Annotated in this window: 104 protein-coding genes and 2 pseudogenes; 29 read left to right on the top strand and 77 right to left on the bottom strand. The window is 68.7% G+C overall.

The annotated features are described in order from the left end of the window. Positions 1–35: 35 nt before the first annotated feature. From QM806_RS23505 to QM806_RS23520, 3 genes and pseudogenes are all read left to right on the top strand, one after another. Positions 36–1,081: pseudogene (locus QM806_RS23505) on the top strand (transposase). A gap of 405 nt (positions 1,082–1,486) precedes the next feature. After that, positions 1,487–2,092: an aminotransferase class I/II-fold pyridoxal phosphate-dependent enzyme gene (locus tag QM806_RS23515; RefSeq protein WP_267204546.1), complete on the top strand. Its 606-nt coding sequence runs from the start codon at positions 1,487–1,489 to the stop codon at positions 2,090–2,092. Between the two features lie 4 nt (positions 2,093–2,096). Beyond that, positions 2,097–2,834 (top strand): thioesterase II family protein, encoded by a 738-nt coding sequence (locus QM806_RS23520; protein WP_054248727.1) that lies wholly within the window; start codon positions 2,097–2,099, stop codon positions 2,832–2,834. Here QM806_RS23520 and QM806_RS23525 read toward each other — a convergent pair. From QM806_RS23525 to QM806_RS23535, 3 genes are read right to left on the bottom strand one after another with little or no spacing between them, the layout of a single operon-like run. Then, positions 2,815–4,017 carry an SPFH domain-containing protein gene (locus QM806_RS23525; RefSeq protein WP_005571979.1) on the bottom strand — a complete coding sequence of 401 codons (1,203 nt, stop codon included), beginning with the start codon at positions 4,015–4,017 and terminating at the stop codon, positions 2,815–2,817. The two genes, QM806_RS23520 and QM806_RS23525, sit on opposite strands and share 20 nt — an antisense overlap. Beyond that, positions 4,018–4,449 (bottom strand): NfeD family protein, encoded by a 432-nt coding sequence (locus QM806_RS23530; protein ID WP_005241863.1) that lies wholly within the window; start codon positions 4,447–4,449, stop codon positions 4,018–4,020. 8 nt (positions 4,450–4,457) lie between these two features. After that, positions 4,458–5,297 carry a DUF3097 domain-containing protein gene (locus QM806_RS23535; RefSeq protein WP_039952851.1) on the bottom strand — a complete coding sequence of 280 codons (840 nt, stop codon included), beginning with the start codon at positions 5,295–5,297 and terminating at the stop codon, positions 4,458–4,460. A gap of 67 nt (positions 5,298–5,364) precedes the next feature. Between QM806_RS23535 and QM806_RS23540 the strand changes: the two genes are divergently transcribed. Next, a complete protein-coding gene (locus QM806_RS23540) occupies positions 5,365–6,174 on the top strand; it encodes an Rv1486c family protein (protein ID WP_005571991.1) in 810 nt (269 codons plus the stop codon). On the opposite strand, the gene QM806_RS23545 is transcribed toward QM806_RS23540, so the two are convergent. From QM806_RS23545 to QM806_RS23580, 8 genes are all read right to left on the bottom strand, one after another. Beyond that, positions 6,140–7,255, bottom strand: a complete 1,116-nt coding sequence (locus QM806_RS23545; protein ID WP_169694798.1) for a ferrochelatase — start codon at positions 7,253–7,255, stop codon at positions 6,140–6,142. The genes QM806_RS23540 and QM806_RS23545 overlap by 35 nt on opposite strands. 41 nt (positions 7,256–7,296) lie before the next feature. Next, entirely contained in the window at positions 7,297–8,094 is a 798-nt protein-coding gene (gene inhA, locus QM806_RS23550; RefSeq protein WP_054248891.1) for an NADH-dependent enoyl-ACP reductase InhA, read from the bottom strand. A gap of 48 nt (positions 8,095–8,142) precedes the next feature. After that, positions 8,143–8,892 (bottom strand): 3-oxoacyl-ACP reductase FabG1, encoded by a 750-nt coding sequence (gene fabG1 / locus QM806_RS23555; RefSeq protein ID WP_050998704.1) that lies wholly within the window; start codon positions 8,890–8,892, stop codon positions 8,143–8,145. A 63-nt stretch (positions 8,893–8,955) separates the two neighbouring features. After that, the gene (locus tag QM806_RS23560; RefSeq protein ID WP_005255039.1) at positions 8,956–9,936 is read right to left on the bottom strand and encodes a VWA domain-containing protein; all 981 of its coding nucleotides are present in this window, start codon (positions 9,934–9,936) and stop codon (positions 8,956–8,958) included. Beyond that, positions 9,933–10,907: a DUF58 domain-containing protein gene (locus tag QM806_RS23565; RefSeq protein ID WP_054248890.1), complete on the bottom strand. Its 975-nt coding sequence runs from the start codon at positions 10,905–10,907 to the stop codon at positions 9,933–9,935. Before QM806_RS23565 ends, QM806_RS23560 begins: the two co-directional genes overlap by 4 nt. Then, a complete protein-coding gene (locus QM806_RS23570; protein ID WP_169694814.1) occupies positions 10,904–12,079 on the bottom strand; it encodes an AAA family ATPase in 1,176 nt (391 codons plus the stop codon). Before QM806_RS23570 ends, QM806_RS23565 begins: the two co-directional genes overlap by 4 nt. 204 nt (positions 12,080–12,283) lie before the next feature. Continuing rightward, positions 12,284–13,783, bottom strand: coding sequence for an NlpC/P60 family protein (locus QM806_RS23575; protein WP_005565744.1), 1,500 nt, complete (start codon positions 13,781–13,783; stop codon positions 12,284–12,286). A 381-nt stretch (positions 13,784–14,164) separates the two neighbouring features. Then, positions 14,165–14,770 (bottom strand): Rv1476 family membrane protein, encoded by a 606-nt coding sequence (locus QM806_RS23580; protein WP_054247647.1) that lies wholly within the window; start codon positions 14,768–14,770, stop codon positions 14,165–14,167. A gap of 307 nt (positions 14,771–15,077) precedes the next feature. On the opposite strand from QM806_RS23580, the gene acnA reads away from it, so the two are divergent. Together acnA and QM806_RS23590 are read left to right on the top strand one after the other, a co-directional pair. Beyond that, positions 15,078–17,882, top strand: coding sequence for an aconitate hydratase AcnA (gene acnA, locus QM806_RS23585; RefSeq protein WP_005255034.1), 2,805 nt, complete (start codon positions 15,078–15,080; stop codon positions 17,880–17,882). A gap of 207 nt (positions 17,883–18,089) precedes the next feature. Next, positions 18,090–18,656: a TetR/AcrR family transcriptional regulator gene (locus QM806_RS23590; RefSeq protein ID WP_005241827.1), complete on the top strand. Its 567-nt coding sequence runs from the start codon at positions 18,090–18,092 to the stop codon at positions 18,654–18,656. Positions 18,657–18,680: 24 nt separating this feature from the next. On the opposite strand, the gene QM806_RS23595 is transcribed toward QM806_RS23590, so the two are convergent. Both QM806_RS23595 and QM806_RS23600 read right to left on the bottom strand, forming a co-directional pair. Next, a complete protein-coding gene (locus QM806_RS23595) occupies positions 18,681–18,896 on the bottom strand; it encodes a helix-turn-helix domain-containing protein (RefSeq protein ID WP_005255033.1) in 216 nt (71 codons plus the stop codon). A 73-nt stretch (positions 18,897–18,969) separates the two neighbouring features. Then, positions 18,970–20,601: an ABC-F family ATP-binding cassette domain-containing protein gene (locus QM806_RS23600; RefSeq protein WP_005565747.1), complete on the bottom strand. Its 1,632-nt coding sequence runs from the start codon at positions 20,599–20,601 to the stop codon at positions 18,970–18,972. A gap of 650 nt (positions 20,602–21,251) precedes the next feature. Between QM806_RS23600 and QM806_RS23605 the strand changes: the two genes are divergently transcribed. Together QM806_RS23605 and ku are read left to right on the top strand one after the other, a co-directional pair. After that, positions 21,252–22,400, top strand: a complete 1,149-nt coding sequence (locus tag QM806_RS23605) for a lycopene cyclase family protein (RefSeq protein ID WP_169695478.1) — start codon at positions 21,252–21,254, stop codon at positions 22,398–22,400. Positions 22,401–22,440: 40 nt separating this feature from the next. Beyond that, positions 22,441–23,328: a non-homologous end joining protein Ku gene (gene ku / locus QM806_RS23610; protein ID WP_442792411.1), complete on the top strand. Its 888-nt coding sequence runs from the start codon at positions 22,441–22,443 to the stop codon at positions 23,326–23,328. Between the two features lie 17 nt (positions 23,329–23,345). Here the strand turns inward: ku and QM806_RS41440 are convergent. Then, positions 23,346–25,501, bottom strand: a pseudogene (locus QM806_RS41440) (ATP-binding protein). Positions 25,502–25,570: 69 nt separating this feature from the next. On the opposite strand from QM806_RS41440, the gene QM806_RS23630 reads away from it, so the two are divergent. Further along, entirely contained in the window at positions 25,571–25,717 is a 147-nt protein-coding gene (locus QM806_RS23630) for a hypothetical protein (RefSeq protein ID WP_169695477.1), read from the top strand. Continuing rightward, positions 25,714–26,055: a metallopeptidase family protein gene (locus tag QM806_RS23635; protein ID WP_065491009.1), complete on the top strand. Its 342-nt coding sequence runs from the start codon at positions 25,714–25,716 to the stop codon at positions 26,053–26,055. The genes QM806_RS23630 and QM806_RS23635 overlap by 4 nt, the downstream gene beginning before the upstream one ends. Positions 26,056–26,240: 185 nt before the next feature. On the opposite strand, the gene QM806_RS23640 is transcribed toward QM806_RS23635, so the two are convergent. The 8 genes from QM806_RS23640 to QM806_RS23675 all read right to left on the bottom strand — a co-directional run bounded on the left by QM806_RS23640 (position 26,241) and on the right by QM806_RS23675 (position 33,432). Further along, positions 26,241–26,669 (bottom strand): MmcQ/YjbR family DNA-binding protein, encoded by a 429-nt coding sequence (locus tag QM806_RS23640; RefSeq protein ID WP_283293061.1) that lies wholly within the window; start codon positions 26,667–26,669, stop codon positions 26,241–26,243. A gap of 179 nt (positions 26,670–26,848) precedes the next feature. Further along, positions 26,849–27,268, bottom strand: a complete 420-nt coding sequence (locus QM806_RS23645) for a metal-sulfur cluster assembly factor (protein WP_169695475.1) — start codon at positions 27,266–27,268, stop codon at positions 26,849–26,851. Continuing rightward, positions 27,265–27,780: a Fe-S cluster assembly sulfur transfer protein SufU gene (gene sufU / locus QM806_RS23650; RefSeq protein WP_043789308.1), complete on the bottom strand. Its 516-nt coding sequence runs from the start codon at positions 27,778–27,780 to the stop codon at positions 27,265–27,267. The genes QM806_RS23645 and sufU overlap by 4 nt, the downstream gene beginning before the upstream one ends. Further along, on the bottom strand, positions 27,777–29,036 hold the full coding sequence (locus tag QM806_RS23655) for a cysteine desulfurase (RefSeq protein ID WP_005565753.1): 1,260 nt from the start codon (positions 29,034–29,036) through the stop codon (positions 27,777–27,779). The genes sufU and QM806_RS23655 overlap by 4 nt, the downstream gene beginning before the upstream one ends. A 6-nt stretch (positions 29,037–29,042) precedes the next feature. After that, entirely contained in the window at positions 29,043–29,852 is an 810-nt protein-coding gene (sufC, locus tag QM806_RS23660; protein ID WP_005255023.1) for a Fe-S cluster assembly ATPase SufC, read from the bottom strand. A 45-nt stretch (positions 29,853–29,897) separates the two neighbouring features. Then, entirely contained in the window at positions 29,898–31,127 is a 1,230-nt protein-coding gene (gene sufD, locus QM806_RS23665; RefSeq protein WP_005565754.1) for a Fe-S cluster assembly protein SufD, read from the bottom strand. Then, positions 31,127–32,587: a Fe-S cluster assembly protein SufB gene (sufB, locus tag QM806_RS23670; protein WP_005565756.1), complete on the bottom strand. Its 1,461-nt coding sequence runs from the start codon at positions 32,585–32,587 to the stop codon at positions 31,127–31,129. The genes sufD and sufB overlap by 1 nt, the downstream gene beginning before the upstream one ends. Positions 32,588–32,682: 95 nt before the next feature. Continuing rightward, positions 32,683–33,432 (bottom strand): helix-turn-helix transcriptional regulator, encoded by a 750-nt coding sequence (locus tag QM806_RS23675; protein WP_269591226.1) that lies wholly within the window; start codon positions 33,430–33,432, stop codon positions 32,683–32,685. Between the two features lie 132 nt (positions 33,433–33,564). Between QM806_RS23675 and mptB the strand changes: the two genes are divergently transcribed. The 5 genes from mptB to QM806_RS23700 all read left to right on the top strand — a co-directional run bounded on the left by mptB (position 33,565) and on the right by QM806_RS23700 (position 39,571). Further along, a complete protein-coding gene (mptB, locus tag QM806_RS23680; RefSeq protein WP_005565761.1) occupies positions 33,565–35,349 on the top strand; it encodes a polyprenol phosphomannose-dependent alpha 1,6 mannosyltransferase MptB in 1,785 nt (594 codons plus the stop codon). Between the two features lie 6 nt (positions 35,350–35,355). Then, on the top strand, positions 35,356–36,300 hold the full coding sequence (locus QM806_RS23685; protein WP_037203409.1) for an ABC transporter ATP-binding protein: 945 nt from the start codon (positions 35,356–35,358) through the stop codon (positions 36,298–36,300). Then, complete coding sequence (locus tag QM806_RS23690) at positions 36,297–37,097, top strand: ABC transporter permease (RefSeq protein WP_007300659.1); 801 nt, start codon at positions 36,297–36,299, stop codon at positions 37,095–37,097. Before QM806_RS23685 ends, QM806_RS23690 begins: the two co-directional genes overlap by 4 nt. Next, entirely contained in the window at positions 37,094–38,539 is a 1,446-nt protein-coding gene (locus tag QM806_RS23695) for a hypothetical protein (RefSeq protein WP_283293063.1), read from the top strand. The genes QM806_RS23690 and QM806_RS23695 overlap by 4 nt, the downstream gene beginning before the upstream one ends. Before the next feature lie 69 nt (positions 38,540–38,608). Beyond that, entirely contained in the window at positions 38,609–39,571 is a 963-nt protein-coding gene (locus tag QM806_RS23700; protein WP_065490998.1) for a COX15/CtaA family protein, read from the top strand. Here QM806_RS23700 and QM806_RS23705 read toward each other — a convergent pair. Beyond that, positions 39,568–39,933, bottom strand: coding sequence for a hypothetical protein (locus QM806_RS23705; protein ID WP_005565772.1), 366 nt, complete (start codon positions 39,931–39,933; stop codon positions 39,568–39,570). The genes QM806_RS23700 and QM806_RS23705 overlap by 4 nt on opposite strands. Before the next feature lie 80 nt (positions 39,934–40,013). Here QM806_RS23705 and QM806_RS23710 point away from each other — a divergent pair, with 80 nt between their 5' ends. Beyond that, a complete protein-coding gene (locus QM806_RS23710; RefSeq protein ID WP_005565774.1) occupies positions 40,014–40,979 on the top strand; it encodes a quinone oxidoreductase family protein in 966 nt (321 codons plus the stop codon). 34 nt (positions 40,980–41,013) lie between these two features. On the opposite strand, the gene QM806_RS23715 is transcribed toward QM806_RS23710, so the two are convergent. Next, positions 41,014–41,997 (bottom strand): heme o synthase, encoded by a 984-nt coding sequence (locus tag QM806_RS23715; protein WP_005255013.1) that lies wholly within the window; start codon positions 41,995–41,997, stop codon positions 41,014–41,016. 216 nt (positions 41,998–42,213) lie between these two features. On the opposite strand from QM806_RS23715, the gene tkt reads away from it, so the two are divergent. Genes tkt through pgl form a run of 5 tightly spaced genes read left to right on the top strand, consistent with a single transcriptional unit; the run spans position 42,214 to position 48,649 of the window. Next, complete coding sequence (tkt, locus tag QM806_RS23720; RefSeq protein WP_283293064.1) at positions 42,214–44,322, top strand: transketolase; 2,109 nt, start codon at positions 42,214–42,216, stop codon at positions 44,320–44,322. 6 nt (positions 44,323–44,328) lie between these two features. Beyond that, complete coding sequence (tal, locus tag QM806_RS23725; RefSeq protein WP_005573327.1) at positions 44,329–45,453, top strand: transaldolase; 1,125 nt, start codon at positions 44,329–44,331, stop codon at positions 45,451–45,453. A gap of 3 nt (positions 45,454–45,456) precedes the next feature. Next, the gene (gene zwf, locus QM806_RS23730) at positions 45,457–47,001 is read left to right on the top strand and encodes a glucose-6-phosphate dehydrogenase (protein ID WP_054248525.1); all 1,545 of its coding nucleotides are present in this window, start codon (positions 45,457–45,459) and stop codon (positions 46,999–47,001) included. After that, positions 47,002–47,913, top strand: coding sequence for a glucose-6-phosphate dehydrogenase assembly protein OpcA (opcA, locus tag QM806_RS23735; RefSeq protein WP_009480448.1), 912 nt, complete (start codon positions 47,002–47,004; stop codon positions 47,911–47,913). Then, positions 47,906–48,649 carry a 6-phosphogluconolactonase gene (gene pgl / locus QM806_RS23740; protein WP_005564790.1) on the top strand — a complete coding sequence of 248 codons (744 nt, stop codon included), beginning with the start codon at positions 47,906–47,908 and terminating at the stop codon, positions 48,647–48,649. The genes opcA and pgl overlap by 8 nt, the downstream gene beginning before the upstream one ends. Positions 48,650–48,967: 318 nt before the next feature. Here the strand turns inward: pgl and ppc are convergent, their stop codons facing one another. From ppc to rpe, 15 genes are all read right to left on the bottom strand, one after another. After that, positions 48,968–51,724, bottom strand: coding sequence for a phosphoenolpyruvate carboxylase (ppc, locus tag QM806_RS23745; protein ID WP_120659104.1), 2,757 nt, complete (start codon positions 51,722–51,724; stop codon positions 48,968–48,970). 46 nt (positions 51,725–51,770) lie between these two features. Beyond that, on the bottom strand, positions 51,771–52,004 hold the full coding sequence (gene secG, locus QM806_RS23750; protein WP_005241788.1) for a preprotein translocase subunit SecG: 234 nt from the start codon (positions 52,002–52,004) through the stop codon (positions 51,771–51,773). A 125-nt stretch (positions 52,005–52,129) separates the two neighbouring features. After that, positions 52,130–52,915, bottom strand: coding sequence for a triose-phosphate isomerase (gene tpiA, locus QM806_RS23755; protein WP_169692904.1), 786 nt, complete (start codon positions 52,913–52,915; stop codon positions 52,130–52,132). 3 nt (positions 52,916–52,918) lie between these two features. After that, on the bottom strand, positions 52,919–54,130 hold the full coding sequence (locus QM806_RS23760) for a phosphoglycerate kinase (RefSeq protein WP_005564784.1): 1,212 nt from the start codon (positions 54,128–54,130) through the stop codon (positions 52,919–52,921). A gap of 17 nt (positions 54,131–54,147) precedes the next feature. Next, positions 54,148–55,167 (bottom strand): type I glyceraldehyde-3-phosphate dehydrogenase, encoded by a 1,020-nt coding sequence (gap, locus tag QM806_RS23765; protein ID WP_005241784.1) that lies wholly within the window; start codon positions 55,165–55,167, stop codon positions 54,148–54,150. A gap of 262 nt (positions 55,168–55,429) precedes the next feature. Next, complete coding sequence (gene whiA, locus QM806_RS23770) at positions 55,430–56,413, bottom strand: DNA-binding protein WhiA (protein WP_005262275.1); 984 nt, start codon at positions 56,411–56,413, stop codon at positions 55,430–55,432. After that, positions 56,404–57,429, bottom strand: a complete 1,026-nt coding sequence (locus QM806_RS23775) for a gluconeogenesis factor YvcK family protein (protein ID WP_037206106.1) — start codon at positions 57,427–57,429, stop codon at positions 56,404–56,406. The genes whiA and QM806_RS23775 overlap by 10 nt, the downstream gene beginning before the upstream one ends. Then, entirely contained in the window at positions 57,426–58,292 is an 867-nt protein-coding gene (gene rapZ, locus QM806_RS23780; RefSeq protein ID WP_050998569.1) for an RNase adapter RapZ, read from the bottom strand. The genes QM806_RS23775 and rapZ overlap by 4 nt, the downstream gene beginning before the upstream one ends. 44 nt (positions 58,293–58,336) lie before the next feature. Beyond that, the gene (gene uvrC, locus QM806_RS23785) at positions 58,337–60,520 is read right to left on the bottom strand and encodes an excinuclease ABC subunit UvrC (RefSeq protein WP_007295876.1); all 2,184 of its coding nucleotides are present in this window, start codon (positions 60,518–60,520) and stop codon (positions 58,337–58,339) included. 68 nt (positions 60,521–60,588) lie between these two features. Continuing rightward, positions 60,589–61,041: a PH domain-containing protein gene (locus QM806_RS23790; protein ID WP_005241776.1), complete on the bottom strand. Its 453-nt coding sequence runs from the start codon at positions 61,039–61,041 to the stop codon at positions 60,589–60,591. Positions 61,042–61,054: 13 nt separating this feature from the next. Then, positions 61,055–61,546 (bottom strand): 6,7-dimethyl-8-ribityllumazine synthase, encoded by a 492-nt coding sequence (gene ribH, locus QM806_RS23795; RefSeq protein ID WP_005568405.1) that lies wholly within the window; start codon positions 61,544–61,546, stop codon positions 61,055–61,057. Next, a complete protein-coding gene (locus tag QM806_RS23800) occupies positions 61,543–62,796 on the bottom strand; it encodes a bifunctional 3,4-dihydroxy-2-butanone-4-phosphate synthase/GTP cyclohydrolase II (protein ID WP_009480441.1) in 1,254 nt (417 codons plus the stop codon). Before QM806_RS23800 ends, ribH begins: the two co-directional genes overlap by 4 nt. Before the next feature lie 80 nt (positions 62,797–62,876). Continuing rightward, complete coding sequence (locus QM806_RS23805) at positions 62,877–63,485, bottom strand: riboflavin synthase (protein WP_005241761.1); 609 nt, start codon at positions 63,483–63,485, stop codon at positions 62,877–62,879. A gap of 11 nt (positions 63,486–63,496) precedes the next feature. Beyond that, positions 63,497–64,549 (bottom strand): bifunctional diaminohydroxyphosphoribosylaminopyrimidine deaminase/5-amino-6-(5-phosphoribosylamino)uracil reductase RibD, encoded by a 1,053-nt coding sequence (gene ribD, locus QM806_RS23810; protein ID WP_169692908.1) that lies wholly within the window; start codon positions 64,547–64,549, stop codon positions 63,497–63,499. 29 nt (positions 64,550–64,578) lie between these two features. After that, positions 64,579–65,262, bottom strand: coding sequence for a ribulose-phosphate 3-epimerase (gene rpe, locus QM806_RS23815; protein WP_005241758.1), 684 nt, complete (start codon positions 65,260–65,262; stop codon positions 64,579–64,581). Positions 65,263–65,320: 58 nt separating this feature from the next. Between rpe and QM806_RS23820 the strand changes: the two genes are divergently transcribed. Further along, positions 65,321–65,659, top strand: a complete 339-nt coding sequence (locus QM806_RS23820; protein WP_005262286.1) for an MmcQ/YjbR family DNA-binding protein — start codon at positions 65,321–65,323, stop codon at positions 65,657–65,659. Between the two features lie 61 nt (positions 65,660–65,720). Here QM806_RS23820 and QM806_RS23825 read toward each other — a convergent pair whose 3' ends face one another. The 3 genes from QM806_RS23825 to fmt all read right to left on the bottom strand — a co-directional run bounded on the left by QM806_RS23825 (position 65,721) and on the right by fmt (position 69,054). Next, a complete protein-coding gene (locus QM806_RS23825) occupies positions 65,721–66,578 on the bottom strand; it encodes a mycofactocin-coupled SDR family oxidoreductase (protein WP_005262287.1) in 858 nt (285 codons plus the stop codon). Between the two features lie 128 nt (positions 66,579–66,706). Then, complete coding sequence (locus QM806_RS23830; protein WP_064080199.1) at positions 66,707–68,134, bottom strand: RsmB/NOP family class I SAM-dependent RNA methyltransferase; 1,428 nt, start codon at positions 68,132–68,134, stop codon at positions 66,707–66,709. Further along, positions 68,131–69,054, bottom strand: a complete 924-nt coding sequence (fmt, locus tag QM806_RS23835; protein ID WP_054248885.1) for a methionyl-tRNA formyltransferase — start codon at positions 69,052–69,054, stop codon at positions 68,131–68,133. The genes QM806_RS23830 and fmt overlap by 4 nt, the downstream gene beginning before the upstream one ends. 31 nt (positions 69,055–69,085) lie before the next feature. Between fmt and QM806_RS41740 the strand changes: the two genes are divergently transcribed. Further along, positions 69,086–69,325: a hypothetical protein gene (locus QM806_RS41740; RefSeq protein ID WP_373418945.1), complete on the top strand. Its 240-nt coding sequence runs from the start codon at positions 69,086–69,088 to the stop codon at positions 69,323–69,325. Positions 69,326–69,381: 56 nt separating this feature from the next. Here QM806_RS41740 and QM806_RS23840 read toward each other — a convergent pair whose 3' ends face one another. The 19 genes from QM806_RS23840 to QM806_RS23930 form a co-directional block, all read right to left on the bottom strand. Continuing rightward, on the bottom strand, positions 69,382–70,359 hold the full coding sequence (locus QM806_RS23840; RefSeq protein WP_054248881.1) for an esterase/lipase family protein: 978 nt from the start codon (positions 70,357–70,359) through the stop codon (positions 69,382–69,384). Between the two features lie 98 nt (positions 70,360–70,457). After that, entirely contained in the window at positions 70,458–71,114 is a 657-nt protein-coding gene (locus QM806_RS23845; RefSeq protein ID WP_054248884.1) for a PadR family transcriptional regulator, read from the bottom strand. Positions 71,115–71,244: 130 nt separating this feature from the next. Next, entirely contained in the window at positions 71,245–72,672 is a 1,428-nt protein-coding gene (gene rox, locus QM806_RS23850) for a rifampin monooxygenase (protein ID WP_283293068.1), read from the bottom strand. 171 nt (positions 72,673–72,843) lie between these two features. Further along, complete coding sequence (locus tag QM806_RS23855) at positions 72,844–74,862, bottom strand: primosomal protein N' (protein ID WP_081276510.1); 2,019 nt, start codon at positions 74,860–74,862, stop codon at positions 72,844–72,846. A gap of 46 nt (positions 74,863–74,908) precedes the next feature. Beyond that, a complete protein-coding gene (gene metK, locus QM806_RS23860; RefSeq protein ID WP_005241739.1) occupies positions 74,909–76,123 on the bottom strand; it encodes a methionine adenosyltransferase in 1,215 nt (404 codons plus the stop codon). Between the two features lie 132 nt (positions 76,124–76,255). Further along, entirely contained in the window at positions 76,256–77,560 is a 1,305-nt protein-coding gene (coaBC, locus tag QM806_RS23865; RefSeq protein WP_064080201.1) for a bifunctional phosphopantothenoylcysteine decarboxylase/phosphopantothenate--cysteine ligase CoaBC, read from the bottom strand. A 14-nt stretch (positions 77,561–77,574) separates the two neighbouring features. Continuing rightward, positions 77,575–77,880 (bottom strand): DNA-directed RNA polymerase subunit omega, encoded by a 306-nt coding sequence (gene rpoZ / locus QM806_RS23870; protein WP_005569129.1) that lies wholly within the window; start codon positions 77,878–77,880, stop codon positions 77,575–77,577. Positions 77,881–77,921: 41 nt separating this feature from the next. Beyond that, a complete protein-coding gene (gmk, locus tag QM806_RS23875; RefSeq protein ID WP_043790960.1) occupies positions 77,922–78,545 on the bottom strand; it encodes a guanylate kinase in 624 nt (207 codons plus the stop codon). Between the two features lie 8 nt (positions 78,546–78,553). Then, positions 78,554–78,874: an integration host factor, actinobacterial type gene (mihF, locus tag QM806_RS23880; protein WP_005262298.1), complete on the bottom strand. Its 321-nt coding sequence runs from the start codon at positions 78,872–78,874 to the stop codon at positions 78,554–78,556. A gap of 126 nt (positions 78,875–79,000) precedes the next feature. Next, positions 79,001–79,840: an orotidine-5'-phosphate decarboxylase gene (pyrF, locus tag QM806_RS23885; RefSeq protein ID WP_265147489.1), complete on the bottom strand. Its 840-nt coding sequence runs from the start codon at positions 79,838–79,840 to the stop codon at positions 79,001–79,003. Continuing rightward, positions 79,837–83,205, bottom strand: a complete 3,369-nt coding sequence (gene carB, locus QM806_RS23890; RefSeq protein ID WP_265147488.1) for a carbamoyl-phosphate synthase large subunit — start codon at positions 83,203–83,205, stop codon at positions 79,837–79,839. The genes pyrF and carB overlap by 4 nt, the downstream gene beginning before the upstream one ends. Further along, entirely contained in the window at positions 83,205–84,365 is a 1,161-nt protein-coding gene (gene carA / locus QM806_RS23895) for a glutamine-hydrolyzing carbamoyl-phosphate synthase small subunit (RefSeq protein ID WP_005569135.1), read from the bottom strand. Before carA ends, carB begins: the two co-directional genes overlap by 1 nt. Next, a complete protein-coding gene (locus QM806_RS23900; protein WP_005569136.1) occupies positions 84,362–84,928 on the bottom strand; it encodes a PH-like domain-containing protein in 567 nt (188 codons plus the stop codon). Before QM806_RS23900 ends, carA begins: the two co-directional genes overlap by 4 nt. Further along, positions 84,925–86,268: a dihydroorotase gene (locus QM806_RS23905; protein ID WP_064080202.1), complete on the bottom strand. Its 1,344-nt coding sequence runs from the start codon at positions 86,266–86,268 to the stop codon at positions 84,925–84,927. The genes QM806_RS23900 and QM806_RS23905 overlap by 4 nt, the downstream gene beginning before the upstream one ends. Next, complete coding sequence (locus QM806_RS23910; protein WP_005572576.1) at positions 86,265–87,209, bottom strand: aspartate carbamoyltransferase catalytic subunit; 945 nt, start codon at positions 87,207–87,209, stop codon at positions 86,265–86,267. Before QM806_RS23910 ends, QM806_RS23905 begins: the two co-directional genes overlap by 4 nt. Beyond that, a complete protein-coding gene (gene pyrR, locus QM806_RS23915; RefSeq protein WP_005572577.1) occupies positions 87,210–87,839 on the bottom strand; it encodes a bifunctional pyr operon transcriptional regulator/uracil phosphoribosyltransferase PyrR in 630 nt (209 codons plus the stop codon). Positions 87,840–87,979: 140 nt separating this feature from the next. Next, positions 87,980–88,489 (bottom strand): transcription antitermination factor NusB, encoded by a 510-nt coding sequence (gene nusB, locus QM806_RS23920; RefSeq protein WP_005241711.1) that lies wholly within the window; start codon positions 88,487–88,489, stop codon positions 87,980–87,982. Further along, the gene (gene efp / locus QM806_RS23925; RefSeq protein ID WP_005241702.1) at positions 88,490–89,053 is read right to left on the bottom strand and encodes an elongation factor P; all 564 of its coding nucleotides are present in this window, start codon (positions 89,051–89,053) and stop codon (positions 88,490–88,492) included. A gap of 34 nt (positions 89,054–89,087) precedes the next feature. Continuing rightward, a complete protein-coding gene (locus tag QM806_RS23930; protein WP_005572578.1) occupies positions 89,088–90,191 on the bottom strand; it encodes a M24 family metallopeptidase in 1,104 nt (367 codons plus the stop codon). 136 nt (positions 90,192–90,327) lie between these two features. Here QM806_RS23930 and QM806_RS23935 point away from each other — a divergent pair, with 136 nt between their 5' ends. Beyond that, complete coding sequence (locus QM806_RS23935; protein WP_005572579.1) at positions 90,328–91,074, top strand: B-4DMT family transporter; 747 nt, start codon at positions 90,328–90,330, stop codon at positions 91,072–91,074. An 88-nt stretch (positions 91,075–91,162) separates the two neighbouring features. On the opposite strand, the gene aroB is transcribed toward QM806_RS23935, so the two are convergent. The 14 genes from aroB to aspS all read right to left on the bottom strand — a co-directional run bounded on the left by aroB (position 91,163) and on the right by aspS (position 109,834). Beyond that, positions 91,163–92,275 carry a 3-dehydroquinate synthase gene (gene aroB, locus QM806_RS23940; RefSeq protein ID WP_007295895.1) on the bottom strand — a complete coding sequence of 371 codons (1,113 nt, stop codon included), beginning with the start codon at positions 92,273–92,275 and terminating at the stop codon, positions 91,163–91,165. Between the two features lie 94 nt (positions 92,276–92,369). Beyond that, on the bottom strand, positions 92,370–92,876 hold the full coding sequence (locus QM806_RS23945; protein WP_005241678.1) for a shikimate kinase: 507 nt from the start codon (positions 92,874–92,876) through the stop codon (positions 92,370–92,372). A gap of 38 nt (positions 92,877–92,914) precedes the next feature. Next, entirely contained in the window at positions 92,915–94,102 is a 1,188-nt protein-coding gene (aroC, locus tag QM806_RS23950; RefSeq protein ID WP_005262318.1) for a chorismate synthase, read from the bottom strand. Positions 94,103–94,177: 75 nt separating this feature from the next. Continuing rightward, a complete protein-coding gene (locus QM806_RS23955; RefSeq protein ID WP_064080204.1) occupies positions 94,178–94,837 on the bottom strand; it encodes a prepilin peptidase in 660 nt (219 codons plus the stop codon). A gap of 34 nt (positions 94,838–94,871) precedes the next feature. Further along, complete coding sequence (locus QM806_RS23960) at positions 94,872–95,699, bottom strand: shikimate dehydrogenase (RefSeq protein WP_283293080.1); 828 nt, start codon at positions 95,697–95,699, stop codon at positions 94,872–94,874. Further along, positions 95,689–97,398, bottom strand: coding sequence for an endolytic transglycosylase MltG (locus QM806_RS23965; RefSeq protein WP_054248843.1), 1,710 nt, complete (start codon positions 97,396–97,398; stop codon positions 95,689–95,691). The genes QM806_RS23960 and QM806_RS23965 overlap by 11 nt, the downstream gene beginning before the upstream one ends. Beyond that, positions 97,395–97,931 (bottom strand): Holliday junction resolvase RuvX, encoded by a 537-nt coding sequence (gene ruvX / locus QM806_RS23970; protein ID WP_039950486.1) that lies wholly within the window; start codon positions 97,929–97,931, stop codon positions 97,395–97,397. The genes QM806_RS23965 and ruvX overlap by 4 nt, the downstream gene beginning before the upstream one ends. Before the next feature lie 2 nt (positions 97,932–97,933). After that, entirely contained in the window at positions 97,934–100,606 is a 2,673-nt protein-coding gene (gene alaS, locus QM806_RS23975) for an alanine--tRNA ligase (protein ID WP_005573023.1), read from the bottom strand. Positions 100,607–100,728: 122 nt separating this feature from the next. Next, a complete protein-coding gene (locus QM806_RS23980; protein ID WP_283293083.1) occupies positions 100,729–102,162 on the bottom strand; it encodes a replication-associated recombination protein A in 1,434 nt (477 codons plus the stop codon). Between the two features lie 54 nt (positions 102,163–102,216). Further along, positions 102,217–103,392 carry a phosphotransferase family protein gene (locus QM806_RS23985; RefSeq protein ID WP_043793408.1) on the bottom strand — a complete coding sequence of 392 codons (1,176 nt, stop codon included), beginning with the start codon at positions 103,390–103,392 and terminating at the stop codon, positions 102,217–102,219. A gap of 65 nt (positions 103,393–103,457) precedes the next feature. Next, positions 103,458–104,408 (bottom strand): transglutaminase family protein, encoded by a 951-nt coding sequence (locus tag QM806_RS23990; protein WP_054247870.1) that lies wholly within the window; start codon positions 104,406–104,408, stop codon positions 103,458–103,460. Beyond that, positions 104,405–106,984: a circularly permuted type 2 ATP-grasp protein gene (locus QM806_RS23995; RefSeq protein WP_054247871.1), complete on the bottom strand. Its 2,580-nt coding sequence runs from the start codon at positions 106,982–106,984 to the stop codon at positions 104,405–104,407. Before QM806_RS23995 ends, QM806_RS23990 begins: the two co-directional genes overlap by 4 nt. Then, positions 106,984–107,955 (bottom strand): DUF389 domain-containing protein, encoded by a 972-nt coding sequence (locus QM806_RS24000; protein WP_005574240.1) that lies wholly within the window; start codon positions 107,953–107,955, stop codon positions 106,984–106,986. Before QM806_RS24000 ends, QM806_RS23995 begins: the two co-directional genes overlap by 1 nt. Before the next feature lie 70 nt (positions 107,956–108,025). Beyond that, complete coding sequence (gene aspS, locus QM806_RS24005) at positions 108,026–109,834, bottom strand: aspartate--tRNA ligase (RefSeq protein WP_005574242.1); 1,809 nt, start codon at positions 109,832–109,834, stop codon at positions 108,026–108,028. Positions 109,835–109,977: 143 nt separating this feature from the next. Here aspS and ypfJ point away from each other — a divergent pair, with 143 nt between their 5' ends. The 3 genes from ypfJ to QM806_RS24020 all read left to right on the top strand — a co-directional run bounded on the left by ypfJ (position 109,978) and on the right by QM806_RS24020 (position 112,315). Then, positions 109,978–110,904, top strand: coding sequence for a KPN_02809 family neutral zinc metallopeptidase (ypfJ, locus tag QM806_RS24010; RefSeq protein WP_005574245.1), 927 nt, complete (start codon positions 109,978–109,980; stop codon positions 110,902–110,904). A gap of 65 nt (positions 110,905–110,969) precedes the next feature. Next, positions 110,970–111,596 (top strand): ArsR/SmtB family transcription factor, encoded by a 627-nt coding sequence (locus QM806_RS24015; RefSeq protein WP_005262343.1) that lies wholly within the window; start codon positions 110,970–110,972, stop codon positions 111,594–111,596. A 2-nt stretch (positions 111,597–111,598) separates the two neighbouring features. Next, a complete protein-coding gene (locus tag QM806_RS24020) occupies positions 111,599–112,315 on the top strand; it encodes an SRPBCC family protein (protein WP_005574247.1) in 717 nt (238 codons plus the stop codon). Between the two features lie 17 nt (positions 112,316–112,332). Here the strand turns inward: QM806_RS24020 and QM806_RS24025 are convergent, their stop codons facing one another. Continuing rightward, positions 112,333–112,788: a hypothetical protein gene (locus tag QM806_RS24025; RefSeq protein ID WP_043793763.1), complete on the bottom strand. Its 456-nt coding sequence runs from the start codon at positions 112,786–112,788 to the stop codon at positions 112,333–112,335. 125 nt (positions 112,789–112,913) lie between these two features. Between QM806_RS24025 and QM806_RS24030 the strand changes: the two genes are divergently transcribed. Then, the gene (locus tag QM806_RS24030; RefSeq protein WP_005574251.1) at positions 112,914–113,336 is read left to right on the top strand and encodes a PPOX class F420-dependent oxidoreductase; all 423 of its coding nucleotides are present in this window, start codon (positions 112,914–112,916) and stop codon (positions 113,334–113,336) included. Here QM806_RS24030 and QM806_RS24035 read toward each other — a convergent pair. Continuing rightward, entirely contained in the window at positions 113,323–114,366 is a 1,044-nt protein-coding gene (locus QM806_RS24035) for an Rv2578c family radical SAM protein (RefSeq protein WP_005574252.1), read from the bottom strand. The genes QM806_RS24030 and QM806_RS24035 overlap by 14 nt on opposite strands. 108 nt (positions 114,367–114,474) lie before the next feature. On the opposite strand from QM806_RS24035, the gene QM806_RS24040 reads away from it, so the two are divergent. Next, positions 114,475–114,873 (top strand): RidA family protein, encoded by a 399-nt coding sequence (locus QM806_RS24040; RefSeq protein WP_005574254.1) that lies wholly within the window; start codon positions 114,475–114,477, stop codon positions 114,871–114,873. Positions 114,874–115,343: the final 470 nt, after the last annotated feature.

Here is a 115,343-nt window from a genome sequence, read left to right on the forward strand (position 1 = left end):
CACCTGGTGAACAGGGATGTGGACCGACAGGAGCAATGACGATGGCATTGACGTTGGGGATCGACGTGGCTGTCTGGGCGGAGCATCAGGCGACGCGGGCCCGTGATGGTGCCACGGTATGGCGTGGCCGGAAGTTCTGGACACGGCTGGCCTATCTGGAACGGATGTGGGCGGACTTGGACCTGCCCGATCCGGCTGAGCTGACCGTGGTGGTCGAGCCGACCCGGAACGCGTGGATCGTGCTGGCGGAGTGGTTCCGTCGCCACGGTGCACGCGTGGTGATGGTCACGACCGCCCAGTCGGCCGACCTGCGTAAGTACTACTCCAAGCACACCAAGAACGACCGGATCGACTCCGAATTGCTCGCCCGACTGCCCTTGCCGGCCTTCGCCGAGCTCGCTGAGGACATCGCCCACGAAGCCGAGCAGGCATTGTTCCTGACCCGTCAGATCAAGCAGATCGACGAGCGAGTCGCGAACCTCTACGCCGACGCCGACCCGGCCGGCATCGTTGCCTCTGCTCCCGGCGTGGGGGCGGTGATCAGCGCGGTCATCGCTGGACGGATCGGCGACCCGCACCGGTTCACGTCCCTGGCCGCGATCCGCGCGTATACCGGTCTGGTTCCCAAGGTCAGCCAGTCCGGGGTGAGCAAGGTCGAGTCCTCGATCACCAAGGCCGGGATCCGCTGTTGCGTGAGGTGCTGTGCACCGCTGCCGACCAGGCTCGCAGGGTCGATCCCCAGTTCGCGGCGAAGTACCAGCGGTTGATGGTCGGCGACCGGCATCACGAGTCTGCGATCTGTCATCTGGCCACCCATCTGGTCACCCGGATCGCCGCCTGTATGCGTGCCGGCCAGCGGTACGCCTTGCGGGACGTCGACGGCACGCCGATCACCGAGGCCGAGGGCCGGGCGATCGTCACGGCGCGCTACAAGATCGACCCGCGGCGGCGCAAAAATGTCCGTTACAAGCGGATGCGTGAGCGCCGCAAGCAGGCGGCGGGCCAGGAGTCCCAAGAGTCGCGATGGTCTCCAACAGCCCAGCCCGCCATGACCAAGCCTACGAGCCGCCAGGTGGCTTGACCTCCGTCAGGAACTCAATCACCGCCCGAACCACGCCACCGGCGAACCGGCCCTCGGGCGCGCCGTCGAGCATCCGGCTCAACCCCGCCTGCTGCCCCCCGGACTCGAATCGCGATCCATGCATACCTCGATACACCGCACCAGAAGTGCTGTCCCGCAACATCTTTTCGGATCGACCAGCGACGCCCCTTACCCTGTCGAGCCAGACATCCGGCAATACACTGCCACCACCCGCTCCGGCGTCGCTCCCACACACTCCCATCCGGGCCTGCCCAGATCAGAATCGAGCTCCGCGCGGTCAAAGATTCGGTCACCCGGACCTGTGCGCCGAGAAGGCCACCGGCCCACCCATGCCGCCTTGCACTGCCCAACCACCGACATCCCCGACGGCCCGCGATGATCGCGGTGAAGAAGAAGTATCAGGCACTGATGATGATCGACGAGGCGCACAGCATCGGGGTGCTCGGCGCCACCGGCGGGGGCATCGGCGAGCACTTCGCCGTCGACCGCGACGACGTCGAACTGTGGTCCGGCACCATGTCGAAGGCCCTGGCCGGCTGCGGCGGCTACGTCGCGGGCAGCGCCGCGCTCATCCGCTACCTGAAGTACACGACACCCGGTTTCGTCTACAGCGTCGGGATGACGCCGATGAATGCCGCGGCGTCCCTGGCCGCGATCCGACAGATGCGCGCCGAACCCGAGGCGCTCGACCGGTTGCGTCGCAACTCCCGGCTCTTCCTGCAGCTCGCCACGGACTCCGGAATCGATACCAAGGACACCGAGGACACCCCGGTCATCCCGTGCATCGTCGGGGATTCACTCCGCACCCTCGCACTGTCCAAGGCCCTGCTCCGGCGCGGCATCAACGTGAACCCGATCCTCTACCCGGCCGTGCCCGAAGACCTCGCGCGGTTGCGCTTCTTCGTCACCTCGTGCCACACGGAGGACCAGATCCGGTCCACGGTGGCCGCTCTCGCCGAAGAACTCGCCACGCTCGTCGCGGCGGCGTAGCGCCGTGCCCGGCCCCCTCCGGCTGTTCTGCTTCCCTCACGCCGGCGGCGGATCCTCGACGTACCGCCACTGGCACCGCGCCCTGAGCCCGCACGTGTCGGTGTGGCCCGTGCAGCTGCCCGGACGGGAGAGCCGTGCCGGCGAGGCCGGGTTCACCGACGTCGAGTCCCTCGTCACCGCACTCGACTCCGAACTCGCCGAACACCTCACGGAGCCGCACGTCTTCTTCGGGCACAGCATGGGTGCGCTGGTGGCGTACCGGCTCGCGTGCCGCCGGCGCGCGGCCGGGCAGCCGCTCCCACGGGCGCTGCTGCTCTCCGGGTACTCGGCGCCGCACCTACCCTCGCCGCTGCCACCGGTCGACGACCTGGACGACGCGCCACTGATCGAGTTGCTGCGCATCACGGGCGGTCTGCCCGCCGACCTCCAGGCCCGGCCGGCGTGGCGGGACCGCTGCCTCCCCGCGCTGCGGGACGATCTCCGCCTCTGCACCGGCTACCGCGATCCGGGCGACCCGCCGCTTTCCTGTCCGGTGCATGTGCTCGGCGCGGACGCCGATCCGCTGGTCGGCGAGCGGGATCTGCACGCCTGGGAGCGGCACACCACCCGGCTGCGCGAGGTGCACATCATGCCGGGCGATCACTTCTACCTCGAGCACACACCCGAACACCTCTTCGGCGTGCTCCGCCCGTTACTGCGTCGCTACGCCGTGTCGGAGTCGGTCAGTGAGTCGGCGGGGTGACGGGCGGCGGCAGCTGCCCGGGCGCTCCCCCCGGATCCAGCGGCGCATGCTCGTCGGCGCCACCGGACGTCGCGAGCGGTCCCGGACCGTCGACTGGACGACGGGCCTCGACCTCCGCGGCCCGGACGGCCTGCGCGATCGCCGGGTCGGACTTGGTCTCGAACCAGTCGGCGACTTCTTCCGAATCGTCCTCGGGCTTGGGCAGATCCTCCTCCGTGGTGGACGGCTCGTACCGGAACACCCCGTCCTGCCCCTGCGCGCCGAGGGTCTTCGCGAACCCCTTGAGGGCGTCACCGAAGTCGCTGGGCACCAGCCACACCTTGTTCGCGTCGCCCTGCGCCATCTGCGGCAGCGTCTGCAGATACTGGTAGGCGAGGAGTTCGGGGGTGGGCTTGCCGGATTTGATTGCGGCGAACACCTTTTCGATCGCCTTCGCCTGGCCCTGCGCCTGCAGGTACTTCGCGGCTCGGTCGCCCTGCGCCCGCAGGATGCGGGACTGCCGCTCACCCTCCGCGGTGAGGATCGACGCCTGCTTCGCGCCCTCCGCGGCGAGGATGCGGGACTGCTTGTCGCCCTCCGCCGTCTTGATCGCCGACTCCCGATGCCCCTCGGCGGTGAGGATGGTGGCCCGCTTCTCGCGGTCCGCCTTCATCTGCTTCTCCATCGACTCCTGAATCGACGGCGGCGGATCGATGCTCTTGAGTTCGACCCGGGCGACGCGCAGACCCCACCGGCCGGTGGCCTCGTCCAGCACACCGCGCAGCTGCCCGTTGATGGAGTCACGCGAGGTGAGCGTCTCCTCCAGCGTCATGCCGCCGACGACGTTGCGCAGCGTGGTGGTGGTCAACTGCTCGACACCGACGATGTAGTTGCTGATTTCGTACACCGCGGCCTGCGGGTTGGTGACCTGGAAGTACACGACGGTGTCGATGTTCAGCGTCAGGTTGTCCTGGGTGATCACCGGCTGCGGCGGGAACGACACCACCCGTTCACGCAGATCCACCTTCGCTCGGATACGGTCCGCGAAGGGGATCAGGAACGTCAGCTGACCCGACACGGTCCGCGCGTACCGGCCGAGTCGCTCGATCACCGCGGCCTCGGCCTGCGGCACCAGCGCCACCGATTTGGCCACCACCAGGGCGACGAACAACACGAGCACGATCAACACGATGAGCGCTGCCATCTAGGGTCCCCTCCATACGACGGCGGTCGCGCCGTCAATTTGCATTACCGTCACGGTCGTCCCCGGTGGATACACTTCCGTGCTGTCGAGCGGGCGGGCCGTCCAGACGTCGCCGCCGAGCTTGATCTGCCCTGCGTGTTCGGCGACCTCCTCGAGCACCAGGGCCTGCTTGCCGGTCAGCGCCTCGATCCCGGTCGGGGTCGGTGGCGGGGTCTCGAACTTACGCAACAACACCGGCCGCACCCCGAGGATCAGGGCGAGGGACAGCACGCCGAAGATCACCGCGTCGACCCAGACCGGGAAGTCGGTGATCGCGGTAACCCCGGCCGTGGCCAGCGCACCGCCCGCCAGCATGAGGAGGAAGAAGTCCCCCGTCAACGCTTCCGCGGCGGCGAGCAGCACCCCCGCTACCAGCCAAATCAATGCAGCCACAACACCATCTAACCAGAATCTCCGGAACCGACGGTGACGAAGTCGACCAGCTGTTCGACCGCCCCGATCAGTGGTGCCTCGAGGTCGCGGAACGAGTTGACGGCCGAATAGACCCGGCGCCAGCCGTCGCGCGGTGTCCCCCACCCCAATTCGCGGCACACCCCGGTCTTCCAGTCCTCACCGCGCGGGATCTTCGGCCACGCCTCGATGCCCACCGCCGACGGGCGGACCGCCTCCCACACGTCGATGAACGGGTGCCCGGTCACGAGCACGTTCGGCCCGAGCCCCTGGGTCAGCTGCGTCTCCTTCGATCCGGTGACGAGGTGATCGACGAGGACACCGACGCGCCGTCCGGGGCCGGGCCGGAACTCGGCGAGCCGTTCCCCCAGATTGTCGAGACCCTCGAGGTGCTCGACGACGACACCTTCGACGCGCAGGTCGTGCCCCCACACCCGTTCCACGAGGGCGGCGTCGTGCACGCCCTCCACCCAGATCCGGCTCGCCAGCGCCGTCCGGGCCCGCAGCCCCTCCACCTTGGTGGATCCCGACGCCGATCGGGTGGTCACCGGTCCGGCGGGCTTGGCCGCCGGGCGGATCAGGGTGACCGGTTTCCCGTCGATGAGGAACGCCGCCTCCCGCATCGCGAACAACCGGGTGCGCCGCGCCCCGTCCTCGAGGCGGACGAAATCGCCGTCGTAGGTGCGCTCGAACCCCACCACCGCCCCGCAGAAACCGGTGCCCGCGTCCTCGACCACCAGGTCCCGCTCGGCCGGGACCGTCGGCGTCACGGGCTTCCTCGCGCGTGGGTGTCCGGAAAAGATGTCGCCGTATCTGTCGCCTCCGCTCACGGGCGCTGACGCTATGCCAGCGGCGCCGTTACGCACACGCCGCCACGCCGACATATGCTCGTTTATCGTGACTTCACCCAGCGCCACTCTCACCGTGTGGGCCAGTTCCTGGCTCGCCGGGAACAGTGCACCCGACGACGTCATCGACGCCCTCCACGCGTGGGCGCCGATGCATCTGGCCTGCGCCGAGGACGAGGGGACGGCCGGCCGCACCGGGCTGCCGTGGCCCCACCCGCAGGACGCCGGAGTGACGGCGCTGCTCCAGACGATGCGCCGCTCCGTGTCGCAACCCGAGACCGAGATCCGGCTGGTCCTGCCCGGGCCGGGCGACGTGCGTGGGCTTCCCGCGGGCACCGAGTTCGCGTCCGCCGCGATCAGCGCGGGCGAGGGTGTGCTCGTCGGACCGCCCGGCCGGTCCGGAACGGGGCTGGTCCCGCACGTCGAGGGTCCGGACGTGCTGCGCTGGACGGTGTCGACGATCGAGCGGCTTCCCCTCGACGCCCACCACACCGGACTGGGTGAGGCAGAGTTCACGATGCGGCAGGCGGTGCGGGACGCCGCGGCCGCGCTCGAGGCGCTGCACATGCTCGATTCCGGTTTCGGCGCCGACCCGCGCGCGCTGATCGCCGACGCGCTGGCGCAGTCCGCACGGCACCGGTATCCGGCGACGATCGCCCCGCGGGCGCTGCGGATCCTGGACTCGGCCGATCAGGTGGCTGCGATCCTCACGGTCGCCGAGCAGATGGCCCCCGCGCGCACCGTGTCCGCGTCGAGTGCGGCCACGCTCGAGGATCTGCTGCGGCCCCTGCGTTCGGCGGTGCGTTCGGCGCGCACCGCCGCCGTCAACGCGTGTGCGCGGGACGGCCTGACGGCCTGACCACGGTCTTGCAGCAGTCGACCGCGCAGGACTGACCGTCCAGGGTCGAACCGAGCAGCGGCTCGGAACCGAGCCGCGCGGCGGGTGTGCCGGCCAGTTGCTCGGCCACGAGTGCGACGACGAGTTCGGCGAACCGCCGATCCGTTCCGGGGGTGGCCGCGCGTACGAAGTCGATGCCGAGTTCGGCCGCCTTGTCCCGGGCCTCGGTGTCGAGATCCCACACCACCTCGAGGTGGTCGGACACGAATCCCACCGGGCACACGATCACCGCGCCCACACCGCGGCCGGCGAGGGCGTCCAGGTGGTCACAGATGTCCGGTTCGAGCCACGGCACCTGGGGTGGCCCGGACCGGGACTGCCACACCAGGTCGAAGTCGTCGAAGCCGGCGGCGTGGGCGGTGAGCCGGGCCGCCTCGGCCACCTGCCGGCTGTAGAGACGACCACCCTCCGCGGGCGGTCCCGCGTTGACGTCAGCGGACACCGGCACGGAATGCGCGGTGAACACCAGGCGCGCGGCGGCCCGGCACCCGGCGGGGAGCTGCACCGCGGCCTCGCGGACGGCGTCGGCGAACGCCCCGATCAGCAGCGGGTGGTCGTAGTACTGGCGCAGCTTCAGCAGGTGCGGAGCCCCCTCCCCGGCTGCGGCCCGCGCCCGCGCCCGCGCGACGTCCTCGTGGTACTGCCTGCAGCCCGAGTACCCGCCCCACGCCGACGTCGGGAACACGAGGGCCGACCGCACCCCGTCCTCACCCATCCGGGCGACGGTGTCCTCGACCATCGGGTGCCAGTTCCGGTTACCGAAATAGACGGGCAGATCCATTCCAGCGCTTACCAATTCGGATTCGACGCGGGAGATGATGTCGCGATTCAGAGCGTTGATCGGCGACACGCCCCCGAAATGCAGGTAGTGCTCGGCGACCGCGTCCAGACGTTCGGGCGGCACCCCCCTGCCCCGGGTCACGTTCTCCAGGAACGGGCGCACGTCGGCGGGCTGCTCCGGACCCCCGAACGACAACACGAGAAGGGCATCGAACCGGGAACCGGAACCGTCCGTCGAATTCGCAGCGATCATGATCCCCATCTTCCGTGGTGCCGTTCGGGGCGCACTCCCCGGGTAGTGCCCTAGCCGGCCATCGCGTGGGCGCCACCGTCGACGTAGATGATCGACGCGGTGGTGCCGGGCAGCCAGTCGGACAGCACGGTGCACACGGTCTTCGCGACCGGCTCCGGGTCGTCGACGTTCCAGCCGATGGGCGCCCGCTCGTCCCACGCCGTGTTGAGTTCGTTCATCTGCTTGGCGTCGTCGGTGGCGGTGCCGGCGATGGCCTTGGCGGCGAGGGTCTTGATCGGGCCCGCCGCGACGAGGTTGGAGCGGATACCGCGTTCGCCGACCTCCTTGGCGACATACCGGTTCACCGACTCGAGGGTCGCCTTGGCGACACCCATCCAGTTGTAGAACGGCACCGCGCGGGCGGGATCGAAGTCCATGCCGACGATCGACGCGTTGTCGTTCAGCACCGGCAGCAGCGCCTTCGACAGCGACGCGTACGAGTAGGCGGAGACCTCGAACGCCACTCCCACATCGGACCACGGTGCGTCGAAGAACGGGCTGCCCAGGCAGGACCGCGGCGCGAACGCGATGGAGTGCACGACGCCGTCGACGCCCTCGGGTGCGATCTCCCGGATGCGGTCGGCGAGGCTGGCGAGGTGCTCCGGGTTCTGCACGTCGAGTTCGAGCGCGGCCGGCACCGGCTGCGGCAGGCGCTGCGCGATGCGGTCGATCAGCCGGAGACGGTCGAAGCCGGTGATGATCACCTTGGCGCCCTGTTCCTGGGCGACCTTGGCGACGTGGAACGCGATGGACGCGTCCGTGATGATGCCGGTGACGAGAATGGTCTTACCTTCGAGCAATCCGCCCATGAGGTGTCCTCCTGTGAAGAAAAAGTCCGGGAAGTGGAGTGGGGAGAGCTAGTGGCCCATGCCGAGGCCGCCGTCGACGGGGATCACCGCGCCGGAGACGTAGGCGGAATCGTCGGAGGCCAGGAAGCTCACCACCGCGGCGACCTCCTCGGGCTTGCCCTGCCGCTGCAGCGGGACGGCGCCGGTGATCATGTCCTTGTACTTCTCGTCGAGTACCGCGGTCATGTCGGTGTCGATGAATCCCGGGGCCACCACGTTCGCGGTGATCGAACGGGAACCGAGTTCACGGGTCAGCGACCGCGCGATACCGACCACGCCGGCCTTCGACGCCGCGTAGTTCACCTGGCCGGGACCACCGGCCAGACCGACGACCGACCCGAGGAACACGAACCGGCCGAACCGCGCCCGCAGCATCGACCGTGTCGCCCGCTTCGCGACGCGGAACGCGCCGGTCAGGTTGGCGTCGACGACGGAGGTGAACTGTTCCTCGGTCATCCGCATGATCAGCGTGTCGTCGGTGATGCCGGCGTTCGCGACGAGAACCTCGACGGGACCCTGGTGCGCTTCGACCTCCTTGAAGGCGCGGTCGACCGACTCGGTGTCGGTGACGTCGCACTGGACGCCGAACAGGCCGTCGGGCACACCCGAACCGCGGTGCGTGACCGCGACTTTGTGGCCGTCCGCCGCGAGGCGCTGCGCGACAGCGAGGCCGATCCCGCGGTTGCCGCCGGTGACGAGCACCGACCGAGGAGTGGACACCGTCCCAACTGACGCGTCAGTAGTTTGTGGGGTAGACATGGGGATCAACCTATCTGTTCAGATGTGCAGGAGTGGAAGCGCGGGGCCGCGGTGGAACGCAGATCACGGCAGCCGTTGACGCAGGACCAGCGCGAGGATCAGCCCCGCCGTGGCGGACAGGACCCCCAGCACGAGCCAGGGGCGGCTGGCGTCGCCGCGGGTGGTCTCGAACCCGATCTGCTCCTCGAGGGTGTCGTAGACGTCGCGCAGTTCCTCCAGGCTCGAGGCCGTGAAGAAGCTGCCCCCGGAGAGATCCGCGATCTCCCGCAGTGACGGATCGTCGACGGGCACGGGGATGCGTTCGTCCTCGATCTCGACCTTGCCGTAGCTGGTGCCGAACGAGATCGTCGAGATGGGGACGTCCTTGTCTTTCGCCTGCCGGGCCGCGGTGAACCCGCCGCGCGGATCGTCCGGGTTCTCGGGCACCGTCTGCTTGCCGTCCGAGAGCAGCACGATGCGGGCGGGCGGGGCCTGATCACTGCCGCCGAGCACCGCGGCCAGCGTGTCGATCGACTGCAGCGACGTGAAGATCGCCTCACCGGTGGCGGTCCGCTCGCTCAGCTGCAGATTGTCGATCGCGACCTTCGACGCCTCCCGGTTGGTGGTCGGCGACACCAGCACCGAGGCCGTGCCGGCGAACGCGACGAGACCGAGGTTGATGCCGGGGGTGAGCCCGTCGGCGAACGACTTCGCGGCGTCCTGCGCGGCGGCCAGCCGGGTCGGTTCCACGTCGGTCGCCTTCATCGACAACGACACGTCGATGACGAGGATCACGGTCGCCCGGTTCCGTGGAACCCGCTTGTCCTCCGTCGGTCCGGCCAGCGCCACACTGAAGAACACCAGCGCCAGCACCATCAGCAGCGCCGGAATGTGCCGGGCCCGGCCAGGCCTCGACGGCGCGACCTTCTCGAGGAGCGCGAAGTTGGTGAACCGGAGGGTGTGCTTCTGCCGCTGACGCTGCACCCACACGTATCCCGCGACCAGTGCCACGACGATCAGGAGGAAGAGCAGCCACCACGGCGAGGTGAACTGGGAAAGGCTCACCGGCGGGACCTCTGGTTCGTCGCGGTCCCGTAACTGTGCTTCCGGGCGGACACGAACCGCACGACGTCCGAGATCCAGTCCCGGTCGGTCCGCAGACTGAGCAGCGGTGCGCCGCAACGCCGCAACGACTGCTCCACCTGCAGGCGGTGCTCGTCGGCGGCCCGCGCGAAGTCGGCGCGCAGTTGCGGTGTGGTCGTGAACTCGCGGGTCCGTCCGGACTCCGGATCGTGCAGCACTACATCCCCTATGTCGGGTAATTCCAGATCTCGCGGGTCGAGCACCTCGACACCGAGTACGTCGTGGCGGCCCGAGATCGCCCGCAGCGACCGCTCCCAGTCGATTGGTCCGAGGAAGTCACTGATGACGACGGCCAGACCGCGGCGACGCTGGGGTCGGCGCAACGACTCCACCGCACCCTGCAGGTCTCCCCGCACCCCGTCCGGGGCGTGCGGGGTGGTCGCGATCTGACGCAGCATCGCCTGCGCGTGGATGCGGCCTCCGCGGGCCGGGATCCGGGTGGTCTGGGCGCCGGTCGAGACGATCGCCCCGATCCGGTTCCCGCCGCCACTGGTCAGGTGCGTGACGGCGGCGGCAGCGGCCACCACGAGGTCCCGCTTCTCGCAGTCGGCGGTACCGAAGTCGAGGCTCGACGACAGATCGACGACGAGCCACGTCTCGAGTTCCCGGTCGGCCACCGACTGCCGGACGTGCGGGTGCGTCGTCCGGGCGGTCACCGACCAGTCCATCTGACGCACGTCGTCGCCCGGCTGGTACTCGCGCGCATCACCCGGTTCGGAGCCCGGTCCCGGGATCAGGCCCAGGTGGTCGCCGTGCAGCACGCCGTCGAGCCGGCGGCGGACGGTCAGTTCCAGCGTCCGCAGCGCCGCGGACAGTTTGGGATCACGGAGTTCGCCGGAGCGAAACGACGGCGGCGGGCCGGAGCTCTGCGCACCGGCGGTACGCGCACTCACCGTGGCTGGCTCATCGCCGTCGGTCCGGGCACCGACGTGGACGGGACCGGCGGTCCGTGGTGACCGGCGGGAGCGGCCGGGACCGTCGTCGGCTGTGCGGCGATCTGCGGCAGACCCACGGTCTGCAGCACGCGGGAGATGACGTCGTCCGGGCTGACCTCGTCGGCGAGAGCGTCATAGGACAGCACGAGACGGTGACGCAGCACGTCCGGGATCACCTCGAGCACGTCCTGCGGCACCACGTAGTCACGCCCGCGCAGCAACGCCAGCGCCCGGGCCGAGGAGATGATGCCCAGCGTCGCGCGCGGAGACGCGCCGTACGCGATCCAGCCGTCGACCTCGGGGAGACCGAACTCGGCCGGTGTGCGTGTGGCCGCGATGACCCGGACCACGTAGTCGACGAGCGCATGGTGCACGAAGACACCGCTCGCGACCTTCTGCAGGCGGACGAGCTCCTCGGGATCGAGGACCTGGTGAGGTTCCGGCGCATCGACACCCATCCGGTAGACGATCTCGCGCTCCTCCTCCACCGTCGGGTAGTCGACGAGGATCTTGAACAGGAAGCGGTCGCGCTGCGCCTCCGGCAGCGGGTACACACCCTCGTTCTCGATCGGGTTCTGCGTCGCCATCACCAGGAACGGGTCGGGCATGTGGTACCGCTTGCCGCCGATCGAGACGTGCCGCTCGGCCATCACCTCGAGCAGCGCCGACTGCACCTTCGCCGGCGCGCGGTTGATCTCGTCGGCGAGCACGAAGTTCGCGACGACGGGACCGAGTTCGGTGTCGAACTCCTCGCGCCCCTGCCGGTAGATGCGCGTACCGATCAGGTCGGTGGGCACCAGGTCGGGGGTGAACTGGACACGCGAGAAGGATCCGCCGACCACCTTCGCGAACGTCTCGACGGCCAGGGTCTTCGCGACACCCGGCACACCCTCGAGCAGCACGTGCCCTTTCGCGAGCAGACCGACCAGGATCCGCTCCACGAGCCGGTCCTGCCCGACGATCACGCGCTTGACCTCGTAGATCGCGCGTTCCAGCATCTGGACGTCGGCGGCGAGACTGGGCGCGACAGTCTTCGCCGTCGCGCTCTGCGTGCCCGTGTTCTGTGAGGGTGCATTCGGCGCGGTGACGTTCTGGGGACCCGATCCGTTGGCCGCACCCCCGTTCTTCACACCTTCGGGAGCGGCCTTCGCGGGCGACTCCTTCCGGGCTGCACCCTCCGATACCGCATCATCACGTGAGGTCACCAAGAATCCACCGCTTTCACCTAGATCGTTCCGCCCGTTCACGTACTTGCTCAACTATTCCAGGTGCAAGCAACCCCCGCCGCAACCAAGCACGATCCGCACTGCGGACTACTTCATCGACATCATGGATCACGACACCATACGGACAGCGTAAGGGGTCATGCCGTCCCATCGCACCGGGGAGATCTTGACGACGTCCCCCGACTCGGGGGCCTCGAGCATCTGGTCGTCTCCGAGATACAGGGCGACGTGCTGGCTGGCGTTCGGGCCCCAGAAGATCATGTCGCCGCGCTGCATCTCCTCCGAGGGAACCTGCTCGCCCGCGGTGTATTGATACCCGGTGTAGTGCGGCAGGGAGATGCCGATCCCAGCGAACGCGTAGATCATCAGACCGGAGCAGTCGAAACCGACCTTGTTGAAGTCGCCGTAACTGTCGGCGACACCGCCGTCGCGGATGCCGAGGGTGGGGCCGTTCTCGTCGCCGCCGCCCCACGCGTACTCCACACCTATCTGGGACAGTCCCCGATCGATGACGGTCTCGATGGCCTCGCTGCCGGTCAGGTCCTCACCGCTGGTCGACGGCTTCGATTTGGGGGTGGACTTCGGCGTGGTCGTCCCGCCGTCGGCCGAGGAGTCGGAGTCCTCGTCTTCCGAGTCCTCCTCGATCGTGGTGTGCGCGCGCTGCCCCGCGGCGAGTTCCGCGGCGCGCTGTCGAGCCGCCTCGTTGGCGGCCACCCGCGCCGCGGCCTGCGTCGCGGCCTCCCGGGCCGCGGCGGCGATCGCAGCCTTCTGCGCGTCCTCGGCGCGTTTCTGGTCCTCCCACGTCGCGTATGCCTCACGCTGCCCCTGCAACCCCGCGACGTTCCCGCGGGCGGCGTCGAGCTGGGCCTGGGCGGCGGCGCGGTTGCTCTCGATCTGCGCCTTCTTGGCCGCCTGGTCCTGCAGCGCCGACCGAGCGATCGCGATCGCCTGCTCCGCCAGCGACTTCTTCGACGCGGCCTGATCGGCGGCCACGTCCGCCTGCTGCTTCGCCTCGCGGGCCGCGGAATCCTTGTTGGCCTGCGCGGTCCGTGCCCGCTGCAGACCCTCGAGCACTACATTCTGGCTGGTGGCCAGGAGTTTCAGAACCTGCGCCCGATCCAGGACGTCGCCGGGCCCCTGGGCGCCCAGGTAGGTCGAGATCGACGAGACGTTGGTGCCCTGCGTGTAGCTCGACCGGGCGTACTTGTCGAAGTCCTTCTGCGCGAGTTCGATCTGCGCGCCGGCGTCGCGCAGCGCCTGCTGTGAGGCCCCGACCACGCCGGCCGCCAGATCGGCGGCGCTGCGGGCGTTCTGCAGATCGACCAGGGCCCGGTTCACGTCCTCACGCTTGATGGCGACCTCGTTGTCGAGCTGAGCGAGCTGCTGATCCGCGGAGGCGACCTGGTTGATCAGTTCGCTGACCTGCCCGAGGCCCGCCGACACCTGGGTCTGGGCCTGCGCGATGTCGTTGTCGGACGGATTCGGCGGCGGGGGTGGCACCGCCGCGGCCAGGCCGGGCGTGCTGGTGATCAGGGCTCCGACGATGCCCAATCCGATCAGGAGTCGCGCCGTGCGAGTGCGCCCGCGGGAGAAGCTACGGTGCCCCACTCCAGCTCGTGCTTGTCGCTTCACAACTCTCTCCCTCGGTTCTGCACCGATCACGCACACCGCGCCGTGCTCGTCGTGGGGAGAAATTTGCGGCAGCCACACCTTCCCGCGCTTCGGCGACACCGATATACACCGGATCGCCGTCACTTTGGACGTCAATCACCAGCCTGCGACACTTCTTCCCCAAGAGCGCCAAATGCACCGTACGACACTTCCGGACTCTATGGAAACTTTAGTCACAAATAACACATGAGTAATTTGACCAGCGGAAATGTCGAACTGTGAATCGTCGGCGCTATTTACGCGCATCGACGCAGGCAGCGGCCACGCGTGGGCGAATCGTGAAATTGCCGCCGAGTTATCCCGGGAATTCGGGAGGAGTCAGGGCTTCGGCCGCTCGTACGACGTGCCGGCCCCCGAAGCGCTGTCGCGCTTTTCTGCCGTGTCGTCACGGGATACGGACGCCCGGCGCGATTTCGCGAAGAACGTGGCAGCCGACGCGATCACGACGATCGCGACGATGACGGCCGTGAACAAGGCCCACGGCGGTCCCGGCTCGATCACCTCGTCGACGAAGTGATTCGCGGAGACCACCGCATCGCCGGTGTAGGTGCGGTCCTGACCCGATTCGAGAAGGACCCGGCTGATCGAATCGCTGTACGTGCCGACCCAGCTGGGACTCAGCACCAGAACGGTGCCACCCTCTTCCGCCCCGACCTCGGTCGCGAGGTCGCGCAGCTGCGAATCGCGGCCGGGATCCTCGTCCAGCACCACGATGCTCAGCTTGATCCCGTGCTCGGCCGCGCGGTCGACCACGGCGGCGAGTTCACTCGCCTCGTCGGACGGCGCCGACACGCCGTCGTCGGACACGTCCGCGACCACGTCGGAGACGTCGATGTCTTCCGGAAGGTCCGTCGACAACGGGAGGGCCGAATGGACGGGGAGCATGACACTGGCAGGAAGTGCGGTGGCGATAGGGGCAGGCATCTCTCATCCGGGTTTGCTGTAGGAACGTAAAGCCTCGCGTGAACACTACGTGAGGAGTCCCCGAAGTTCCGTTCCGTCCGCGCGCGTCCCGCGTCGGGATCGAGGAGAATCGCCGAGGGGTACACGCTCGATTCCCCCCCGAATTCTCACAGGACAAGCGTACTGTTAGACTATCGGAGGTACCGCGGTATGGGCCGATTCCGTCATCGCTAGCACGACAGCGCACACGGATCAGTCGTGCCCGCAGTGCCTGCAGCCGTCGACACAGCCCCGTCGGCGGCGACCCTCATAGACGAGTGGAGCTGACGTGAGCACGAGTATTGATTCGTTCGGCGCCAAAGGCACCCTCGAGGTCGGTGAGAACTCCTACGAGATCTTCCGCCTCTCGGCCGTGCCCGGCACCGAAAAATTGCCCTATGCACTGAAGGTTCTCGCCGAGAACCTGCTTCGCACCGAGGACGGCGCGAACATCACCGCCGACCACATTCGCGCCATCGCGAGCTGGGATCCGTCGGCCGACCCGAACGTCGAGATCCAGTTCACGCCTGCCCGCGTGATCATGCAGGACTTCACCGGCGTCCCCTGCATCGTGGACCTCGCCACCATGCGTGAAGCGGTCACCGCACTCGGCGGCGACCCGAACAAGGTGAACCCCCTCGCACCCGCCGAGATGGTCATCGACCACTCGGTCATCATCGACGTCGCCGGCCGCGCCGACGCGTTCGAGCGCAACGTCGAGATCGAATACTCCCGCAACGGTGAGCGCTACCAGTTCCTCCGCTGGGGCCAGGGCGCGTTCGACGACTTCAAGGTCGTCCCCCCGGGCACCGGCATCGTCCACCAGGTCAACATCGAGCACCTGGCCCGGACGATCATGGTCCGTAACGGCCAGGCGTACCCCGACACCTGCGTCGGCACCGACTCGCACACCACCATGGTCAACGGCCTGGGCGTGCTGGGCTGGGGCGTCGGCGGCATCGAGGCCGAGGCCGCCATGCTCGGCCAGCCCGTCTCCATGCTGATCCCGCGCGTCGTCGGTTTCAAGCTGACCGGTGAGATCAAGCCCGGCGTCACCGCCACCGACGTGGTCCTCACCGTCACCGACATGCTGCGCAAGCACGGCGTCGTCGGTAAGTTCGTCGAGTTCTACGGCAAGGGTGTCGCCGAGGTTCCGCTGGCCAACCGCGCGACGCTCGGCAACATGAGCCCCGAGTTCGGTTCCACCGCCGCGATCTTCCCGATCGACGCCGAGACCGTCAGCTACCTCCGCCTGACCGGCCGCTCCGAGGAGCAGCTCGCACTCGTCGAGGCGTACGCGAAGGAACAGGGCCTCTGGCACGACGCCGACCACGAGCCCGAGTACTCCGAGTACCTCGAACTCGACCTCGGTGACGTGGTTCCGTCCATCGCAGGCCCGAAGCGCCCGCAGGACCGAATCCTGTTGTCGGACTCGAAGAACGCGTTCCGCAAGGACATCCACAACTACGTGGAGGAGCACCACCCCGCGGGTCACTCGCAGCTCGACGAGGCTGTCGAGGAGTCGTTCCCCGCGAGCGATCCCGCCGCCCTGTCGTTCGCCGACGACGGCGCAGTCGACGTGCAGTCGGCCGCCAACGGATCCGAGGGCCGCCCGACCAAGCCGGTCAAGGTTCTGTCCGAGGACAAGGGCGAGTTCATCCTCGACCACGGTGCAGTCGTGATCGCGTCGATCACCTCCTGCACCAACACGTCCAACCCGTCGGTCATGCTCGGCGCCGCCCTGCTCGCCCGCAACGCCGTCGAGAAGGGCCTGTCCGCCAAGCCGTGGGTCAAGACCTCCATGGCACCCGGTTCGCAGGTCGTCACCGACTACTACAACAAGTCCGGCCTCTGGCCGTACCTGGAGAAGCTCGGCTTCTACCTCGTCGGCTACGGCTGCGCCACCTGCATCGGCAACTCCGGCCCGCTGGACGAGCAGATCTCGCAGGCCATCCAGGACAACGACCTCACCGCCACCGCGGTGCTGTCGGGTAACCGCAACTTCGAGGGACGCATCTCCCCCGACGTGAAGATGAACTACCTGGCCTCCCCGCCGCTGGTCATCGCGTACGCCCTCGCAGGCACGATGGACTTCGACTTCGAGCACGACGCCCTCGGCACGGACGCCGACGGCAACGACGTGTTCCTGAAGGACATCTGGCCCTCTCCCCAGGAGATCCAGGAGACCATCAACTCCTCGATCAGCCAGGAGATGTACGTCAAGGGCTACGCCGACGTCTTCAAGGGCGACGAGCGCTGGCGCGGACTGCCCACCCCGGAGGGCAAGACCTTCGAGTGGGACGCCAACTCCACCTACGTGCGGAAGCCACCCTACTTCGACGGCATGCCGAAGGAGCCGACCCCGGTCAGCGACATCAAGGGCGCCCGCGTCCTCGCGCTGCTCGGCGACTCGGTCACCACGGACCACATCTCCCCGGCCGGCAACATCAAGGCCGGCACGCCCGCGTCGCAGTACCTGGACGCGAACGGCATCGACCGCAAGGACTACAACTCCTACGGCTCGCGTCGCGGTAACCACGAGGTGATGATCCGCGGCACGTTCGCGAACATCCGTCTGCGCAACCAGCTCCTCGACGACGTCTCCGGCGGCTACACCCGTGACTTCACCCAGGACGGCGGACCGCAGGCGTTCATCTACGACGCGTCGCAGAACTACCAGAAGGCCGGCATCCCGCTGGTCGTGCTGGGCGGCAAGGAGTACGGCTCCGGATCGTCCCGTGACTGGGCCGCCAAGGGCACCAGCCTCCTCGGCGTCAAGGCCGTCATCACCGAGTCGTTCGAGCGCATCCACCGCTCCAACCTCATCGGCATGGGCGTCGTGCCGCTGCAGTTCCCGGCCGGCGAGTCCGCTGCGTCGCTGAAGCTGGACGGCACCGAGGTCTTCGACATCGAAGGCGTCGAGAAGCTCAACGAGGGTGTCACGCCGAAGACCGTCAAGGTCACGGCAACCCGCGAGAACGGTGAGAAGGTCGTCTTCGACGCGGTCGTGCGTATCGACACGCCCGGCGAGGCCGACTACTACCGCAACGGCGGCATCCTGCAGTACGTGCTCCGCAACATGATCAAGGGCTAGGCGCTATCGCGCCTGTGCGAGCTTTCGGCCCACAGGCGCTACGCACCTGTGAGTGTTTTCGGCCATGACAGGCACGAAGCGCGCACGACCAGTTTCAGGGGAGCTTCGCCGCTGTCCCGATCGAGGTGGTCGTGCGCGCTTCGCGCTTTCGGTGGCCCTCACATGTCGAGGGCCGAAAAACACTCACAGGCCGACGAAGGAGGCACTTTGCCCAAGGTCAGTGAAGACCATCTCGCGGCACGGCGCAGTCAGATCCTCAGCGGCGCCCGCCGTTGCTTTGCCGAATACGGCTACGACGGCGCCACCGTCCGCCGGCTCGAAGAAGTGACCGGACTGTCACGCGGGGCGATCTTCCATCACTTCAAGGACAAGGACGGCTTGTTCCTCGCGCTCGCCCACGAGGACGCGACCAGGATGGCCGACGTGGTCGCACACGAAGGCCTCGTCCAGGTGATGCGGGACATGCTCGCCCAGCCCGAACAGTTCGACTGGCTGGGAACCCGGCTCGAAATCGCCCGACGGCTGCGGAACGATCCCGACTTCCGCAGAAGCTGGTCACAACGGTCGGCGGAACTCACCGAGGCGACCATGGCGCGTCTCGCGCGGCAGAAGTCCGCGGGCCGCCTCCGCGACGACGTCCCGACCGACGTGCTGATCGGCTACCTGGACCTGGTTCTGGACGGCCTCGTCGCACGCATCGCCTCCGGGCACGCCGGCGACAACCTGTCGGCCGTCCTCGACCTCGTCGAGGAATCCGTCCGACGCCGCGACTGACACCGCACTCCCCACCGACACCGGTCAGGTCTTGCGACGGTGAGCTCCGCCTCGTCCGCGGAGCTCCACCTCGGATTCTGCGAGGATGTTGCGGACGAATCCGTACGATCTCCCCATTTCCCGGGCAAGGGAACGAATACTCGCACCGGCCTGGTAGCGCTCCTTCAGCTCCGCCTGCAGATCGGCGCGCGACGGTCCCGTGATCCGAGCGCTCTTGGCGAAGACCCCGATGTCAGCCATGAACTCCTCCAGTCGGCGAGCGACGGTGGTTTCCACGGTAGAGCCCCGTGACGGCGATATCTACGCGCAGTGCTCAGGCGAGCTGGATCAGTTCCAGGTAGTCCTGCGACCAGTGGTCCTCCGTGCCGTCGGGCAGGAGAATGACCCGTTCCGGGTCGAGGGCCTCGGCCGCGCCCGGGTCGTGCGTCACCAGCACCACGGCACCGGTGTAGCTGCGGAGCGCATCGAGCACCTGCTCGCGGGAGACGGGATCGAGGTTGTTCGTCGGCTCGTCGAGCAGCAGGACGTTCGCCGCGGACGACACGAGACCCGCCAGCGCGAGGCGCGTCTTCTCACCACCGGACAACGTGCCTGCGGGCTGCTCGAGCTGCGGGCCGGTGAACATGAACGCACCGAGCAGCGAACGCAGCTCCTGCTCCCCCGTGTCCGGCGCCGCGTGACGAATGTTCTCCCACACCGACGCGTTGTCGTCGAGGGTGTCGTGCTCCTGCGCGAAATAGCCGATCTTCAGCCCGTGACCGGGGACGAGCCCGCCTGCGTCCGGCGTCTCGACACCGCCGAGAATGCGCAGCAGCGTCGTCTTACCGGCACCGTTGAGACCGAGCACAACGACCCGTGACCCACGGTCGATCGCCAGATCCACTCCGGTGAAGATCTCGAGCGAACCGTAAACCTTGGTCAGGTTCTCCGCCATCAGCGGAGTCTTGCCACACGCGGCAGGCTCGGGGAACCGGATCCGGGCCACCTTGTCGGACACTCGTTCCGCGTCCAGGTCCGACATCAGCTTGTCGGCGCGCTTCGCCATGTTCTGTGCCGCCACCGCCTTGGTGGCCTTCGCGCCGAGCTTCGCGGCCTGCGTGCGCAGCGCGCCGGCCTTCTTCTCCGCATTGGCGCGCTCACGGCGGCGACGCTGCTCGTCGGTCGCGCGGGCGTCGAGGTACTTCTTCCAGCTCATGTTGTACACGTCGGCCTCGCCGCGCACGGCGTCGAGGAACCACACCCGGTTCACGACGTCGTTGAGCAGATCGACGTCGTGGCTGATCACGATCAGACCACCCTCGTGGTTCTGCAGGAATCCCCGCAGCCAGGTGATCGAGTCGGCGTCGAGGTGGTTGGTCGGCTCGTCGAGCAGCAGGGTCGTGTCCGACCGTCCGCCGCTACCGTCCGACGCCGCGAAGAGGATGCGCGCCAGTTCGACACGGCGACGCTGACCACCCGACAGGGTGTGCAGCTGCTGACCGAGGATGCGGTCTGCCAGTCCGAGGCTGTTGCAGATGCGCGCCGCTTCGCTCTCGGCCTCGTACCCGCCGAGTGCGGAGAAGCGGTCCTCGAGATTGCCGTACTTGCGCACGGCCTTGTCGCGCTCGGCGTCGTCGACGACTTCCGACATCAGGATCTGCTGCTTCTCCATGTCCCGCAGCAGCGAGTCGAGTCCGCGCGCGGACAACACTCGGTCCTTCGCGAGGACGTCGAGGTCGCCTTCCTTCGGGTCCTGCGGGAGGTACCCGAGATCGCCGGTGCGCACCACGGCACCGGCGTACGCCTCCCCCTCCCCCGCGAGGATGCGGAGGGTCGTCGTCTTGCCGGCACCGTTACGGCCGACCAGCCCGATGCGGTCGCCGGGCTGTACCCGCAAAGCCGGTCCGGGCGCGGACAGCAACGTCCGCACTCCAGCTCGAACTTCCAGGTCGGTAGCGGTGATCAACAAGACTCCTAGGAAAATGACGCTCGCGTTGAATGAGAAAAACTGCGCAAAGAACACACGAACCAGCAATTTTACCCGACCGTCGGCGACTCGGAACACGCCTGCCGGTGATCCCGCTAACGTTCGCCGCCGTATCCGACCCGCAGGAAGCTCTCCGGCCCCTGTGCAGGTGCTTGATGGAAGGTGAGTTGCGTGGTGGTGAGATGCGCAATTGTGGCGAGCCCGTCGGATGGACGAGAAAATTGCCACGGTATTAGTTTGCGAAACCCTGGTGTTCCGTCACGGCCCGACTCATTGCCTTGGCCGGCAACCTGGTTGACGCGAGAGCCCAGCCGATATCCTTTCGCGACATCGCAGGGCGCTTCGTGCTCGCCCCACCCGCGCCACTGCGCCGCGTTCAGCGCTCACGCTCCCCCGCAGCCGCCCGACCCGGCCGCGGCGCACGCTCCCCTGACCTCACCTCCTCCGGTCTGGGATGGCTGTGGTGAGTTCACGGAGATCGCGACCTGTGATTGTGGAGCCTCCACTACCCCGGGATAGCCGGAACGCACCGCGTGAAGTTCGGGAAACTTTGCCGTTCCGTCGGCGTCCGAGTATGGAACCGGGTCGCGTTCCAGCCGATAATTCCGCCGCCGTGACAGGCTGGCGGCGTGACAGTTTCTTCCCGTCCAGCGATCTGGGACGTTGCGATCGTCGGCCTCGGGCCTGCCGGCCGCGCCCTCGCCCACCGGGCCACGGCTCTCGGTTCGACAGTCGTCTCGGTCGATCCACTCCCCCGTAGATCGTGGACCGCGACGTATGCGGCCTGGGAAGACGAACTCCCCGACTGGCTCCCTCGGGACGCCGTCGTCACGAGAACTCCTCGCCCGACAGCCTGGACGATCCGTCGCCATACCATCGACCGCACATATTGTGTTTTGAATACATCAGTACTGCAATCAATACTCGGCAGCGGATGCGGAACCGTTCTTGCAGGTAGAGCCGTAGACCTCTCCCCCACTTCCGTCCAGCTGGACGACGGCTCGACGCTGAAGGCGCACGTCGTGGTCGATGCTCGCGGCACCGGCGACAGCCCCGACCTCGCCCAGCAGACGGCATACGGCGTCGTGGTCGACCCCGACACGGCCGCACATGCGCTGGCCGGCGAGGCCGCTGTGTTCATGGACTGGCGCCGCGACAACGGCACCTCACCCTCGGACGCGCCGTCGTTCCTCTACGGGGTCCCGCTCGCGCAGGACCGTTTCCTGCTCGAAGAGACCTGCCTGGTCGGTCGCCCCCCACTCCCGATCTCGGAACTCGCCACCCGACTCCACGACCGACTCCGACAGCGGGGCATCACCGTGCCGTCCCATTCGGACGTCGAGAGGGTCAGATTCGCCGTCGAGCCACCACCCGAAGCCGGCCGTGCCCACAGCTCGGATCAGGTACGCTTCGGAGCCCGCGCCGGATTGATGCACCCAGGAACGGGCTACAGCGTCGCAGCGTCGCTCCTGTGCGCAGATGTTCTGGCCCGCGATCTTCGTGACGGTTCGAACGCACGACTGTGGCCGTGGAAGGCACGCACCGTCGCGTCGCTGCGATCGGTCGGCCTACGCGTCCTCCTGAATCTGGATTCCGAACACGTCCCCGAATTCTTCGAGCATTTCTTCGATCTGCCGCCACAACTCCAGGCGGCGTACCTGTCCGAGCGGTCGAATCCGCGCGGAACCCTGTCCGCAATGGGGCGGATGTTTCGAGCGTCCTCCGGCGATATCCGCAGTGTGATTCTCCGTTCGACGCTTCGCCGGGAAGTTCGATGAACTGTCGCGCGAACGCGAAAAGGAGACCATCATGGAACGCATGCGGTCGATTTGGAAGGGCTCGATAGCGTTCGGACTCGTGAATGTGCCGGTCAAGGTCTATTCGGCAACCGAGGATCACGACATCAGGTTTCACCAGGTCCATGCCAAGGACGGCGGCCGGATCAAATACAACCGCGTCTGCTCCGAATGCGGCAACGTCGTCCAATACGCCGATATCGACAAGGCCTACGACTCCGACGACGGCGTGCGCGTGGTGTTGACGGACGATGATTTCGGGAAACTGCCGGCCGCCGAGAAACACGAGATTCCCGTTCTGCAGTTCGTCCCGACCGAACAGATCGACCCCATTCTGTTCGAGAAGAGTTACTTCCTCGAACCGGATTCGAGCTCTCCGAAGGCATATGTCCTACTCGCGACAGCCCTCGAGAACAGCGACCGCACGGCCCTCGTCCACTTCACTCTCCGGCAGCGCACCCGACTGGCCGCGATGCGTTCCCGGGACGGGGTGCTGGTGATTCAAACGCTGCTGTGGCCGGACGAGGTACGCGCCGCGGAATTCTCCTCACTCGACGGCGTCGACAAGCCGAAGGCGAAGGAACTCGCGATGGCCGAGACCCTCGTCGACAGCATGGCCGACGACTTCGACCCCACCGAATTCACCGACGACTACCAGGTGCAGTTGCGTGAACTGCTCGACGAGATGATCGAGTCCGGCGGCAAGAAGGTCATCCCCGTCGCCGAGGTCGAGAAGAGCGGCGAGGACGCCGAAGTGGTGGATCTCGTGGCCGCACTGCAGCGCAGCGTCGACGCCGCCGGGAAGAAGGCCGCACCCGCCAAGAAGAAGCCGGCGAAGAAGGCTCCGGCCAAGACCGCCGCAAAGAAGGCCACAGCGAAGTCATCCAGTTCGGAACGCAAGCGCGCCTGATCGACGATGAGGCGCGATCAGGACTGCCCCTGCGTCTGCTCGACGACCCATGCCGCGATCTGAGAACGGGAGGTGAATCCCAGTTTGGAGAGGATGTGCTCCACGTGGCCCTGGGCGGTGCGTTGCGAAATGACGAGTTTCCCAGCGATCGCCTTGTTGGTGAGGCCATCGGCGACGAGTTCGGCTACCTGCTGCTCCCGCCGCGTAAGAGTCGTGGGTCCGGGCTCTGCGGAGGTGTCTGGCCGCCCTATCTCGTCGAGTGCGTACGCTGCGGCTTCTTCGAATCGCGTCCCGAGGCCGTCACGGAACTCCGTATCGAACGCGCGGTCACCCATCGCCCGGCGGGCGCGTTGCTCGAACTGGGGGTGGAGAACCCCCACATCTGGGTAGTTGATGCTCGCACTCCCCGCGGGACGGGCGAGCGCCGCGATCGCACCCATCAGCCTGGCGGCGCGCCGGGGAGCTCCCCCATCCACCGCGACCCACGAGAACCTCCATACACACCCCTGCGCTGACGCAGTCGTCCACTGACCGAGCACGGTGCAGCCCCTGCGTGACCAGATCCTTCGCACGGGAATGCTCGCCCCGCTGCCACGCCCCCAGCCCTAAACCCCACAGCGCCCATCCCCGATAGACGGACTCGCCGCGCGCCTCGGTGAGCGCAAGGATCTCCTGCCAACACACTTCGCTCCGCGTCCGATTCCCGTCCGCGTCACTGGCCAGAGCGAGCCCGAGCAGGGACGAGATCAGATACAGCAGGTTGCCATCCGTGCGGAACACCGCGAGCGAGGATTCGAAGTGTCGACATGCCGTCGCGTAGTCCTGGGCGACCAGTGCGTGATGGCCGGCGGCATCGGCCATCATCGCAGCTCGGCGACCCGATCGCCGAGCTGCGCTGCCAGCGCGCCACCACGTTCCACGTAGAGTGCCGACGCCTCCGGGTCTCCGTGCAGCCCGGACAGCACACCGAGCACACGAAACGCCTTGATTCTGTCCATAGTGGGTGTGCCGTCCTGAACGGCCAGAAGCTGCGCAAGCCACCGCATACCCTCACGCAGCCTGCCCCGCACACGCCAGTACGGGTACAACGCCGCTGCCATGCGAATCCCCGCATCCGCCTCACTCGAACCGATGAGGCAGAACTGCAGTGCTGCAAGGATGTTGGGCTGCTCGACATCGAGACGCACGATCCAGGCTGCTTGCCGGGAACTGATCCAATCGGACTCCGCCCGCAGCACCACGTGTTCGTATCACTCCCGGTGCCGCCGCAACAGCGATCCGAACTCGCCGGTCTCCTGCAACCGTTCCGTACCGTAGTCGCGCAGGGTGTCGAGCATGCGGTACCGGACCGCCCCCGCGGCGTCCGCTTCGCGAATCAGGATCGACTTGCCGATCAGCGAACCCACTACTTCCACAACCTGGTCCGCCGCCACGGGGTCGGCGCAGATGGCTTCGACAGCGTCGAGTTCGAAGCTGCCCGAAAATACCGCCAACCGTCCCCGCATCGCCAGCACATCACGAGCACCTGTGGTCAGCAGGCCATAGCGGTCCGTCACCCGATGCAGGATCTGCTCCACTGTCATCACCCGCACCCGCACCGCCGCCAGTTCGATCGCGAGCGGCAGACCGTCGAGGCGACGGCAGATCGCCGCGACCACATCCTGATTGTTCTCGGTGACAGCGAAGCCCGGGACCGCCGTCGCCGCGCGTTCGGCGAACAGGTTCACCGCCTCGAAGTGACCGAGTCGCTCAGCTGGCGCCGACCGCTTGTCCGATTCCGGCATCGTCAGCGACGGAACCCGAAACGTGGCTTCTCCCCCAATGCCGAGGGGTTCCCGGCTGGTCGCGAGAATCCGAAGTTCCGGGCAGGCGCGGAGAAGGGTTCCAGCGAGTTCGGCCACGGGTTCGACGAGGTGCTCGCAGTTGTCCAGTACAAGCAACAGTTTCCGTGCCGCGAGGTACTCGACGAGTAGTGATTCAGGTGCAGCGTCCTGGCCCTCGCGCAGTGTCAATGCCGACGACACGGCGTCGACGACCGCGTCTGGATCGTGCAGTTCGCCCAACCCGACCGACCACACAGTCGGCGAACCTCAGCGACCTCACGGCGCCGACCGACGAAACTCGTCAGTTCGTGGGGAAGATTTCCCACGTCCGCCTTACCACCGGAACGCATGAAGCCGTCACTTTCATCGCGCGGACCCCCGCGAACCACGCTACCTCCGCGCAGCGGCAAGATAACAACATGGACGTGCAGGTGCTTTCCTTCGTCACCGACAAGCGGTACGAGGTGGACAAGGCCGCACGAACCCGCGGTGTCGGCTGGGGGCAGGAGGTCGCCGACAGTTGTGCGGCGCCGAGCAGGCCGGTGTGCCGGACAATAGGTTCATGATCGACGTCGAACGCGAGCGGTTCGAGGACATGGTCATCCGGGCTCTCGACAGTTTGCCGGCGGGGCTGGGTCGAGTGATGGCCAACGTAGCTGTCACCGTCCAACACGACGCCGGTCCGGCGGGTTTGCTAGGTCTGTACCAAGGAGTCCCACTGACCAACCGCACGACGCGGTACGCCGGCGTCTTGCCCGATAGGATCACGATCTACCACCTCGCAATCTGCGCCATCTGCCGCAGCGACGCCGAGGTTGTGGAGCAGGTGCGCCGGACCGTCGTCCACGAGATCGGTCATCACTTCGGTATAGACGACGCCCGGCTGCACGAACTCGGATGGTGAGGTCATCGACCCCAGCCGTGGTTGCACCAGGCGAGTCGCTGCGCCCGCCTAATTCGCAGCTCGAGGGAGGCCTCCCCCAGCGTTTTCTCACGCGCCGTCGCCGACGTGGTCGTCGGCCGCCGCGACTGTGACGACCTGACCGATCGGGAGCACGCTGTCGTCCGCGCCGACCCCGCGGCCAGGTGCTAGGTGCTAGGTGCTAGGTGTCCGCCGAGCCAAGCGGCGGCCCGGGTGGGCGAGGCGCGGGCGAGCCACGCGTCCTGGACTACCTCGATCAATTCCTGCAGCGTGAGATCACCAACCATGCTCGCCCGCAACAGTATCGAAGGGTGTCCATCGAAATGCGGGGTGGTGAAGAACGGCGACGCCGCGTCCTGAACCATTGCTCGCTTGTCGGACTCGGACGGCACCCAGAACACGATCACGTCTGTGTACCGCTCTCCGGTACGAGGGTCGACGGCGTCGGGGCGCGGAGTTCGGAAGAACACGAACGATTTACCGCCCACCTGGTAGATGGGGTTGCCGCGGGGCCCGTACTCGACCTTGGCGTGAGGCATCCGCAGGGCCAGTTCGTGGACATCTTCGACCCGCGCGTGCCGCGGTTTCGCCGCCATCACAGCAGTGTAGTGGTCATGCCCCGCTCCGAATACGCCACGGCGTCGATTGTCCTCGCGTTCGGTACCGTCGCCGACACCGGATGGCCCGCAACGACTCCCAGCCCGAGATCGGCACAAGAGAGAGGGCTCGGCGAGACGATTCTCGCCGAGCCCCTCCGTGTCACCAGTGGTGGTGGTCAGACCGTGAAACCGAGCGCGCGCAGCTGCTCGCGGCCGTCCTCGGTGATCTTGTCGGGGCCCCACGGCGGGAGCCACACCCAGTTGATCTTCAGTTCGTTGCACAGACCGCTGCGCACGAGCGCACCCCGCGACTGGTCCTCGATGACATCGGTCAGCGGGCAGGCCGCCGACGTGAGCGTCATGTCGAGGGTCACGACGTCCTCTTCCTCGGTGATCCCGTACACGAGACCGAGGTCTACGACGTTGATGCCGAGTTCGGGGTCGACGACGTCACGCATCGCCTCCTCGAGTTCCTCGAGGCGTTTCGGGTCGGTAATCGCACTCGACGATGCAGTAGCGCTCTCGCCGCCCTGGTCGGCCGGCGCCTGCTCCGGTACGGCCGTGGCGTCCGCCTCCGGCGTCTGCGTCTCGCTCATGATGCCTGTCCTCCGATTCGAGCTGGTTCGCCGTCTGCTGTCGGAACGGCCGAATCCCGTACGTCCACGACCCGGTCGTCCACTATCTGAACAACCGCGTCCTTGAATGCCATCCATCCCAGCAACGCGCATTTCACGCGGGCCGGGTATTTCGAGACGCCGACGAAGGCGATGCCGTCCCCGAGGACGTCCTCGTCCCCCTCGACGGTACCGCGGCTGCTGACCATCTCGTTGAATGCGGCAACCGTCTGCAGTGCCTTCTCGACCGGCATCCCCACCACCTGATCGGTGAGCACCGACGTCGACGCCTGGCTGATGGAGCAGCCCTGGCCGTCGTACGACACATCCACCACGGTGCCGTCGTCGGCGAGCTGCACGCGCAGCGTCACTTCGTCACCGCACGTGGGATTGACGTGGTGGACTTCGGCGCCGAACGGTTCGCGCAGGCCGCGGCCGTGAGGATGCTTGTAGTGGTCCAGGATCACTTCCTGGTACATCTGTTCCATTCTCATGCAGGAACCTCCCCGAAGAACTCCTGTGCGCGCCGCACCGCTGCCGCGAGAGCGTCGACCTCGTCGACCGTGTTGTACAGCGCGAACGACGCCCTCGCCGTGGCCGCGACACCGAAACGACGGTGCAGGGGCCAGGCGCAGTGGTGGCCGACGCGGATGGCGACCCCCTCGTCGTCGAGGATCTGACCGAGATCGTGGGCGTGGATTCCGTCGACCACGAACGACACGGCACCGCCGCGGTCCTCGGCGGTCGTCGGTCCGATGATGCGCACGCCGTCGATGGCACCGAGCGCTGTCAGTGCGGCCTCGACCAGGGTGTGCTCGTGCGCCGCCACCGCGTCCATCCCGATCTCCTCGAGATACCGGACCGCGGCACCGAGCCCGACCACCTGCGATGTCATCGGAACGCCCGCCTCGAACCGCTGCGGCGGCGGCGCGTAGGTGGTGCGTTCCATCGTGACGGTCTCGATCATCGATCCACCCGTGATGAACGGAGGCATCGCGTTCAGCAGTTCCCGGCGCCCGTACAGGACACCCACGCCGGACGGGCCGAGCATCTTGTGCCCCGAGAAGGCCGCGTAGTCCACACCGAGTGCGTGGAAGTCCACCGCCATGTGCGGTACGGACTGGCATGCGTCGAGCACCACCAGCGCGCCGACCGCGCGGGCGCGACGCACCAACTCCTCGACGGGTGCCACCGCTCCGGTCACGTTGGACTGGTGGGTGAACGCCACGACCTTGACGGCGTCGGTCAGCTCGAGCGAATCGAGGTCGATCCGGCCCTCGTCGGTGACGCCGTACCAGCGCAACGTGGCACCCGTGCTGCGCGCGAGTTCCTGCCACGGCACGAGATTGGCGTGATGCTCGAGTTCGGTGATGACGATCTCGTCACCGGGGCCGAGGTGCCGCTCGAAGCGATCGTCGCCGAGGACGTGGGTGACGAGGTTCAGGGACTCGGTCGCGTTCTTGGTGAACACGAGTTCGTCGCTGTCGGCACCGACGAACGCGGCGATCGTCGCACGCGCGTTCTCGTACGCGTCCGTGGCCTCTTCGGCAAGCTGGTGAGCGCCTCGGTGCACGGCCGCGTTACAGGTGGTGAGGAACTCCCTCTCGGCGTCGAGCACCTGGTTCGGGCGCTGCGACGTCGCGCCCGAATCGAGGTACACCAGCGGTTTTCCGTCGCGGACCGTACGCGCCAGGATCGGGAAGTCCTCCCGGATCCGGGTGACGTCGAATACGCGCACCGAGGTGGTCATCTGCGTTTATGCTCCTTGCGTTGCTGCAGCCTGAGTGAAGCGCTCGTAGCCGTTCGCCTCGAGTTCGTCGGCCAGTTCCGGTCCGCCCGACTCGACCACACGACCGCCGACGAACACGTGGACGTATTCCGGCTTGATGTACCGGAGGATGCGCGTGTAGTGCGTGATCAGCAGGATTCCGCCGTGCTCGCGTTCCTTGTACTTGTTCACGCCCTCGGAGACGACGCGCAGGGCGTCGACGTCGAGACCGGAGTCGGTCTCGTCGAGGATCGCGATCTTCGGCTTCAGGAGACCGAGCTGCAGGATCTCGTGGCGCTTCTTCTCACCGCCGGAGAAACCTTCGTTGACACTGCGCTCGCCGAAGGAGGGGTCGATGTCCAGCTCGGTCAGCGCTTCCTTGACTTCCTTCACCCAGTGGCGAAGCTTCGGGGCCTCGCCACGGACTGCGGTGGCCGCGGTGCGCAGGAAGTTGGACATGGAGACGCCGGGAACCTCGACGGGGTACTGCATCGCCAGGAACAGTCCCGCGCGGGCACGCTCGTCGACGCTCATCTCGAGGACGTCCTCACCGTTGAGGGTGATGGATCCCGAGGTGATCTGGTACTTGGGGTGACCCGCGATGGCGTACGACAGCGTCGACTTGCCGGACCCGTTGGGTCCCATGATCGCGTGGGTCTCGCCGGAACGAACCGTCAGGTTCACACCCTTGAGGATGTTGATCGGTTCGGCGTTCTCGTCGGTGTTCGCGACGTCGACGTGCAGGTCCTTGATTTCCAGGACCGAGGTTTCGGGGGTGGAAGCGTCAGGGGTAGACATTGTGATCCTTCGAAGAAATGGGAAGTAGTGGTCCGGCGGCGCGGGTCACACGCCGACTGCGGCGAGTTCGGCCTCGACAGCCGCCTCGAGGCGCTCGCGAATCTCGGCGACGGCGATCTTGTTGATGATCTCGTGGAAGAACCCGCGCACGACGAGTCGCCGTGCCGCGTCCTCGGGGATTCCGCGGGCGCGCAGGTAGAACAACTGCTCGTCGTCGAATCGACCCGTGGCACTGGCGTGGCCGGCACCCACGATCTCACCGGTCTCGATCTCCAGGTTCGGAACCGAGTCCGCGCGTGCACCGTCCGTGAGGACGAGGTTGCGGTTCAGCTCGAACGTGTCGGTGCCTTCGGCCGCGGCGCGGATCAGCACGTCGCCGATCCACACGGTGTGGGCGTCGGGCTTTCCCGAATTCGGATCACCCTGCAGGGCGCCCTTGTAGACCACGTTGGACTTGCAGTGCGGCTGCGAGTGATCCACCAGCAGTCGCTGCTCGAAGTGCTGTCCGGCGTCGGCGAAGTACAGGCCCAGCAGTTCGGCGTCGCCGCCGGGACCGTCGTACTTGACGGTCGCGGACAGGCGGACGAGGTCGCCGCCGAGGCTGACCGCGTTGTGCCGCAGCACCGCATCGCGGCCCAGCCGCGCGTGATGCGACGCGACGTGCACGGTGTCGTCCGCCCAGTCCTGGACGGCGACCACGGTGAGGCGCGCGCTGTCGCCGAGAACGAATTCGACGTTCTCGGCGAATGTGCCGCTGCCGCGCTGGTCGATGACGACGGTCGCCTTGGCGAAGGCTTCGAGCCGGATCTGCAGGTGCCCGAAGGCGACCTTGTCCTCGCCCGGGCCGGTGACCGTGATGTTGATCGTCTCGGCGACCTCGACCTCACGGCCGACGGTCACGACGGTGGCCGTCTCGAAACCCGAGTAGGCCTGTGCGGCCACCCGGTCGGCGGGCACGCCGGCCTTGCCCAGCCGGTCGTCGTCACGCCCGACGGTCTCGACCTGGACGGAGTCCGGACCGGCGACGTCGACGGTGACCGTGCCGTTCGCGACGGCCGTTCCGTCGTGCAGTCCACGGAGTCGGCGCAGCGGGGTGAACCGCCAGACCTCGTCGCGACCACCCGGAATCTCGAACGCGTTGACGTCGAACGAGGTGAAGACCTCACCCTTGTTCTTGATCGGCGAACCGGTGGCGGTCCGCGCTATCCGCGGATTCTCGCCTGCGACGGCTCCCGCGACTCCGAGATTCTGGACACCAGTTTCTGGCGTGGTCACTAACCCACCGCCCCTTCCATCTGCAGTTCGATCAGGCGGTTCAGTTCCAGGGCGTACTCCATCGGGAGTTCCTTGGCGATCGGCTCGACGAAGCCGCGCACGACCGTGGCCATGGCCTCGTCTTCGGTGAGCCCGCGGCTCATCAGGTAGAACAGCTGGTCGTCGCTCACCTTCGAGACGGTGGCCTCGTGGCCCATGGTCACGTCGTCCTCGCGGATGTCGACGTACGGGTAGGTGTCCGAGCGGCTGATCTGATCGACCAGCAGCGCGTCGCACTTGACCGTCGACTTGGAACCGTGGGCACCCTTGTTGACCTGGACGAGTCCGCGGTAGGACGCGCGTCCACCGCCACGGGCCACCGACTTGCTGATGATGGTCGACGACGTGTGCGGCGCGAGGTGCAGCATCTTGGCACCGGTGTCCTGGTGCTGTCCCTCACCGGCGAATGCCACGGAGAGAACCTCGCCGCGAGCGTGCTCGCCCATCATCCAGACGGCCGGGTACTTCATGGTGACCTTGGACCCGATGTTGCCGTCGATCCACTCCATGGATCCGCCGGCTTCGACCTTGGTGCGCTTGGTGACCAGGTTGTAGACGTTGTTCGACCAGTTCTGGATCGTCGTGTAGCGGCAGTGGCCGCCCTTCTTCACGATGATCTCGACGACCGCGGAGTGCAGGGAGTCCGACTTGTAGATCGGCGCCGTGCAGCCCTCGACGTAGTGCACCGAGGCGCCCTCGTCGACGATGATCAAAGTCCGCTCGAACTGGCCCATGTTCTCCGTGTTGATGCGGAAGTAGGCCTGCAGCGGGATGTCGACGTGCACGCCCGGCGGGACGTAGATGAAGGAGCCACCCGACCACACCGCGGTGTTCAGCGCGGAGAACTTGTTGTCGCCGGCCGGGATGACCGTGCCGAAGTACTCCCGGAACAGCTCGGGATGCTGCTTCAGGCCGGTATCGGTGTCGAGGAAGATGACGCCCTGCGCCTCGAGGTCCTCACGGATCGAGTGGTACACCACCTCGGACTCGTACTGAGCCGCGACACCGGCGACGAGGCGCTGCTTCTCGGCCTCGGGGATGCCCAGCTTGTCGTACGTGTTCTTGATGTCCTCGGGCAGGTCTTCCCAGCTCTCGGCCTGCTTCTCGCTCGAGCGCACGAAGTACTTGATGTTGTCGAAGTCGATGCCCTCGAGGTTCGAACCCCAGTTCGGCATCGGCTTCTTGTCGAAGGTCTTCAGCGCGCGCAGGCGGATGTCGAGCATCCAGTCCGGCTCGCTCTTCTTCGCCGAGATGTCGCGCACGACGTCTTCGGACAGACCGCGCTGCGCACTGGCACCGGCCTCGTCGGAATCGGACCAGCCGTACCCGTAATGCCCGAGTGACGCGATGGTCTCTTCCTGCGTGAGCGGCTCGGCGTTGGCCGACGCAGTGGATGTCACCTGGTCTGATGTGACGGTCATGCGAGCTCCTTCCGGAGTCTTGTTACGAGACCGGCGAGGGCTGGTCGCCGGTGGAAAACAGGTTGCTGACTAGGGGGTCTATCGGGAAAGCGTTGTTATTTGGGACCGGACGGCGGGACGAGTGGAACGTGAGTGGTGCATGCGCAGTCACCGTTCGCGATGGTCGCGAGCCGCTGGACGTGGGTGCCGAGAAGTTGGGCGAACGCTTCCTGCTCGGCTTCGCACAGTTCCGGGAACTCCTCGGCCACGTGCGAGACCGGGCAGTGGTGCTGGCAGATCTGGACGCCGTTGCCGACCGGGCGCGTCGATGCCGCGAATCCTGCGGTGGTGAACGCGTCGGCGATGGCGTCGGCGGTGGTTTCGAGGCCCTCGGCGCTGTGATCGCCTGCCGGGGTCACGTTTCCGACGATCGCCTGGACTCGGCGACGAGCGAAATCGGTGATCGCGGCGTCTCCCCCGACCTCCCGCAGTTGACGCATCGCCGCGCCGGCGAGGTCGTCGTACGCGTGGCCGAGCCGGCCGCGGCCCTTGGCGGTGATCTGGAAGTATTTGGCGGGTCGTCCCCGCCCGCGGTGACGCACGGCGACGGAGGACGCCTCGCGCGCCTCGCCGGAGTCCAGGAGCGCGTCGAGGTGACGACGGACACCGGCGGCACTCAGACCGAGGCGGGTTCCGATTTCCGACGCGGTGATCGGCCCCTCCTCGAGGAGGAGCTTCACGACGGCAGCTCGGGTGTGGCCTTCGTGGCCGACGGCGACGGGTGACGCGGTTTCGACAGGCGCCGCCGAGGAAGGCGCGTGAACTGCGCTTTCCTTCGTTGCACGTGGTGTCGTTTCCGTTTTCACAACACCAGTGTGACGGAATTCGGATCGCAGGTCTACTAAGGGTGCCCTGCCTTACACCTGTGATTATGTGCGGCTCGGGCCCGGGAATACTGGCTGAACCGACTGTGTTCGGCGCACCGCTACGCTGCCTGTGTGCCGCAGACCCCCGAGAACCCGGAGCCGACCCGCGCGGAGCCGACCTTCACGGCTCGCGCCGCTCTTCGACATCCGGCCGAGCTCGCCCGGCGGGCGCTGGGCATCGACGGCCGCTCCCCGCGACCCTCGGTGGCGGCCGCGCTGCACGGCGACGAGCCGGAAACCGCGGGCCTGAACGAGCAGGAGACCGCGCAGCTCCGCGGGATCCGCCGGTTCGGTGCGACCGGAGCCGTCCTGATGGCGGTGGGTGCGCTGGGCGCAGGCGCCCAGCCGGTACTGCAGAACCCTGTCCAGGGTCTTCGCGTCATCGGTCTGCCCGCCCGGATCCCCAGTGTGGCGTTGACGCTGACCATGACCGGCACCGTGATGATCGTGCTCGCGTGGCTCCTCCTCGGACGGTTCGCGATCGGCAGTCTGCAGTCGGGGGCGGTGCGTCGCCTCAACCGCTCCCAGCTCGACCGCACCCTGCTGCTGTGGATCATCCCGCTGTCGGTCGCGCCGCCGATGTTCAGCAAGGACGTGTACTCCTACCTCGCGCAGAGCGAGATCGCGGCCCGTGGGCTCGATCCCTACGCCATCGGTCCCGCGGGTGCGCTCGGCGTCGATCACGTCCTGACCCGGACCGTGCCGACGATCTGGCGCGACACGCCGGCGCCGTACGGTCCGCTGTTCCTCTGGATGGGGCGCGGTATCAGCTGGCTGACCGGCGAGAACATCGTCGCGGGGATCTTCCTGCACCGGCTGCTGGCCCTCGCCGGTGTGGCCATGATCGTGTGGGCGCTCCCCCGGCTGGCGCGACGCTGCGGCGTCGCCGAGGTCAGCGCCCTCTGGCTGGGCGCCGCCAACCCCCTGCTGCTGTTCCACCTGGTCGCGGGGATTCACAACGAGGCGCTCATGCTCGGCCTCATGCTGGCCGGGATCGAGCTGGCGCTGCGGGCCGTCGAACGGTCGGAGCCGATCCGCGGGCAGTCCCTGCTCCTGTTGCTGTCGGGGGCGGCGCTCATCGCCCTGTCGTCGACGATCAAGATCCCCTCCCTCCTCGCACTGGGATTCGTCGGAATGGCGCTGGCCCGGAGGTGGGGCGGAACCCCGAAGGCCGTGCTCACGGCGGCCGCCCTGCTCGGCGGGGTGGCCCTGGCGGTCACCCTCGTCATCAGCACGTCCAGCGGACTCGGCATCGGCTGGGTACACACCCTCGGCACCGCGAACGCGGTCCGCAGCTGGATGTCCATCCCCACGCTCCTCGGACTGGGCACCGGACTGGCCGGGGTCCTCCTGGGCCTCGGCGACCACACGACGGCGGTGCTGAGCCTGACCCGGCCGATCGCGGCCGTCGCTGCGGCGTTCATCACACTTCGGATGCTCGTCGCCACGCTCGTCGGCCGCATCCACGCGGTCGGCGCGCTGGGGCTGTCCCTCGGCGCGGTCGTCCTCCTCTTCCCCGTGGTGCAGCCCTGGTATCTGCTGTGGGCGGTCCTGCCGCTCGCGGCGTGGGCCACAGCACCCGCCTTCCGCGTCCCCGCCATCGTCTTCTCGTCCATCGTCAGCGTCATCCTGATGCCGAACGGCGGCGAGTACCAGCCGTTCGTCATCGTGCAGGCCGCCATCGCCACCATCTTCACAGCCGGAACGCTGATCGTGATCACCCGCAACCGGCTGCCGTGGCGGGTCGGTTCGGAGCAGCAGCCGACCGTGCCGGACACCCAGGATCCGCCCCGGGACGACGCCGACGCGGAAAGCCGGGGCACCGGCCGGGTCACACCAGGCCAGGGCTTACGCTGATTCCCCGTGACCTCGCGAACGCCCGGATCGGCGCAACCTGCTGTACGCCTGGAAGGCGTGGTGAAGACCTTCGACGGTGTGAGGGCCGTCGACGGACTCGATCTCACCGTCGAACCGGCACAGGTGGTCGCGTTGCTCGGCCCCAACGGCGCGGGTAAGACCACCACCGTCGAAATGTGCGAGGGCTTCGTCCGCCCGGACAGCGGCACCGTCCGCGTCCTCGGACTCGACCCCGTCGCGGACGCCGGCGCCGTCCGGGCCCGGATCGGCGTGATGCTGCAGGGCGGTGGCGCCTACCCCGGTTCCCGCGCCGGTGAGATGCTCGACCTCGTCGCGGCCTATTCGGCCGACCCCCTCGACCCCGACTGGTTGCTGCGCAGCCTCGGACTCGAGGATTCCCGTCGCACCCCCTACCGCAGGCTGTCGGGCGGGCAGCAGCAGCGCCTGTCCCTGGCCTGCGCGCTGGTCGGCCGGCCGGAACTGGTCTTCCTCGACGAACCCACCGCCGGACTCGACGCCCAGGCCCGCCTGCTGGTGTGGGAACTGATCGACGCCCTGCGCCGCGACGGCGTCAGTGTGCTGCTGACGACGCACCTGATGGACGAGGCCGAGGAACTCGCGGACCGACTCGTCATCATCGACCACGGGTCGATCGTCGCTGCGGGTACGCCGGCGGAGGTCACCAGCCGCGGCGCCGAAGGCCAGTTGCGGCTCAGCGCGCCCGCCGGTCTGGACACCGAGCCCCTCGCGAGAGCCCTCCCCGACGGTTTCCGGGTCGCCGAGTCCGGACCGGGCACCTATCTCGTCGAAGGGCCGATCGATCCGAAGGTGGTGGCGTCGGTCGCGTCGTGGTGCGCCGATCTGGACGCCCTGATCAGCGACATCCGCGTCGACCAGCGCAGCCTCGAGGACGTGTTCCTCGAACTCACCGGCCGGGAACTGAGGGGATGACGATGAGCACCAGTGACCGTCTGACGGAGAATCGTTTCGCCCCGGGCACGTTCGCACCCGATCCCCGCCCGAGCGGCGCGGCGGTCATGTTGCGGGCGCAGACCGCGCTCGAACTCAAACTGCTCCTGCGCAACGGCGAACAGCTGCTACTGACCATGTTCATCCCGATCACGCTGCTGATCGGCCTGTGCCTGCTGCCCATCGGCGATCTCGGAACGTCGCGGGTCGACAAGGTGGTGCCCGCCGTCATGATGGTGGCGGTGATGTCCACCGCGTTCACCGGCCAGGCCATCGCGGTCGGTTTCGACCGCCGGTACGGGGCCCTCAAACGGCTCGGCGCCACTCCCCTGCCGACGTGGGGAATCATCGCCGGGAAGAGCGCCGCGGTGGTCATCGTCGTCGCCCTGCAATCGGTGCTCCTCGGTTCCATAGGACTGGCGCTCGGCTGGCGTCCGAGTGCGTGGGGACTCGTCCTCGGCGCCGTGATCATCGCCCTGGGCACCGTGACGTTCGCGGCGATGGGACTGCTGCTCGGCGGCACCCTCCGCGCCGACATCGTCCTCGCGCTGGCCAACATCCTGTGGTTCGTCATGGTCGGCGTCGGCAGCGTGGTGTTCGCCACCGGCGACCTGCCCTGGCTCCTGCACACCGGGGCCCGGCTGATTCCGTCCGGTGCGCTCGCACACGCGCTCGACGCCGCACTGTCGGGGTCGGTGGACCTGCTCAGCGTCGTGGTCCTCGTCGTCTGGGGTGCGGCCGCGGGAGCCCTGGCGTCCCGGACGTTCCGATTCACGTGAGCCGCCGACACGCAGCCCGCCGCGCCCGCACCGTCGGCACCGTTCTGGCAGTCCTGCTCGCCGTTCTCGGCTGCGGCACCCTGCCCGCGGGCGCCGCACCGCAGTGGGGACCACCGGCCGCGCCGAACCCGTTCCTCGGACCCGCAGGCACGTCCACGATGCACGGCGACGCCGGGTCCACCGACGTCACTCCGCTGCCCGGTCCCGGCACCGGCCCGCTCACCCTGTCCGCGTACCCGTTGGTGTCGGCGTGCCCGACCCTCCTGCAGGGTTCCGACCGGCTCGTCGTCGCCTTGTGCACGTCCGTGGCCGGCCAGGTCCCGACGGTGCACCTGATCGACCCCGCCGCCCCCGCGGCCCCGTTCGGCGCCTCGCTCGCCACGTTCGCACTGGCGAAGGGCAGCCTCCTGGGCGGCGTGTACGCGTTCCTCGACAACGACAACAGACTGGTCGCGGTGGACGGCAACCGTCAGCTACTGCGCCTCGGGCATTCGCGTGACCCCGACGGCCGCTGGCGGATCACCGTCGACTCGCGCGTCGACCTGTCCGGCAGTGTTCCGCCGGGCGACAACGTGACCGGGCTGACGCCGGACTGGCAGGGCAACGTCTGGTTCGCAACGGGCGGCGGCGTCGTCGGGGCGGTGGATCGCGCCGGCGTCGCGCACAGCCTGCCGCTGGCCGCGGGCGAACAGGTCCAGAACAGCATCTCCACCTCGCCCGCCGGCACCGCGGTCGCGACGACGCACGCCCTGTACCAGTTCACGCTCCGCGACGGCGCGGTGCGTGTGGACTGGCGGCGGGAATACGACCGCGGTCCGGACCGTAAACCCGGGCAACTCAGCCGCGGCACCGGCTCCACCCCCACCTACTTCGGGCCGTCGACCGGCAGCGATTTCGTCGCGATCGTCGACAACGCCGACCCGCATGTGAGTCTTCGGGTCTTCCGCGCCGATTCCGGTGACGAGATCTGCTCCCTCCCCGTGCTCGGCAACCCGGGCGGCAGCGAGAACTCGCCGATCGGCATCGCCAATTCGGTGTACGTCGCCGGGACGTACGGCTACCCGTATCCCGCCGTCCCGGACGGCGCGGGCGATGCGGTTCCGACGAACGCCCCCTTCACCGGCGGCATGACCCGTGTCGACATCGACCCGATCGGCTGCCACCAGGTGTGGAGCAACGACGTCCGCAGCGCGGCGGTGCCCCACCTCTCGACCGGTGACGGGTTGCTGTACACCGTGATCCGTCAGGGATTCGACGTCACGACACCCCTCGACGGCTTCTCGTTCGCGGTGATCGATCCGGCGGACGGCTCGGTCGAGCACACCAGCCCACTCCCCGGCACCGCGGTCAACGACACCCTGCAGATGTCCGGACTCGTCACCGACACCGGCGACTTCTGGCAGGGCACGGTGACCGGCATCCTGCGGATTCGCGGCGAGTAGCACGGAGTCGAGCGCGCCGCCACCAGCCCAACGACACGCTGTAGTTGACGGCCCTCTACCATCGACGTCGTGCTGTATCGCGGGTTTCTGAGCCTGGTAGACCGTCTCCCCCTTCCGTCGCTGACCGTGCAGCGCGTCATCGCATTCGCGGTGATCCTCACGCAGGGCGGAATCGCCGTCACCGGAGCCGTCGTGCGGGTGACCGCGTCCGGCCTCGGCTGCCCCACCTGGCCGCAGTGCTTCCCCGGCAGCTTCGTGCCGGTCGGGCACGGCGAGGTCGCCGTCATCCACCAGGCCGTCGAATTCGGCAACCGGTTGCTCACGTTCGTCGTCGTCGTGGCCGCGGCCCTGATCGTCCTCGCGGTCACCCGCGCCCGCCGCCGTAAAGAGGTCCTCGTCTACGCGTGGATGATGCCCCTCGGCACCGTCGTGCAGGCCGTCATCGGCGGTGTCACGGTGCTCACCGGACTGCTGTGGTGGACGGTCGCGGTACACCTGCTCGCGTCGATGGCGATGGTGTGGCTGGCGACCGTGATGTACGCGAAGATCTGCGAACCCGACGACGCACCGGCAATCGACGTGATCCCCGCCCCGCTGCGGTGGCTCACCGCGCTGTCGGGTGTCGCGCTGGCGGGGGTGCTCGCCGCCGGAACGCTGGTCACGGGCGCCGGACCGCACGCGGGAGACAAGAGTCTCGACCGCGTGGTTCCCCGCCTCGAGGTGGAGATCGTCACGCTCGTGCACCTGCACGCCCAGCTGCTCGTGGGCTACCTGGCGTTGCTGGTCGGCCTGTGCTTCGGCCTCTACGCCGTGGGCGCCACCCGCGCGGTGAAGATCCGCGTGCAGGTTCTGCTCGTGCTGGTGGCGGCGCAGGCGCTGATCGGACTCGTCCAGTTCTTCACGGACGTTCCCGCGGCCCTGGTGGCATTCCACGTTGCGGGGGCCGGGCTGTGCACCGCGGCCACCGCGGCGGTGTGGGCTGCGGGACGCACCCGCGAGTACGTCACGCAGCCGGACACCGCGAGCGTCTAGCGCTCGTTGCGGGCCTTCGGGAACCGCGTCTGCCGCGCGACCCAGCCGGCCATCTTCTGGAAGTGCCCCTTGCGGGGCGTGACGATGCTGGTGATCGCGCGGTCCCACTCCGAGACGGTGACGTCGTCGAAGGATGCGACGACGGCGTTGGCGGTGGCCAGATCCTTGACCACCTGGTCACCGAGGATGCCGTCGGCGCCGACGAGCGTGATGCGGACGCCGGCGAGTCCGATCGGCTGGATGACGGCACTGGCGGAACCGCCGTGCTCGGCCACGAACTTCTTGATCGCGTCGACCGTGTGGGACGGCAGCGAGGGCGCCGGGCTCGCGGGCGCCTGATCCGCGTGGGTGTCGGTACTCATGACCCCGAGAATACTGGGCGGTAGTGGCGTCGTGTCCGCCAGGCTCGGAACGGCGGCACTCGCCGTGTAGAACTGAATCCATGCGCGCTATACAGGTTTCCCGTCTCGGTGGTCCCGACGTCCTCGAACCGGCGGAGGTTCCCGAACCCCGGATCGGAGCGACGGATCTTCTGGTTCGCACCGAGGCGATCGGCATCAACTTCATCGACACCTACTTCCGGACGGGGCTGTATCCGCGGCCGCTGCCCTACATCCCCGGAGACGAGGGCTCCGGAGTCGTGGAGGCCGTCGGCGGCGACGTGACCGGTATCGCTCCCGGCGACCGGGTGGCCTGGTGCTCCGCCCCCGGCAGTTACGCCGAGAAGGTGGTCGTCCCCGCGGCGGCCGCGATCGCCGTCCCCGACTCCGTGCCCGCCCCGCAGGCCGCTTCCGCTCTGCTGCAGGGAATGACGGCCCACTACCTGGCCCACTCGACCTACCCGATCCAGTCCGGCGACACCGTCCTCGTTCACGCCGGAGCGGGCGGAGTCGGCCTGCTGCTCACCCAGATGGCGACCACGCTGGGCGCGCGGGTGATCACCACCGTGTCCTCCGACGCCAAGGAACAATTGTCCCGCGACGCCGGCGCACACGAGGTGCTGCGATACGACGACGACATCGCCGCCCGGGTGCGTGAACTGACCGACGGCGAGGGCGTCGCAGCCGCCTACGACGGTGTCGGCGCGTCCACGTTCGAGGCCAGTCTCGCGTCGGTGCGGATCCGGGGGACGGTCGCGCTGTTCGGCGCGGCGAGCGGCCCGGTGCCGCCGTTCGATCCGCAACGGCTGAACCCGGCCGGTTCGCTGTTCCTCACCCGGCCCACACTCGCGCATCACATCCGCAACCGTGAGGAATTGACGTGGCGGGCGGGCGACGTGTTCTCCGCCCTGGCCGACGGTTCGCTGACGGTCCGGGTGGGCGCGGAGTACCCGCTCGAGCGGGCCGAGGACGCGCACCGCGACCTGGAGGCGCGTGCCACGACGGGATCGATCGTGCTGGTGCCCTGACGCGGAGCGTCAACTCCGGCCCTGACGCGGAGGATCAGCTCAGCAGGCTGCCGACGGTCTGCAGTCCCAGCACGGAGTCGACGGCGAGACCGACGAAGACGATGGCCAGATAGTTGTTGGACTGCAGGAACAGGCGGAGCGGTTTCACGGCCGCTCCGCCGCGGACGCTGCGGTACAGCTGATGGGCCATCAGCAGGAACCAGGCACCGGCGACGAGCGTCACGACGGCGTACACGACACCCGCGGCGGGGACGAGCACGAGGGACGTGATCACCATCGCCCAGCTGTACAGCAGGATCTGCTTGGTGACGTGCTCCTCGGTGGCGATCACCGGCAGCATCGGGACACCGGCCGCCTTGTAGTCCTCCTTGTAGCGCATGGCGAGGGCCCACGTGTGCGGCGGCGTCCAGAAGAAGATGACCAGGAACAGCACGATGGGCTGCCAGCTCAGCGACCCGGTGACCGCCGACCAGCCGACCATGACGGGCATGCAACCCGCGGCGCCGCCCCAGACCACGTTCTGCCAGGTCCGGCGCTTGAGCACCATCGTGTACACGAGCACGTAGAACGCGATGGTCAGGACGACCAGGCAGCCGGCGAGCAGGTTGGCCCGCCACCACAGCCACAGGAACGACGCGACACCGAGAGTCATCCCGAACACGAACGCGTGCGACGTCGGCACCGCGTCGCGGGCCAGCGGCCTGCGGGCGGTGCGTTTCATGACCTTGTCGATGTCGGCATCGACGACGCAGTTGAGCGAGTTCGCGCTCGCCGCACCCATCCATCCGCCGAACAGCGTGCTGAGGATCAGCGCGATGTCGACGTTGCCGCGATCCGCCAGCAGCATTGCCGGGATGGTGGCGACCAGCAGCAGCTCGATCACCCGCGGCTTGGTCAATGCGATGTAGGCCAGGACCTTGCCCGTGACGCGACCCAGCACCGTACCGGTGTCGGTCGCGCGGGGGGCGGGGCTGGGGCTGCCGAAGCCGTGTCCGCTCGGCTGATGCCCTGTCCGCACGTTCTCTCCTCGCACCACGCGTAATTCCACATCCGAATGCCGGCGCCTGCTCCCGAAGTCCTTCGCGACGGCCGGCCGTCTACTACAAACGATGGTAGACCGCCGTAATGCGTGAACCGAATCGACCCGGATACGACCGCACACTAGGCTGGAGTGGCACAAGAGGCCCACGCATCCTCAGGCTCCACGTTCACCCATGTCAGGAGACTTCTGCCCGTGTCGATCACAGACGACATCCACGTCCTCACGCAACCGGTTCACCCCGCCGACTGGACCGAACTGGACACCAAGGCCGTCGACACCATCCGGGTGCTCGCCGCGGACGCGGTGCAGAAGGTCGGCAACGGCCACCCCGGCACGGCCATGAGCCTGGCCCCCCTCGCCTACACCCTCTTCCAGCGCGTCATGCGCCACGACCCCACCGACGCCGACTGGATCGGCCGCGACCGGTTCGTGCTGTCCTGCGGACACTCCAGCCTCACCCTCTACATCCAGCTGTACCTCGCCGGCTACGGTCTCGAACTCGACGACCTGAAAGCACTGCGCACCTGGGGCTCGAAGACCCCCGGCCACCCCGAACACGGCCACACCCGCGGCGTCGAAATCACCACCGGGCCCCTCGGTCAGGGCCTCGCCTCCGCCGTCGGCATGGCCATGGCCGCCCGCCGCGAACGCGGCCTCTTCGACCCCGAGCCCGCCCTCGGCGACAGCCCGTTCGACCACCACATCTACGTCATCGCCTCCGACGGCGACATCGAGGAAGGCGTCACCTCCGAGGCCTCCTCCATCGCCGGCGTCCAGCAGCTCGGCAACCTCACCCTGATCTACGACGACAACAAGATCTCCATCGAGGACGACACCGCCATCGCGCTGTCCGAGGACACCGCCGCCCGCTACGAGGCATACGGCTGGCACGTGCAGATCGTCGAGGGCGGCGAGAACGTCGTCGCCATCGAAGAGGCCCTGAACAAGGCCCGCGAGGTCACCGACAAGCCGTCGATGATCCTGCTCCGCACCATCATCGGCTACCCCGCACCGACCAAGATGAACACCGGCGCGGCGCACGGCGCCGCCCTCGGTGCCGACGAGGTCGCGGCCGTGAAGAAGGCGCTCGGCTTCGATCCGGACAAGACGTTCGAGGTCGCCGACGAGGTCATCGCCCACACCCGCAAGGTCGTCGAGCGCGGCGTCCAGGCACACAAGCACTGGCAGGCCCAGTACGACGAGTGGACCCAGCGCGCCCCCGAGGGCAAGAAGCTCCTCGACCGCCTGATCGGCCGCGACCTTCCCGCCGGCTGGGCCGACGTGCTCCCCACCTGGGAGCCCGATCCCAAGGGCATCGCGACCCGCAAGGCGTCCGCCGCCGTACTGAACGCCGTCGGACCGGTGCTCCCCGAACTGTGGGGCGGCTCCGCCGACCTCGCCGAGAGCAACAACACCACCATCAAGGGCGCCGACTCCTTCGGCCCCGAAACCATCTCCACCCGCATGTGGACCGCCCAGCCCTACGGCCGCACCCTGCACTTCGGGGTCCGCGAACACGCCATGGGCTCGATCCTCAACGGCATCGCGCTGCACGGACCGACCCGCCCCTACGGCGGCACCTTCCTCGTCTTCAGCGACTACATGCGTCCCGCCGTGCGGCTCGCCGCGATCATGAAGACCCCGGTCACCTACGTGTGGACGCACGACTCCATCGGACTCGGCGAGGACGGGCCCACCCACCAGCCGATCGAGCACCTCGCCGCGCTGCGCGCGATCCCCGGCCTGTACGTCGTGCGACCCGGCGACGCCAACGAGACCGCCCACGCCTGGCGCGCCGTCCTCGAGAAGGGCGCCGACGAGGCCACCCGCGCTCCCGCCGGCCTCGCCCTGACCCGCCAGGACCTACCCGTCCTCGAAGGCACCAGCTACGACGGCGTCTCCCGCGGCGGCTACATCCTCGCCGACGCCTCCACCGGCGCACCGGAGGTCGTGCTCATCGGCACCGGATCCGAGCTGCAGCTCGCCGTCGCCGCCCGCGAAACCCTCGAGGCCGACGGCATCCCCACCCGGGTCGTGTCCATGCCCTGCGTCGAATGGTTCGACGCCCAGGACCAGGCCTACCGCGACGGCGTCCTCCCCCCGACGGTCAAGGCGCGGGTCTCCGTCGAAGCCGGCATCGCCATGCCCTGGCACCGCTTCGTCGGCGACGCAGGCGAAATCGTCTCCATCGAGCACTTCGGCGCCTCCGCCGACTACAAGACCCTGTTCCGCGAGTTCGGCTTCACCGCCGAAGCCGTCACCGCCGCCGCACAGCGCTCACTCGCACGCGTGAAGGGATAGACAGCCATGACTCAGAACCCCAACCTCCAGAAGCTCTCCGAAGCAGGCGTGTCGGTGTGGCTCGACGACCTCTCCCGTGACCGCATCGAGTCCGGCAACCTCGCCGAACTCATCGCGACCAAGTCCGTCGTCGGTGTCACCACCAACCCGTCGATCTTCCAGGCCGCACTCAGCAAGGGCCACGTCTACGACGCACAGGTCCGGGAGCTCGCCGAGCGCGGTGCCGACGTCGAGGCCACCATCCGCACGGTGACCACCGACGACGTGCGCGCCGCCTGCGACGTCCTCGCCCCGCAGTTCGAGGCGAGCCACGGCGTCGACGGCCGGGTCTCCATCGAGGTCGACCCGCGCCTCGCGCACGACGCCGACAAGACCGTCGCGCAGGCCGTCGAACTGTGGAAGATCGTCGACCGCCCGAACCTGTTCATCAAGATCCCGGCCACCGAGGCCGGTATCCCGGCCATCGCCAAGGTGCTCGGTGAGGGCATCAGCGTCAACGTCACGCTGATTTTCTCCGTGGAACGCTACGAACTCGTCATGGGCGCCTACCTGGACGGCCTCGAGGCCGCGAAGGCGGCCGGTCACGACCTGTCCCGCATCCACTCGGTGGCCTCGTTCTTCGTCTCCCGCGTCGACACGGAGATCGACAAGCGGCTCGACAAGATCGGCACCCCTGAGGCGCTCGCGCTGCGCGGCAAGGCGGCGCTCGCCAACGCCCGTCTCGCGTACGCCGCCTACCAGCAGGTCTTCGAGGTGCAGCCGCGGTTCCAGGGTCTGCTGTCCGACGGTGCGCGCCCGCAGCGCGCGCTCTGGGCGTCGACCGGAGTCAAGAACCCCGACTACCCCGACACCCTGTACGTCGCCGAACTGGTGGCTCCGAACACGGTGAACACGATGCCGGAGAAGACTCTCGACGCGTTCGCCGATCACGGTGAGGTCGCCGGCGACACGGTGTCCGGCACCGCGGTCGAGTCGCAGCAGGTGTTCGACAAGCTCAGCGCCGTCGGCATCGATCTCACCGACGTGTTCAAGGTCCTCGAGGACGAGGGCGTCGACAAGTTCGAGGTGTCCTGGACCGAGCTTCTGGAGGCCACCGCGGAGCAGCTGCGCGCAGCAGGGCAGAAGAGCTGATACGTGAGCGAGCCCGCAGCGTCAGACGATTGGGTCAATCCACTCCGCGACGGTAGGGACAAGCGCCTACCACGCATCGCCGGGCCGTGTGCGCTGGTGATCTTCGGTGTCACCGGCGACCTGGCCCGGCGCAAGTTGATGCCCGCCATCTACGATCTGGCCAATCGTGGTCTTCTGCCGCCCGGGTTCGCTCTCGTCGGGTTCGCCCGCAGGGATTGGTCGGACGAGGACTTCGGCAAGATCGTCCACGATGCCGTCCGCGACCATTCCCGCACCCCGTTCCGGGAGGACGTCTGGGAGCGACTGTCGGAGGGCCTGCGTTTCGTCAAGGGCACCTTCGACGACCCGGCGGCCTTCCAGGAACTGGCCAACACTCTCGGGACGCTGGAACGCGAACGCGGGACCGGCGGCAATCACGGGTTCTATCTCGCGATTCCGCCGGACGCGTTCCCGGTCGTCCTGAAGCAGCTGTCCGAAGCCGGTCTCGCGCAGTCGAACGACGACCAGTGGCGTCGGGTGGTCATCGAGAAGCCGTTCGGTCACGACCTCGAGAGCGCACGTGAGCTCAACGCGGTCGTGAACGAGGTCTTCCCGGAGGACACCGTCTTCCGGATCGACCACTACCTCGGCAAGGAAACCGTCCAGAACATCCTGGCGTTGCGCTTCGCGAACCAGTTGTTCGATCCGATCTGGAACGCCCACTACGTGGATCACGTCCAGATCACCATGGCCGAGGACATCGGTCTCGGTGGACGCGCCGGGTACTACGACGGCATCGGGGCGGCACGCGACGTCATCCAGAATCACCTGCTGCAACTCCTCGCGTTCACCGCGATGGAGGAGCCGATCAGCTTCGAACCGTCAGAATTGCAGGCGGAGAAGATCAAGGTGCTGTCCGCCACCAGGCTCGCCCAGCCACTCGACGAGACCACCGCGCGCGGCCAGTACGCGGGCGGTTGGCAGGGCGGCACCCGGGTGGTCGGACTGCTGGAGGAGGAAGGGTTCTCGAAGGACTCCACCACGGAGACGTTCGCGGCCATCACCCTCGAGGTCGACACCCGCCGCTGGGCGGGGGTGCCGTTCTACCTCCGCACCGGCAAGCGACTCGGCCGTCGGGTCACCGAGATCGCCGTGATCTTCAAGCGCGCACCGCATCTGCCGTTCGATCAGACCATGACCGAGGAACTGGGGCAGAACGCCCTCGTCATCCGGGTGCAGCCGGACGAGGGTGTGACCATGAGGTTCGGGTCCAAGGTGCCGGGGTCGAGCATGGAAGTCCGCGACGTCAACATGGACTTCAGCTACGGTCAGGCGTTCACGGAGTCGTCGCCCGAGGCGTATGAGCGCCTCATCCTCGACGTGCTCCTCGGTGAGCCCTCGCTGTTCCCCGTGAACGCCGAGGTGGAACTGTCCTGGGAAATCCTCGACCCCGTGCTCGAGCACTGGGCCGCGGACGGCAGGCCGGAACCGTACGAGGCCGGCACGTGGGGCCCGCCGTCGGCAGACGAAATGATGCACCGCACCGGTCGCGAATGGAGAAGGCCGTAGATGATCACCGACATTCCCGCGACCACCACCGGGCAGGTCAACAAGAAACTGGTGGAGCTGCGCAAGACCGGCGGCGCGGTGACCCTGGGACGAGTACTCACGCTGGTGGTGTGCACCCGCGACAGTGAGTACTCGGAGGACATCATCGACGCCGCCAACGAGGCGAGCCGGGAGCATCCGTGCCGGGTCATCGTCGTCGCCTGGGGGTCCCGTGACGCGGAACCCCGCCTGGACGCGCAGATCCGCGTCGGCGGCGACGCCGGCGCGTCGGAGGTCGTCGTGCTCCGCCTGTTCGGCGAGCTCGCCGACCACGAGAGCAGCGTGGTGGTGCCGTTCCTCCTCCCCGACACTCCCGTCGTCGTGTGGTGGCCGGAGACCGCCCCGGAGGTTCCCGCCGAGGATCCGGTGGGCAAGCTCGCGATCCGGCGGATCACCGACGCGACCGATCGCGCGGATCCGGCTGCGGAGATCAAGAGCCGTCTGGCGTCGTACTCGTCCGGTGACTCGGACCTGGCCTGGAGTCGCATCACCTACTGGCGTGCGCTCCTGACCTCGGCCGTCGACCAGCCGCCGCACTCGCCGATCACGTCGGCGGTGGTGTCCGGACTGGTGGACGAACCCGCCGTCGACATGATCGCGGGGTGGTTGGCGAGCCGCGTCGACGTCCCGGTCACCCGGCGGGTCGGCCCGTTGTTCGTGGAGATCAACTTCGCCGACGGTGGTGCGTTGACCATCAGCCGCCCCCAGACGGGTACCACGGCGACGCTGTCACGCACCGGCAAGCCCGATGCGCGGGTCGCGCTCCGCAGGCGGGAAACGAGCGAGTGCCTGGCCGAAGAACTACGCAGACTCGACCCCGACGAGGTCTACGAGACCGCGCTCGCCGGGCTGACGAAGGTGACGTATGAGTGACATCCACGTAGAGGTCCACCCCGACACCGACACGCTGGTGACGAAGGCCGCGGAGCGGTTCGTCGACACCGTCGTCGCCGCCCAGAAGGACCGCGGCACGGCGTCGGTGGTCCTCACCGGCGGCGGCACCGGGATCGGCCTGCTCGAGAAGGTCCGGGAGAACCCGGGCGACATCGACTGGCGTGCGATCGACATCTTCTGGGGTGACGAACGCTTCCTGCCGGCCGGCGACCCGGAACGCAACGACGTGCAGGCGCGGGCCGCGCTGCTCGACCACGTCGACGTCGACCCCGACCGGGTGCACACCATGCCCGTCGCGGACGGCATCTACGAGAACGATCCGGAGGCGGCCGCCGTCGCGTACGCGCAGGTACTCGGGGCGCATGCCGGCGGCAAGCAGGTCCCGGTGTTCGATGTCCACCTGCTCGGCATGGGTGGTGAGGGACACGTCAATTCGCTGTTCCCCGACACCGACGCGGTCCGCGAGGAGCACCGGTTCGTCGTCGCGGTGACGGACTCCCCCAAGCCGCCGCCGGTGCGGGTCACGCTGACCCTGCCCGCAGTCCGGCACGCCGACGAGGTGTGGCTCGTCGTGTCGGGTGACGCGAAGGCCGAGGCCGTGGCCGCCGCCATCGCGGGCGCTCCCCCCGTCGAGATCCCGGCGTCCGGGGCCCGCGGGCTGTCCGCGACCCGGTGGCTGCTCGACACGTCGGCCGCGTCCCGGCTGCCGAACTGACGCTCTCATCCGACGGGGTCCTCGTCGTCCGCCTGTAACCCGGCGGGCGACCGAGGGTCCTGCTCGACCGGTGACCGGGTGACCCGGCAGTCGGTGACGATCCGACCGGCACGACGCGGAAACGCCGTGCTCGTCCCCCGCCGTCCGATTCCCCCGCGCCAATAGTCCGGGTTGCCCGCGCAGCGTCTCATCCGTCGCCCCAATTCGTCTCGGAAACGTTCGTGCTCTTTCCCGTTTTGACGCAGCGACGGACGGTTCGGTTCCCCCGCCCCGCAAGAAAGTTCACGCAAATCTCACGGGGCGCGGGAACCCGTCCGGCTATCCGCTGTTGCGCAGCGCGGTCGCCAGCCCGTTCATCGTGAGCTGGATGCCGCGGCGCGTCTGATCACTGTCGTCCCCCGCCCGGTAGCGGCGCAGCAGTTCCACCTGCAGGTGGTTGAGGGGCTCGAGGTACGGGAACCGGTTGTGCACCGACCTCTCCAGACCGGGGTTGTCGGCGAACAGGGTGTCGTTCCCGGTGATCGCCTTGTACATCCGGATCGTCCGCTCGTGTTCCTCGGCGATCTTGCCGAACACCCGTCGGCGGAGTTCCTCGTCGGGAACCAGCTCCGCGTAGCGGGCGGCGAGGCCCATGTCGGACTTCGACATCACCATGGCCAGGTTCGACAGCACGGTCCGGAAGAACGGCCACTTCGCGTACAGGCGGGACAGTGTGGCCACCCTCTCGGGGTCGCCCTGCGTCCATTCCTCGAACGCCGCACCCGTGCCGTACCACCCGGGCAGCATGACCCGGGACTGACTCCACGACAACACCCACGGGATGGCCCGGAGGTCGGAGATGGACGTGGTCTGCTTCCGTGAGGCGGGCCGGCTGCCGATGTTGAGGGCCCCGATCTCCGCGACCGGAGTCGACATCTCGAAGTACTCCACGAATCCGGGTGTCTCATGCACCAATTCGCCATAGGCGCGGCGGGCCAGCGCAGCGAGCTCGTCGAGGATGCGGTACGCCGGTTCGGCGTCGTCGCCGAGTCCCTCGACGTCGAGCAGGGTGGCTTCGAGGGTCGCGGCGAGTAGCGTTTCGAGATTGCGTTGCGCGAGGCGGGGTTCCGCGTACTTGGCGGCGATCACCTCGCCCTGTTCGGTGATCCGCAGCGAGCCGGCCACCGCGCCGGGCGGTTGCGCCAGGATCGCCTCGTAGCTGGGGCCGCCGCCGCGACCCACGGTGCCGCCGCGACCGTGGAAGAGCCGCAACCGGATTCCCGTCTTGCGTGCGGCGTCCACCAGATCCAGCTCGGCGCGGTACAGCGCCCAGTTGGCCGCCAGGTAGCCGCCGTCCTTGTTGGAGTCGGAGTACCCGAGCATCACTTCCTGGGAGTCGCCGCGCGAGGTCACCAGCGCCCGGTAGATCGGCACCTCCAGGGTGGCTTCGAGGGTGGCGGCACCCTGCTGCAGGTCCTCGATCGTCTCGAACAGCGGCACGATGCCCACCGGACAGGACGGGGCCTCCCCTGATCCGGGGTCGAGCAAGCCCACCTCCTTCAGCAGCACCGCGGCCTCGAGCATGTCACTGACGGAGGTGCACATGCTGATGATGTAGTTGGGCACGGCACCCGCACCGAGTGTCCGGACCGCGTCGGCGCCGGCCTGGAGAATGGCGAGCTCCTTCGCGGTCAGCTCGCTGAACTTCGCGTTCGCGGTGGTCAGTGGGCGCCTGGTCGACAGCTCCGCCGACAGCAGCTCCACCCGCTCGTCCTCGGACAGCGACGGGTAGTCGGCGTGCACGCCCGCCCACGCCAGCAGCTCGGCGACGACGGTCTCGTGCACGTCCGAGTTCTGCCGCATGTCGAGACCGGAGAGGTGGAAACCGAACACCGCCACCGAATCCCGCAGGTTCGCCAGCCCGTCGTCGGCGATGGTGCCGTCGCCACCACGCCGCAGGGAGTCGTCGACGATGTCGAGTTCGTCGAGCATCTGCCGCGGGGTGTCGTACGGTGCGAGCCCGAGGTCGAGCCCGTGATCGGGTGCCTCACCGAGAATGCGGTGCGCGGTGGCCGTGAGACGCCCCCGGATGCCCCGCACCGCGCGCCGGTAGGGTTCGTCGGCGCGGAACGGGGAATCGTCCTGCGACGCCGCGGCCAGGAGGTCGAGCCCGGGGGTGACGGTGACGAGGCGAGCCGACATCGACAGTTCGCGCTCGAGCGTCTCGAGTTCGCCGAGGTGATGCTCGAGGGCGGTGGCCGCGGCACGGGTGGTGGCCTGCCGAACCACCTCGTCGGTGACGTAGGGGTTGCCGTCGCGGTCTCCGCCGATCCACGACCCGGGACGCAGAATCGGTTCCCCGCCCAGATCCGCGTCCGGCCACCGCGACCGCAGGGCAGTGCGCAGTTCGGCGTTGATCTTCGGGACGACCTCGAACAGTGCCGCGTCGTAGTACCGCAGCCCGACCTCGATCTCGTCCTGGATCCGCAACCGCGACAACCGGATCAGTGCGGTCTGCCAGAGGGTGAGGATCTGCCGCCGCAGCCGGACGTCGACGTCGGCCGTCTCGGTCTCGGTCAGGGCGGTGCGCTCGCGGTAGCGCATCAGTTCCGTGATCCGGGACTGGGTTTCGAACACCGTCCGGCGGCGGGTCTCGGTGGGATGGGCGGTGATGACCGGCGACACGAGCGCCCCGCGCAACGCGTCCGCGACGACGGCGCTGTCGAGGTGCGCGGCGTCGAGTTTGGCGAACGTGGCGGTCAGGGTGCTGTCGGGGGCGGGTTCACCGGCGGCGACGTGGACGACACGCCGGCGTTCGCGGTGGATGTCCTCGGCAAGATTGGCCAGGAGAGCGAAGTGGCTGAAGGCCCGGATGACGGGAATGGTGTCGCTCGTGGAGACCTGGGTGAACATGTCCGCCAGATCCGCGCGGTCGATCTCGGAACGACGAACCCGGAACGATTCGACCCTGGCCTTCTCGACGAGGTCGAAGACGCCGTCCCCGGCCTGTTCCCGCACTATCTGACCGAGGATGCCGCCCAGGAGCCGAATGTCTTCGCGAAGTGGTTCAGTGGCCTCACGTGGGGTTTCGATCATGCATCCAGTATCGACCGGTGACGGCCCGTCTGCATGGTGAAGCAGATCAGCCGAACTTGATCTCCAGGCCGATGCCGATGATGGCGATCAACCAGATCAGGCCGGTGAAGACGGTGAGCCGGTCGAGGTTCTTCTCGACCACGGTGGAACCGGACAGGCTCGACTGGACACCGCCGCCGAACAGGCTGGACAGACCGCCGCCCTTACCGCGGTGCAGCAGCACCAGCAGAATCAGCAGCAAGCTGGTGACCACCAGCAAGATATCCAGGAACAGTTCCATGTCTGTCTACGTCCACCCATCCAGTAGGAACAACAACGACCTCGTACACCCTACAGGCGCTCCGCGCCCGTGCGCCTTTCCGGTACCTACAGCTACCGGAAAGGCGCACGGGCGCCGAAGGCGCCTTACGGCAGAGGTCCGCCCGCGGCGATCGCCGACAGCGTGGCGAACTCGTCAGCCTTCAGCGAGGCGCCGCCCACCAGGGCGCCGTCCACATCCGCCTGACCGACGATCTCGCCGACGTTCTTGGCGTTGACGCTGCCGCCGTACAGAACGCGGACACCGGACGCGACGTCCGGCGAGGCGAGCTCACCGAGCGTGGCGCGGATCGCGGCGCACACTTCCTGCGCATCCGCGGCACTGGCCACGCGGCCGGTTCCGATGGCCCACACCGGCTCGTACGCGATGACGACCTTGGCGACGTCCTCGGCGGACAGTCCGGCGAGCGAGCCCCGCAACTGCTCGACGTTGTAGGACACGTGCTCGCCGGCCTCACGGACGTCGAGACCCTCACCGATGCAGACGATCGGGGTGATCCCGTTCTTCAGCGCGGCCTTGGTCTTGGCCAGCACGGTGTCGTTGTCCTCGCAGTGCAGGGTCCGGCGCTCCGAGTGCCCGACGACGACGAACGTGCAGCCCAGCTTGGCCAGCATGGAGCCGCTGATCTCGCCGGTGTACGCACCCGAATCGTGGGCCGACACGTCCTGCGCACCGTAGGTGAGCAGGAGCTTGTCGCCCTCGACGAGGGTCTGCACGCTGCGGATGTCGGTGAACGGCGGGATCACCGTCACGTCGACCTTGTCGAAGTACTTCGCCGGGAGCGAGAAGGCGATCTTCTGAACCAGCGCGATGGCCTCGAGATGGTTCAGATTCATCTTCCAGTTGCCGGCGATCAGCGGCTTCCGTGCCATGTCTCAGGCCTCCAGAACTGCGATGCCGGGGAGTTCCTTGCCCTCGAGGTACTCGAGGGAGGCGCCGCCACCGGTGGAGATGTGCGAGAACCCGTCCTCGGGCAGACCGAGCTGGCGCACCGCCGCGGCGGAGTCACCGCCACCGACGACGCTGTACGCGCCCTTCCCGGTGGCCTCGATGATCGCCTCGGCGACACCCTTGGTGCCCGCGGCGAACTTCGCGAACTCGAACACACCCATCGGGCCGTTCCAGAACACGGTCTTCGCGCTGGTCAGGATCGCCGCGAACCGGCGAACCGACTGCGGTCCGATGTCGAGACCCATCCAGCCGTCCGGGATCTCGAGCACGGAAACGATCTTCGACTCGGCGTCGGCCGAGAACGAATCGGCGATGACCACGTCCTGCGGAATGTGGATCACGTCGGCGTACTGCTCGAGCAGCGCCTTGCACGTGTCGATCATCGACTCCTCGCACAGCGAGTTGCCGACCGACACGCCCTGCGCCGCCAGGAACGTGTAGTACATGCCGCCACCGATGACGAGGGTGTCGACCTTGGGGGCCAGCGCCTCGATCACCGCGAGCTTGTCCGACACCTTGGACCCACCCAGCACGACCGCGTACGGCCGCTCGGGCTCCTCGGTGAGCTTGCCGAGCACCTTGATCTCGGCTTCGACGAGCCTGCCCGCGTAATGCGGGAGCAGCTTGGCCACCTCGTACACCGACGCCTGCGCGCGGTGCACGACACCGAACCCGTCGGACACGAACGCGCCGTCGTCGCCGACGAGCTCGACCAGGGCCTTGGCGAGCTTCGTCCGCTCGGCCTCGTCCTTGCTGGTCTCCCGCGGATCGAAGCGGATGTTCTCCAGCAGGAGAACGTCGCCGTCCGTGAGCCCCTCGGCACGTGCCAGAGCGTCCTGCCCGACGACGTCGCCGGCGAGCTGGACGTTGCGTCCCAGCACCTCGGCGAGCTTCACCGCGACCGGTGCGAGGGAGTACTGCGGGTCGGGCTCACCCTTGGGGCGACCCAGATGGGCGGTGACGATGACCTTGGCGCCCGCCTCCGCCAACGCCTTCAGCGTCGGCGCGGAAGCGATGATGCGCCCGGGATCGGTGATCCGGTCACCGTCGAGCGGAACGTTGAGGTCGGAGCGCACCAGCACGGCGCGCCCCTCGACCCCAGCGTTCAGCAGGTCGTCGAGAGTCTGAACTGCCACTGTTACCGGACCTTCGCTCAGAGAGACTTGGCGACGAGACCGATGAGGTCGGCCAGACGGTTGGAGTAACCCCACTCGTTGTCGTACCAGGACACGATCTTGGCCTGATCGTCGATGACCTTGGTGAGGCCGGAGTCGAAGATCGAGCTGTGCGGGTCGGTGACGATATCGGACGACACGATCGGAGCGTCCGTGTACTTCAGGATGCCCTTGAGCGGTCCCTCGGCGGCAGCCTTCATCGCGGCGTTGATGTCCTCGACGCTGGCCGACTTCTTCAGGTTCGCGGTGAGGTCGGTGACCGAGCCCGTGGGGATCGGGACGCGCAGCGCGTAGCCGTCCAGCTTGCCGAGCAGCTGCGGGAGGACCAGGCCGATGGCCTTGGCGGCACCGGTGCCCGTGGGGACCACGTTCAGTGCGGCGGCGCGGGCGCGACGCAGGTCGCTGTGCGGGCCGTCCTGCAGGTTCTGGTCCTGGGTGTAGGCGTGGACCGTGGTCATGAGGCCCTTGACGATACCGAACTCGTCGTCGAGCACCTTGGCGATGGGGCCGAGGCAGTTGGTGGTGCACGAGGCGTTGGAGATGATGTTCTGGCTGCCGTCGTACTTGTCGTCGTTGACGCCCATCACGATGGTGATGTCCTCGCCCTTGGCCGGGGCGGAGATGATGACCTTCTTGGCGCCGGCCTCGAGGTGGCCCTTCGCCTTGGCTGCGTCGGTGAAGATGCCGGTGGACTCGACGACGACGTCGACGCCCAGGTCACCCCACGGAAGCGCCGCGGGCCCTTCCTTGATGGCGAGTGCCTTGATCTTCTGGTTTCCGACGACGATGGTGTCTTCACCCTCGAGCGAGACGTCGTGCGGGAGACGACCCAGGATGGAGTCGTACTTCAGGAGATGCGCCAGCGTAGCGTTGTCCGTGAGGTCGTTGACCGCCACAATCTCGATGTCGGTGGTTCCGAGCGCCTTCTGCGCGTCCACCGCCCTGAAGAAGTTACGTCCGATACGGCCGAAACCGTTTACGCCTACCCGGACAGTCACAATCTGCTCCTTTGCGCATGATTCTGGTTGTGCAGCTCTGCTCCCGCGCCGCTACGACACCACCGACGGGTGGTCGGCGCGAGGGTTCATCGGTCGATGTGGCTCTAACCCTAGTGCGCGGGCCACGCGCGCGCGCAGTCACCTCCGGCACCCGTTTCCGGGCCGCCCCGACCCGAACGAACGGGACGCTCGTTCGATCTGACGCAACGAGCGTCCCGTTCGTCCGGGAGTGGGGGTGGTGCGAGGGGACCGCCGACGACGGTCAGGCGTCGTCGAGAAGGTCTGCGGTGACGGCCGACTCGGTGTCGGGGATGCCGGTTTCCTTTGCCTTGCGGTCCGCCATCGACAGCAACCGCCGGATGCGGCCGGCGACGGCGTCCTTCGTCATCGGCGGATCGGCGAGCTGGCCGAGTTCCTCGAGGGACGCCTGCCGGTGCTCCACCCGGAGGTGACCGGCCGCCGCCAGATGGTCGGGAACCTCGTCACCCAGGATGTCGAGGGCCCGCTCGACGCGGGCAGCGGCCGCGACGGCCGCCCGCGCGGACCGGCGCAGGTTGGCGTCGTCGAAGTTGGCGAGCCGGTTGGCGGTGGCACGGACCTCCCGGCGCATGCGGCGTTCCTCCCACACGAGGCGGGTGTCCTGGGCGCCCATCCGGGTGAGCAGTGCGCCGATGGCCTCGCCGTCGCGGATCACCACCCGGTCGGTGCCACGGACCTCGCGGGCCTTCGCCGAGATGCCCAGCCGGCGCGCCGCCCCGACGAGCGCGAGCGCCGCCTCCGGGCCGGGGCAGCTGACCTCGAGCGCCGACGACCGACCCGGCTCGGTCAGCGAACCGTGCGCCAGGAACGCGCCGCGCCACGCGGCTTCCGCGTCGGCAACGCTGCCACCGACGACCTGCGCGGGAAGCCCGCGCACCGGGCGCCCCCGCAGGTCCAGGAGACCGGTCTGGCGGGCGAGTGCCTCGCCCTCCTTCGCGACCCGCACGATGTAGCGGGACGACTTGCGCAGCCCGCCCGCGCTGAGAACGTGGACGTCGGCGCTGTACGTGAACAGGTCGAAGATCTCGCGGCGCAACCGGCGGGCCGTGGACCCCAGATCCACTTCTGCCTCGACCACGACCCGGCCACCGACGATGTGCAATCCCCCGGCGAACCGCAGCAGCGACGAGACCTCGGCCTTCCGGCAACTCACATGAGTGACGACGAGACGACTGAGTTCGTCTTTGACCTCTGCTGTCATTGCCACGAAGCGCTCTCCCTTTCCTCTGGTGTCCCGGCCACTTCGCTCCCCCGAGACCCCGCATCGGGGTCGCTCCAGAGCTGTTCGAGAACGGACGCAAGTTTTCCTGCATGGTGCGTGTGGGTGCCGTGCTCCGACACGTCGGCGTACACGACGCGTGCCTGGAACTGTCCGGCGGCGCGGGCGAGGTGCTCGCGCTCGCGCCCCGGTGGCACCGAACCCGAATCGACCACGACGAAGTCGACGGTGAGTTCGGGTGCGTGTTGGGACAGTACGTGCAGATGACGCTCGGTGGAGAATCCTGCCGTCTCGCCCGGCTCCGGAGCCAGGTTGAGCACCAGCACCTTCCGCGCGGCGGTGGCGATCAGCGTGTCGAGGAGTTCCGGCACGAGGACGTGCGGGATGACGCTGGAGAACCACGACCCCGGGCCGAGGACGACCATGTCGGCGACGTCGATAGCCCGGACCGCGTCCGGGCATGCGGGCGGATTCGCCGGCAGCAGCCGCACGCGGCGCACCTTGCCGGGGGTGGTCGCGACCGCGACCTGACCGCGGATGCAGCGGCTGACCCGCGGGTCCGCCTCGAGTCCCTGCACGTCGGCCTCGATGTCCAGGGCGATCGGCGACATCGGCAGCACGCGCCCGTTGATCCGCAGCAGCCGCGCGAGTTCGTCCAGCGCGGCGACAGGGTCGCCGAGCACTTCGGTGAGGCCGGCCAGGATGAGATTGCCCACCGAGTGGCCGGCGAGGGCGCCGATTCCGCCGAATCGGTGCTGGATGGTGTCCGTCCAGTCCTGCACCTCGGGGTCGTCCGCGGCGAGTGCGGCGAGCGCCATCCGCAGATCCCCCGGCGGGATGACGCCGAGTTCGGCGCGCAGCCGTCCCGAGGATCCGCCGTCGTCCGCGACGGTGACGACGGCCGTGACGTCACGGCTGAGCCGGCGCGCGGCACTGAGGGTGGCGAACAGCCCGTGGCCCCCGCCGAGCGCGACGATCGCAGGCGGCTGGTGCACCGGCCTCATTCGCGCCCCAGATCACGATGGACGACACGCACGTTCAGCCCGGAGTCCTGTCCGAGGCGGCTGGCCAAGGCCTCCGACATCGCGACACTCCGGTGTTTCCCTCCGGTGCATCCCACCGCGATGGTCATGTAGCGCTTCCCCTCCCGACGATATCCCGCGATCGTCAGATCCAGCAGGTGGTGATATGTGGCGAGATAGTCCTCGGCACCGTCCTGCGACAACACGTAGTCCCGCACGTCCGCACTCTGCCCGGTGTGCGGACGCAACTCGGGAATCCAGTGCGGGTTGGGCAGGAAGCGGACGTCGCAGACGAGATCGGCGTCCATCGGAAGACCGTACTTGAAACCGAACGACTGGACTGTTACTTGCATGGTCCGGTTCTCGGCGTCGCCGAACGCGTCCTCGATCTTCTGCCGCAACTGGTGGGCGGCGAGGGACGACGTGTCGATCACCAGATCCGCGGCGGCCTTCACCTTCGCGAGCTGATCGCGCTCGGCGGCGATGCCCTCCGACAGGGTGCCCTCGGCGCCTCCCCCGGACAGCGGGTGACTGCGGCGCACCTGCTCGAAACGGCGCACCAGGACCTCGTCCGACGCGTCGAGGTACAGCACCCGCGTGTGCACGGGTTTGCTCTCCAGTTCGGTGAGGACCCAGCCGAGGTCGCCGGTGAACAACCGGCTGCGCACGTCGATGACGACGGCGAGCCGCTCGAGCCGCGAATCGGATTCCAGGCTCAGATCCACCATCCGGGAAATCAGTTCCGGGGGAAGGTTGTCCGCGACGTACCACCCGAGGTCCTCGAGGACCTTCGCCGCCGTCTGCAGACCCGCCCCGGAGAGCCCGGTGACGAGAAGGAAGTCCATCGGCCGGACCGTGGGTGGACGGTCGCTCTGCGCGTGCTGCTCGTTCACTCGACACCTGTCCGTTGCGATGCGCTCTGTGCTGCCGGGCCGTGCTGTGCTACCGGTTCGCGGGGAATGTCCGCGCCGTTCTGTTCTGCCGTGCCCGGCCCGTTCCGATCTGGTTCATCATCCCCCACTCCCGCGACGTCCGCAGACGGTTCCTCCGCCCCGAGAGCGGTGAGTACCGCTTTCGCCGTGGCCGTTCCGATGCCGGGGACCGCGGTGATCTCCTCGACGGAGGCCTGCTTGAGGCGTGCGACGGATCCGAAATGCGTCACCAGGGCCTTGCGCCGGGTCTCGCCGAGCCCGCGGACCGAGTCGAGCGCGGACGCCGTCATCCGGCGGGACCGCTTGCTGCGGTGGAACGTGATCGCGAAACGGTGCGCCTCGTCGCGCACCCGCTGCAGCAGGTACAGCGACTCGCTCGTGCGCGGGAGGATGACCGGGTCCTCCTCCCCCGGCACCCACACCTCCTCGAGCCGCTTGGCCAGCCCGATCACGGCGACGTCGGTGATGCCCAGTTCGTCGAGCACCGCCGACGCCGCGGCCACCTGCGGGGCTCCGCCGTCCACGACGAACAGGTTCGGTGGGTACGCGAACCGCCGCGGCCTGCCGGTCTGCGGATCGATCGCCGCCTCCGGGGCGAGGTCGCCGCCGTCCCCGCCCGACACCTGGTCGGCGTCCGCCCCGGCCGCTTCGGCGCGCAGCACCCCGACGTCGCGGTTGTGCCGGAGGAACCGCCGCCGGGTGACCTCCGCGATGCTGGCGACGTCGTCGGAGCGACCGTCACCGGCGGCCTCCTTGATCGCGTAGTGCCGGTAGTCGGACTTGCGGGGCAGGCCGTCCTCGAAGACGACCAGGGAGGCCACCACGTCGGTGCCCTGCACGTGGCTGATGTCGACGCATTCGATGCGCAGGGGCGCCGAGTCCAGGTCGAGGGCCTCCTGGATGCCCTGCAGGGCCGCCGACCGCGACGTGAAGTCGCCGGCGCGGCGCAGCTTGTGCTGTTGCAGTGCCTCCATCGCGTTGCGCTGCACGGTCTCGGCGAGAGCCTTCTTGTCGCCGCGCTGCGGCACGCGGAGGCGGACCGCGGATCCGCGGAGACCGCTGAGCCACTCCTGCACCTGCTCGGCGTCGGGCGGCAGCACGGGCACCAGGACCTCCCGCGGCACGCCGCTGGTGCCGGCCTCCTGGTCGGTCGCGCCCGACAGCGCCGCCTGCTCACCGTAGAACTGGGTGAGGAACTGCTCGACGAGCAGCGGCAGGTCCGATCCCGCCTCGGAATCGACGCTGGCCCAGTCGATGACGTCACCCGCCTTCTCGACCACCCAACCGCGCTGACCGCGCACGCGGCCACCGCGGACGTGGAACACCTGCACCGCGGCCTCGAGCTCGTCGGTCGCGAACGCGGCGACGTCGGCGTCGGTGCCGTCCCCGAGCACGACGGCCTGCTTCTCGAGCGCGCGCCGCAACGCGCCCACGTCGTCGCGCAACCGCGCCGCCGTTTCGAAGTCGAGTTCTTCCGACGCCTCCTGCATCCGGGCCTCGAGCTGCCGGACCAGCTTGTCGGTGCGTCCCGACAGGAAGTCGCAGAAGTCCTCGACGATCTTGCGGTGTTCAGCCGCGGACACGCGTCCGACGCACGGCGCGGAACACTTGTCGATGTAGCCGAGCAGGCAGGGCCGGCCGATCTGGTTGTGACGCTTGAACACCCCGGCCGAGCAGGTGCGGGCAGGGAACACCCGCAGCAGCAGGTCGAGGGTTTCGCGGATGGCCCACGCGTGCGAGTAGGGCCCGAAGTAGCGGACACCCTTGCGCCGGGGACCGCGGTAGACGAACAGCCGGGGGTATTCCTCGTTCAGGGTGACCGCGAGAACCGGGTACGTCTTGTCGTCGCGGTAGCGGACGTTGAACCGGGGATCGAATTCCTTGATCCAGTTGTACTCGAGCTGGAGGGCCTCGACCTCGGTGCTCACGACGGTCCACTCGACGCTGCCGGCCGTGGTCACCATCTGGCGGGTGCGCGGGTGCAGCGTCGAGACGTCGGCGAAATAGGAATTCAGCCGTGATCGAAGACTCTTCGCCTTCCCGACATAGATGACCCGGCCGTGCGGATCGCGGAACTTGTACACCCCCGGGTCGACCGGAATCGTTCCGGTCGCGGGGCGATATGTCGAAGGATCGGGCACCCCTCCACGTTAGTCGGCGCCACCGACCAACCCCGCATCCGCGACGTCGCGGAGGGGCGACCCCGGGTTCAGGACGGTGCGTACTCCGACGCGAGTGCGCGGAAGCGGTCGACAGCGTCCACGGCGTATTCGCGATCGTTGGACTGGATGGCCATCACGGCCAGGTATTCGTCGTCGGGCAGCTCGATCCGGGCCCACGCCGCGCCGTCCGGGAAGGACAGCCCCTCGTACAGGTCCCAGTCGACGATGCGCTCCCCGAGGACGTTGCGGACGGCGATGCCGCGGGGCCCGACCCGCAACCTGGGCCGGGTCAGCAGCAGGACCGCTGCCGCGAGGAGGCAGCCGATGCCCGCGAACGCCAGCTGGTCGGCGAGCCGGAAGTACACGCCCGTCGAATCGCCGCGCAGCAGGATTGCGAACGTCACATGCACGACGACGAGAAGGATCGCCACACCGATCGCGTACCGACGCGACTTGCGTGGCGTCGCGACGAGTGTCCACTCGGATTCGGGAGTGGTCATGAATGGATCCGGATCATACGAAGGACTCCTCGGCGCGGCGCAGTCGCGCCAACGTGACAGCGGTGTCGAGCGCGGCCGCGCAGGCCTGACCGCCCTTGTCCTCGACGGAGCCGGGCAGGCCACTGCGGTCGACGGCCTGCTGCTCGGTGTCCGTGGTGAGCACACCGTTCCCGACCGGGGTGCTCTCGTCCAGCGAGACCCGGGTCAGACCGGCCGTCACGGCGTCGCAGACGTATTCGAAGTGCGGCGTCCCGCCGCGGATCACGACACCGAGCGCGACGACGGCGTCGTGCGTGCGGGCCAGGGCCTGCGCCACCACCGGAAGCTCGATGGCACCGGCGACCCGGACCAGTGTGACGTTCTTCACGTTCGCCCCGGCCGCCACCCGCTGCGCGCCGGCGATCAGCGCCTCGGAGATCTCGGCGTGCCAGCTGCCGGCGACGATGGCGAGCCGGAGGTCGCCCGCCTCACCGAGTTGCAGCTCCGGCAGTCCCTCACCACTCACAGCATTTCTCCCGCTTCGAAGTCGTCGAGCCCGATCAGGTCGTGGCCCATGCGGTCGCGCTTCGTGCGCAGGTACGTCAGGTTCTCGGCGTTCGCCCGCAACGGCATCGACACCCGCTCGGTGATCTGCAGTCCGTAACCGTCGAGCCCGACCCGCTTGGCCGGGTTGTTGGTCAGCAGCCGCATCGAGGAAATACCCAGATCCACCAGGATCTGCGCGCCGATGCCGTAGTCGCGGGCGTCGGCGGGCAGGCCGAGCTCGAGGTTCGCGTCGACGGTGTCCGAACCCGCATCCTGCAGCTGGTAGGCCTGCAGCTTGTGCATGAGGCCGATGCCCCGGCCCTCGTGTCCGCGCATGTACAGGACCACCCCGCGACCCTCCTGCGCGACCATGTCCAGGGCGGCGTCGAGCTGCGGCCCGCAATCGCAGCGCAGCGAACCGAACACGTCGCCGGTGAGGCATTCGGAGTGCACGCGCACGAGCACGTCGCTGCCGTCGCCGTCCGGGCCGGGCAGGTCGCCGCGAACCAGGGCGACGTGCTCGACGTCGTCGTAGATGCTCCGGTAACCGACGGCCGTGAACTCGCCGTGCCGGGTCGGGATCCGCGCGGACGCGACCCGCTCCACGTGCTTCTCGTGCTTGCGGCGCCACGCGATGAGGTCGGCGATCGAGATCAGCGCGAGGTTGTGGTCGTCGGCGAAGACCCGCAGCTCGTCGGTCTGGGCCATGTGGCCCTCGTCCTTCTGACTGACGATCTCGCAGATCACACCCGCCGGCCGCAGGTCCGCCATCCGGGCCAGGTCGACGGCTGCCTCGGTGTGACCGGGACGGCGCAGCACGCCACCCTCCTTGGCGCGCAGCGGCACGACGTGGCCGGGCCGGGTGAAGTCCTGGGCGCCGCTGGACGGGTCGGCCAGCAACCGCATGGTGGCGGCGCGGTCGGACGCGGAGATGCCGGTGCCGATGCCCTCCCGGGCGTCGACGGTCACGGTGTACGCGGTGCCGTGCTTGTCCTGGTTGGTGGCGTACATCGGGGGCAGGCCGAGGCGGTCGCAGTCGGCGCCGTCGAGCGGCACACAGAGATAGCCGGACGTGTATCGAACCATGAAGGCAACCAACTCGGGGGTGGCTTTCTCCGCGGCGAAGATGAGGTCTCCCTCGTTCTCGCGGTCTTCGTCGTCGACGACGACGACTGCCTTGCCTGCGGCGATGTCCGCAACGGCGCGCTCGATACTGTCGAACCTGGTCACGTGCTCGGTCTCCAAAGTCTTGACTTAGGCATCTTCGAATACAAACGGATGCATCCGTGGATGCTCCTCAACAGTACGACTCAGCGGCCGGCCGCTTGCAGCCGCTCCACATACTTCGCGATCACGTCGACCTCGAGGTTGACGGGCGTCCCGACGGACGCCGCCCCGAGGGTGGTCAGTTGCAGCGTGGTCGGGATGAGCGAGATCTCGAAATATTCCTCGCCGCGTTCGCCGCCGAGCGCCGAGACCGTCAGCGACACACCGTCGACCGTGATCGAGCCCTTCTCCACGACGTACCGGGAGATGGCGTCGGGCAACGCGATGCGGACGACCTCCCAGTTCTCGGACGGGCTGCGGCTGATGATGTGCCCGGTGCCGTCCACGTGGCCCTGGACGAGGTGGCCGCCGAGGCGGCTGTTCAGGGCAGCGGCCCGCTCGAGGTTGACGCGGCTGCCCACGTCGATCTTCTGCAAGCTCGACCGGTTCAGCGTCTCCTGCATGACGTCGGCGGTGAAGGAGCCGTCGGCCAGCACCTCGACGACGGTCAGGCACACCCCGTTCACCGCGATCGAATCACCGTGTGACGCGTCGGAAGTCACGACCGGACCACGCACGGTGAACCGTGCGGCGTCGGCCAGTTCCTCCTTGGCGACGACCTCACCCAACTCTTCGACGATCCCGGTGAACACTGTGGCTTCTCCTACGTTTGGGGGCTGTCAGGGTTTTCGGACACTGCTGGAACCAGACTCAACAACAAATCGGGGCCGATTGTTTCGACCGACTCGTGACGGAACCGCAGCGCGCCGTCGATCGTGTGCACACCCGCCTCCGCGACCGCGGGCGTGCCGGCGCCGAGGACCAGCGGGGCGAGGTACGCCTGGATGCGGTCGACCCGGCCAGCGGCGAGAAACGCGCCCGCCAGCCGGGGCCCGCCCTCGAGCAACACATCGGTGTACTCGGCGAGTGCGGCGAGGACCTCGTCCACGTCGCGCGTGCGCAGCAGCAGGGTGGGCGCGGAGTCGTCGAGGACCCGCGCGTCCGCCGGGATGTCGCCGAGTCCGACGACGACGCGCACCGGCTGGTGAGCGGCGAGCGATCCGTCGGGCATCCGGGCGGTCAGCCGGGGGTCGTCGGCCAGCACCGTCCCGGTGCCGACCACGATCGCGTCGAGTTTCGCCCGGTCGGCGTGGACGCGTTCCCTGGCCTCGGGTCCGGTGATCCACTGGCTGGTGCCGTCGGCGGCGGCGCTGCGCCCGTCCAGGGTGGCCGCGTACTTCCAGGTGACGTGTGGCCGTCCGGTGCGCTGCCGGTGCAGCCAGGCCCGGAGCGGCCCGCGTTCGACGTCCTGGGCCCGCAGCCCGGACGTGACCTCGACCCCCGCCGAGACGAGGGTTTCCGCGCCGCCCGCGGCCTCGGGGTTCGGATCGCCCACCGCATAGTGCACCGCGATCACACCGGCATCGAGGAGCGCTTGCGAACACGGCCCGGTCCGGCCGTGGTGGTTGCACGGTTCCAGCGTGACGACGGCGGTGCCGCCGCGGGCGGCGTCACCCGCCTCCCGCAGTGCGACGACCTCCGCGTGCGGACCGCCGGGAGGCTGCGTCATCCCGACACCGGCGATGCGCCCCGCGGAGTCGAGGACCACCGCGCCGACCGCCGGATTGGGGCTGGTGAATCCGCGCGCCGACTCCGCGGCACCGATGGCGATCTGCATCGCGGCGTCGAGATCCGCAGCCGAATTCTCGTGCCGCACGTGAGAGTTCACGATGTGCCGGAGCGCCGTTACCGCGACAGACTCAGGTGCGGTGACGCCTTGGCCGCGCTGGCGCGCAGGGCACGCACGGCCTCCGCGGGATCGCTCGTGCCGTAGACGGCAGACCCGGCGACGAAGCAGTCGACGCCCGCCTCGGCAGCGGCCTCGACGGTGTCGGCGTTGATGCCGCCGTCGATCTCCACGACCAGCCTCAGCTCACCCGAGTCGACGAGCCTGCGGACGGCCTTCGCCTTCGACAGCACCTCGGGGATGAACGACTGACCGCCGAAGCCGGGCTCGACGCTCATGACGAGAAGCGTGTCGAAGTCCTTCAGGATCTCGAGGTACGGCTCGATCGGCGTGCCGGGCTTGACGCTGAGACCGGCCTTGGCGCCGGCGGCGCGGATGTCCCGGGCCACGGACCGCGGGTCGTCGGTCGCCTCCGCGTGGAACGTGACGTTGTGCGCGCCCGCCTCCGCGTAGGGCGGCGCCCAGCGGCCGGGGTCGTCGATCATGAGATGGCAGTCGAGCGGGATGTCCGTCGCCGCGAGCAGGCTCTGCACGACAGGCAGGCCGAGCGTCAGGTTGGGCACGAAATGTGCGTCCATCACGTCGACGTGCAGCCAGTCGGCACCGGCGACCGCGTCCGCCTCCTCGGCGAGACGCGCGAAATCGGCAGACAGAATGGACGGTGCGATCATCGGGGTTGCCACGCGCCGCAGTTTAGTCGTACGCGTGCCGGGGCCGGATCCCGCGGTCCATACTGAGCTCATGCCGACCTGGACGGACGTCGTGGCGATCGGTGCGTCCCTGCCGGAGGTGCAGGAGAGCACGTCGTACCGCACTCCGGCGCTGAAGGTGGCGGGCACGTTGCTCGCCCGGTTGCGGGCCGAGTCGGACGGGGGCCTGGTGGTGATGTGCGACCTCGACGAGAAGGCGGCGCTACTGGCCCAGGGCGCGCCGTTCTACACCACTCCGCACTACGACGGTCACGGTTCGATCCTCGTCGACCTCGAGAGTGTCGACGTCGCGCAGCTGACCGAGCTGCTGCAGGACGCCTGGCGGATCAAGGCACCGGCGAAGCTGCGCAAGCGGTTCGACCAGACCTGACGAGAAAGGCGAGGGCCCGGGCGGCGCCCGCACACCGGCCCGGACCCTCATCGGATCGGCGTCAGACGCCGAGCTTGAGGCCCGCCCCCGCATCGACGCGGAGCTGCTGACCGGTGACGAACCGGGACTCGTCGGACGAGAGGAACACCACCGCGTGCGAGATGTCCTCGGGCTCGACCCACGGGGTGGGCATCGCCTGCATGAACGGGAACGTGACTTTCGCGTCCTCGGCGGTCGGGTTCTCGAGGTCGGGGCGGAACGTGCGGAACATCGGAGGGCTCTGCAGCATGTCCGTGTTGCAGTTGGTGGGGTGGATCGCGTTGACGCGGATGGACTTCGGGCCCAGGGTGAGCGCGAGCGAGTTGGTGTACGTCCACAGCATCTTCTTCGCGAGCCCGTAGCCGTCACCGCCCGGCCCCTGCAGGGCCTGCTGACCGTTCAGGCCCGTCTGCGGGACCAGCCCGGCCACCGATCCCGTCGCGATGATCGACGCACCGGCGTCCAGGTGCGGAAGGGCCGAGTGAATCGTGTTGATCACTCCGACGAAGTCGACGTCGAACGCATCGACGAATCCCTCGACGGGCACGTCGTTCCCGAGGGGCGCGATTCCCGCATTGGCGACCACGACGTCCAGCCGTCCCAGCGTCGCGACCGCGGCGTCGAGTTCGCGTTGCAGTGCCGCGCGGTCACGCACGTCCACCTTGGCGGTGACGACCCGGCGCCCCGCCTTCTCGACGAGCCGTCCCGTCTCCTCGAGGTCGGCCTCGGTCGCCAGCGGGTACTCGTTCGATGCGATGTCCTCGCAGAGGTCGAAGGCGATGATGTCGGCGCCCTCGTCGGCGAGATGCACTGCATGACTACGACCCTGACCCCGCGCCGCTCCCGTGATCAGAACGACCTTCCCCGCTACCCGATTCATCTGAAGTCCTCCACTCGCTTCGTGACGTACGTCTCTGTCGCGAGAAGAATTAGAACACGTTTCACACAAAAGTGAAACAGGTTCTACCGAAAGTCGGGCAGATGTCCAGGTAGCGGGGAGCGGCCGCCCTACGGCTTGCGCAACGCGGCCATGAACATCGCGTCCGTGCCGTGCCGGTGCGGCCAGAGCTGGACGCCCGGACCGTCACCCAGCTCCGGCACACCGGGTACGAGTTCACGCGTGTCCAGCGCCGTGAGCCCGTAGCGGCGCACCGCGTCCGCGACCACGGCCACCGTCTCGGACAGATGTGGTGAACACGTCGCGTAGAGGATCACGCCACCCGGACGAACCAGCCGAGCGGCCGACGCCAGGAGTTCCCGCTGCAGCTTCGCCAGACCCGCCACATCCGACGGCTGGCGGCGCCACCGGGCCTCCGGACGTCGGCGCAGCGCACCCAGTCCGGTGCACGGCGCGTCGACCAGGATCCGGTCGTACCCGCCCTCCAACCCGGGATCCCGCCCGTCGGCGACGTGCACGTCGACCGGCAGTTCCTTCGTCGTCTTGCGGATCAGGTCCGCACGGTGCGCCACCGGCTCCACGGCGTCGAGGCGTCCGCCCTCGATTCCGGCGAGGGCGCCGAGCAGGGCAGCCTTGCCGCCCGGGCCCGCGCAGAGGTCGAGCCACCGGCCCGCGTCCGGGCCGTCCAGCGGTGCCAGCGACAGCGCCCGGGCGACGAGCTGACTGCCCTCGTCCTGTACTCCGGCGAGCCCCTCGCGGACGGCGTCGAGCAGCCCCGGGTCGCCGCCGTCCAGATAGACCGCGTACGGCGAGTACCGCCCCACCTCGCCGCCGGTGGCGAGCGCGAGTTCCTCCGCCGAGATCTCCCCGGGGCGGGCGACGAGATGCACCGCCGGCCGGGCGTCGTCGGCCATGAGGACATCCTCGAGTTCCCCGGCGTCGGCACCGAGCGCGTCGGCGAACACCTGGGCGATCCACGCGGGATGCGCGTGCGCGAACGCCAGCCGCCCCACCGGATCGGCCGGGGCGAGGCGCTCCACCCATTCCGTCTCGGACCGCTCCGACACCCGGCGGAGCACGGCGTTGACGAAGCCCGCCTTCCCCGGACCGGCCTCCGCGCGCACGAGATCGACGGAGGTGGCGACGGCGGCGTGCGGGGCGACGCGGGTACGGAGTAGCTGGTAGGCGCCCAGCTGGAGGACGTCGAGGAGCGGTCCGTCGATCTCGGCGATCGGCCTGCCGGCGCAGTCGGCGATCACGGCGTCGAGGAGCCCACGGGCGCGGGCGGCGCCGTACGCCAGTTCCGTGGCGAGGGCGGCGTCACGTCCGTCCAGGCGCCGCTCACGCAGCAGTCCGGGTAGCACCAGGTTGGCGTAGGCGTCGCGCTCCCGGACGGCACGCAGCACGTCCCTCGCGGCCAGCCTCGGCTGATCGAGACCGGACTGCGATGCGTCGGGGCGGCGCGCCTGGCGGGGACGGTTGTTGCGGGCCCCCGAGCCGGACTGGCCGCGACGTGCGGGCCTTCTCGATTCGCTCACTGTGCCCGTACCTCCGCGTCGAGTCGTGCGCCTCGCGCCCAGTCCAGGGCGGCCATCTGTTTCTTGCCCTGCGGCTGGATGCGGTCGAGCCGCACCGCCACCGTGGACGTGCCGATCAGGAATCCGGACCTGGTCACGGAGATCTCCCCCGGCTCCAGTCGCTCCTCCGTCGGAGTGACGGGGCCGACCTTGACGCGCAGATCGCCGATCGTGGTCCAGGCGCCGGGCGCGGGGGTCACCGACCGGACGTGCCGGTCCACCACGGCAGCTGTTCTGTCCCAACGGATCCGGGCCGCCTCGACGGTCACCTTGGGCGCGTGCGACACCCCGTCGGCCGACTGCGGGACCGCGCTGATCGCGCCGTCCTCGATCCCGTCGAGAACCGACTCCAGGAGGACCGCACCGCTGTCGGCGAGGCGCCCCAGGAGATCCCCGGCGGTGTCGGTGTCGCGGATCCCCTCGGTGACCACCCCGTAGACCGGCCCGGTGTCCATCCCCGCCTCGAGCCGGAACGCGCTCGCACCGGTCATGTCGTCACCCGCACCGATCGCGGCCTGCACCGGAGCGGCCCCGCGCCACGCCGGCAACAGCGAGAAGTGCAGGTTCACCCAGCCGTGCGCCGGGATGTCGAGGACCTTCTGCGGCAGCAGCGCCCCGTAGGCGACGACGGGCGCGCAGTCGGGGGCGAGGTCGGCGAGACGTGCGAGGAATTCCGGTTCCGAGGGCCGCTCGGGAGTCAGCACCTCGATGCCGTTCGAGTCGGCGAGTTCACCGATCGGTGAACGGACCACCTTCCGTCCGCGGCCTGCGACTGCGTCCGGGCGGGTGATCACCGCCACGACGTCGTGGCGCGGCGAACGGATCAAGCGTTCGAGCGAGGGAACGGCGGGCTCGGGGGTTCCGGCGAAGACTATGCGCACGTCGGCGACCCACACAACGGACGGTGGACCGCTGCGCGGGCCGAAACGATACTCACGAAGAAAGCTCCCCTTTGATCGACGATGTGCCGACCAGTCTAGGGAGTCGGACCCAGGCCGTAACACTCGGCGAACTGTCGTCGCCGCCCTGCAAGGCGTGAGCGATTCCGACGCCGAACACCTCGCGGCCGCATTCGACATCAAGACCGTGAAGAACCTCGGCACCAACAAGTACTTCCTCTGGGCGCAGGCCGTCGCGACACTGGCGGAGTAACACACACACAGAAGCGGGGAGCCGTGCAGCGCACGGCTCCCCGCTTCGTTGTGGGTCTATCTGTTGCTGTCGAGAATTACCTGCGGAATACCCGCGCCGACCGGGACGAACTCGCAGCGAGCCAGCAGAGTCGCGTCCGGGTCGAGTGCCGCACGGACGAGGTCGAGCGCGAACGGATCGTAGGGCGCCTGGAAATGTCCGGTGCCGTCCTGGGGGCATCGATCCTGAATCAGGATGTTGTCGGCCCCGGCGCCGCGGAGCGCCATGTTCGTGTACGGCTGGATCATTTCGTCGTACCGGGACCCGATGGTCGTGTACGCGACGCCGGGCACGGTGTCACCGCCCGCGTTGAGGGCGTTCATGAACGGCGAGCCCTGCATCTGCTGGCTGACGGCCACCGACGTCACCGTGCGGGCGAAGTCAGGTCCTCCGGGAAGTGCCTGCACGATCGGAACGAGGCCGTACATCACTCCCCCGTAGCTGGGCGACGCCAGTCCGACCCAGTCGTCGACGAACGGGGCGCCGCCGAGCTTGTTGACGTAGTACCGCGTGACGTTGGCACCCTGCGAGTATCCGACGGTGTCGACCTTGTCGGCGCCGGTCGCGTCGCGGACCCGGTCGACGAACCGGCCGAACTCCTCCGCGCTCGCGACGATGTCCTCGGTGCCGTAGGAATCGGCACCCGGCGCTCCGCCGTAGTTGAGCGCGAACACGCAGTAGCCGTCCGCGGCGAGCATGGGCGACAGGGCGGCCCAGTCCGCGTAGGCGCTTGCGTCGGTGCCGTGCGCGAGCACCACCGGCTCCGGGTGGTCCGGGGAGGGTGTGCAGGAGAAGTCGTTCGATCCCGCGGGTGCGCTGTCCGGGTGCTCGTGCGCATACGCGGCGGCGGCACTACGGCCGTTCTGAGGAAGCCCGGCCGTGGTGGGCACGACGGGCTGGGGCGGTGAGGCGTCGTCCGCGTGGGCGGTGGACACTGCGCCGGACATCAGCAGGACGACACCCGTGACGACCGCACCGGCACCCCGAAACCTCATGATCTCTCCCGACTTCGCCGTGACATTTCTGTGAACCTTCCCAGAATGTGCACGCGCTGTCGCGTCGAGTCGGCGGGCCCGCGGTGAGCCGTGGCGCCCTAGGAGTCGGTGTCATCCTTACCGGCTTCGCTCTGATCGTCTTCGGCGAGAAGGCGATACATCGCGCGCCGCGCGTCGGTGAGGATCTCGCCGGCACGCCGGACCTGGTCGTCGTCACCGACCGCGGCGACCTGACCCGCGGCACCCATCAGCAACCCGATCAGACCCCGCAGGTCCTCGGCGGGCTGGCCGACACTCTCCCGCACGTCGTCCCACGGGGTGCCGAGTTCGGTCTTGTTCGCTTCGACGAAGGCCTTGCCCTCGTCCGTCAGGCGTGCGGTCTTGCGGCCCGCCACCTTTTCGATGAGCACCAGACCCTCGTCCTCGAGCTGTGACAGCGCGGGGTAGATCGAACCGGGACTGGGCTTCCACACCCCGTCGCTGCGTTCGACGATCTGCTGAATCAGCTCGTAGCCGTGCATCGGCTCCTCGGTGAGCAGCAGCAGGATCGCGGAGCGGACATCGCCGCGCCGTCCCCTGCCACCCCGTCCGCGTCCGCGCCCGAAGTGCATTCCCGGACCGAAGCCGGGATCGCCCTCGGGGCCGAAGCGGCCTCGCCGGTGTCCGTGACGGTGGGGCCCCTCGGGCCGTCCCGTCCGTTCGCGTGTGAATCGGTCCCGTCGGGGACCCCTGTGTTCGAAATGGAAGTCTTCCATCATCAGCCTCCTTCTGTATCGCTGATGCATCAACGATATATCGTCAATTAGAACTCGACAAGGCCCCTTCTGTGACGGTCGTCAAGTCGGCCCCGTACCCGAAGGGCGCTGTGGCCGGAGGTGTTCGCGCTCAGCCGGCGGCCGCGCCGAACCACCTGGGCAGTTGGCCGACCAGATCCTGCTGGTCTCCCCCGACCCATGCCACGTAGCCGTCCGGCCGCAGCAGCACCGCGGGCACGTCCAGTTCCTCGCTGACGTCGACGACGTGGTCGACCCGGTCTGCCCAGCCCGCCACCGAAAGCCGGCCGGTCTGGTCGAGCAGCAATCCGCGGCCACCATGCATCAGCTCGTAGAGGCGTCCCCGCTTCAGCCCGATGTCGCGCAGCCGTCGGCCGAGCAGTTCGTGCCCCTCACCGAAGTCGTAGCGGACACCGATCGCGGTGACTTTCTCGGTCAGGTACCGGTTCACCTCCTCGACGTCCATCAGTTCCGACAGCAGCCGGCGCACCGCCTGGGGACCCGGCTCGGTGGACAGCAGCTCGGACTGCACGCGGGTGTTGTTCAGCACGTCGGCGGCTATCGGGTGCCGTTCGGTGTGGTAGCTGTCCAGCAGCCCCTCCGGTGCCCAGCCGTTGATCTCGGCGGTCAGTTTCCAGCCCAGATTGAACGCGTCCTGGACGCCGAGGTTGAGGCCCTGCCCGCCCAGCGGTGGGTGGACGTGCGCCGCGTCGCCGGCCAGCAACACCCGGCCGACCCGGTAACGCTCGGCCAGTCGGGTGGCGTCGCCGAAGCGGGACAGCCACCGCGGTGAGTGCACGCCGAAGTCAGTGCCGGCGAACACCCGCAGCTGTTGCTTGAACTCCTCGAGGGTCGGCGGGACCGACCGGTCCTCGGCCACCCCCTCGGCGGGCACGACGACGCGGTACACCCCGTCCCCGGAGGGCCCGGCGCCGAACCCCTTGTGGGTTTTGCGGACCTCGGCCACCACGGCGGCCAGCGTCTCCGGTGGCGCGGCCACCTCCATCTCGCCCAGGAGCGACTCGACCCGGGTCGGCTCGCCGGGGAAGCCGACGCCCAGCAGCTTGCGCACCGTGCTGCGGCCGCCGTCGCAACCGACGAGGTAGCGCGCGCGCAGCTGTGTCCCGTCGGTCGGCAGGGCGGTCACCCCGTCCTCGTTCTGGCTCAGCCCGACCAGTTCGCAGCCACGCCGGATCTCGACGCCGAGTTCGGTGGCGTGCTCGATCAGCAGGCGCTCGGTGACGGGCTGCGGGATGCCGAGGATGTACGGATGTGCGGTGTCCAGCCGGTCGGGCCGCGGCTTGCTGATACCGGCGAAGAAGCCGCCGACGGGGTACTGCTTGCCGAGCGCGAGGAATCGCTCCAGCAGACCGCGCTGGTCCATCACCTCGACGCTGCGCACGTGCAGGCCCAGCGACCGGACATGCCTGGTCGGCTCGGCCTCCTTCTCCAGCACGAGCACCTGCACGCCGTGCAGCCGCAACTCGCAGGCCAGCATCAGGCCGGTCGGTCCGCCGCCGGCAACGATCACGTCAATCACGAAGACCCCCACATACGCCGCGAACTGATTTCCGCAGGTTCTGGCTTCGGTGGGAGATTCTGCGGCACGACCGGGGTCTTGCCGCAAGGCCCCCGGTGCGTTATATGGTGAAAGTGGCAGGGAGTGGATTACCTCCTTGCCATTCCTTTTGTGTCCCCCCGGGGGGCGGAACTAGCCGATCCGAATGGGGTCGATCTGGACCCGGGCAGGCTGCGAGTCCTTACGCGCGCTGCGCACCGACTGCGCCTCTCCCAGCGCTTTGGCCAGCGGCTTTCCCTCGCCACGGGGCACCCGGATCAGCATCCGCTCCACGTCCGCCGGCTCCGGCGCATCGCCGGTGAACGGCAGCCGCTCCCCCGCCGGCAACTCGACCGGGCCCAGCAATTCCGCATTCGCCGGCAGATCGGCGAGCTCCAGGAGGTCGGCGATCGCCTTCGCGCTGCCGTCGATCGCCGCGAGGTGGATGGCGGGCGGAAATCCGACCTCCGCCCGCTCCTCGTACTGCGCACGGGCGTGACCGACCGGATCCCAGCGAACCAACGCCTGCACGGTCGGAATCCCCGAATCGGCGACCACGACCACCTGACCGCCCTCGGCGAACGGGCGTACGAGTGACGACGCCGTCATCCACCGCCGCAGCGTCTCCTCGGCGGCGCGCAGGTCGGGACGGCCCAGCAGCGCCCAGCCGTCGAGCAGCAACGCCGCGCCGTAGCCGCCCGGCATCACCGGTTCGGCCCCGACCGTCGACACCACGAGGGTGGGTCCCTCCTTCACCTCGTCGACGACGTCCGTGCCCCCCGACATCCGGACGGCGACCCCGGGAAACGCGCGTCCCAGTTCCTCGGCGGTCCGTCCGGCACCGACCACGACGGCCCGCAGCGCCTTCGCTCCGCACGCGTGGCAGCGGTGTGCAGCGTCGGCGACGCCACACCACCGGCACGCGGGGGTCCCCGCCCCGTCCGGGCCGGCCGCGGACGGCAGCGCGAGAGGTCCGTTGCATCGTCGGCATCGCGCGGGCGCCCGGCACTTGCCGCACGCGAGGCTGGGCACGTAGCCGCGCCGGGGCACCTGGACCAGCACTCCGCGGCCGGCGCCGAGCGCCTCCCGGGCAGCCGCGAACGCGATCGCGGGCAGCCGGGCGGCGCGTGCGCCGGGATCGCGGGCCAGGGCGTGGTCGCTGTCCGCGAGTGCGGTGATCTTCGGGGCGGCCGCCCGCACCGAGTCCCGGGAGGCCACGAGGTCGTGCGCCCACCCCGAGTCGACCAGCGCCTGCGCCTCCGCGGTGCGCGCGTGTCCGGCCAGTACCACCGCGCAGCCACTGGCGTACGCGCGGAGCAGCGCCACCTCGCGGGCGTGCGGATACGGTGCGCGCGGCTCGGAATGGTTGTCGTCCCCGTCGTCCCAGACCACGATCAGCCCGGTGCGCGGCGTCGGCGCGAACACCGAACTCCGGGTCCCGACGACGACCTTTGCCGTTCCGCGCAGCGCCGCCAGCCAGCGCCGGTAGCGCAGGGCCGGACCGAGACCGGCGGCGAGTCCGACGACCGCGTCCTTGCCCAGCAGCTTCTCCACCGCCGCGACCACGCGGTCGAGATCGCGCTGATCGGGCACGACGACGACGGTGCTCGCCCCGGTGGCGGCCACGAGCCCCGACAGTTCCGCGAGACGCGCCGGCCAGTCCTCGCCGGGGAGTGCCTGCCAGACCGCGCGCGGGGCACGCTCCGCCGACAGTGCGGTCAGGAAAGCGCCGCCGTGGACGTACCGGTCCCACGCGCCGGTCTCGATCGCGATGTCCGGCACCTCGGAGGGTTCGGACGCGGCCTCGGACTCCGCGCGGGCGTGTCTCGGCGGGATCGCGAGTCGCAGGACGTCCGCGCGGGTCCCCGCGTATCGGCCGGCGACGAGGTCGACCACCCGGGTGATCTCCTCGGTCAGGACCCGCTCGGGCGAGATCACCCGTTCGAGCCAGCCGAAACGGCCCTGATGGTCGCTGGTCGCGTTCCGGGAGACGACGAACCCGTCGACGAGACGTCCGGCGAACCGGATGCGCACCCGGACCCCGGGCTGCGCCTGCTCGTCGAGGTCCTTCGGAACGAGATAGTCGAATTCGCGGTCGAGGTGGGCAAGCGGAAGCAGCGGCAGCACCCGGGCAACCGGATCTACTTCTGCCGCAACCTTTTCCGCGCTCACTCCGCGGCCCCTACCGCAGCGGCGCCCGCCGCGCCGTGACTACCGATCAGAGGCCTGCGGCTGCCCGCAGCTTCTCCGCCCGGTCGATGCTCTCCCACGGGAGGTCGATGTCGGTGCGACCGAAGTGACCGTAGGCCGCGGTCTGCGCGTAGATCGGACGCAGCAGGTCGAGATCGCGGATGATGGCGCCGGGTCGCAGGTCGAACGTTTCGGTGATCGCCTGCTGGATCCGCGCCGGATCCGTCTTCTCGGTACCGAACGTCTCGACGAACAGACCCACCGGCGCCGCCTTGCCGATCGCGTACGCCACCTGGACCTCGATCCGGTCCGCGAGGCCTGCCGCGACCGCGTTCTTGGCCACCCAGCGCATGGCGTAGGCCGCCGACCGGTCGACCTTCGAGGGGTCCTTGCCGGAGAACGCGCCGCCACCGTGGCGGGCCATGCCGCCGTAGGTGTCGACGATGATCTTGCGACCGGTCAGGCCGGCGTCACCCATCGGGCCGCCGAGCACGAACTTGCCCGTCGGGTTGACGAGCAGGCGGATGTCCGAGACGTCGAGTTCGGGCATGTCGATTTCGGCGAGAACCGATCCGAGAACCTTTTCCCGCAGATCCGGGGTCAGCAGGTTGTCGAGGTCGATGTCCGCGGCGTGCTGCGTCGAGATGACCACGGTGTCGAGGCGAACAGCCTTGTCGCCGTCGTATTCGATGGTGACCTGGGTCTTGCCGTCCGGGCGCAGGTACGGCAGGACACCGGACTTGCGGACCTCGGTGAGACGACGCGACAGGCGGTGCGCCAGCGCGATCGGCAGCGGCATCAGTTCCGGGGTGTCGGTGGTGGCGAACCCGAACATCAGTCCCTGGTCGCCTGCGCCCTGACGGTCGATTTCGTCGTCGCTCAGTTCGCCGGTGCGGACCTCGTGCGAGTGGTCGACGCCCTGGGCGATCTCCGGGGACTGTGCGCCGATCGCGACGTTGACGCCGCAGGAGTTGCCGTCGAAGCCCTTGGCCGAGGAGTCGTACCCGATCTCGAGCACGGTGTCGCGCACGATCTTGGGGATGTCGGCGTAGGCGGTGGTCGTGACCTCGCCGGCGACGTGGACCTGTCCGGTGGTCACGAGTGTCTCGACGGCGACGCGGGCGCGCGGGTCGTCGGTGAGGAGCGCGTCGAGGATGGAGTCGCTGATCGCATCACAAATCTTGTCCGGGTGCCCCTCGGTCACAGACTCACTGGTGAATAGCCGACTACCGGACTGGCTCACAGAATTCCCTCTCGACAGTTGTCCTGAACAGCACTTGAAAACAGCTTAGCTGCGTAATACCGCGAACGACCCTAGCGCCACCCCGGCGGGAGTGACACCTTTCGAATCACCGAAACTCTGCCGGATGTTCCGTCAGAGCGTCCGGAACAGCTGGTCGACGGCGTCGAGCACCCGGCTCGCCATCAACGCCTTCGATCCGTGCTCGAGCGCGGACTCGGAACCGTCGGCTCCGAGCAGCCACCCGTCGTTGTGGTCGACCTCGAACGCCTTGCCCTCGCCGACCGCGTTGACGACGAGGAGGTCGCAGCCCTTACGCGCGAGCTTGGCCCGCGCGTACGTGAGGACGTCGCCGTCGGCGTCGCCCGTCTCGGCCGCGAATCCGACGATCACGGTCTTCGACGGGATCTCGCCGTCCCGCCGGGACTGCACCAGGCCGGCGAGGATGTCCTCGTTCTTGGTGAGTGCGATCGAGTCGGGCTCGCCCGCACCCTTCTTGATCTTGCTCGCCACCGTCGTCGACGGCCGGAAATCGGCCACTGCCGCGGCCATGATCACGGCGTCGAATCCGGGCGCGTGCTTGGCGACCGCCACCCGCATGTCTTCCGCCGTGCGGACGTGCACCACGTCGACGGCGGCCGGGTCTGCGAGGCCGGCGGTGTAGCCGGAGACGAGGGTGACCTCGGCCCCGCGCTGCACGGCGAGCCTGGCGATCGCGTAGCCCTGCTTGCCCGAACTGCGGTTACCGAGGAACCGCACCGGGTCGAGCGGTTCACGGGTGCCGCCCGCGGACACGAGGACCCGCCGGCCCTCGAGATCACGGGGCAGCGCGTCGGAACGCTCGACCAGCAACGACGCCAACCCGACGATCTCGTCGGGTTCCGGCAGCCGGCCTGCGCCGGTGTCCTTGCCCGTGAGGCGGCCGGATGCGGGTTCGATGACGGTCACGCCGCGTGCGCGGAGCGTGGCGACGTTCGCGACGGTGGCCGGGTGCTCCCACATCTCCGTGTGCATCGCGGGAGCGAACACCACGGGACATCGCGCGGTGAGCAGCGTCGCGGTGAGGAGGTCGTCGGCGCGTCCCGCCACAGCGCGCGCCATGAGGTCGGCGGTGGCGGGCGCGATGACGACGAGATCCGCTTCCTGCCCGAGACGAACATGCGGAACCTGCGGAACGTCGGTGAACACACCCGTGTGCACGGGGTTGCCCGACAGCGCCTCGAACGTCGCCTTGCCGACGAACTCGAGCGCGGACTCCGTCGGGATGACCCGCACATGATGCCCGGCCTCCGTGAAGGCCCGAATGACGGCACAGCTCTTGTACGCGGCGATGCCGCCGCCGACACCGACCACGATCCGCTTGCGCGCTGCCCCCGCGGGAACCGGTTCCGGTGAATCCGTCACGTGCCCGGAGACCGGGCCCGCTGCCTGTTCAGGCACGGCAGATCCTCCGCTCACTCGCCTTCGGTGTGCTCGAGAAGATCGGCGTGGATCTCACGCAGCGCGATGGACAGCGGCTTCTCCTGAAGGCCCGGCTCCACGAGGGGTCCGACGTACTCGAGGATGCCGTCACCGAGCTGGTTGTAGTAATCGTTGATCTGACGCGCCCGCTTGGCCGCGTAGATCACCAGCGCGTACTTCGACGACGTGCGAGCGAGAAGCTCGTCGATCGGAGGATTGGTGATGCCGAGCGGGGTGTCGTAAGCCGGCAGGGCGCCGTGGCTGGGTGTTGCGGACGCTACTGCGGGGGTGCTGCTCACTCGGTATCTCCTGAAATAGTTCTGGCTAGTTGATGTGAGATCTAGTGGGTCGACTCGGACTGTTCCGGTCGTCCAACCAACAAGGATACCAACTCGTCGCACGATCGGCTGACATCCTCGTTCACGATGACCGCGTCGAACTCGTCCTGCGCCTCCAGCTCGACTCTCGCGGTCGCGAGACGCCGCTCCACGACGTCGGCGGATTCGGTGCCCCGGCCGGTCAATCTCTCGACCAGCACGTCCCAGCTCGGGGGCGCCATGAAGACGAGCAGCGCCTCCGGCATCGCGGCGCGGACGGCCCGCGCACCGGCGAGGTCGACCTCGACGAGCACCGGTTTGCCCTGTTCGATCGCCCGGCGGACCGGTGCGGCCGGGGTTCCCGACAGCTGGAGTCCGCCGTGGATCTCGGCCCATTCGAGCAGCTCACCGGATTCGATCATCCGCTGGAACTCGTCGCGAGAGGTGAACCGGTAGTCCTTGCCGTCCACCTCGCCCGGGCGTGGGTCGCGCGTCGTCGCGGACACGCTGAAGACGAGCTCCGGCATCCGTTCACGCAGGAGTCGCACCACGCTGGACTTACCGACGGCCGAGGGGCCGGCCAGTACTACCAGCCGACCCCTCCGCACTGCGGTCTTACTCTCTGACACTTGTGCGTCAGCTACCACTGTCGTGCTCAGGCCTCGAAGTCGAACCTGGCGAGCAGGGCCTTCCGCTGCCGATCGCCGAGGCCACGGAGGCGACGGGTCGGAGCGATCTCCAGCTCGGTCATGATCTCCTGCGCCTTGACCTTGCCCACCTTGGGCAGCGCCTCGAGCAGTGCCGACACCTTCATCTTGCCCAGGATCTCGTCGTCCTCGGCGTCCTTGAGAACCTGCTTGAGGTCGGTGCCACCACGCTTCAGGCGCTCCTTGAGCTCAGCCCTGGCCTTGCGGGCAGCAGCTGCCTTCTCCAAAGCAGCAGCGCGCTGCTCATCAGTCAACTGGGGAAGGGCCACGGTTCCTCCGTCTCGTCGTTGGCAAATAGTCCAAACCACTGGATAACCAGCAGCGATAGCGACCGTACTCACGCCCGGCGCCGATTGCGAACCCACCCCCCGAGGTCAGAGCCGGATTCGGGTGGGCTATGAGAGTGCGGACTCGATCTCGTCGCGGACCGTGACGGCCGCTTCACGCAGTGCCGTCACCGACGGTCCGGCACCGAGAACACCACGAGAACTGTTCGGCAACAACAGTTTTCGAGAATCGGGAAAAATGTCGGCGAGATCACCGGGAGTCGCGCCCTGGGCGCCGAGACCGGGCGCGAGAATCGGTCCGGAAAAATTCGACAAATCCAGGCCGTGTCCGCGTGTCGCACCCACCACCAGACCCACCAGACCGGGTTGCGCGTCGTTGTGCCGGGCCGCCGCGTCCACCACGGACTGGGCCACGGACACTCCCCCGGCGGTCTGCGCCGCCTGCAGGTCGCCGCCCTCGGCATTGGACGTCCGGGCCAGCACGAAGAGCCCGCGGCCCTGCTCCGCCGCCAGCGACAGCGCCGGGTCGAGCGCCCCGAATCCCAGATACGGCGACACCGTCACCGCATCCGAGGACAGGGCCGACTCCGCACCCAGCCAGGACTGCGCGTACGCCGCCATCGTCGACCCGATGTCCCCGCGCTTGGCATCGGCGACGACGAGCGTCCCTGCCTCTCTGAGGACCGAAATGGTGCGTTCGAGCACCGCGTACCCGGCGGAGCCGTACGCTTCGAAGAACGCCACCTGAGGCTTCACGACGGCCACCTCACCGACGAAGGCCTCCACGCAGATCTCCGCGAACGTCTCCAGCCCCTCGGCGGAGACGGGCAGCCCCCACGCCTCGAGCAGTCCCGGATGCGGATCGATCCCGACGCACAACCGCCCCCGGTGCTCGACCGCCGACATCAGCCGATGCACCCAGGAGTGGTGGTGATGGTGTCCGCTCACGACGACGCGGACCCGGTCGCGGGAGCCACGACCACGGCGGGCGACCGCAGCCGCTCGTGCAGCGCCTGGAGCGACTGGACACCGATGTCGCCGCGGATCGCGGCCTCGATGCCCTGCACCGCGGCGGACGCACCCTGCACGGTGGTGACGCACGGGATGTTCATGGCGACGGCCGCGCTGCGGATCTCGTAGCCGTCGACGCGCGGCCCGGAGTTGCCGTACGGCGTGTTGATCACCATGTCGACCTCGCCGTCGCGGATCATCTCGACGATGGTGCGCTCACCCGCCTCCAGCTTCTCACCGGAGTGCTTGTGCACCTCCTGGCACGTGATCCCGTTCCGGCGGAGAACCGCCGCGGTGCCCTCGGTGGCCAGGATCCGGAAGCCCAGGTCGGCGAGACGCTTGACCGGGAAGATCAGCGACCGCTTGTCCTTGTTGGCGACGGAGACGAACACCGAACCCGACGTGGGCAGCGAGCCGTACGCGGCCGTCTGGCTCTTCGCGAACGCGGTGCCGAAGTCGGCGTCGATGCCCATGACCTCGCCGGTCGACTTCATCTCCGGGCTCAGCAGGGTGTCCACCCCGGTGCCGTCGGCGCGCCGGAACCGGTTGAACGGCAGCACGGCCTCCTTCACGGCGACGGGGGCGTCCGCCGGGGTCGAACCGCCGTCGCCGGTGGCCGGGAGCACACCGCTCGCACGCAGATCGGCGATGGACTCGCCCAGCATGACGCGGGCGCAGGCCTTGGCGAGCTGCACCGCCGTCGCCTTCGACACGAACGGCACGGTGCGGCTGGCGCGGGGGTTCGCCTCCAGGACGTACAGGATGTCGTCCTTCAGGGCGTACTGGACGTTGAGCAGGCCCTTGACGCCGATGCCCTTGGCGAGCGCCTCCGTGGAGCGGCGGACGTTCTCCAGGTCGGCGCGGCCGAGGGTGATCGGCGGCAGCGCACAGGCCGAGTCGCCCGAGTGGATGCCGGCCTCCTCGATGTGCTCCATCACACCGCCGAGGTACACCTCGGAGCCGTCGCAGAGCGCGTCGACGTCGATCTCGATGGCGTCTTCCAGGAACCGGTCGACCAGGACGGGCCGGTCGTCGGAGATCTCGGTGGCGCGGGAGATGTAGCTCTCCAGCGACGCCTCGTCGTAGACGATCTCCATGCCGCGGCCACCGAGGACGTACGACGGGCGCACCAGCACCGGGTACCCGATACCGGCCGCGATCTCGCGGGCCCCGGCGAACGTGGTGGCGGTGCCGAACTTGGGAGCGGGCAGACCGGCCTCGACCAGCACCTTGCCGAACTCGCCGCGATCCTCCGCGAGGTCGATCGCCTCCGGGCTGGTGCCGACGATCGGCACACCCGCAGCCTTCAGCCGCTTCGCCAGGCCCAGCGGGGTCTGGCCGCCGAGCTGCACGATCACCCCGGCGACGGTGCCCGACAGCGACTCCGCCCGGTACACCTCGAGCACGTCCTCGAACGTGAGCGGCTCGAAGTACAGGCGGTCGGCGGTGTCGTAGTCGGTGGAGACGGTCTCCGGGTTGCAGTTGACCATCACCGTCTCGTAGCCGGCCTCCGACAGCGTCAGTGCGGCGTGGACGCAGGAGTAGTCGAACTCGATGCCCTGACCGATGCGGTTCGGCCCGGAACCGAGGATCAGGACCTTCGGACGCTCGGTCTGCGGGGCCACCTCGGACTCGGCCGCCGGGTCGAGTTCGTACGTGGAGTAGTGGTACGGCGTCTTCGCCTCGAACTCGGCGGCGCAGGTGTCGACCGTCTTGTACACGGGGTGGACGTTCCACTGCTCACGCAGCGCCCGGACGGCGTCCTCGCCGCCGATCTCGGGGCGCAGGGCCGCGATCTGCCGATCCGACAGGCCGTGGTGCTTGGCGCGGCGCAATACCCGCTCGGTCACCTCGGGCGCCTCACGCAACGCGTCGCCGAGCTCGTGGATCTGCAGGATCTGGTCGAGGAACCACGGGTCGATCTTCGTGGCGTCGAACAGCTGCTCGACGGTGGCACCGAGAGCGAACGCCTTCTCGAGGCCGTAGACGCGGCCGTCGCGGGGGATGCTCAGTTCCGTCAGGAGGCTGTCGAGGTCGGTGGCCTCCACGTCGGGTCCGGTCCAGTACCCGGCCCGCTTGGTCTCCAGCGAGCGCAGCACCTTGCCGAACGCCTCGGTGAAGTTGCGGCCGATGGACATGGCCTCACCGACCGACTTCATCGTGGTGGTGAGGGTGTCGTCGGCGCCGGGGAACTTCTCGAACGCGAACCGCGGCGCTTTGACGACGACGTAGTCGAGGGTCGGCTCGAAGGAGGCCGGCGTTTCCTTGGTGATGTCGTTGACGATCTCGTCCAGGGTGTAGCCGATGGCGAGCTTCGCGGCGATCTTCGCGATCGGGAAGCCGGTCGCCTTGGACGCGAGCGCACTGGACCGCGACACGCGCGGGTTCATCTCGATGACGACGAGGCGCCCGTCGGTGGGGTCCATGGCGAACTGGATGTTGCAGCCACCGGTGTCGACGCCGACCTCGCGGAGGATGTCGATCGAGAGGTCGCGCATCGCCTGGTACTCACGGTCCGTGAGCGTCATGGCGGGGGCGACGGTGATCGAGTCACCGGTGTGCACGCCGACCGGGTCGACGTTCTCGATCGAGCACACGATCACGACGTTGTCGCGGCCGTCGCGCATCAGCTCGAGCTCGTATTCCTTCCACCCGAGGATCGACTCCTCGATCAGCACGTTGGCGGTGGGCGACGCGGCGAGACCGCCGCCGGCGATCCGCGTCAGGTCCTCGTCGTCGTAGGCCATGCCGGAGCCGAGGCCGCCCATCGTGAACGACGGCCGCACCACGACGGGGAAGCCCAGTTCGGCGACCGTGTCGCGGACCTCGTCCATCGTGTAGCAGACCCGGGAGCGCGCGGACTCGCCGCCGACCTTCGCGACGATGTCCTTGAACTTCTGCCGGTCCTCGCCGCGCTGGATGGCGTCGAAGTCGGCGCCGATCAGCTCCACGTCGTACTTCTCGAGGATGCCCTGCTCGTGCAGCGCCACCGCGGTGTTCAGGGCCGTCTGGCCGCCGAGGGTCGCGAGGACGGCGTCGATCGGGTGGCCTTTCTCGGCCTCGAGGGCGATGACCTTCTCGACGAACTCGGCGGTGATCGGCTCGACGTACGTGGCGTCCGCGAACTCGGGGTCGGTCATGATCGTGGCCGGGTTGGAGTTGACGAGGCTGACCCGCAGGCCCTCCTCGCGCAGCACCCGGCAGGCCTGGGTTCCGGAGTAGTCGAACTCACAGGCCTGGCCGATGACGATCGGCCCGGAGCCGATCACCAGGATGTGGGAGAGATCTGTACGGCGTGGCATTAGTTCTTGACTCCCTCGAGCAGGCTGGTGAAGCGGTCGAACAGGTACGCGGCGTCGTGCGGGCCCGCCGCGGCCTCGGGGTGGTACTGCACCGAGAAGGCGGATCCGTCGAGCAGGCGGACCCCCTCGACGGCACCGTCGTTGGCGCAGGTGTGGCTGATCACGGCCTTGCCGAACGGGGTGTCGAACTCCTGCCCGGCCTCGCCCTCGAGCGCGAACCCGTGGTTCTGCGCGGTGATCGCGATGCGTCCCGTCTCGTGTTCGACAACCGGGATGTTGATGCCCCGGTGACCGAACTTCATCTTGTAGGTGCCGAGACCCAGAGCCCGCCCGAGGATCTGGTTGCCGAAGCAGATACCGAACAGGGGCAGGCCCTGCCCGATGACTTCCTTCGTGAGGTGCACGGCACCGTCGGCGGTCGCCGGGTCGCCGGGACCGTTGGAGAGGAAGACGCCGTCGGCCTTCAGGTCGAGGATCTGCTCGAGCGTCGCGTTGGACGGGAGCACGTGCACCCGGATGCCGCGCTCGGCGAACATGCGGGGGGTGTTGGTCTTGATGCCGAGGTCGATCGCCGCGACGGTGAAGCGCGCTTCTCCCCCGGTCGGCTCGACGACGTAACCGCTGGTGGTGCTGACCTCACCGGCGAGATCCGCGCCGAGCATCGACGGCTGGCTCTTCACGCGGTCGAGCAGCACGTCGGTGTCGGCCAGTGCGTCGCCGGAGAACACCCCGGCGCGCATGGAGCCGCGGGTGCGCAGGTGGCGGACCAGTGCGCGGGTGTCGATGCCGGCGATCCCGACGACTCCCTGCTTCACCAGCTCGTCCTGCAGGGAGCCGGTGGCGCGCCAGCTGGAGGTGCGGCGGGCGGGGTCGCGGACGACGTACCCGGCGACCCAGATCTTCGCCTCGGCGCTGCTGCCGGTGGGACCGACGGACTCGTCGTCCTCGTCGTTCCATCCGGTGTTGCCGATCTGCGGCGCGGTGGCCACGACGATCTGGCGGTGGTAGCTGGGGTCGGTGAGGGTCTCCTGATAGCCGGTCATGCCGGTGCTGAAGACAGCCTCACCGAGGGTCTGGCCGACGGCACCGAACGTGGTGCCCCGGAATATCCGACCGTCCTCGAGGACCAGTACTGCAGAGTCGGTGTCGTAGCCGCTCATGCGTTCTCTCCGTTCTGCTCGACCTCACCAGAGCTCGCCGCATTCGCTGAATCTTCACTGTCTGTCTTGCCGTCCGGCTCCCCTGCGCTGACCCAGGCGGGGTACACGGACTTGTCGTCGCTCCGGAAACCGGTGTCGATCTCGGTGCCCGTCGGCAGTTCCCACCGGATCACCAGGACGCCGTCCTTGCTCATGACCTTGCCCGCGAGACCGCGCTCGGTGCGCACGGCGCGGACCGCGTCCTGCGGAATCCAGATCGCCGACGCCCCGTCACGTTCGAGCAGGATCCCGGCCGCGTATCGGGAGATTTCCCCCGTCGCCCGGAAACCGAGGTCGCCGACCGCGATCCGGTCCTGCCAGCTCGGGGCCAGGGTGCTGCCCACATACAGTCCGGTGGCCGGGGCGATCGTCTGCTCGCCGAGGTGCGCGGGCACGGGGGGAAGTTGCCCGACCCGGTCGGCCTGACGGCGGGCACGACCGCGCCACCCGATGTACATGAGGAAGATGGCCAGCGCCCAGAACGCGACGAGGCCGACTATCCACAGAATTCTCTCCACCGTCATCCCCTGCCGTTCCGCACCGGGACGCGGGCCTGGCCGTCGCTCGCGGTGATCCGGCCACGGAGGATCGTCGTGGTCACCCGCGCCGGCAGTGTCATCGACTCGTACGGCGTGTTGTGGGCGACGCTGGCGAGATCGGGGCCGTGGACCGTCCATTCGGCGTCCGGGTCGATCAGCACGAGGTTGGCGGGCTCGCCGACCTCGATCGGGCGACCCTGGTCGTCGAGCCCGACGATCTCGGCGGGCCGCTCGCTCATCACCCGGGCCACGCCGCGCCAGTCGAGCAGGCCCGTGCGGACCATCGTCTGCGCGACGATCGACAACGCGGTCTCCAGACCCAGCATTCCGGGTCGGGCGGCCGCGAACTCGCAGCACTTGTCCTGCTCGGCGTGCGGTGCGTGATCGGTCGCGACGCAGTCGATGATCCCCTCGGCCAGTCCTGCCCGGAGCGCGGCGACGTCGCTCGCCTCCCGCAGGGGCGGATTCACCTTGTTCACGGCGTCATACGTCTCGAGCCTGGAGTCGTCGAGCAGCAGATGGTGCGGGGTGACCTCGGCGGTGATCGAAATGCCTTGGCCGCGTGCCCACTTCATCAGTTCGACGGTGCCCGCGGTGGAGGCGTGGCAGATGTGCACCCGCGCCCCGGCGTCGCGGGCGAGCAGCGCGTCGCGGGCGACGATCGACTCCTCGGCGGCGCGCGGCCAGCCCGCGAGCCCGAGCCGGGCGGCGGTGGGGCCCTCGTGCGCGACGGCGCCGACGGTCAGCCGCGGTTCCTCCGCGTGCTGCGCGATGAGCACCCCGAGCGAACTCGAGTACTCGAGCGCCCGGCGCATGATCAGCGGGTCGTAGACGCAATGGCCGTCGTCCGAGAACATCCGCACCCGGCCGGTCCCCGACGCCATCGTGGCCATCTCGGCGAGCTGCTTGCCCTCGAGTCCGACGGTGACGGCGCCGACGGGGTGCACGTCGACGAGCCCGACTTCCTGACCGCGGCGCCACACGTGATCGGTGACGACCACCGAATCGGCGACCGGGCTGGTGTTGGCCATCGCGAACACCGCGGTGTACCCGCCGAGCGCGGCGGCGGCCGAACCGGAATCGATGGTCTCGGTGTCCTCGCGGCCGGGTTCACGCAGGTGCGTGTGCAGGTCGACGAAACCGGGGAGCAGGATCTGCCCCGCCGCGTCGATCACCTCGACGTCCGGCGCGCTGTCCTTGCCCGCGTCCGCGCCGATCGCGACGATGACGCCGTCACCGAGCAGAACGTCGGTGGGCTCGCCCTCGCCGTACAGCAACACGTTCTTGATGAGCACTGTCTCTCCTGTCACTGCACTGTCACTCATCCCGCAACTTCCTCCGCTCCGACCAGCAGTCGGAACAGCACCGCCATCCGCATGTGCACACCGTTGGTCACCTGCTGCAGCACGGCGGTCCTCGTCGAATCGGCCACCGCCGACGCGATCTCCATGCCGCGCAGCATCGGACCTGGGTGCAGCACCACCGCGTGCTCGGGAAGCAGCGCGAGCCGCTTCTCCGACAGGCCGTAATTGATCGAGTACTCCCGCTGGGACGGGAAGAACCCACCGTTCATCCGTTCCGCCTGCACACGCAGCACGAGGACGGCGTCGAGGCCGGGAAGCTCCGCGTCCAGCGAATGCGCCACCGACACCGGCCAGGTGGACACCCCCACGGGGAGCAACGTGGGCGGCGCGACGAGGACCACCTCGGCGCCGAGCATCGACAGCAGCAGTGCGTTCGACCGCGCGACCCGGCTGTGCAGGATGTCGCCGACGATGGCGATGCGCTTGCCCTCGATGTCGCCGAGACGCTGACGCAGTGTGAGCGCGTCGAGCAGCGCCTGGGTGGGATGTTCATGGGTACCGTCGCCGGCGTTGACGACCGCCGGGCCGCCGTCGTCCTGATGCCCGGTCCACTTCGCGATCTGGTGGGCCGCACCCGACGCGGGGTGGCGCACGATCAGAGCGTCGGCGCCGGCGGCGCGCAGCGTCATCGCCGTGTCCCGGAGGGATTCGCCCTTGGACACCGACGAACTCGAGGCGCTGACGTTGATGACGTCCGCGCTCATCCACTTCCCGGCGACCTCGAACGACACGCGGGTCCGGGTCGAATTCTCGAAGAACACGGTCATGACCGTCCGGCCGCGCAGCGTCGGGAGCTTCCGCACCTCACGTCCGAGGAGGGCTTGTTCGAAGCGTTCGGCCTCGTCGAGGAGTTCGACAGCCAATTCCCGTGTCAGGTCCGCGATCGACAACAGGTGCTTCACTTAGCTCTTCCCCCCGGAGATCATGACCGCGTCGCGGCCGTCGTGTTCGCTCAGGAGCACCTTGACGTCCTCGGTGCGGGCGGTGGGCACGTTCTTGCCCACGTAGTCGGCGCGCAGCGGCAGTTCGCGGTGACCGCGGTCGACGAGGACGGCCAGCTGAACGGCGCGCGGCCGCCCGAGGTCACGGAGGGCGTCGAGTGCCGAGCGGACGGTGCGGCCGGAGAACAGCACGTCGTCGACCAGCACGACCAGAGTGTTGTCGACACCGCCCTCGGGCACCGACGTGCGCTCGAGGGGGCGGTGCGGTTTGGTGCGCAGGTCGTCGCGGTACAGGGTGATGTCGAGGGAGCCGACCGCTGGGCGCACCCCGGAGAACTCTTCGACCTTCCCGGCGAGGCGCGCTGCGAGCGTCGTGCCCCGGGTGGGGATGCCGATCAAGACGACACGCGGCGCGTCACCGTCGGCGGCGTCCAGCGCGGTCTTCTCGATGATCTGGTGCGCGATTCGCGCAATGGTCCGTCCCACATCGGCTGCGGACAGCAGCTCGCGTGCGGGTTCGACGGACGGGGACGACTCTGGTGTTGAATCCGCCGGTTCCCCGGCGGGGCGAGACCCTTCGGGCACGCGCATACAACGACCTCCTTCTCCGCCTCACTGGACGGATCGTTAAAGGATGCCTGACGCGGACAGCTTATCAGCGCGTCGACTGCGCCAGGCCCGGACCCCTGACCTGCGGGCCCGTGGTCGCGGGCCCGCAGCGGGACACGAACTTACGAGCCTGCGTCGGTCGACTCGCCGCCGGCGGTCTCGGCGCGCCGCGACGTCGCGGCCGCAGCCGACCGCACCTGCGGGGCCACCAGCACGACCTGACCGAGGATGCCGTTCACGAACCCCGGCGACTCGTCGGTGGACAGCTGTTTGGCCAGCTCCACCGCCTCGTCCACGGCCACGACCGGAGGCACGTCGGTGGCGTGGAACAGCTCCCACACGGCGATGCGCAGGATGGCGCGGTCGACGGCGGGCAGCCGCTCGAGCGTCCAGTCCTGCAGGTGGGACGAGATCACCTCGTCGATGCGGTCCAGGTTCTCCGCGACCCCGGTCACCACGGTGACGGTGTACGGAGCGACCGGTGCCACGGAATCGTCCTTACCGGACAGGTCCGCGCGTTCGGTCGCGAGATCGACCGGATCGAGATCTCGCGCCTCGGCCTCGAAGAGGAAATCGACGGCGCGCTTGCGGGCCTTGTGCCGTGCGCCGAGTTTCTTATGCGTACCGGACACTCAGGAATTCACACGCCCGAGGTAGTTGCCGTCGCGGGAGTCGACCTTCAGCTTGTCGCCGGTGTTGATGAACAGCGGAACGTTGATCTCGGCTCCGGTCTCGAGGGTGGCCGGCTTGGTGCCGCCGGTGGAGCGGTCGCCCTGCAGACCGGGATCGGTGTGCTGGACCACCAGTTCGACGGTGACGGGCAGTTCCACGAACAGCGGAACGTCTTCGTGCGTCGCAACCTGCACGGCCATGTTCTCGAGCATGAAGCGGGCACCGTCGCCGACCGTGGCCTCGCTGATCGAGATCTGGTCGTACGTGTCGCCGTCCATGAAGATGTAGTCGGTGCCGTCGTGGTACAGGTACGTCATGTCGCGGCGGTCGACCGTGGCCGTGTCCACCTTGACGCCGGCGTTGAACGTCTTGTCGACGACCTTGCCCGAGAGCACGTTCTTCAACTTGGTGCGCACGAACGCGGGACCCTTGCCGGGCTTCACGTGCTGGAACTCGGTAATCGTCCACAGCTGGCCCTCGATCTGCAGGACCAGGCCGTTCTTGAAATCACTAGTGGAAGCCACTTGCTTCGCGTCTCCTCGATAAGGTCGAAACCGTCTACACGACAGTCAGGTCTTTGGTGGTGAGTGTGAGCAGCTCCGGTCCCTGCTCACGAACCACGAGCGTGTCCTCGATCCGCACGCCTCCGCGCCCGGAGAAGTACACGCCCGGCTCGACGGTCACCGCCGCACCGTCCAGAAGTGTACCGGTGCCCAGCTTGCCGATTCCCGGAGCTTCGTGGATCTCCAGGCCGACGCCGTGTCCGAGCCCGTGCAGGAACAGTTCCCCGTAGCCCGCGTCCTCGATGACCCGGCGGGCAGCACCGTCCACGGCGGACACCTCCGCCCCCGGGCGCAGCGCGTGCCGTCCAGCCTCCTGCGACCGCGCGACCAGCGCATACACGTCCCGTTGCCAGTCGGCGGCCTGCCCCAGGACATACGTTCTGGTCATGTCCGAGTGGTACCCGCCGACCTCGGCACCGAAGTCCAGCTTCACGAAATCACCGCCGGCGAGCACCGCCTCGGTCGGGCGATGGTGCGGGATCGCCGAGTTGGCGCCCGCCGCGACGATGGTCTCGAACGAGATGCCGTCGGCACCGTGCGCGAGCATCAGCGCCTCGAGTTCCCGGCCCACCTCCTTCTCGGTACGCCCGGGGCGCAGGCCCCCACGCTCGATCAGCTCGGCGAGCGCGGAGTCGGCGGCCAGGCACGCCGCCCGCAGCAAACCGACCTCGAAATCGTCCTTCACCATCCGCAGTTCCTCGACGAGACCCGGAACGGGATCGAGCCGCGCGTCCGGCGCGAGCACCGACCAGGCCGCGAACTCGTCCACCGTGACCACGTGACTCTCGAACGCCAGCGAGGACGGACTCCGCCGCCCCACCGATTCGATGAGGTGCGCGGCGCTGGCGCGGGCGATCTCGGCCCGCAGATCGGGAACCTGTTCCCCGACCTGCGTGAGATAGCGGCCGTCGGTGCAGATGACGGTGCGCTCCTCGGCGCCCTCGGCGTCGGCGGCATGCACGAGCAGGGCGGCGTTGGACCCGGTGAACCCGGTGAGATAGCGGATGTTCACCAGATTCGTCACCAGAAGCGCGTCGAGATCCCGGGCGGCGAGGGCCGCGCGCAGCGCTGCGCGCCGCGAACCATGATCAGCAGGCATGTCGTCAAACGTACCGGCAAATCGCCACCCGGAGGGCGCGGATCGACGGCACCCGTCCAGTGGCGAGAACAGGTTCCAGAGCGCGCCCGTGTGGGTTAGACCACACGGGTGAAAACCCGCTCGTTACGCTGTGCCCATGAATGCGTGGGTGGTACGCGGCCTCGGCATGGCCCTGATACATGTTTTCGTTCGTGTGATCCTCGGTGTGTCGATCACACAGTGGCCCCTCCAGGGTTCCGCTCTGAGATGGCTCGCACTGCTGATCGTCGTGTTCGTGGCACTGATCTGGGCCGGCATCGACGGCATCCGGGACCGTCGCCGGAACCCCGAGCCGGAGGACGGCGCCGACCTGACGATGCTGTGGTTGAAAGCGGCCCTGCTCGGCGGCATCGTCGCGGGTGTAGGGAGCTGGCTGGCCAACCTGATTCCGTCCCTCAACGTCACCCAGAACTCGTTCTTCTTCGAGATCACGTCCGGGGCCGCGTTCACGGTCCTGCTGATCTTCGTGCCGGCCATGCTCGCCGTGTTCCTCGGCCGGTTCTTCGTCAGCCGCGAGTCCAGGAAGACGGAGAAGGACCGCAGCGAACGTCGGCCGGCGGTGCACGGTGCCGGAACGGCCGCAGGGGCCGCAGCGGGGGGAACCGCAGCAGCAGCCGTCGCCGACGACGAGGGCTACGGACAGAACTACCCCGGCCAGGCCTACGAGCAGACCGCGGACACCGGTTACGCCGGGTCCGACGCCGACACGGCCGTGTTCGAACCGGTGCACAACTACCGCGAGGACACGTCCGACCTCGATCAGCCGCAGGGCGGGGACACCGGGTGGCAGGATCCTGTCGACCTCGGGAAGCGCACCACCGACGACCCTCGCCGCGGCGAGTAACAGCCCTCGGCTTCACCACACCGACAGACGACGCGGCGGTGTGAGCGCACTCGCTCACACCGCCGCCTCTCGCTTTCGTGCCGCTACGTCACAGCAGGACGCCACCGCCGGTGCCCGGCTTCTCCTCCCGCGCCACCGCGGAGTACGCGGCCACGAGTAGAGACGGATCCGGACCCTCGAGCCGTCCGGGCTTCGCGAGCCCGTCGAGCACGACGAACCGCAGGACGCCCGCCCGGTTCTTCTTGTCGGTCTGCATTCCCTCGACCAACTGGCCGAACGCGTCCGCGTCGTACGTGGTGGGCAGACCCACCAGTTCCAGGATGGTGCGGTGCCGATCCGCCGTCGCGTCGTCCAGTCGTCCCGCCAGACGCCCCAGCTCGGCCGCGAAGACGAGCCCGACGGCGACCGCCGCACCGTGGCGCCAGCGGTAGCGCTCACGCCGCTCGATCGCATGCCCGAGGGTGTGCCCGTAGTTGAGGATCTCGCGCAGATCGGACTCGCGCAGATCGGCGGCAACGACCTTGGCCTTGACCTCCACGGACCGCCGGATCAGTTCGGGCAGAACGGTTCCCGTGGGGTCGAGAGCGGCTTCGGGGTCCTTCTCGATGAGATCCAGGATCACCGGGTCGGCGATGAAGCCGGTCTTCACGACCTCCGCCATCCCGGCGACGATCTCGTTGCGGGGCACCGTCTCGAGCGTCGCCAGGTCGATCAGCACCGCCGACGGCTCGTGGAAGGAACCCACCAGGTTCTTGCCGGCCTCGGTGTTGATGCCGGTCTTGCCGCCGACCGCCGCATCCACCATCGCGAGCAACGTCGTGGGCACGTGGATCACGCGCACACCGCGCATCCACGTCGCCGCGACGAACCCGGCGAGGTCGGTGGCCGCGCCGCCGCCCAGGCTGACCACGGCGTCGCTGCGGGTCAGCCCGATCCGGCCGAGGACCTCCCAGCAGAAGCCGGCCACAGCCAGATCCTTGCCGTCCTCCGCGTCCGGAATCTCGATGCGGTGCGCATCGATTCCCTTTTCGGCGAGCGCCGCGCGCACCGCCTCCGCCGTCTCCGCCAGCGGCGGCTGATGGAAGATCGCCACCGTCCTCGTGCCGGTGAGTTCGTCCACCAGCTCGCCGAGCAATCCGCGCCCGATGATGACCGGGTAGGGGTTCGCCGTCTGCACCTGTACGCGTACCGGTTCGGTCACTGTCTGCTGCTCCGCTCCGTCTTGTCCGAGATTCTCGGATGTCTCTGTTCCGCCGGGGTCGCCCATCACTCGGCGACTCCGCCGGGGTCGCCGATCACTCGGCGAGTTTCGCCACCAGCTGCTGCACCACACGGGCGGGGCTCCGACCGTCCGTGCGTATCCGGATGGACGCCACCTGCCGGTACAGCGGTCGGCGCTTGCGCATCAACTCGGTGTACTTCTGGCGGGGGTCGCCACCGGCGAGAAGGGGGCGCGCGGTGTTGGTCCCCGTGCGCTTGAGCCCCTCGGCCACGCTGATCTCGAGATAGATCACGGTGTGGCCCTTCAGCAATTCCCGGGTGCGCTCGGAGAGGATGGATCCACCGCCGAGCGACACGATCCCCTCGTGGCTCTCGATGGCCTTCCGGACGATCTCTTCCTCAAGCGCACGGAAGGCGGGTTCGCCCTCCTGGACGAAGATCTCGGCGATCGTGCGTCCCGCCTCTTCCTCGACCGCCACGTCGGTGTCGAACAACGGAAGGTCCAGGGCCTGCGCGAGGCGCCGCCCGATCGTGGACTTACCCGCCCCCGGGGGGCCGACGAGCACGGCTTTCGGTGCCATCATCCGTCACCGCCCCGACGCGACGGCAGACCGGCTGGTCATCGCGCGAGCCGAGCTGCGACGCCCGACGCGTAACGCTCGTAGTTGGCGGTCGTCTCGGCAACCGAGTCGCCCCCGAACTTCTCGAGTGCCGCCTGGGCGACGACCAACGCGACCATCGCCTCGGCCACGACACCGGCGGCGGGCACCGCGCACACGTCGGACCGCTGGTGAATGGCCACGGCTTCCTCACCGGTCGACATGTCGACGGTGGCCAGTGCGCGCGGGACGGTCGAGATCGGCTTCATCGCCGCGCGAACGCGGAGCGCCTCCCCGTTGGTCATGCCGCCCTCGAGACCGCCCGCGCGGTTGGTCGAACGCAGGATTCCGTCCGGGCCCGGACGCATCTCGTCGTGCGCCTGGCTGCCGCGACGGCGCGCGGTCTCGAAGCCGTCGCCGACCTCGACACCCTTGATGGCCTGGATTCCCATCAGAGCGGACGCGAGACGGGCGTCGAGGCGGTCCGCGCCGCTGATGAACGATCCGAGACCCACGGGGAGGCCGTGGATGACGACCTCGACGACCCCGCCGAGGGTGTCGCCGTCACGCTTGGCGGCTTCGATCTCGGCGATCATCGATTCCTCGGCGGCCTTGTCGAAGGCGCGTACCGGGCTGGCATCGATCGCCGCCAGATCCGACCCGGTGGGTTCGGGGCCGACGTACGGGTCGGACGCGCCGATGGAGATCACGTGGGACAGCACCTCGACGCCGAACACCTGGCGGAGGAAGCTACGGGCGAACGTCGCGGCCGCGACCCGGGCCGCGGTCTCGCGTGCACTCGCGCGTTCGAGAACCGGGCGGGCGTCGTCGAATCCGTACTTGAGCATGCCCGAGTAGTCGGCGTGACCGGGGCGCGGACGGGTGAGCGGCGCATTCCGCGCCTGATCGGCGAGCAGTTCGGCGTCCACCGGGTCCGCGGACATGATGGTTTCCCACTTGGGCCACTCCGTATTGCCCACCTCGACGGCGATCGGACCGCCGAGCGTCCGCCCGTGGCGCACACCACCGACGATGGTGACCTTGTCGGCCTCGAACTTCATCCGCGCACCGCGGCCGTAGCCGAGGCGGCGTCGCGCGAGTTGGGTCGAGATGTCCTCGGACGTCACTTCGACGCCCGCGACCATCCCCTCGAGCATCGCGACGAGGGCGGGACCATGGGATTCTCCGGCAGTTATCCAGCGCAGCACGCCCAATATCCTTCCATGTCGCCGCGCCCGGCAGTGACGGTGGTCCTCCCAACCGCGTGCCGGGCGCGGACCCGCTCAGGCGACGTGCGCGGCGAACAGCGCAACCAGTGTCGCGGCACACATGGCGGGGCCGTGCGGGAGCGGCGACGGCGAACGCCGGACGGCGAGGACGATGCCGCCCGCCAGCGCTGTGAGCGCCGGCGCGAGCCCGGCCGCGAGCACCCAGGCCTCTCCCCCGGCCAGCCCGGCGGCCGCGCCGACTCCGAGTGCGAGTTTCACGTCACCCGCACCGACCGCACCAGGTGCGCCCAGGTACAGGGCGAGATACGCGGCCGCCAGCAGGAACCCGCCGATCACGGCGGCGGCCGCGGATCCGGTCGCGGCACCGCCGACGACGATCGCGAGGAATCCGGGCAGGGTCAGTAGGTTCGGCAGCCTCCGCGCACACAGGTCGGTGGCGGCGAGACTCACACACCACCACCAGAACGCCAGCGCACACGGCAGCACCCACGGGGCGGATGCGGCGGAGCAGGCCCACACCGTGACGGCGACGCCGACGGCGCACACCGCCTCGCACCAGCCCGGCCGCACCCTTCCCACGAACAGGCCGGACGTCAACCGGGCTGCCCATCCCACACCCGCACCTGCCACCACACTCGCCGCGATCAGCCACCACATACCGAGCAGCATGCGTGACCGGGTCACGGTGTCGATCACCGTGACCTGGCACGACAACCGACCTGTGGACGGCGGTCCGGCCTGTGGACAACTAGCCCAGAGCGGCTGCCATCGCCTCGCGGGGCGCCGGGCGACCGGTAAACTGCTCCACCTGCCCGAACGCCTGGTGCAGGAGCATCGAGAGCCCGCCGACGACGGTTCCCCCGGCCGCCTCGACCGCCGCGGCCAGCGGGGTCGGCCACGGGTCGTAGATCGCGTCGAGCACGAACGGCGCCCGCCCGAGAATGTCCGCGTACTCGGTGATCGCGGCGGACGGAACGGTGCTGACGAGCGCGGACGCCGCCGCGCACCGGGCACCGAGTTCCGGGCTGTCGAAGCCGAGCAACCGGACGTCGAGCCCCACCGATTCCGCGCACCCCAGTGCACCTGCCGCGCGACCCGCGTCCCGTGCCACCACGGTCACCGATTTCACGCCCATGTCGGCGAGCGCCACGAGCGCGGGCCTCGCCGTTCCCCCGGCGCCGACGACGACCGCCTCGCCGCCCGCGATGGTTCCGACACCACCCGCGGTGAGCGCACCGCTGACCCCGTCGACATCGGTGCAGTCGGCACGCCAGCCACCCTCGAAACGGACGAGGGTGTTCGCCGAGCCGATCGCCACCGCCCGTTCGGTGCGCTCGGACGCGAATTCGAGTGCGGCGATCTTGCCCGGCATCGTGACGGACAGACCGACCCATTCCGGGCCGAGCCCGGACACCAGGCTGGGCAGCCGCTCCCCGTCGCACTCGATCCGGTCGTACGTCCACCCGGTGAGACCGAGCGCCCGGTACGCCGCGAGGTGCAGTTGCGGCGAGCGCGAATGCGCGATCGGGCTGCCCAGCACCGCAGCTTTGCGTGCGGTCACCACTTCATCGTCCACTGTTGAGAATCCCGTTGTTCAGGGCCTGGTCGATGTTGGCCAGGTGTTCGTCGTAACTCTTCGTGAACAGGGTCGTGCCCTTCGAATCGACCGTCACGAAGTAGATCCAGTCGCCCGGCGCCGGTTGTTCGACGGCCTGCAACGCTCCGATGCTCGGCGAGGAGATCGGCGTCGCGGGCAGCCCGGGGCTGGCGTACGTGTTCCAGGGTGTCACCTGTGCGCGGTCGGCGTCGGTGGTGGCCAGTTCGGTGGTGTCGAGCGCGTAGTTGACCGTCGAGTCGAACTGCAGCGCCTGGTTGACGGCGAGCCGGTTGAGGATGACGCGAGCGACCTTCGAGAAGTCGTCCGGCATCGCCTCCCGCTCCACCAGTGACGCCGCGATCAGCATCTTGTACGGCGTGAGGCCGACCTGGTTGCCCGCGGTGAGGATGCCGGTCTTCTCGTAGCTCGCGGAACTCTCGGTGACCAGCCTCTGGAGTATGGCGGCGGGGCCGGCGGTCGGATCGAAATCCCAGCTGCCCGCGGCGATCAGTCCCTCGAGCTGACGATCGCGGTCCGGAACACCGGCGACCGCGTCCTTCGCCCAGTCGGGAACCCCGAGCGCGGACAGGTCGCCCGCACCGGCGGCGTTGAGGTCGTCGTAACCGATGCACTGCTCCTGGCCGGCCTCACCGATGCAACTAGCCTCGGAGATCAGGGTGTAGATCCCCTTCTTCTTGGCCCCCGTCTGCACATCGGTGGTGTCGTGGAGTTGCCTGCCCTCGGAGATGATCATCTGCCCGACGCGGGAGGCAGGGTCGACCAGTTCTTGCACGGCATCATCTGCCGGGATCTGGGTCGAGAGGCTGTAGAAGCCGGGTTGCACCGAGTTCATCGCGTTGCTCTGGACTGCGGCGTTGAAGAAGGCTGATCCGCTGGCGACGACGTCCCGCTCGGCCAGAGTGGAGGCGATCTCCTCGGCGGTGTCGCCCGGATGGACCTGCACGACCACTTCGGGACCACCCGGACCCGCGTAGTCCGCGGGGGCGTCGGGACCGCCGAAGAACATCTTGCCGCCGACGAACACGATGCCGACCAGCACTATCAGGACCGTCGCGGCCGCGAGGGCGCCGAACAGTTTTCCTCGGCGTGCGCGGCCCTTGGCCTGTTTGCGGCGGCGGGCCTGCGTGCGGGCGTGGGCGCGCGTCGGTGGGATCTCCTCGGGGATCGCCGAGATTATCTGCGTCTCGGCCTCCGCGAACGCGACATCGGGCTCGTCGGGCGGTGTGTCGTAGCGGTCGTCGGGATAGGTGTGGGCCTCGTACTGCTCGTCGACATGCACCGGCTCGTCGGCGTAGGCGGGCTCGTCGTACGCGCGGTCGTCGACTGCCGGTGCCCGGTAGGCGTGGGCGTCGCCGTACGAACGGGGACCGTATCCGTCCTCGTAGACGGGCTCGGGATCGAACGGCTGCTCGTATACCGGGTTCTCGTACGCGGACTGCTCGTACACCGGTTCCGTGTAGTCGGCGTGGGGTTCGTCGACGTGACGGTCGTCGTACACCACCGCGTGGCGCCCCGTGGTGACGACGTCGTCGTCCTCGGCGGGCGGCGCGTAGTCGACCTGGTCGTCGTCCTCGTCGAGGTAGCGGTGCCGTCGGGGTTCGCGGGGGACGTACTGGAATTCGGGTCGCTCACCTACGGGTCGCCGATGATTGCTCACTGGCCTCCCTCCGGTAGCTGCACGTCCCCACCTGAATCCCCTGCATTCACCGACCTGCTCCGCTCGTCCAACCATCCCTGCAAGATCGCCACCGCCGCAGCCTGGTCGATCACAGGACGCTGGCCCCTCGCACTGACACCGCTCTCGCGAAGCGCCCGCGCGGCAGTGACGGTCGTCAGACGTTCGTCCGCCATCCGCACCGGTACCGGGTCGACCTTCCTTCGCAATCGCTTCGCGAACACAGTAGCGATCGAGGCGGCCTTCCCCCGTTCACCCCGCAAGGTCTGCGGCAGACCGACGATAACCTCCACGGCCTCGTATTCCTCGACAATGTCGGCAATGCGCCGGATATCCGGCGCGTCGGGTCCCCGCTCCTTGGACCGGGGCACCGTCTCCACGGGGGTGGCGAGGATCCCGTCGGGGTCGCTCGACGCGACGCCGATCCGGACGCTGCCCACATCGATGCCGATGCGCCGACCACGCCCAGGGTCGTCGACTCCCGGTCGATCCGGACCCTGTTCCGCGTGATCCACCGCTACTGGCTCCCCACCTTGTCCGCCACTTGTCCCCGGACAGCGTCGAGGGCGGCCGCAATTCCGCTGGTGTCGGAACCGGAACCCTGTGCCATGTCGGCCTTTCCGCCTCCGCGGCCGCCGATCTTCGGACCGAATCCCTTCACGAGGTCGCCGGCCGCCACGCCGAGTTCCTGAGCCGCCTTGTTCACGGCCACCACGAACGGAACCTTGCCGTCGACGTCGCCGAGCAGCACGACCACGGCGGGCTGGGTGCCGAACCGGCCGCGGATGTCTGTGACGAGCCCACGCAGGTCGTTGCCGCCGACACCGGCCGGGGCGGAGTCCGCGACCAGCAGCACCGGCCCGACCCGCTGCGCCTTGTCGACGAACGTGCCCGCCGCGGCGAGAACCGCCTGCGCACGGGTCTGCTCGAGTTCCTTCTCCGCCACCCGAAGTCGCTCCACCAGCGCCTCGACGCGGGCAGGCACTTCTTCCGAGGGCACCTTCAGCGACGACGACAGACCGGCGAGGAGCGCGCGCTCCTTGGCCAGGTAACGGTACGAATCGAGCCCGACGTAGGCCTCGACGCGGCGCACACCGGAACCGACGGACTGCTCACCGAGCAGTGTGACGTTGCCGATCTGCGAGGAGCTGCCCACGTGAGTTCCACCACACAGCTCCATCGAGAACGGTCCGCCGATCTCGACTACCCGCACCTCGTCGCCGTAGTTCTCGCCGAACAGCGCCATCGCGCCCATCGACTTCGCCTTGTCGAGGTCGGTGACGAATGTGTTCACCGAGTAGTCGGCGGCCACCGCCTCGTTCGCGACGACCTCGATGTCCTGCTTCTGCGCTTCCGTCAGCGCGCCCTGCCAGGAGAAGTCGAAACGCAGGTAGCCCGGCTTGTTCAGCGAGCCGGCCTGAACCGCGTTGGGGCCGAGGACCTGTCGCAGCGCGGCGTGCACCATGTGCGTGCCGGAGTGCCCCTGGGTGGCACCCTTGCGCCACGCGGCGTCGACCTGCGCGAGCACGACGTCGCCCTCGGTGAGCTGACCCTCCTGCACGGTCACCTTGTGGACCCACAGCTTCTTGGCGATCTTCTGGACATCGTTGACCTTCACCCGCAGTCCCGGGCCGGTGAGGGTACCGAGGTCGGCGATCTGTCCACCCGCCTCCGCGTACAGGGGGCTGCGGTCGAGGATGACCTCGACGTCCTGGCCGGCCGTCGCGACGGGGACCCGCTGCCCCTGCGAGATCAGCGCGAGAACGTGTGCCTCGGAGACCAATTCGTGGAATCCGGTGAACTCGGTGGGTCCGCGGTCGAGGAGTTCCTTGTAGACGGTCAGGTCGGCGTGCGCGTGCTTACGGGCCTGGGCGTCGTCCTTCGCGCGCTGCCGCTGTTCCGCCATCAGCGTGCGGAAGCCCTCCTCGTCGACGGTCAGGCCGGCTTCGGCGGCCATCTCCAGGGTCAGGTCGATCGGGAAACCGTACGTGTCGTGGAGCGCGAACGCCTGGTCGCCGCCGATCGTCGACTTGCCGGACGCCTTCACCGACTCGGCGGCGCCTTCGAACAGCTTCGAGCCGGACGTGAGGGTCTTGAGGAACGCGGTCTCCTCCCCCACCGCGACCGTCTCGATGCGGCCGAAGTCGGTGTCGAGGACGGGGTACGACGGTGCCATCGTGTCGCGGACGACGGTGATGAACTCACGCATGCTGGGCTTGTCGGCGCCGAGCAGCTTCGCGGACCGGACGATGCGCCGCAGCAGGCGGCGCAGGACGTAGCCGCGCCCGTCGTTGCCGGGGTTCACGCCGTCGGCGATGAGCATCGCGGCGGTGCGCGCGTGGTCGGCGATGACCCGGAAGCGCACGTCGTCGTCGTGGACGGCGCCGTACTTGCGGCCCGACAGTTCCTCGGCCTTCGCGATGACCGGGCGCACGAGGTCGGTCTCGTACACGTTGTCGACGCCCTGGAGCAGGAACGCGACGCGTTCGACGCCCATGCCGGTGTCGATGTTCTGCTTCGGCAGCGGGCCGAGGATCTCGAAGTTGTCCTTGCTGATGCCGAGGCCACGCTCGTTCTGCATGAACACGAGATTCCAGATCTCGATGTAGCGGTCCTCGTCGGCCTCCGGGCCGCCTTCCTTGCCGTACTCGGGGCCGCGGTCGTAGTAGATCTCCGAGCACGGGCCGCAGGGGCCGGGAATGCCCATGGACCAGTAGTTGTCGGCCATGCCGCGGCGCTGGATTCGCGATTCGGGAACGCCGACCTCGTCGCGCCAGATGTCGCGGGCCTCGTCGTCGTCGAGGTAGACCGTCACCCAGATGCGCTCGGGATCGAAGCCGTAACCCCCGTCGGCGACGCTCGAGGTCAGCAGCGACCACGCGTGCTTGATCGCGTCGCGCTTGAAGTAGTCGCCGAACGAGAAGTTGCCTGCCATCTGGAAGAACGTGTTGTGCCGTGTGGTGATGCCCACATTCTCGATGTCGAGGGTGCGCACACACTTCTGGACACTGGTCGCCCTCGGGTACGGCGGCGTCTGCTGGCCGAGGAAGAACGGCACGAACTGCACCATCCCGGCGTTGACGAACAGCAGGTTCGGATCGTCGAGAATCAGCGAGGCGCTGGGTACCTCGGTGTGGCCTGCCTTGACGAAATGGTCGAGGAAGCGCCGGCGAATCTCGTGGGTCTGCACGTCAGTGATCCTTATTGTCTGTCTCGAGGGCAACGATGGGTCGAACTACAGGGTCGAACCGGGGTCCAGCCGCTGGGGTGCGGTCGCCGGGCAGCCGGGCACACCCGGCGGTTCGGCCACATTCAGCTTAACCGGCCACCCTGACGGTTCGTGCCGCGGACGATGGCGCGCAACTTGTCCACGCGCCCCGCGATGTCCCGCTCACCGCCGTGAGTGGTGGGCTGGTAGTAGTCGACACCGACCAGCTCGTCCGGCGGATACTGCTGCGCCAGTACCCCGTCGGGGTGGTCGTGGGGATAGCGGTACCCGACGGCGTTGCCGAGTTTCGCCGCCCCCGCGTAGTGGCCGTCGCGCAGATGCGGCGGGACGAGTCCGGCGTTTCCGGCGGCGACGTCCGCCATCGCGGCGCCGAGCGCGGCGATGACGGCCCCCGATTTGGGAGCGGTCGCGAGGTGGATCGTGGCCTGCGCGAGGGCCAGGCGGGCCTCGGGCATACCGATCAGCTGCACCGCCTGCGCCGCGGCGGTCGCCGTCTGCAACGCGGTGGGGTCGGCCATCCCGATGTCCTCGCTGGCATGGACCACCAAGCGCCTCGCGATGAAGCGGGGGTCCTCGCCCGCGGTCAGCATCCGCGCCAGGTAGTGCAGGGCGGCGTCGACGTCCGAGCCGCGGATCGACTTGATGAACGCGCTGATCACGTCGTAGTGCTGATCGCCGTCGCGGTCGTAGCGGACGGCCGCCTTGTCGACGCTCGCCTCCACGGTCGCGAGGTCCAGCAGCACCGGACGGTCCGCGTCACCGGCCTGGTCGAGCGCAGCACCCGCCGCCGCCTCGAGCGCGGTGAGCGCCCGGCGGGCGTCGCCGGCCGCGAGGCGCACCAGATGATCCATCGCGTCACCCGCGATCTCGATCTCCCCGCCGAGACCCCGCTCGTCGGTGCGGGCCCGCTCCAGGAGGTTCTCGATGTCGTCCGCCGTCAGCGACTGCAGTTGCAGGACGAGCGAGCGGGACAGCAGCGGGGACACCACGGAGAACGAGGGGTTTTCGGTGGTGGCGGCCACGAGCAGCACTATCCGGTTCTCCACCGCCGCCAGCAGGGCGTCCTGCTGGGTCTTGGAGAAGCGGTGCACCTCGTCGATGAACAGCACCGTCTGCTCGCCCGCGAGGAGGCGGCGGCGGGCCAGTTCGATGACGCCGCGCACTTCCTTCACCCCGGCGGACAGCGCGGACAGCGCCTCGAAGCGGCGGCCGGTGGCCCCCGAGATCAGCGACGCCAGCGTGGTCTTGCCCGTGCCGGGCGGACCGTACAGGAGGACGGACGCGGCCCCCGACCCCTCCACGAGGCGTCGCAGCGGCGCACCGGGGCCCAGGAGATGCTGCTGCCCGACCACCTCGCCGAGCGTGCGGGGACGCATGCGCACGGCCAGCGGTGCGTGGTGGTCGACCGACACCGGACCGGGAACCGATCGCGGGGCCGCCGCCTCGTCGGGCTGCGCCGTCTCGAACAGGCCTGCCGCCTCGTCCTCGCCGACATCCGAACCGAAAAGATCGCTCACAAGTTCGACGCTACTGGAACCGCACCGTCCGACCCAGTCCGGCCGGACCGCGGGTCAGCCGACGGACAGTCCCCGGATCTTGTCGGCGATGACGCGGGCATGGTGGGCGACCACCGTGTTCCCGGCGTGATCCGCCGAACGCGCCAGCTTGTCCCAGCGCTGGGTCAGCGCCTCGGACCGCGGCACGGACAGGTGGTGCTCGCGGACGGCGGCGATCCGCGTGTGGTTCTCCGGCAGGAACAGGTAGGTGCTGAGCCACACCCAGATCAGTTGCGCCTCGACCATGCGGGCGGCGAGCACGTTGTCGTCGGCGAGCGCGGGCCACATCCCCACGACCTCCGCGCGCCAGGCCTCGATCATCGCCTGTGTCCGGTCCTCGGACAGGTCGATGCTGCACAGGCAGCCGGGGAACGAGACCAACGCGTACGCGATGTCGAGCATGGCGTCGCGGAAACCGCCCCACTCGTAGTCGAGGAACCGCACGCCCTCGTCGTTGACGATGATGTTGTCCGGGCACAGGTCGGACGGGCTGAACGCCCGGAACCGGCCGCTCTCGAACAGCTTCGCGGCACGCGCCACCTGATCGGTCAGATCCGGCGAGACGTCGACGCGGAGGATCTCGGACAGCAGGCCGGGCACGGCGGGCACCGCACGCTCCACCTGCTCGGCCACGGTGTCGTCGCAGTGCGCCACCTCGGCGCGGCGCAGCAGCGCGGTGAAGTCCTCCTCGCGGCCCACGGTGGCTGCGTGCATGCGCCCAAGTGCCTGGGCCATGGCCATCAAGGTGTTCGTGACGGTGTCGGAGTCGGAGTGCTCGAGGAGGGCGCTGATCGGGGTGGCGTCCCCGAGGTCGCTGAGCACGAGGAGCCGGGCGTCGAGGTCGGAGGCGAGCAGTTCGGCTCCGGGGCGGCTGTCCGTCGCCAGCGCCGTGGCGAACTGGTACGAGACGGCCTCCCGGAGGAAGGCGCTGCGGCTGTCGCCGGTGAGATCGTCGGGATCGACGGCCCGCGCGCCGGACACCCCGGACTCCTCACGGACCTGCTTGATCACCAACGTCCGCGGCAGGGAGAACGGATTCTCCGCCACGCGCACACGAAGCACGATGGTGCGGCCACTACCGCCGAGATCCACGGGATCCACCAGTGTCACGGGTGCCCCTGTGCGACGGGTGAGCAGCTTCTCGGCTGCGGCAACTACCTCTGAAACGGGGTCTGCCAGTATTGCAGTCATCGCGGACCAACTTACCTGCTAGTGACACGGATCATCGAGTCCTCCACCGGAAGCCCGGATGAATTTCAGCATTTCGGCTGATCCGGCGCGAGCACTTCGATCGGCGCCACGTCAACCGACACCGCAATGGTGCTGTTTCGTGCCTCTGTGTATATGACACCCCGCAGCGGCGGCACGTCAGCGTAGTCCCGACCCCACGCGACCACGGTGTACCGCTCGTCGACCAGCTGGTCGTTGGTGGGGTCGAAGGCGAGCCACCGGTCCCCCGGCATCCACACGGCCGCCCAGGCGTGGGTCGCGTCGACGCCGATCATCCGTTCCTTGCCGGGCGGCGGCTGCGTCGCCAGATAACCGGACACGTACCGGGCCGCGAGTCCGCGCGACCGCAGGCAGGCGATGGCGAGCCGGGCGAAGTCCTGGCACACCCCCGACCGCTTCTCCAGCACCTCCGCGACACGCGTGGAGATCGACGTCGAGCCCGACTTGTACTGGAAGTCGCGGTGGATGCGAGTGGTGAGATCGACCACCGCGTCGACGAGGGGCCGTTCCGGCGGGAAACTCGGCGCCGCGTACTCGCGGACCGCATCGCTGATCTCGGGGGGTTCGAGGTCCAGCACGAACTGCTGCGCCATCGCCCCCTCGGTTCCCACGGGGCGGGACAACTCCCACGGCGCGTTCGCGGGTGCGGCGGCGAGCCTGGTCTTGTCCGGACCGTACACCTCGATCTCGGACTCGGCCGCCACGACCAGTTCCTCGTGCGGCGTGCTCACCTGGAAGTACAGGTCCCGGTTGCCGTAGACGTCGGACCCGGTGGAGCGGTCCGCGGGCACCGGTGAGATGTCGACGATCGAACTCACGCACCGCTGTTCCTCGGTGTCACGGGGCAGGAGGTAACCCCGGCCGTACGACGAGGACACCGGCCCCGAGTACGTGTACGTGGTGCGGTGGGTGATCTTGTATCGGCGCAGCACCGGCCGTTCCGCTACCTCGTCCGTACGGGGCGACGCGTCGGTCATGCGGGAACCCCTCCCTGCGAGGCGCTCCACGTCGTCCCGCTGCCCCACAGCGGCTGGGTGCCGCCCGGCAGCGACAGCTGACCTTTCAGCATCACGTCGGACAGTTCGCTCAGCAGTGCGCGCATCGTGGTCGTCAGCCCACCCAGCTCCTTCCGGGACCCGTTCGCGTCCACCGATTCGAGTCGAGCGGGGTCGACGCGTCGCACGGTATTGACCATGTCCTCGACGAGCCGCTCCGCACGCGACGCACCCGAGGCGTCCGGCAGTGCGGCCAGATTCGCACGGAGCGCCTCGAGCTGGAACGCCAGCGACCGCGGGTTCTTCACGTCGAACAGCAGCAACTCGGCCACGGCGGCCGGGCGGATGCTCCGATTGCGGCGGCGGTAGACGACGGAACTCTCGGTGGCGACGAGAAGCGATTCGATCACCGCCCGCTCGGTCGCCGGATCCGTCTTCCGTCGCAGCGTGGACTCCACCAGCGCGATCAGGGTGGATGCCCGTTCGATCCGTTTGCCGATGTCCATGACGTGCCAGCCGGTGTCCCGAACCAGTGATTCCGCAGCGACTCCCGACAGGGCGAGCATCCCGCCGAGCACCGCGGACTGCGCCTCGAACAGCACGGACCCGTCGTCGACCGTGTCGGCGGCGACCTGTCCGAGCGCGCGTTCGACGGAACTGAGGACGGCCCAGATGTCGTTCGACAATTGCCCGCGCACGGCCCGCGCGGCCTGCTCGACGCCGCGGACCGCGTGCGCGAGCGACCCGTCCCGGTCGGGGTCGATCGTCAGCGAACGGAATTCCGAGCGCACCCGTCGCTGGTCGGCGGCCGGATCCGAGCCGGAGTCGGCGCCGTGACCGGGCCCCTCCGGGCGTTTCCCGGCGTCGGCGACCCGCAGGACCGTGTCCAGCAGGATCGGGAGGCTTCCCCCGCCCGCGAGCCACGGTCGCAGGCGGTAGTCGCGGTACTTCTCGCCGACGGCGGTCATCAGGCGCGCCGCACCCTCGGCGCGCTCGGCGAACCGGCCCATCCAGAACAGTTCGGTCAGTGCGCGCGGCGACGTCATCAGATCGGACGTCGTCGCCGCATACGTGGGCAGGGCTTCCCCGTCCCGGTCGGCGCCGTCCCCCGGATCGGTGGACGCGGTGCGCTGGGCCAGCCGGATCCAGACGTCTTTCGCACCGGCGTGGCGCCGGTCCCCGCGCTCGGCCCCGGGAACCAGGGACGTCCCGAGACCTCCGGCCATCGGAGTGAATCCCACCTGCTGCGCGACACCGAACAGCCGCATCCCGACCGGTGCGAGGAAGACGTCCCCGGATCCGTCGGCCGCGGGCGCATACGAGGGGTCCGGCACGATCTGCCCGACCCACCGCTCGGGTTCGGCCCGCACCCGGTCCAGCAGGGTGTCCCGGTCGGCGTCACCGAGCTCGGCGGGCACGATCGGCGAACCCCCGTGCACCGCACGCAGCACCATCGACGAGGCATTCGCGAGGATGTGCGACAGCTCCGACCGGTCGCCACCCCAGAAACTCGGCACGGACGGCAGCAGCAGGTCCTCGTCGAAGAGACGACGGCACAGGTCCGGGAGCAGCCGGGTGAGGGCCGGGTTCTCGAGGATTCCGCTGCCGAGGGGGTTGACGACGGTCACCGCTCCCCGGCGCAGCACCTCGACGAGCCCGACCACGCCGGACCGGGAGTCGGGGCGCAGGTCGAGCGGGTCGGCGAGGTCGGCGTCCACCCGCCGGACGATGACGTCGACACGTTCCAGATTGCCGAGGGAGCGCATCCACACGTGGCCGTCGCGGACGACCAGGTCTGCGCTCTCCACGAGCGGGAAGCCGAGGACTGTCGCGAGATACGCCTGATCGAATGCCGCCTCGGACCGGGTACGGGGGCTGAGGACCACGACCAGGGGGTCCTCGGTGCCCGCGGGGGCGGCATCGATCGCCGCGAGCCGCATCGACTGGGCGAACGAGGACAGCGGGCGCGGGCCCACCGTCTCGTAGATGCCGGGCATCGCCCTGGCGACGACGCGGCGGTCCGCCATCGCGTAGCCGGCGCCTGCCGGGGACTGCGTGTGGTCGCGCAGCGCGTGGAAGGTGCCGTCCGCCCCGCGGCCGACGTCGAGTCCGTGCAGGAACAGTTGATGGCGGCCCGGCACCGTGATGCCGTGCGCCGCACGGACGTAACCCGGGTGCCCGAACACCGTGCGGGCCGGCACGGCGCCGCTCCGGACGAGCGCCATCGGTCCGTACAGATCGGCGAGGACCGCGTCGAGGAGGCGGGAGCGCTGCACGAAGCCCGCCGCGAGCTGCTCCCACTCCTCGGCCGCGACGATCAGCGGGACCGCGTCGATCTCCCACCGCGGCGGCGCGGTCGGGGCGTCCGACCCGTCGAGGGGGTTGTAGGTGATCCCGTGATTGTCGACGAGAAGCCGGATGCGGGACTGCAGGCGGCGGACGGAGTCCGGCCCGCCGCCGGTGAAGTCCTGCGCCAACTCCGCCCACGGTTCCCGGACGTCGCCGCCGTCGTCGAAGAGTTCGTCGTAGCCCGCGCCGTCGTGCGGTGAGACGATCATCAGGCCCTCCGCCTCTGTGCCGGCGAGCGCTCTTTCCGTGCCTGTTCGAGGAGCCGGCGCGGATCGCCGCCGCTGCGCAATCGCAGTGCCAGAACCAGAACGCCTGCAATCACGATGCCCACCATGTTGACGCCGAGTTGGAGCGCCGCCAGCGCCGCGACGCGCCATTCGCCCACGGTGACCGCGACGACGGCGAATCCCGCCGCGGGAACGGTGGTGACCGAGATGAAGACCCCGACGAGTGCCGCCGACTTCGCGGACACGAGCGCGAGCATGCCGGCCGCGCCGGCGAGGAGCGCGACGATCAGTGAGAGCGGTCCGACCCGGTAGATGAAATCGACCTGGTCGAGGGACTCGATGCTCTCGAACTCCATCCAGCCGACCCGCTCCATCAGCAGCGTCGCGACCAGCGTCGCCACCATCGCGAACGGGAAACCGAAGAGCAGGGCGATCAGCGACCGCCGGGCCAGACCGAGCTTGCGCCTCATCAGCGCGACGGCGAGTGCGGCGAGCGGACCGAACTCCGGCCCCACCACCATGGCCCCGACGACAGTGATCGGCGAGTCGGTCACCACCCCCACCGCGGCCAGCAGGCAGGCGATGGTGAGGAACGCGAGGAACGTGCCGTTGAGGGTCGACTCCTCGCGCGTCCGGCTGACCAGTTCCTCCCACACGACGCTGTCCGCGGGATCACCCGGAGCCGCCTTCTCCGCGTCGTGTGCGGATTTCGACAGCACCGTGTCGACGGGCTCCACCGTGATCGCACCGGTGCGGTCGATTCCCAGGGCCTCGAGCGCGTCGATCACGTCGTTCGCGGCCTCGCGGGCCACGTCGGTCTGGATCGCGTCACCGGCGGGGTCGATCGCGGCGGCGCGCAGCACCACCACGTGGGTGGCGCCAGGCTCCGCGGCGAGCACACCGAGGACGTCCTCGGTGCGCTCGGCCGGACAGATCACTCGCAGGTGCAACATGGTGTCCCCCGGCTGTTCCGCATCGTCCGGTCAATCGAGTCCCGCCGGCAGATCGCGCCGGCGGGCCCGCCTACTTGGCTGCGGGTGCGTCGAGCTTGGCCGCCGCGGCCTCGCCCTTCGGCTCCGGCTTGGCGTCCACCCCGGACTCCTTGCGCTGCTGCGCGGTGATCGGAGCCGGAGCACTGGTCAGGGGATCGACGCCGCCGCCCGACTTCGGGAACGCGATGACCTCACGGATCGAGTCGACACCGGCCAGCAGGGCGGTGATGCGGTCCCAGCCGAACGCGATGCCGCCGTGCGGCGGGGCGCCGAACGCGAACGCGTCGAGCAGAAAGCCGAACTTCTCCTCGGCCTCCTCGTGGGAGATGCCCATCACCTTGAACACTCGCTCCTGAATGTCCTTGCGGTGGATACGGATACTGCCGCCACCGATCTCGTTGCCGTTGCAGACGATGTCGTAGGCGTACGCCAGCGCGGAACCCGGGTCGGTGTCGAACGTGTCGAAAGACTCCGGCTTGGGCGAGGTGAACGCGTGGTGCACCGCCGTCCAGGCGCTGTAGCCGAGCGCGACGTCGCCGCTCGCGGTGGCGTCCGCGGTCGGCTCGAACAGCGGTGCGTCGACGATCCACACGAACGCCCACGCGTCCGGGTCGATGAGGTTCTGCTTGCGGGCGATCTCGCCACGCGCGGCGCCGAGCAGCGCACGGGACGACTTGGTGGCGCCGGCGGCGAAGAAGATGCAGTCGCCCGGCTTCGCGCCGACGTGCGCGGCGAGCCCCTCGCGTTCGGCGTCGGTGAGGTTCTTGGCCACCGGTCCGCCGAGCGTGCCGTCCTCGCCGACGAGCACGTACGCCAGGCCCTTGGCCCCGCGCTGCTTCGCCCATTCCTGCCAGGCGTCGAGCTGCTTACGCGGCTGGCTCGCACCGCCGGGCATGACCACAGCGCCGACGTATTCCTGCTGGAAGACCCGGAACGTGGTGTCCTTGAAGAACTCGGCGCACTCCACCAGTTCGACACCGAAACGCAGGTCCGGCTTGTCGGAGCCGTAGCGTCGCATCGCCTCCGCGTAGGTCATCCGCGCGATCGGCGTCTTGATCTCGTGCCCGACCAGCTTCCACAGCGACGACAGCACCTCCTCGGCGAGGAGGATGACGTCGTCCTGGTTGACGAAGCTCATCTCGATGTCGAGCTGAGTGAACTCGGGCTGGCGGTCCGCGCGGAAGTCCTCGTCGCGGTAGCAGCGCGCGATCTGGTAGTAGCGCTCGATGCCACCGACCATGAGCAGCTGCTTGAACAGCTGCGGGCTCTGCGGCAACGCGTAGAAGCTGCCCGGCTGCAGTCGCGCGGGAACCAGGAAGTCGCGGGCGCCCTCCGGCGTCGACCGCGTCAACGTGGGTGTCTCGACCTCGACGAACTCGTGATGCGCGAGCACGGCGCGCGCCGCGGCGTTGACCTTGGACCGCAACCGGATGGCGTGACCGGGTCCCTCACGGCGCAGGTCCAGGTAGCGGTACTTCAGGCGCGCTTCCTCACCGGCCTGATCGTCCAGCTGGAACGGCAGCGGCGCGCTCTCGTTGAGGACCTCGAGATCGGTGACGTTGACCTCGATGGCTCCGGTGGGGATCTCGAAGTTCTGGTTGCCCTCGGGACGCACCTCGACCACACCGGTCACCTTGACGCAGTACTCCGCGCGCAGACGGTGAGCCTGCTCGGCGGCGGCGCCCTCCCGGAACACCACCTGGGAGACACCCGACGCGTCACGTAGATCGATGAAGATCACCCCGCCGTGATCACGACGCCTGGCAACCCAACCGGTGAGGGTTACGGTCTGCTGGGCCTGCTCGGCTCGCAATGAACCGGCGAGATGTGTGCGCAGCACGGGATTCCTTTCGAAACATGGGGCAAGCTACTTCGTTGGCTGAGATCCTACGGAGACACCGTGCGTGAGCGGAAACGCATACCCGCTTCACGTGCGAGGCTCGATCGGCACGCACCGGAAAACTCACGAGAAAGCGACGACACATGACCTTCAACGAGGGTGCCCGAATGGACTCCGGCCGGGTGTCGGTCGGGGGCGGGGGCGGCGGTGGTCTCGGCGGCAAGTTCGCGATGGGCGGCGGCGCCGGCGGTCTGATCGTGCTGGTCCTCGCACTGCTCCTCGGCGGCGATCCCGGCTCGCTGCTCGGCGGCCTCAGCGGCACCACCGATTCCGCCGGCCAGAATTCCGGCGCCGGCCTCGCCGGATGCGAGACCGGCGCGGACGCCAACCGCGACGTGAACTGCCGGGTGGTGTTCACCGCAGGCAGTCTCGACTCCGTGTGGCAGCAGGAACTCGCGCCACAGACCGGCACGGCGTACGTGCCGCCGGAGGTCGTGCTGTTCTCCGGTTCGGTCAACACCGGCTGCGGCAACGCCACCAGCGAGGTCGGACCGTTCTACTGCCCGGCGGACTCGACGGCGTACTTCGACACCAGCTTCTTCCAGCTCCTCGTCGACCGCTTCGGGTCCAGCGGCGGACCGCTGGCACAGGAGTACGTCGTGGCGCACGAGTTCGGCCATCACATCCAGAACCAGCTCGGCGACATCGGGCGGGCGCAGGCCGACCCGCGGGGCGCCGACTCGGCCGCGGTGCGAACCGAGTTGCAGGCCGACTGCTACGCGGGCGTGTGGGCCCACTACGCCGATACCCTCCCCGGCCCCGACGGTGGGCCGCCGTTCCTGAACCCCCTCACCGACACCGATATCGACGACGCCCTCTCCGCCGCCTCGTCGGTCGGTGACGACCGGATCCAGCAGTCCGCGGGCGCTCGGGTGAATCCGGAGGGCTGGACGCACGGCTCCTCGGAGCAGCGCCAGAAGTGGTTCGCCACCGGGTACCGGACGGGTCAGGTCCAGGCCTGCGACACCTATTCGGCACGCGATCTGAACACTCCGCCGGCGCTGCGCTGACCACTTGCATCACCGACAATTATATTTGTCTTGACAGAATTTACTGTCGGTGCGAGAGTTGACGCATGTTGGACGTAGCAGTGATCGATCAAGCGGGCGCCGCCGAGATCTCCCTGGACCCGGTCCGGGCACGGCTGCTGGCGGCGCTGGCCGAACCCGGTTCGGCGAGTTCCATCGCCGCGACGGTCGGATTGACGCGACAGAAGGCCAACTACCACCTGCGGGCGCTCGAGGAGCACGGCCTCGTCGAACTCGTCGAGGAACGCAAGAAGGGCAACGTCACCGAACGGGTCTTCCAGGCCACCGCGGCGTCGTACGTCATCTCCCCCGCTGCGTTCGCCGCCCTCGCCCCCGATCCCGACCGGTCGCCGGACCAACTGTCGGCCCGCTGGCTGGTGGCACTGGCCGCGCGCCTGGTGCGTGAGGTCGGCGAGCTGATCGCCGGTGCCACGGCGGCGCGTCAGCCGCTGGCCACCTACGCGATCGACAGCGACATCCGGTTCGCGTCCGCGGCCGACCGGTCCGCCTTCGCCGACGAACTCGGCGAGTCCGTGAAGCACCTGGTGGCCCGATACCACGACGAGAACGCCCCGAACGGCCGCAGACACCGACTCGTCGTCGCACTGCACCCCAGCCTGAAAACACCGTCCGAGCAAGCGAAGTCACCCGACAACCGCCACGAGGAGAGCTAGCCATGTCCGAGAACTTCGAGATTCGCCGCGAGGTCGTCCTGAACGCCACCCCGGAAGAGGTGTTCGCCGCCGTCACCAGCGGCACCGGCGGGTGGATGTTCCCCTCCGAACTCGATCCCGGCGTCGGCAGCGAGGGACCGGACGACCCGACCGTCGTCGCGTGGGAGCCGCCGCAGAAGTTCGCCGTGCGCCAGGAAGGTCCCGACGGCTGGTTCAACGCCCTCGAATACCTCATCGAGGCCCGCGACGGCGGAACCGCGGCGCTGCGCTACGTCCACAGCGGCATCTTCACCGACGACTGGGACGCGCAGTACGACGGCGCCGACAAGCACACCACGTTCTACCTTCACAGCCTCTGCCAGTACGTCCAGTACTTCGCAGGCCGGGCGGCCACCTACATCACGACCGGCGGCCCGGATACGTCCACCGGTCCCGGCGCAATGGCCACCCTCCGCGGCGCGCTCGGCCTGACCGACACCTCGACCACCGGCGACACCGTGTCCGTCGACGTCCCCGGTTTCGGCACCGTCGACGGCGTCGTCGACTACCTGACGCCGCATTTCATCGGCATCCGGACCGCCGATGCGCTGTACCGGTTCTACGGCCGGAACGCGTTCGGCGGGACGGTCGACGCGGCGCACCACCTGTTCGCCGCGGGTGCCGACCAGGAGAAGTCGCAGGACGCGTGGCAGTCCTGGCTGGACAACGTGTTCGCCTGAACCCGCGGCAACGACGCTCAGGACGCGGTGAACTCGCCCCGACCCGGAATGTTCGGGGTGCTGGTGGTGATCTCGATGCCGACCCGGCCCGGCCCCGGATCGAAGTACACGGCTGTCGGTGCGCCCGGACCGTCCCATCCGCTCAACGCCCACTGCTTCGTTCCGGAGGCGCCGGTGTCGAGGTTGCGCCAGTGCAGGGTTCCGTCGACCAGGCAGACCCGGGAGGTGCCCACGAAGTACGTCTTCAACAGAACGTAGTTCGGCCCGTGCGGCTCCGGGTAGTCGGACGACGCCTGGGCGTCGATCCGCCCTCCGCACACGCTGATGTCGCCAGGGCTCAGACCGTGGCCGATCGTGTAGGTGGGGGTCAGGGTCGCCGTATCCGCCGCGGCGGCGGCCGGTGCACCGAGCAGTGCGGCCGCGGCGAGCGAACCCACCACCGCCGATCGGACAACCAGATTTCCCACAGGCATGGCGCTCCTCGGTCGTTGTGCGTCGGGCGAACCCCTCTCCCCTTGTCTCCGGGAATGCGGGGAGCGTTACTCGTCCGCTTGGCTAGTGTCGACGCAGGAACATCGGTTGACTTCGAGGAGTTTCCATGTCGTTCACGGACGAAGAGATCGCCTACCTGCGGTCGCAGCCGATCGCCCGCGTCGCCACCGTGGGCGCAGACGGGCAACCCGACGTGGTTCCCCTCGCGTTCGAGTTCGACGGAACGGACTTCTGGGTGGGAGGTTCCGGACCGTCCGTCACCGGTACCCGCAAGTTCCGGAACATCCGGGCCGGGAACGACAAGGTGTCGCTGGTCGTCGACGACCTGGTGTCGTTCGAGCCGTTCGTCGCGCGATCCATCCGGGTCTACGGCACGGCCGATCAGCCGGTGGAGCGGGACGGAATGGTCGGTCCCGGTCTCTACGTGCGCATCGCACCGACCATCTCGTGGAGCTGGAACATGGCGGGAGAACCTGCCGGCGCCGAATGGTACGAGCCGAGGCGGACCGTTCACGTCAGAACAGAGTGAGCGCCGGTCCGGGACGACCGACACCGACCGGTTCACCGCGATCGGACTCGACGGCCTCGGTGCGCCCGGCCTCCCGATGGTTCGCCCCGCCGCCCAGACCGTACCGGTCGACGAGTGGGTCGACTCGCTGCTTCAGCCACGACTTGTATTCGGGCGGAACGTAGGCCGCCCGCCCGTACAACTGCCGGTATTGACGGACGAGCGCGGGATGCTCCGTCGACAGCCAGTTCATGAACCAGCCTTTGGTGCTGCCCCGCAGGTGCATCGGGAAGACGGTCACACCCGAGGCGCCGGCGTCGGCGATCGATTCGAGTAGACCGTCCAGATGCCGTACCGAATCGGTCAGGAAGGGAATGACGGGGGCCACCATCACATTGCAGGGCAGTCCGGCGTCGGTGATCGCCCGGATCAGATCGAGGCGCGCCTTCGGCGAGGGTGTGCCCGGCTCGATCGACTTCTGGAGGTCGGGATCGTGGATCGCCAGCGACACGCCGATGCTCACCGGCACTTGCTGGGCTGCGAGCGTCAGCAGCGGGAGGTCGCGCCGCAGCAACGTCCCCTTGGTGAGTATCGAGAACGGAGTGGCGGATTCGGCCAGCGCCCGAATGATGCCGGGCATCAGACGGTACCGGCCCTCCGCTCGCTGATAGGGATCGGTGTTGGTGCCGAGAGCGACGTGTTCCCGCTTCCAAGACCTACGCCCCAGTTCCTTGCGCAGCACCGCCGCGACGTTGGTCTTCACGACGATCTGACTGTCGAAATCGCGGCCCGCGTCGAGGTCGAGGTATTCGTGGGTGGGCCGTGCGAAGCAGTAGCGACACGAGTGTGAGCATCCGCGAAAAGCGTTGACAGTGAAGCGGAAAGGCAGTTGCGACTCCTCGGGCATCTTGTTCAGCGCGCTCTTGCAGAGCACCTCGTGGAAGGTGATGCCGTCGAACTCGGGCGTCTGCACGCTGCGCACGAGCCCGGCGCGCTCCAGCCCCGGCAATGCACCGTCGTCGGCGTCGACCGCTTGCCCATCCCACCTCATGGGTACATGCGAACATTTGTTCTAACCGGTGTCAAGACTTCGACCCGCGAGGAGACCGGACCGTCGAGTACGACCGCGCTGGTGAGCGCCGGATCGGCGCTTGCGACAATGTCGCTCATGTCGAACAGAAACAACGTCTCGTCCGGTTCCGAGTGGGAAGCCAAGATCGGCTATTCCCGAGCCGTGCGGATCGGTCAGCTCGTGTCCGTGTCAGGCACCACAGCCTCAGGCCCCGACGGTCCCGTCGGTGGAGACGATCTCGGAGAACAGACCCGGGAGGCACTGCGCCGAATCGAGGCAGCACTCACCGAGGCCGGCGCGAGCACGACCGATGTCATCCGCACCCGCATGTACCTCACCGACATGAGCCGGTGGGAAGAGGCCGGCATCGCTCACGGCGAGGTCTTCGGCGAAATCCGTCCCGCCACCACGATCCTGGAGGTCAGCGCGTTGATCGCCCCCGGCCTGCTCATCGAGATCGAGGCCGACGCCGTCATCCGCGACTGACCCACTCGGAGGCGGCCCCTCACCCAGCGCTCACGCCGCACGCAACAGCGTGATCAGCACCGTCTCGACTTCCGACCGGGCGGCACCATAGCGGGTCCGAGGACGAGGAGGTGGGGCCGCCCGGGGCTTCGCACCAGGCGGCCCCCGATGCTTTCGAGGAACACCGGCTTCCCCAAGGAAGTAACACCGAGGGCCGAGCACGGGCCACCATCAGCGAGCTCGGGTTTCGGGCAGTGCAGATCCCGTATCTCCCGAACGCGACGACTGGTGTGTGAGGTAGTCGCAAGGTGCGGTCTTCCGTCGCCGTGGCACGTGGGTCAGCTCAGGCCCATCCACTGCCGTTGCATTCGATCAGCGCGTACCGCGCCATTCGTCCAGAAATGGGCACGTACCAACCCGGCCGCATCACCGCTCGCGAAATGAGCGCGCATCTGTGGTGGCCCGAGGATCACGCATGGTGCGTGGCGATC

Origin of the sequence: Rhodococcus sp. IEGM 1351, assembly GCF_030056875.1 — a bacterium.
Taxonomy (GTDB): Bacteria; Actinomycetota; Actinomycetes; order Mycobacteriales; family Mycobacteriaceae; genus Rhodococcus_F; species Rhodococcus_F opacus.

Bases quoted from the DNA above. Each gene is read 5' to 3' on its own strand.
- QM806_RS23525 (WP_005571979.1), bottom strand. From the start codon at position 4,017: ATGGCAGCGCTCATCGTGTTGATCGTGCTCGTGTTGTTCGTCGCCCTG.
- QM806_RS23545 (WP_169694798.1), bottom strand. From the start codon at position 7,255: ATGGGGATCATGATCGCTGCGAATTCGACGGACGGTTCCGGTTCCCGG.
- inhA (WP_054248891.1), bottom strand. From the start codon at position 8,094: ATGGGCGGATTGCTCGAAGGTAAGACCATTCTCGTCACCGGCATCATC.
- fabG1 (WP_050998704.1), bottom strand. From the start codon at position 8,892: ATGTCTACCCCACAAACTACTGACGCGTCAGTTGGGACGGTGTCCACT.
- QM806_RS23580 (WP_054247647.1), bottom strand. From the start codon at position 14,770: ATGCCTGCCCCTATCGCCACCGCACTTCCTGCCAGTGTCATGCTCCCC.
- QM806_RS23595 (WP_005255033.1), bottom strand. From the start codon at position 18,896: ATGGCTGACATCGGGGTCTTCGCCAAGAGCGCTCGGATCACGGGACCG.
- ku (WP_442792411.1), top strand. From the start codon at position 22,441: ATGCGGTCGATTTGGAAGGGCTCGATAGCGTTCGGACTCGTGAATGTG.
- QM806_RS23630 (WP_169695477.1), top strand. From the start codon at position 25,571: ATGGACGTGCAGGTGCTTTCCTTCGTCACCGACAAGCGGTACGAGGTG.
- QM806_RS23635 (WP_065491009.1), top strand. From the start codon at position 25,714: ATGATCGACGTCGAACGCGAGCGGTTCGAGGACATGGTCATCCGGGCT.
- QM806_RS23640 (WP_283293061.1), bottom strand. From the start codon at position 26,669: ATGGCGGCGAAACCGCGGCACGCGCGGGTCGAAGATGTCCACGAACTG.
- QM806_RS23645 (WP_169695475.1), bottom strand. From the start codon at position 27,268: ATGAGCGAGACGCAGACGCCGGAGGCGGACGCCACGGCCGTACCGGAG.
- sufU (WP_043789308.1), bottom strand. From the start codon at position 27,780: ATGAGAATGGAACAGATGTACCAGGAAGTGATCCTGGACCACTACAAG.
- QM806_RS23655 (WP_005565753.1), bottom strand. From the start codon at position 29,036: ATGACCACCTCGGTGCGCGTATTCGACGTCACCCGGATCCGGGAGGAC.
- sufC (WP_005255023.1), bottom strand. From the start codon at position 29,852: ATGTCTACCCCTGACGCTTCCACCCCCGAAACCTCGGTCCTGGAAATC.
- sufB (WP_005565756.1), bottom strand. From the start codon at position 32,587: ATGACCGTCACATCAGACCAGGTGACATCCACTGCGTCGGCCAACGCC.
- QM806_RS23690 (WP_007300659.1), top strand. From the start codon at position 36,297: ATGACGATGAGCACCAGTGACCGTCTGACGGAGAATCGTTTCGCCCCG.
- QM806_RS23705 (WP_005565772.1), bottom strand. From the start codon at position 39,933: ATGAGTACCGACACCCACGCGGATCAGGCGCCCGCGAGCCCGGCGCCC.
- QM806_RS23710 (WP_005565774.1), top strand. From the start codon at position 40,014: ATGCGCGCTATACAGGTTTCCCGTCTCGGTGGTCCCGACGTCCTCGAA.
- tal (WP_005573327.1), top strand. From the start codon at position 44,329: ATGACTCAGAACCCCAACCTCCAGAAGCTCTCCGAAGCAGGCGTGTCG.
- opcA (WP_009480448.1), top strand. From the start codon at position 47,002: ATGATCACCGACATTCCCGCGACCACCACCGGGCAGGTCAACAAGAAA.
- pgl (WP_005564790.1), top strand. From the start codon at position 47,906: ATGAGTGACATCCACGTAGAGGTCCACCCCGACACCGACACGCTGGTG.
- ppc (WP_120659104.1), bottom strand. From the start codon at position 51,724: ATGATCGAAACCCCACGTGAGGCCACTGAACCACTTCGCGAAGACATT.
- secG (WP_005241788.1), bottom strand. From the start codon at position 52,004: ATGGAACTGTTCCTGGATATCTTGCTGGTGGTCACCAGCTTGCTGCTG.
- tpiA (WP_169692904.1), bottom strand. From the start codon at position 52,915: ATGGCACGGAAGCCGCTGATCGCCGGCAACTGGAAGATGAATCTGAAC.
- QM806_RS23775 (WP_037206106.1), bottom strand. From the start codon at position 57,429: ATGAGGCCGGTGCACCAGCCGCCTGCGATCGTCGCGCTCGGCGGGGGC.
- rapZ (WP_050998569.1), bottom strand. From the start codon at position 58,292: ATGGACTTCCTTCTCGTCACCGGGCTCTCCGGGGCGGGTCTGCAGACG.
- QM806_RS23790 (WP_005241776.1), bottom strand. From the start codon at position 61,041: ATGACCACTCCCGAATCCGAGTGGACACTCGTCGCGACGCCACGCAAG.
- QM806_RS23820 (WP_005262286.1), top strand. From the start codon at position 65,321: ATGCCGACCTGGACGGACGTCGTGGCGATCGGTGCGTCCCTGCCGGAG.
- QM806_RS23825 (WP_005262287.1), bottom strand. From the start codon at position 66,578: ATGAATCGGGTAGCGGGGAAGGTCGTTCTGATCACGGGAGCGGCGCGG.
- QM806_RS23840 (WP_054248881.1), bottom strand. From the start codon at position 70,359: ATGAGGTTTCGGGGTGCCGGTGCGGTCGTCACGGGTGTCGTCCTGCTG.
- QM806_RS23845 (WP_054248884.1), bottom strand. From the start codon at position 71,114: ATGGAAGACTTCCATTTCGAACACAGGGGTCCCCGACGGGACCGATTC.
- carB (WP_265147488.1), bottom strand. From the start codon at position 83,205: ATGCCACGCCGTACAGATCTCTCCCACATCCTGGTGATCGGCTCCGGG.
- carA (WP_005569135.1), bottom strand. From the start codon at position 84,365: ATGAGCGGCTACGACACCGACTCTGCAGTACTGGTCCTCGAGGACGGT.
- QM806_RS23900 (WP_005569136.1), bottom strand. From the start codon at position 84,928: ATGACGGTGGAGAGAATTCTGTGGATAGTCGGCCTCGTCGCGTTCTGG.
- QM806_RS23905 (WP_064080202.1), bottom strand. From the start codon at position 86,268: ATGAGTGACAGTGCAGTGACAGGAGAGACAGTGCTCATCAAGAACGTG.
- pyrR (WP_005572577.1), bottom strand. From the start codon at position 87,839: ATGCGCGTGCCCGAAGGGTCTCGCCCCGCCGGGGAACCGGCGGATTCA.
- QM806_RS23930 (WP_005572578.1), bottom strand. From the start codon at position 90,191: ATGCCTGCTGATCATGGTTCGCGGCGCGCAGCGCTGCGCGCGGCCCTC.
- QM806_RS23935 (WP_005572579.1), top strand. From the start codon at position 90,328: ATGAATGCGTGGGTGGTACGCGGCCTCGGCATGGCCCTGATACATGTT.
- QM806_RS23945 (WP_005241678.1), bottom strand. From the start codon at position 92,876: ATGGCACCGAAAGCCGTGCTCGTCGGCCCCCCGGGGGCGGGTAAGTCC.
- QM806_RS23985 (WP_043793408.1), bottom strand. From the start codon at position 103,392: ATGACTGCAATACTGGCAGACCCCGTTTCAGAGGTAGTTGCCGCAGCC.
- QM806_RS23990 (WP_054247870.1), bottom strand. From the start codon at position 104,408: ATGACCGACGCGTCGCCCCGTACGGACGAGGTAGCGGAACGGCCGGTG.
- QM806_RS23995 (WP_054247871.1), bottom strand. From the start codon at position 106,984: ATGATCGTCTCACCGCACGACGGCGCGGGCTACGACGAACTCTTCGAC.
- QM806_RS24000 (WP_005574240.1), bottom strand. From the start codon at position 107,955: ATGTTGCACCTGCGAGTGATCTGTCCGGCCGAGCGCACCGAGGACGTC.
- ypfJ (WP_005574245.1), top strand. From the start codon at position 109,978: ATGACCTTCAACGAGGGTGCCCGAATGGACTCCGGCCGGGTGTCGGTC.
- QM806_RS24015 (WP_005262343.1), top strand. From the start codon at position 110,970: ATGTTGGACGTAGCAGTGATCGATCAAGCGGGCGCCGCCGAGATCTCC.
- QM806_RS24020 (WP_005574247.1), top strand. From the start codon at position 111,599: ATGTCCGAGAACTTCGAGATTCGCCGCGAGGTCGTCCTGAACGCCACC.
- QM806_RS24025 (WP_043793763.1), bottom strand. From the start codon at position 112,788: ATGCCTGTGGGAAATCTGGTTGTCCGATCGGCGGTGGTGGGTTCGCTC.
- QM806_RS24030 (WP_005574251.1), top strand. From the start codon at position 112,914: ATGTCGTTCACGGACGAAGAGATCGCCTACCTGCGGTCGCAGCCGATC.
- QM806_RS24035 (WP_005574252.1), bottom strand. From the start codon at position 114,366: ATGAGGTGGGATGGGCAAGCGGTCGACGCCGACGACGGTGCATTGCCG.
- QM806_RS24040 (WP_005574254.1), top strand. From the start codon at position 114,475: ATGTCGCTCATGTCGAACAGAAACAACGTCTCGTCCGGTTCCGAGTGG.